Origin of the sequence: Clostridium beijerinckii (assembly GCF_018223745.1) — a bacterium.
Taxonomy (GTDB): domain Bacteria; phylum Bacillota; class Clostridia; order Clostridiales; family Clostridiaceae; genus Clostridium; species Clostridium beijerinckii.
The window spans coordinates 3103430-3218772 of the sequence record NZ_CP073653.1 but is presented as its reverse complement, the minus strand read 5'-3'; the positions used below and the strand labels follow the sequence as shown (position 1 = coordinate 3218772).

General features: G+C 28.8%; 90 protein-coding genes and 1 pseudogene (1 of these 91 cut by a window edge). 72 read left to right on the top strand and 19 right to left on the bottom strand.

Annotated elements, in window-relative coordinates:
• Positions 1-61 precede the first annotated feature (61 nt).
• The gene (locus tag KEC93_RS14485; RefSeq protein WP_039768714.1) at positions 62-826 is read right to left on the bottom strand and encodes an EFR1 family ferrodoxin; all 765 of its coding nucleotides are present in this window, start codon (positions 824-826) and stop codon (positions 62-64) included.
• A 204-nt stretch (positions 827-1030) separates the two neighbouring features.
• Between KEC93_RS14485 and KEC93_RS14480 the strand changes: the two genes are divergently transcribed.
• A complete protein-coding gene (locus tag KEC93_RS14480) occupies positions 1031-1588 on the top strand; it encodes a TetR/AcrR family transcriptional regulator (RefSeq protein ID WP_039768711.1) in 558 nt (185 codons plus the stop codon).
• A gap of 187 nt (positions 1589-1775) precedes the next feature.
• Here the strand turns inward: KEC93_RS14480 and KEC93_RS14475 are convergent, their stop codons facing one another.
• Positions 1776-2021, bottom strand: coding sequence for a carbohydrate-binding protein (locus KEC93_RS14475; protein ID WP_171780837.1), 246 nt, complete (start codon positions 2019-2021; stop codon positions 1776-1778).
• Positions 2022-2095: 74 nt separating this feature from the next.
• Positions 2096-3670 carry a glycosyl hydrolase family 18 protein gene (locus KEC93_RS14470; RefSeq protein ID WP_077869007.1) on the bottom strand — a complete coding sequence of 525 codons (1575 nt, stop codon included), beginning with the start codon at positions 3668-3670 and terminating at the stop codon, positions 2096-2098.
• Positions 3671-4153: 483 nt separating this feature from the next.
• Between KEC93_RS14470 and sigI the strand changes: the two genes are divergently transcribed.
• The 4 genes from sigI to KEC93_RS14450 all read left to right on the top strand — a co-directional run bounded on the left by sigI (position 4154) and on the right by KEC93_RS14450 (position 8706).
• On the top strand, positions 4154-4906 hold the full coding sequence (gene sigI, locus KEC93_RS14465) for an RNA polymerase sigma-I factor (RefSeq protein WP_077869008.1): 753 nt from the start codon (positions 4154-4156) through the stop codon (positions 4904-4906).
• A gap of 287 nt (positions 4907-5193) precedes the next feature.
• Positions 5194-6426: a family 16 glycosylhydrolase gene (locus KEC93_RS14460; RefSeq protein WP_077869009.1), complete on the top strand. Its 1233-nt coding sequence runs from the start codon at positions 5194-5196 to the stop codon at positions 6424-6426.
• A complete protein-coding gene (locus KEC93_RS14455; RefSeq protein WP_172462713.1) occupies positions 6411-6548 on the top strand; it encodes a hypothetical protein in 138 nt (45 codons plus the stop codon). Before KEC93_RS14460 ends, KEC93_RS14455 begins: the two co-directional genes overlap by 16 nt.
• 325 nt (positions 6549-6873) lie before the next feature.
• The gene (locus KEC93_RS14450) at positions 6874-8706 is read left to right on the top strand and encodes a carbohydrate-binding protein (protein WP_207652959.1); all 1833 of its coding nucleotides are present in this window, start codon (positions 6874-6876) and stop codon (positions 8704-8706) included.
• Between the two features lie 188 nt (positions 8707-8894).
• On the opposite strand, the gene KEC93_RS14445 is transcribed toward KEC93_RS14450, so the two are convergent.
• Positions 8895-9374, bottom strand: coding sequence for a beta-1,3-glucanase family protein (locus tag KEC93_RS14445; RefSeq protein ID WP_242960331.1), 480 nt, complete (start codon positions 9372-9374; stop codon positions 8895-8897).
• Positions 9375-9633: 259 nt separating this feature from the next.
• On the opposite strand from KEC93_RS14445, the gene KEC93_RS14440 reads away from it, so the two are divergent.
• The 33 genes from KEC93_RS14440 to KEC93_RS14285 all read left to right on the top strand — a co-directional run bounded on the left by KEC93_RS14440 (position 9634) and on the right by KEC93_RS14285 (position 57091).
• On the top strand, positions 9634-10965 hold the full coding sequence (locus KEC93_RS14440; RefSeq protein WP_077869010.1) for a nuclease-related domain-containing protein: 1332 nt from the start codon (positions 9634-9636) through the stop codon (positions 10963-10965).
• A gap of 211 nt (positions 10966-11176) precedes the next feature.
• A complete protein-coding gene (locus KEC93_RS14435) occupies positions 11177-12307 on the top strand; it encodes a GGDEF domain-containing protein (RefSeq protein WP_077869011.1) in 1131 nt (376 codons plus the stop codon).
• A 162-nt stretch (positions 12308-12469) separates the two neighbouring features.
• Entirely contained in the window at positions 12470-13837 is a 1368-nt protein-coding gene (locus tag KEC93_RS14430; protein WP_077869012.1) for an AAA family ATPase, read from the top strand.
• A gap of 159 nt (positions 13838-13996) precedes the next feature.
• Positions 13997-14569: a DNA-3-methyladenine glycosylase I gene (locus KEC93_RS14425; protein WP_172462714.1), complete on the top strand. Its 573-nt coding sequence runs from the start codon at positions 13997-13999 to the stop codon at positions 14567-14569.
• 119 nt (positions 14570-14688) lie between these two features.
• Entirely contained in the window at positions 14689-15162 is a 474-nt protein-coding gene (locus KEC93_RS14420) for a YbaK/EbsC family protein (RefSeq protein ID WP_077869013.1), read from the top strand.
• Between the two features lie 190 nt (positions 15163-15352).
• Complete coding sequence (locus tag KEC93_RS14415) at positions 15353-17227, top strand: sensor histidine kinase (RefSeq protein ID WP_172462715.1); 1875 nt, start codon at positions 15353-15355, stop codon at positions 17225-17227.
• 82 nt (positions 17228-17309) lie between these two features.
• Complete coding sequence (locus KEC93_RS14410; RefSeq protein WP_077869015.1) at positions 17310-18851, top strand: response regulator transcription factor; 1542 nt, start codon at positions 17310-17312, stop codon at positions 18849-18851.
• Positions 18852-19013: 162 nt separating this feature from the next.
• The gene (locus KEC93_RS14405; RefSeq protein WP_077869016.1) at positions 19014-20243 is read left to right on the top strand and encodes a sugar ABC transporter substrate-binding protein; all 1230 of its coding nucleotides are present in this window, start codon (positions 19014-19016) and stop codon (positions 20241-20243) included.
• Positions 20244-20323: 80 nt separating this feature from the next.
• A complete protein-coding gene (locus tag KEC93_RS14400) occupies positions 20324-21202 on the top strand; it encodes a carbohydrate ABC transporter permease (protein ID WP_017210699.1) in 879 nt (292 codons plus the stop codon).
• Position 21203: 1 nt separating this feature from the next.
• On the top strand, positions 21204-22049 hold the full coding sequence (locus KEC93_RS14395) for a carbohydrate ABC transporter permease (protein ID WP_017210698.1): 846 nt from the start codon (positions 21204-21206) through the stop codon (positions 22047-22049).
• 88 nt (positions 22050-22137) lie between these two features.
• A complete protein-coding gene (locus KEC93_RS14390; RefSeq protein WP_077869017.1) occupies positions 22138-24180 on the top strand; it encodes a glycoside hydrolase family 31 protein in 2043 nt (680 codons plus the stop codon).
• A 433-nt stretch (positions 24181-24613) separates the two neighbouring features.
• Positions 24614-25426, top strand: a complete 813-nt coding sequence (locus KEC93_RS14385) for a putative phage replisome organizer (RefSeq protein WP_077869195.1) — start codon at positions 24614-24616, stop codon at positions 25424-25426.
• A complete protein-coding gene (locus KEC93_RS14380; RefSeq protein WP_077869194.1) occupies positions 25423-25695 on the top strand; it encodes a hypothetical protein in 273 nt (90 codons plus the stop codon). The genes KEC93_RS14385 and KEC93_RS14380 overlap by 4 nt, the downstream gene beginning before the upstream one ends.
• Positions 25696-25748: 53 nt before the next feature.
• Positions 25749-25871 carry a hypothetical protein gene (locus KEC93_RS26715; protein ID WP_274597749.1) on the top strand — a complete coding sequence of 41 codons (123 nt, stop codon included), beginning with the start codon at positions 25749-25751 and terminating at the stop codon, positions 25869-25871.
• A gap of 340 nt (positions 25872-26211) precedes the next feature.
• The gene (locus KEC93_RS14375; RefSeq protein ID WP_077869193.1) at positions 26212-27105 is read left to right on the top strand and encodes an AraC family transcriptional regulator; all 894 of its coding nucleotides are present in this window, start codon (positions 26212-26214) and stop codon (positions 27103-27105) included.
• Between the two features lie 449 nt (positions 27106-27554).
• A complete protein-coding gene (locus tag KEC93_RS14370; protein ID WP_077869192.1) occupies positions 27555-27977 on the top strand; it encodes a hypothetical protein in 423 nt (140 codons plus the stop codon).
• A 129-nt stretch (positions 27978-28106) separates the two neighbouring features.
• Positions 28107-29270 carry an HNH endonuclease domain-containing protein gene (locus KEC93_RS14365; protein WP_077869191.1) on the top strand — a complete coding sequence of 388 codons (1164 nt, stop codon included), beginning with the start codon at positions 28107-28109 and terminating at the stop codon, positions 29268-29270.
• A gap of 10 nt (positions 29271-29280) precedes the next feature.
• Positions 29281-30240 (top strand): AlbA family DNA-binding domain-containing protein, encoded by a 960-nt coding sequence (locus tag KEC93_RS14360; protein WP_207652960.1) that lies wholly within the window; start codon positions 29281-29283, stop codon positions 30238-30240.
• Between the two features lie 24 nt (positions 30241-30264).
• Positions 30265-31197 carry a DUF5655 domain-containing protein gene (locus KEC93_RS14355; RefSeq protein WP_077869190.1) on the top strand — a complete coding sequence of 311 codons (933 nt, stop codon included), beginning with the start codon at positions 30265-30267 and terminating at the stop codon, positions 31195-31197.
• 494 nt (positions 31198-31691) lie between these two features.
• A complete protein-coding gene (locus KEC93_RS14350; protein ID WP_077869189.1) occupies positions 31692-34268 on the top strand; it encodes a type I restriction-modification system subunit M in 2577 nt (858 codons plus the stop codon).
• Positions 34268-35548 carry a restriction endonuclease subunit S gene (locus tag KEC93_RS14345; RefSeq protein WP_077869188.1) on the top strand — a complete coding sequence of 427 codons (1281 nt, stop codon included), beginning with the start codon at positions 34268-34270 and terminating at the stop codon, positions 35546-35548. Before KEC93_RS14350 ends, KEC93_RS14345 begins: the two co-directional genes overlap by 1 nt.
• 91 nt (positions 35549-35639) lie before the next feature.
• Positions 35640-38726: a type I restriction endonuclease subunit R gene (locus KEC93_RS14340; protein WP_077869187.1), complete on the top strand. Its 3087-nt coding sequence runs from the start codon at positions 35640-35642 to the stop codon at positions 38724-38726.
• Positions 38727-40052: 1326 nt separating this feature from the next.
• Complete coding sequence (locus KEC93_RS14335; RefSeq protein ID WP_077869186.1) at positions 40053-43787, top strand: reverse transcriptase domain-containing protein; 3735 nt, start codon at positions 40053-40055, stop codon at positions 43785-43787.
• Between the two features lie 18 nt (positions 43788-43805).
• Positions 43806-44738 (top strand): hypothetical protein, encoded by a 933-nt coding sequence (locus tag KEC93_RS14330; RefSeq protein ID WP_077869185.1) that lies wholly within the window; start codon positions 43806-43808, stop codon positions 44736-44738.
• 149 nt (positions 44739-44887) lie between these two features.
• Complete coding sequence (locus tag KEC93_RS14325; RefSeq protein ID WP_077869184.1) at positions 44888-47371, top strand: hypothetical protein; 2484 nt, start codon at positions 44888-44890, stop codon at positions 47369-47371.
• A 538-nt stretch (positions 47372-47909) separates the two neighbouring features.
• Complete coding sequence (locus KEC93_RS14320; RefSeq protein WP_077869183.1) at positions 47910-49301, top strand: HRDC domain-containing protein; 1392 nt, start codon at positions 47910-47912, stop codon at positions 49299-49301.
• A gap of 125 nt (positions 49302-49426) precedes the next feature.
• Entirely contained in the window at positions 49427-50674 is a 1248-nt protein-coding gene (locus KEC93_RS14315) for a PDDEXK-like family protein (RefSeq protein ID WP_077869182.1), read from the top strand.
• Between the two features lie 170 nt (positions 50675-50844).
• A complete protein-coding gene (locus tag KEC93_RS14310) occupies positions 50845-51639 on the top strand; it encodes an Rpn family recombination-promoting nuclease/putative transposase (RefSeq protein ID WP_077869181.1) in 795 nt (264 codons plus the stop codon).
• A 45-nt stretch (positions 51640-51684) separates the two neighbouring features.
• Positions 51685-51846: a hypothetical protein gene (locus tag KEC93_RS14305; protein WP_023976877.1), complete on the top strand. Its 162-nt coding sequence runs from the start codon at positions 51685-51687 to the stop codon at positions 51844-51846.
• Positions 51847-52182: 336 nt separating this feature from the next.
• Positions 52183-52422 (top strand): hypothetical protein, encoded by a 240-nt coding sequence (locus tag KEC93_RS14300; protein WP_023976876.1) that lies wholly within the window; start codon positions 52183-52185, stop codon positions 52420-52422.
• A gap of 440 nt (positions 52423-52862) precedes the next feature.
• A complete protein-coding gene (locus KEC93_RS14295) occupies positions 52863-54542 on the top strand; it encodes a hypothetical protein (protein WP_077869180.1) in 1680 nt (559 codons plus the stop codon).
• 13 nt (positions 54543-54555) lie between these two features.
• Positions 54556-56112, top strand: a complete 1557-nt coding sequence (locus KEC93_RS14290; protein WP_077869179.1) for a hypothetical protein — start codon at positions 54556-54558, stop codon at positions 56110-56112.
• A 127-nt stretch (positions 56113-56239) separates the two neighbouring features.
• Positions 56240-57091, top strand: coding sequence for an Rpn family recombination-promoting nuclease/putative transposase (locus KEC93_RS14285; RefSeq protein ID WP_238892929.1), 852 nt, complete (start codon positions 56240-56242; stop codon positions 57089-57091).
• 172 nt (positions 57092-57263) lie between these two features.
• Here the strand turns inward: KEC93_RS14285 and KEC93_RS14280 are convergent.
• Positions 57264-58873 (bottom strand): annotated as a pseudogene (locus tag KEC93_RS14280) (IS1182 family transposase).
• Between the two features lie 253 nt (positions 58874-59126).
• Between KEC93_RS14280 and KEC93_RS14275 the strand changes: the two are divergent.
• The 11 genes from KEC93_RS14275 to KEC93_RS14225 all read left to right on the top strand — a co-directional run bounded on the left by KEC93_RS14275 (position 59127) and on the right by KEC93_RS14225 (position 75408).
• Positions 59127-60518 carry a Wadjet anti-phage system protein JetA family protein gene (locus tag KEC93_RS14275; protein WP_077867941.1) on the top strand — a complete coding sequence of 464 codons (1392 nt, stop codon included), beginning with the start codon at positions 59127-59129 and terminating at the stop codon, positions 60516-60518.
• A gap of 2 nt (positions 60519-60520) precedes the next feature.
• Positions 60521-61126, top strand: coding sequence for a DUF4194 domain-containing protein (locus KEC93_RS14270; RefSeq protein WP_077307161.1), 606 nt, complete (start codon positions 60521-60523; stop codon positions 61124-61126).
• On the top strand, positions 61101-64355 hold the full coding sequence (locus KEC93_RS14265; protein ID WP_077867942.1) for an ATP-binding protein: 3255 nt from the start codon (positions 61101-61103) through the stop codon (positions 64353-64355). Before KEC93_RS14270 ends, KEC93_RS14265 begins: the two co-directional genes overlap by 26 nt.
• Positions 64342-65523 (top strand): Wadjet anti-phage system protein JetD domain-containing protein, encoded by a 1182-nt coding sequence (locus tag KEC93_RS14260; RefSeq protein WP_077867943.1) that lies wholly within the window; start codon positions 64342-64344, stop codon positions 65521-65523. Before KEC93_RS14265 ends, KEC93_RS14260 begins: the two co-directional genes overlap by 14 nt.
• A gap of 365 nt (positions 65524-65888) precedes the next feature.
• On the top strand, positions 65889-66518 hold the full coding sequence (locus tag KEC93_RS14255; protein ID WP_077307155.1) for a histidine phosphatase family protein: 630 nt from the start codon (positions 65889-65891) through the stop codon (positions 66516-66518).
• A gap of 249 nt (positions 66519-66767) precedes the next feature.
• Positions 66768-67424 carry a leucine-rich repeat domain-containing protein gene (locus tag KEC93_RS14250; protein WP_077867944.1) on the top strand — a complete coding sequence of 219 codons (657 nt, stop codon included), beginning with the start codon at positions 66768-66770 and terminating at the stop codon, positions 67422-67424.
• 304 nt (positions 67425-67728) lie between these two features.
• Complete coding sequence (locus KEC93_RS14245) at positions 67729-69486, top strand: AAA family ATPase (RefSeq protein ID WP_077867945.1); 1758 nt, start codon at positions 67729-67731, stop codon at positions 69484-69486.
• A 195-nt stretch (positions 69487-69681) separates the two neighbouring features.
• On the top strand, positions 69682-71352 hold the full coding sequence (locus tag KEC93_RS14240) for a DNA repair helicase XPB (RefSeq protein WP_077867946.1): 1671 nt from the start codon (positions 69682-69684) through the stop codon (positions 71350-71352).
• Between the two features lie 14 nt (positions 71353-71366).
• Positions 71367-73106 (top strand): helicase-associated domain-containing protein, encoded by a 1740-nt coding sequence (locus KEC93_RS14235; protein WP_077867947.1) that lies wholly within the window; start codon positions 71367-71369, stop codon positions 73104-73106.
• 38 nt (positions 73107-73144) lie between these two features.
• Positions 73145-73576, top strand: coding sequence for a DNA-deoxyinosine glycosylase (locus KEC93_RS14230; RefSeq protein WP_077867948.1), 432 nt, complete (start codon positions 73145-73147; stop codon positions 73574-73576).
• Between the two features lie 290 nt (positions 73577-73866).
• Positions 73867-75408 (top strand): GxxExxY protein, encoded by a 1542-nt coding sequence (locus KEC93_RS14225; RefSeq protein ID WP_077867949.1) that lies wholly within the window; start codon positions 73867-73869, stop codon positions 75406-75408.
• Between the two features lie 252 nt (positions 75409-75660).
• Here KEC93_RS14225 and KEC93_RS14220 read toward each other — a convergent pair whose 3' ends face one another.
• The 3 genes from KEC93_RS14220 to KEC93_RS14210 all read right to left on the bottom strand — a co-directional run bounded on the left by KEC93_RS14220 (position 75661) and on the right by KEC93_RS14210 (position 79753).
• Complete coding sequence (locus tag KEC93_RS14220) at positions 75661-77430, bottom strand: ABC transporter ATP-binding protein (protein WP_065419298.1); 1770 nt, start codon at positions 77428-77430, stop codon at positions 75661-75663.
• Between the two features lies 1 nt (position 77431).
• Positions 77432-79165, bottom strand: a complete 1734-nt coding sequence (locus tag KEC93_RS14215; protein ID WP_077867950.1) for an ABC transporter ATP-binding protein — start codon at positions 79163-79165, stop codon at positions 77432-77434.
• 441 nt (positions 79166-79606) lie between these two features.
• Positions 79607-79753 (bottom strand): NUDIX hydrolase, encoded by a 147-nt coding sequence (locus tag KEC93_RS14210; RefSeq protein ID WP_238892899.1) that lies wholly within the window; start codon positions 79751-79753, stop codon positions 79607-79609.
• 188 nt (positions 79754-79941) lie between these two features.
• Between KEC93_RS14210 and KEC93_RS14205 the strand changes: the two genes are divergently transcribed.
• From KEC93_RS14205 to KEC93_RS14195, 3 genes are all read left to right on the top strand, one after another.
• Positions 79942-80259 (top strand): nucleotide pyrophosphohydrolase, encoded by a 318-nt coding sequence (locus KEC93_RS14205; RefSeq protein WP_012058997.1) that lies wholly within the window; start codon positions 79942-79944, stop codon positions 80257-80259.
• 281 nt (positions 80260-80540) lie between these two features.
• A complete protein-coding gene (locus KEC93_RS14200; RefSeq protein ID WP_077867951.1) occupies positions 80541-81560 on the top strand; it encodes an ABC transporter substrate-binding protein in 1020 nt (339 codons plus the stop codon).
• A gap of 94 nt (positions 81561-81654) precedes the next feature.
• Positions 81655-82608 (top strand): L-lactate dehydrogenase, encoded by a 954-nt coding sequence (locus tag KEC93_RS14195; protein ID WP_077867952.1) that lies wholly within the window; start codon positions 81655-81657, stop codon positions 82606-82608.
• A 174-nt stretch (positions 82609-82782) separates the two neighbouring features.
• Here KEC93_RS14195 and KEC93_RS14190 read toward each other — a convergent pair whose 3' ends face one another.
• On the bottom strand, positions 82783-82992 hold the full coding sequence (locus tag KEC93_RS14190) for a cold-shock protein (protein ID WP_023976494.1): 210 nt from the start codon (positions 82990-82992) through the stop codon (positions 82783-82785).
• Positions 82993-83309: 317 nt separating this feature from the next.
• Here KEC93_RS14190 and KEC93_RS14185 point away from each other — a divergent pair, with 317 nt between their 5' ends.
• The 5 genes from KEC93_RS14185 (at position 83310) to KEC93_RS14165 (ending at position 90413) form a co-directional block, all read left to right on the top strand.
• On the top strand, positions 83310-85031 hold the full coding sequence (locus KEC93_RS14185) for a methyl-accepting chemotaxis protein (RefSeq protein WP_077867953.1): 1722 nt from the start codon (positions 83310-83312) through the stop codon (positions 85029-85031).
• A gap of 344 nt (positions 85032-85375) precedes the next feature.
• A complete protein-coding gene (locus tag KEC93_RS14180; RefSeq protein WP_023976492.1) occupies positions 85376-86947 on the top strand; it encodes a PAS domain-containing sensor histidine kinase in 1572 nt (523 codons plus the stop codon).
• Between the two features lie 1051 nt (positions 86948-87998).
• Positions 87999-88244, top strand: coding sequence for a hypothetical protein (locus tag KEC93_RS14175; protein ID WP_077867954.1), 246 nt, complete (start codon positions 87999-88001; stop codon positions 88242-88244).
• Positions 88241-88621 (top strand): retroviral-like aspartic protease family protein, encoded by a 381-nt coding sequence (locus KEC93_RS14170; RefSeq protein ID WP_077867955.1) that lies wholly within the window; start codon positions 88241-88243, stop codon positions 88619-88621. Before KEC93_RS14175 ends, KEC93_RS14170 begins: the two co-directional genes overlap by 4 nt.
• Before the next feature lie 346 nt (positions 88622-88967).
• A complete protein-coding gene (locus KEC93_RS14165; protein ID WP_077867956.1) occupies positions 88968-90413 on the top strand; it encodes a DEAD/DEAH box helicase in 1446 nt (481 codons plus the stop codon).
• A gap of 221 nt (positions 90414-90634) precedes the next feature.
• Here KEC93_RS14165 and KEC93_RS14160 read toward each other — a convergent pair whose 3' ends face one another.
• The 3 genes from KEC93_RS14160 to KEC93_RS14150 form a co-directional block, all read right to left on the bottom strand.
• A complete protein-coding gene (locus KEC93_RS14160; RefSeq protein WP_017210666.1) occupies positions 90635-90814 on the bottom strand; it encodes a hypothetical protein in 180 nt (59 codons plus the stop codon).
• 429 nt (positions 90815-91243) lie between these two features.
• Positions 91244-91987: an NADPH-dependent oxidoreductase gene (locus KEC93_RS14155; protein ID WP_077867957.1), complete on the bottom strand. Its 744-nt coding sequence runs from the start codon at positions 91985-91987 to the stop codon at positions 91244-91246.
• A gap of 30 nt (positions 91988-92017) precedes the next feature.
• Positions 92018-92767, bottom strand: coding sequence for an MBL fold metallo-hydrolase (locus KEC93_RS14150; RefSeq protein ID WP_077867958.1), 750 nt, complete (start codon positions 92765-92767; stop codon positions 92018-92020).
• Between the two features lie 349 nt (positions 92768-93116).
• Between KEC93_RS14150 and KEC93_RS14145 the strand changes: the two genes are divergently transcribed.
• On the top strand, positions 93117-94052 hold the full coding sequence (locus tag KEC93_RS14145) for an Rpn family recombination-promoting nuclease/putative transposase (RefSeq protein WP_238892898.1): 936 nt from the start codon (positions 93117-93119) through the stop codon (positions 94050-94052).
• A 303-nt stretch (positions 94053-94355) separates the two neighbouring features.
• Positions 94356-95030: a ferredoxin-like domain-containing protein gene (locus KEC93_RS14140; protein ID WP_077867959.1), complete on the top strand. Its 675-nt coding sequence runs from the start codon at positions 94356-94358 to the stop codon at positions 95028-95030.
• A gap of 104 nt (positions 95031-95134) precedes the next feature.
• Here KEC93_RS14140 and KEC93_RS14135 read toward each other — a convergent pair whose 3' ends face one another.
• Positions 95135-95539 (bottom strand): (deoxy)nucleoside triphosphate pyrophosphohydrolase, encoded by a 405-nt coding sequence (locus tag KEC93_RS14135; RefSeq protein WP_077867960.1) that lies wholly within the window; start codon positions 95537-95539, stop codon positions 95135-95137.
• Positions 95540-95832: 293 nt separating this feature from the next.
• On the opposite strand from KEC93_RS14135, the gene KEC93_RS14130 reads away from it, so the two are divergent.
• Positions 95833-96684, top strand: a complete 852-nt coding sequence (locus tag KEC93_RS14130; protein ID WP_077867961.1) for a leucine-rich repeat domain-containing protein — start codon at positions 95833-95835, stop codon at positions 96682-96684.
• A 206-nt stretch (positions 96685-96890) separates the two neighbouring features.
• Here KEC93_RS14130 and KEC93_RS14125 read toward each other — a convergent pair whose 3' ends face one another.
• Together KEC93_RS14125 and KEC93_RS14120 are read right to left on the bottom strand one after the other, a co-directional pair.
• Positions 96891-98564 (bottom strand): MFS transporter, encoded by a 1674-nt coding sequence (locus tag KEC93_RS14125; RefSeq protein ID WP_077867962.1) that lies wholly within the window; start codon positions 98562-98564, stop codon positions 96891-96893.
• 282 nt (positions 98565-98846) lie between these two features.
• Entirely contained in the window at positions 98847-99374 is a 528-nt protein-coding gene (locus tag KEC93_RS14120) for a PadR family transcriptional regulator (protein ID WP_077867963.1), read from the bottom strand.
• A gap of 367 nt (positions 99375-99741) precedes the next feature.
• Here KEC93_RS14120 and KEC93_RS14115 point away from each other — a divergent pair, with 367 nt between their 5' ends.
• Positions 99742-100479, top strand: coding sequence for a DUF1218 domain-containing protein (locus KEC93_RS14115; protein ID WP_077867964.1), 738 nt, complete (start codon positions 99742-99744; stop codon positions 100477-100479).
• Positions 100480-100644: 165 nt separating this feature from the next.
• Here KEC93_RS14115 and KEC93_RS14110 read toward each other — a convergent pair whose 3' ends face one another.
• The 4 genes from KEC93_RS14110 to KEC93_RS14095 all read right to left on the bottom strand — a co-directional run bounded on the left by KEC93_RS14110 (position 100645) and on the right by KEC93_RS14095 (position 105996).
• Complete coding sequence (locus tag KEC93_RS14110; RefSeq protein WP_077867965.1) at positions 100645-101574, bottom strand: metallophosphoesterase; 930 nt, start codon at positions 101572-101574, stop codon at positions 100645-100647.
• Between the two features lie 103 nt (positions 101575-101677).
• Positions 101678-103417, bottom strand: coding sequence for an ABC-F family ATP-binding cassette domain-containing protein (locus tag KEC93_RS14105; RefSeq protein ID WP_077867966.1), 1740 nt, complete (start codon positions 103415-103417; stop codon positions 101678-101680).
• A 475-nt stretch (positions 103418-103892) separates the two neighbouring features.
• Complete coding sequence (locus KEC93_RS14100) at positions 103893-104879, bottom strand: methyl-accepting chemotaxis protein (RefSeq protein WP_012058977.1); 987 nt, start codon at positions 104877-104879, stop codon at positions 103893-103895.
• A 16-nt stretch (positions 104880-104895) separates the two neighbouring features.
• A complete protein-coding gene (locus KEC93_RS14095; RefSeq protein ID WP_012058976.1) occupies positions 104896-105996 on the bottom strand; it encodes an FIST signal transduction protein in 1101 nt (366 codons plus the stop codon).
• A gap of 454 nt (positions 105997-106450) precedes the next feature.
• Here KEC93_RS14095 and KEC93_RS26710 point away from each other — a divergent pair, with 454 nt between their 5' ends.
• From KEC93_RS26710 to KEC93_RS14045, 11 genes are all read left to right on the top strand, one after another.
• Positions 106451-106579 (top strand): hypothetical protein, encoded by a 129-nt coding sequence (locus KEC93_RS26710; protein ID WP_274597746.1) that lies wholly within the window; start codon positions 106451-106453, stop codon positions 106577-106579.
• Between the two features lie 419 nt (positions 106580-106998).
• Positions 106999-108180, top strand: coding sequence for an ABC transporter substrate-binding protein (locus KEC93_RS14090; RefSeq protein WP_077867967.1), 1182 nt, complete (start codon positions 106999-107001; stop codon positions 108178-108180).
• A 103-nt stretch (positions 108181-108283) separates the two neighbouring features.
• Positions 108284-109168 (top strand): branched-chain amino acid ABC transporter permease, encoded by an 885-nt coding sequence (locus KEC93_RS14085; RefSeq protein ID WP_017210653.1) that lies wholly within the window; start codon positions 108284-108286, stop codon positions 109166-109168.
• A 9-nt stretch (positions 109169-109177) separates the two neighbouring features.
• Positions 109178-110224 (top strand): branched-chain amino acid ABC transporter permease, encoded by a 1047-nt coding sequence (locus tag KEC93_RS14080; RefSeq protein WP_077867968.1) that lies wholly within the window; start codon positions 109178-109180, stop codon positions 110222-110224.
• Between the two features lies 1 nt (position 110225).
• Positions 110226-110996 carry an ABC transporter ATP-binding protein gene (locus tag KEC93_RS14075; RefSeq protein WP_012058972.1) on the top strand — a complete coding sequence of 257 codons (771 nt, stop codon included), beginning with the start codon at positions 110226-110228 and terminating at the stop codon, positions 110994-110996.
• 1 nt (position 110997) lies between these two features.
• Positions 110998-111702: an ABC transporter ATP-binding protein gene (locus tag KEC93_RS14070; protein WP_012058971.1), complete on the top strand. Its 705-nt coding sequence runs from the start codon at positions 110998-111000 to the stop codon at positions 111700-111702.
• A gap of 87 nt (positions 111703-111789) precedes the next feature.
• A complete protein-coding gene (locus KEC93_RS14065) occupies positions 111790-112413 on the top strand; it encodes a cytidylate kinase-like family protein (RefSeq protein ID WP_012058970.1) in 624 nt (207 codons plus the stop codon).
• Positions 112414-112426: 13 nt separating this feature from the next.
• Positions 112427-112882, top strand: coding sequence for an Lrp/AsnC family transcriptional regulator (locus KEC93_RS14060; protein WP_012058969.1), 456 nt, complete (start codon positions 112427-112429; stop codon positions 112880-112882).
• A 253-nt stretch (positions 112883-113135) separates the two neighbouring features.
• Entirely contained in the window at positions 113136-113984 is an 849-nt protein-coding gene (locus KEC93_RS14055) for a D-amino acid aminotransferase (RefSeq protein ID WP_012058968.1), read from the top strand.
• A 10-nt stretch (positions 113985-113994) separates the two neighbouring features.
• Positions 113995-115068: a DUF4392 domain-containing protein gene (locus KEC93_RS14050; RefSeq protein WP_039768590.1), complete on the top strand. Its 1074-nt coding sequence runs from the start codon at positions 113995-113997 to the stop codon at positions 115066-115068.
• A 65-nt stretch (positions 115069-115133) separates the two neighbouring features.
• Positions 115134-115343 carry the start of a putative hydro-lyase gene (locus KEC93_RS14045; RefSeq protein WP_077867969.1) on the top strand. It continues 579 nt past the right edge of the window, so only the first 210 of its 789 coding nucleotides appear in the window; the start codon lies at positions 115134-115136; its stop codon lies off the right edge, out of view.

Sequence of the window (115343 nt, the reverse complement as noted above, 5' to 3'; positions counted from 1 at the left end):
AATAGATTTCCTAAGGCATCATATGAACCTCTGAACAGCCTTAACTATATTTTCAGCTTTCTTAATTAGCCTGATTATTAGAAGCAATTATTTCTTTAAGCTGTACATTTTGATTTATGAATCTAGCTTTGCTTTTCTCAGATTTCAAATGAATTGCATTTTTAGGGCAATGATGTATACATGCTAGACATACTTCGCATTTATGGGAAAACTCAGGTTTGTTATTAACTTTAATATTATTTGCAGGGCAAACCTTTTCGCATACCTTACAGCTAGTACAATTATCCGTAACAATAAATCTCTTAGCTGCAAAATTATTGCTGATTTTATCTGCAAAGCCACGGCCATATTTAGATAGAGTATTTGATACGATTCCTTTTTTCACAAGAGAATTTCGTCTATTTGTAATATCAGCTATTATTTCACTCAGTTTTTCATCAATAACTTCTGGATTCTTATTTATTATCTCATCCTCCATCTTAAAGGCTGAAAGAAAATTATCAACCATCAGTATTTCATTTGTATAGTTGAACTTGATTCCAGATTCCTTGGCCACAAGCTCCATATGCCTTAACCCAGAGAATGCATTACCACCATATGTCATAATTGAAAAGAAGTAATCAGCTTTAAATTTTGACTTTTTTATAAAGTTACTAACTATTTTCGCCATTCCGAATCCATGACAAGGAAATACAAATCCTATAGCATCATCCTCAAATTCATATTTACCTTCTTTTATCATTTGAGGTATTGAATACAATTCTCCACCAATCTTTTTTGCAACATATAAACTATTTCCTGTAGCAGTAAAATAAAATATTTTCAAATTAATTCCGCCTTTCATTATTTCAACGAATATTGATTCTTCAACACATGTTCAATATAATAAATTTATCAATTAAGTTAACTCAATTCAATAGTTAAAACAATGAGATTTGTTTATTAATGAACAAAACACATATGAATGTTGATTATTATAAGATAAATCAGTTTACAGGAAGTAGATTAGGTACATAAAGGAGATATTTTTATGGATAGACGTATTGAAAAATCAAAACAGGCTATTATGGGTGCTTTTATCAAACTCATGTCGGAAAAAGATTTTGAAAAGATAACCATTAACGAAATTGCAGAAGAGGCAAATGTAAACCGTGGCACTGTATATCTGCATTATGAAGACAAATTTGATTTGATGAATAAGTGTATAGATACTCATTTAAATCAATTATGTGACAGTTGTATTTCAGATGGAGAGAGTAGCAATTTTGACTCCAAAGCTTCGCTACTTCAGACGTTTCAATATCTAGAAAAGCATGCCATTTTCTATTCAAATATGCTCACTAACAAGGCTATGCCTGCTTTTAGGGAACGTATTTTAACAATGGCTCTTAAAAGTATGGAAGAACATCTTGACATGACTGGAAGCAATGAAAATATAAGCAAGGATATAATGGCTCAATATGTTGCTTCAGCTGCTGTTGGTGTAATGGAATGGTGGATTGTAAATTCAATGCCTTATCCAGCAGCATATATGGCGGAGCATTTGTGGCAACTACTAAAACGAGAACAAATAGAGGGATACATATGATTATCTCAGTTAAAAAGAAAAAGAGCTTTTATTAGCATAAAGAAGTTATTGATACAAATGGAGCTCATTTAAAAAAATAATAATTTAAATGGAATATATAGGGCAGTGTAGGAATTAAATTTTCTGCTTTGCTCTTTTTGCTAAATTTAAGCAATTAAGAAAGATAGCATTACTCATTTTTGTTACACTACTTGGTATTGTAACATTTGCAAATTGTCCACCATTTAGCTTTATAACTTTTACCTTCATAATTAACATTATCTCCACTTACATAAGCTTTGTTGGCATCCCAATTAGCATAAGTTACAGATGCAGAGACAATCACTGTGGAAGCCTTTGTTGTTGCTGCCTTGGCTAATACTGACATTTGTGGTAATGCAAACGATAATACTACAGCGAAAGCAAATAACTTTTTTAATTTCATGTATTTCATAATACATCAACTCCTTCTATATATTTTTGAAATGTATATAAATTATACGTTCCCACTTAAATGTTATTATTTAATTAGTATTTTGGATTACTTGGTGTAGCGGCTCCAATTAATTCCCAAACATCAGAAGCACCAGGTTTATCACCTTGAGTCCACCATTTTGCTTTGTAATTGTTGTTGTTATAAGAAACAATATCTCCATTTACATAAGCTTTACTACTATCCCATGCAGGATAAGAAGTACCAGGATCACTTGGGTTTGTCGGATCCGTTGGATTACTTGGATTAGTTGGAGTTGTTGGCGTAGTTGGGTTTGATGGAGTAGTTGGATTACTTCCACCAGCAAGTTTGTTTGCCATTAAAGATGTTAAAGGAAATCCATTTGGGTCATCTCCTGAAACTTCCCAAGCAATCATTCCGCCATAACCGTTATTTAATACATAATTACATCTTTCTGTAAGAGATTCTTCATCTTCATATGTGTACATAATTCCTTGTGATGCATTATATAGATAAGGAACTTTAGCATATGGATCTCTATATTTTACGTAACCTGATGTTTTTTCCAATTCCTTCATTTTAAAATAAGGGTTTTGTCCACCTGGAGATTGTGCATTATCCCATGTACCTACTGGTGCACCATTTGCAGAAGCAAATAATCCAGGTAGGTTTCCACCATTGTTCACAACATTTTTCCATCCTCTTGAATAGAATGGTGTTCCAACATTTAGTTTGCTTGCAGGTATATTATAAGTATCCCTGTACAATTTCATTGCTGAATCAGTATTATATTTATTTTTTATATCTATAGGAGAAGTTCCAGATGGATCATTAGGATTTGGATATATTGCAGCATGATGATTAGTAGTTGTTTCCCAAGCCCCATGCATATCATAAGTCATAACGTTTATAAAATCTAAGTATTGAGCGTAAACGTTAGGTTCAGTATATTGTGCTTTATCATATCCAGATGGTGCTGCTATTGTAAGCATTTTATTAGACAATCCATTATCATTGTAAGCTTTACGTATTTCACGAAGAAGTGAAGTAAAGTTTTGTTTGTCCTCTGGTCCACCTGGGCAACCTTTATCAAATTGGTCGTTTGGATCGGCTTTTCTATCAATACCAGGGAATTCCCAGTCGATATCAATTCCATCTATGAAAGGATATTTTTTTAGAAAATCTACCACACTATTTGTGAACACAGCACGAGAACTAGAACTTGATGCCATTGCATGGAAATTAGCACCCCTTGTCCATCCGCCTACTGATATAAGCACCTTTACATTTGGGTATTGAGATTTGTAATACTTATATTCACCCATGTGTCCTCTAAGTTTATCTGCATCCCAACCTTCAGAATGTGAGAAAGATTTATCAAAATCTGCATAAGAATCAGTAGAATTGAGTTTAAAGCTTGAATCTACTTCAAAGAATGCATGATTGATTACAGTGACCTTGTCCCAAGGTAATTGATCAACAGATATACTGCTGTGAGCTGTATTGTAGGTACCCCAATTAGGAAAATAAACTACAACATTTTTTTTATCAGATTTTTCTGCTGCTTTAGGAATTAGTGTTATTTGCGTGAATGTAAGTAGAAAGACTACAAAAAAAGCAAGAAATTTTTTTAATGTTACGTGTTTCAAAACACATCAACCCCTCTCATATAATCATTGAAATTTTTTGGAAAGTAACTTTAATAATAAATTGTTCACCCCCTTAAAACAGTAATAGAGAATTTTCTATTGCGTAATAAACAATAAAATATTTCACGCCTATATTTATTGCCTATTACTTTGTAAAAAAATAAAACTGTAGAAAATTTATAGAATATATGATTGTACTATATTCAATACGAGAAAAGTGTAATTTTTGTGTGGGGCAAAATTAACTTTTTTTAGTAAAACATTAAAATTTAACCACAACAATATATACAAATGTAATAAAATGTAATATAATTACTTATATTGTAAAATATAAATACTTAATAGGAGAGGAGTGTAATAAATTATGTTTTATTATTTATAAAATCTATATATTAGAGCAAAGTTAAGTATATGAGAATGGTACATTTTGGTCGTTACGGTAATTGGTATAAAGAGGTATTTATTATGTAGGGGGGAAAAGTATTGTCAGATAGTAAACTATTTTATGATGATACTAAAGATAACAAATCAATATATGGATACATAGAAAGAATTAGAAACGGTGACGTTAAATTAAAAGATAAATTGATAAAAGAGTATTTACCATTTATAGGTAAGTCTGTGTCTAAAGTATCAAAAAAATATGAAGATATAAGGTACAGCGATATATTTAGTATAGGAATGATAGCTTTTAATGAGGCGTTAGATAATTATGATGAAAATAAAGGAAAAAACTTTTTCGCTTACTGTGACATGATAATAAGAAGTAGAATTATAGATTATTATAGAAAAAGTGAAAAAGAAGAAAAAGCATATCCATTTACTTATTTTGAAAATGAAGATGAAATTAATTTTGAGGAAAAATATTTAAGATCTAATTCATTTAATCAATATGAGAATATAGAAACACAGGATGAAATGGAATTCTTTCAAAAAAAGTTGAGTGAGTTTAATATAAACATATATGATATTGGAGAAGAAATTCCCAAACACAGGGACTCTATTATTATGTGTATAAAAATTGCAAAAGAATTATGTGATAATGAGTACTTATATGGAAAATTGATTCGAAATAAATCCATTCCGTTAAAGGAATTAGTGTCAATGGTTCAGGTACATAAAAGAACCATTGAGAGAAATAGGAAATTCATAATTGTAGTAAGCTTGATATTTAAAACAGAATTTACGTATTCAAAGGAATATATACAAGATTTTTTTAATGGATCTAATGTATAGGTAATTTTAGTAATAACAATTTTATTCAAGTGTGTCTCAGAAAGAGTAATGATCTTTCATGCATTCAATTATACAATAAATGTATAATTTGTTCTGATTTATAATTTATCCCACTTAAATAGAATCTTTTTACGTATAATATAGTGTACGTTAAAAGTAATTAATTTAGGAGGTGATATGAAAAAAGTTCAGCAAAAAGGTAACAAAGTTTAATAAAATATTTATGTAAATAAGGGGGGAGTAAACTACTACTAATAATAATAAATAGAGGTATAGGGGGAATTTTTATGAAAAGAAAAAAACAACTAATTATGTCATTAGTTATTTCTTCACTTATGGTTTCATCATTTATTCCAACAGTTACAGCGAAAGCTGATACAGGATGGAATCTTGCATGGAGTGATGAATTTAATGGAACAAATATAAATACGTCAAATTGGAAATATGAAACTGGCGGAGACGGTTGGGGTAATAATGAACTTGAATATTATACCAATCGATTTGAAAATGCAAGAATTGAAAATGGAAATCTTGTTATAGAAGCAAGAAAAGAAAATTATAATGGGATGAATTATACTTCTGCTCGCTTAAAAAGCCAAGGATTAAAAAATTGGACTTATGGAAAAGTAGAGGCAAGAATGAAGTTACCAGCTGGACAAGGTGTATGGCCTGCATTTTGGATGTTAGGAGAAAACATTTCTCAAGTTAGTTGGCCAAAATGTGGTGAAATAGACATTATGGAACATATAAATAATGAAAGTGCAATCCATGGAACTATACATTGGGATAGCACTGGTAACAATACGCATGCACAGTATGGCGCTGCTTCACCTAATATCGATGTAACTCAATATCATGTATATTCAATTGAATGGGACGCTTCATCAATAAAATGGTTTGTAGATGGAACACAATATTTAGAAGCTAACATAGCAAATAATATTAATGGTACTGAAGAGTTCCATAAACCATTCTTTATATTATTTAATCTAGCAGTTGGAGGAAATTGGCCAGGTAATCCTGATGGATCAACTCCATTCCCAGCTAAAATGTATGTAGATTATGTTCGTGTATATCAGCACGGGGATAATAATCCAACACCAGCACCTACAGCACCAGCTGTTCCAAGTGGATTGTCTGCAGCTGCTAGCAATCAATCTAGTATTAATGTGTCTTGGAACGCATCATCAGGTGCAACAGGTTATGATTTAAAAGTTGATAATAACGTTATTAGTAATGTAACATCACCTTATGTTAATAGTGGTTTAACTGAAAATTCAACACATACTTATGCTGTTAGAGCTAAGAATGCTAATGGAACAAGCAGTTGGAGTAATTCTATCAGTGCCACTACTAAGGCTTCAAGCAATCCTACGACTGGAAGCTGGGCTCCTAATACTGCATATAAAGTTGGAGATATAGTTTCTTATAATGGTAAGAATTATAAATGCATTCAAGCTCATACTTCATTGGTAGGCTGGGAACCATCAAATGTTCCTGCTTTATGGGTATTAATATAAATGCAGAATATGTAGACTGGGTATTCCATGAAAAGGATACAGCACTTACAACTAATCAAGTAAAGGCTAAGGTTGATAGTTATAGAAATCAAGTTGTTGCATTTAAAGATACTGTAGATTAATATTTTAAGTTACGTATAGTAATGGATAAATATTAATAGATTAAATGTATATAAAAGAGACAGCATAAACCTTAAAATAGATCTCTATAAAAAGGGGCTATGCAGCTTCTAAAAGATGATTTCTGTACTTTTCAGGAGTCATCTTTTTTAGATTTAACTGTGAATGGCTAGTATTATAGTAGATTATGTATCATTATGCTTCCTTCATATGTTCTAATTGCAATATGCATATTAATAGGGAAATTAAATGTTTTATAAAAAGGTTCCAGTTTACTGATATTTTTGGCAAAATAAATAAAATCTTAAAGTGAGGGAGAGAAAAGTGTTGAGTAAAAAGAAATTTTTAAAAAAGATAGTTTCAGTCATGGCTATGGCAAGCCTTATGGTTACAGGAATGGTATTAGGTAATTCAAATAGTGCATCTGCGGTAACGAGCAGTAGTATTCCCAATCATGTACTAGTAGGCTACTGGCACAATTTTAATAATGGGTCAGGAGACATTAAACTCAAGGACGTTTCATCAAACTTTGATGTCATTAACCTTTCATTTGGAGAACCAACATCTGTTACTTCGGGGGATATAAAGTTCACCCCATATAATGAAACAGATACTGAGTTTAAAAGTGATGTTCAATATCTTCAAAGTAAAGGAAAAAAAGTATTGTTATCTATTGGAGGACAAAATGGTGAGGTTCAATTAACAAGTTCCACATCTGTTAATAACTTTGTTAATTCTGTAAGTACTATTATTGATAAGTATGGATTGGATGGATTAGATGTAGATTTTGAAGGACATTCGCTATATTTAAATGCAGGGGACAAAGATTTTAAAAATCCAACAACACCTGTTATAGTTAATACAATTAGTGCTTTAAAACAATTAAAGACTAAGTATGGTAGTAAATTCGTATTAACTATGGCACCTGAAACATTCTTTGTACAACTAGGACATACGTACTATGGTGGATTAAATTCATATGTCGATAACAGAGCTGGAGCATTTTTACCAGTAATCTATGGACTTAGAGATGAGTTGAACTGGCTTCAAGTGCAATATTATAATTCAGGTTCAATAAATGACATTAATGGTAAAGCTCAATCAATGGGAAGTGGAGAATTCTATGCTTCTTTAGCAGATATGCTTTTAACAGGTTTTAATGTAAATAATGATTCTAATTATTTCTTCCCAGCATTAAGACAAGATCAAGTAGTTATTGGTGTTCCATGTTGTAATTCTGCTGGAAATGGATATGTTTCAAATGCTGAGGTACAAAGTGCTTTAGATGGATTAATCAATGGTGGAACAGTTGGAAGTTATAAGATTAACAATAAATATCCTAATTTAAGAGGTCTTATGACTTGGTCAATAAATTGGGATCAATATACAAACTTTAATTGGTCTAATTATTTTAGAGGTTATTTTAATAATTTAACTCCACCTGTAAATAAACTTAATGCAGCAGTACTAAGTTCTTCAGAAGTTATTAATGGAAGCTATTCTATATCAGCAGTAGTTCCAGCTTATAATACTGCAACTTCGTATAAAATTTATGAGGGAACAACAGTAGTAGCTTCAGGAAATTTAACAGCTGGACAACCTGCTAAGACGCTTAACTATAATGCCATATCAAAAGCTCCAGGGGCATACATCTACAAAGCTGAATTAAGTGATGGAAGCAATACAGTTACTTCAAATCAAGTAACTGTAACAGTTCCAAAAGCAGGAGATAACACATTACAACCAGCAATATTATCTGCTAGTGCAGTAAATAATGGAGCATATACTTTAACGGCTGTAGTTCCAAAAAATAATACTGCAACAAGCTACAAGATATATGAAGGAACAACAGTTGCTTCTACGGGAGCTTTAACTTCAGGTGTAGGCGAAGTTAGCATTTCTTATGCTATTACTAATAAGGCTAAGGGAAGCTATGATTATACAGTGGTTCTATATGATAGTACAAATTCTGTTAACTCTAACAAAGTTACAGTAACTGTAACAGATTCTGAATCTAACAATGCATGGGTTGCAAATCATGCATACAAAGTTGGAGATATTGTAACTTACAATGGCGGTACTTATAAATGTATTCAAGCTCACACTTCATTAGTAGGTTGGGAACCAAGTGCTGTACCAGCTTTATGGCAAATCCAATAATAGATAAAGGGAGTTGTAGTTTTATGTAAAAGAATGAGCTAAGATTATCTTGGCTCATTTTTTGAATTTGCATGTAATATAAAGTATTTTAGTTTGATGAAAGTAGTTAAGAAAATAAAAAAAGGTGCTGCATCAAATTTTGATACAGCATCTTTTTACAAATCTTATGGTCTAATTTATTTAATTTATTACCAACCTACATTAATTATTGCATACTTAGGGTCAGCTACATGCAATGTGCTGCTGAAGTCGAAAACATCATCATAGCAGAAGCCATATGATTTGTTTTCATAAGAATGATCATGCCAGAATTTTGCAAAGTAATTTGCAGGAGCTTCTTTATAGAAATAGGCTGAGTTATTCCAGTGTGCAGGATCAAGCATAACATGTCTGTTAAAGGCTGCACAAACCTGTGCTTTGATGGCTTTTTCATCATCATTTCCACCATCAAAGATTCCATTTCCTAATAAAACTTCTTGTGTACTTGGTTTTCCATGTATATAAAGATTATATGCACCACCATTTTTATTGAAGACAAAATCACTGCCTACAACATGTCCACTATAAGTTCCTCTATCACATGTAAAGGTTAATTCATGGGTTGAGTAATAGTTATATACCATAGAAAATCTATGGTAAGACTTAAATATAGTAAATATAAAAATCATGGGAGACTATGAGATATAAAATGTACCGTATAGGATAGATAATTAAAAACGCTAAAATGTCTACCCATGGGCAATGTGGTACTGAGCACAAGCAACAGCGTTATGAGTTGTAGTAAATATGAGGGCTTGAGGGCAAAATGATTTTTTGATAAAACTTTATATAAGCATTAATTATTTATGTTAAAATATAGTTACTATGTATAGAATATGTAATTTAATTATTTGATTGCTAAATTAAGGGTAAAGGGAGAGAAATTATATGATAGGGTTATATATTATAATAATTTTAGTAATTATTATTGCTTTAACATTAAAAAAGAGTAAGTATGATAAAAGTAATTACAAAAAAGAATCAGGCAATGGTTTCTTTGGAGTTATGATGGACAAGGGCAAATATGGAGAATATCTATCCTTCAATATTTTAGAAAAAATAAAAGGGGAGCATAGAATACTTACTAATGTATATTTACCGAAAGAAAATGGAGAAACAACAGAGATTGATTTAATATATTTACACGAGACAGGAATTTATGTTTTAGAATCAAAAAATTATAGTGGTTGGATCTTTGGAGATGAAAAAAGCAAGTATTGGATGCAAACTTTAAAGAACGGACAGAAGGAAAAGTTTTATAATCCAATAAAGCAAAACAATACTCATATAAAATACTTAATAAAATTATTGAAAGTTGACGAAAAGTTAGTAAAGTCAATTATAGTTTTTAGTGAAAGATGCATTATAAAGAAAATGGAAGTTCACTCAGAGAATGTAAAAGTTATTAATAGATATACCTTAAACAAAACGATAGAAAAGCTTATAAGTAATTCTCCTAAAGTATTTGCAGCAGGTGAGATTATTGAGCTATATTATGAATTAAAGTCTTATACATGTGTTAGTAAAGATGTAAAAGAAAATCATATAAAGCAGATTGAAGAAAAACAAAATTTGAAATGTAATTCAATGAATTCGGGTCTAATAAAAGAAAATATTAAAAGTAAGAATATTGATAGAGAAATTATAAATAATGTAGAAGAAATTAAATTAGGAGAAAAAGAAATTAATAATGAAAGTGAAATGGAAGAAAAGCGAGATAAAGTGACCATAGATATAAATAGAAATGATGTATGTATAGGAAATCTTGTTACAAGAAAAATTAGAGAAAAGTTAGATGAATCTGGTGGACATGCATCCATTAAATTATTTAGAGGTGATTCTTGTGAAATAAGTTACGATTCAAATAAAAATGGACTCGTTTCACCTAAAATACCAGTTCCAGATCAATTAACATGGGAAGCATTTAATGCAGCCGTAGAAGTTGTAATAAATAATGGAGGAAAAGCACCAAAAGGAAGTGCTAGATCAAAGGGCGCCAGACTTGGAAATGATAAGCTTCCATTGAATTCTGTGGAAGGCTATGTAGCACATAAGGTACATGGAGTGAAAGAAGGACAAAGTGCATTTGGCCCAGGCTTTGTAATTTTTGCGATTTTAGATTGGGCAGGTATATGCAATAATGAAAAAGGATTCTTAACTATAAAGCCTTCATTCTTGATGGAACTTGAAGAAAGTAAAATTGAAAAGAAATCAATATAATGATTATTTATTTATATTTTAAAATATAAATAAATAATCGAAACTTATCTGTATTAGTATTATTGTGGTGGTATAATATGATAAAGATAATTTTATACACTTTGAGGTCGAGATATTTTTAAAAATTGGAGTTATAAAAGAATCATTAAGTATGATCTATGAATAATTATAAGTATATCCTATATTTTAATAGAAATGGAGTTAATATATTATGGCAATTTTTTCACCGGTTCAAGTTAATATAGTTTTATTTATTTTATTGCTTATTTTATTTGGACATACTTATTTTAATATGAATAGAAAAAATATAACCAATAGATTGTTTATGTGGATTATGGGATTAACAGCATTTGCCATAATGCTAGAGATTTTAAGCGTTATATTAAATAATCCAAATTTAAAACAATTTATGGTAATGCAAAAGATTGTCAATGTTCTTGGATTTTCAGTGACTCCTATCATTCCATTTCTAGGATATATATTCAGTAAAGAATGGGTAAATAGGTATCAGAAAGATAAAATCAAACTAAATAAAATACTTTTATTACCGCTACTCATAAATGGGATAATGGCATTTGTAAGCTATAGTGTAAACTTGCTTTTTTATGTAACTAGTGAAAATACTTATGAACGTGGACCTTTATTTTTTATATTACCTTGTGTAAGTTACTTTTACTTTGGGTACAACTTATATTTTATTTACAAACAGCGTAAAAGGTTTTCTTGGTGGGAGCTTCGTATATTTAATTTATTCTATATTGCAGCAGGAGTATTTACAGGTATTCAGATTGTATATTCTAGTTATCTAACTATTTGGAATGGAACTGCAATGATGATAGTTATTATTTATATCTTCATATTAAATGATCAGGTACATAGAGATAGGCTGACGGGATTAGAAAATTATTCATCCTATGAACGCTATATTGAAAATATCTCTTTTAAGAAGATTAATAAGCTTTTTATAATTAATATTGATATAGATGATTTTAAAAGTGTTAATGATAAATTTGGGCATAACGAAGGCGATGAAGCACTTAAAATGTTTGCTAATCTACTAATTGAGAGTTTCTCGCTAAGAAGAAAAAAATTGATACGTGTAGGCGGGGATGAATTTTTAATTTTATTAGAAGTTGAGCGGAAAGAAATAGTTGATAATTATATTCAAAATTTAAATAAAAACATTGAGGCATATAATAAAACTAAAGAGAAACCATATGAACTTAAATTCAGTTATGGAGTGGCATGTTGTAGTAACGCTAAAGAAGATATCCATGACATTTTGAAATGTGCAGATAAATTGATGTATGAGCAAAAGAAAAGTAGAAAGATGAAGTTATAATTTAGCACGTAAAATTAAAAAAGATAAGAATTTAGAAAATTACAAGCTTTATTGCTGGTATATTTAAATAGTGGTAAAATTATTATTGGAAAATAAATTTTAAGATATAATTTAGTAGAAACTAGACAAGATTATAGCTTGAATTGTAAGGAAGTGAGAAACGTGGAAAAACAAATAATAGATCTTAAAAGAGATGCATATAAAAAGCTATTAGAGTGGAAAAATAATCATAATAATAAGGTACTATTAGTAGAAGGTGCAAGACAGGTAGGAAAAACTTATTTAGTAAAAAAATTTGCAAGAGAAAATTATAAGCATTTAATATATATAAATCTGTTGGAAGAAACAGGAGAGGACTTACTTACAATTTATAATATAATAAAAGAAGAACGTCTATCAGGAAAACTAGACAGGGAAAAAACAAATACATTAAAAGAGATGTTTAAGAGATTCTCTAACAATTTTGAAGACAATGAAGAATGCATAATTATAATAGATGAAATACAAGAATCTTATAAGATTTATAATATGATAAGGCAATTTGCAAGGGAATTTAAAGCACATTTTATCATGACTGGAAGTTATTTGGGAAGAGTTGTTATGCAGAAAGAGTTTTGGTCTCCAATGGGTGATGTAGATTTCCTTGAAATAAAGCCATTATCATTCACTGAATTTGTTAATGCGCTTAATTTAACACAAGCTTATGAGTCATTAGATTTGTATGGAGATGGCGATAAAAAGGATTATGATTTATTTTATGATAAGTATAAAGATTACTTAGAAGTTGGCGGGTATCCAGAGATAGTATGCGAATACTTAAGAAATCACAAGGAAAATATTAATGATTTGTTTGAAAAATTATTAAGAGTATTTTGTGAAGAATCTTCAAGATATTTTGATGGAGATATATTGACTACAAGAGTGTTTGAAGACTGCATAAGCGCAATAATTGAAATTCTAGCTAGAGGAAAAAAAGGCATTAAGGAAAGCAGTTATACGGAAGAATTACAGCAAATAATAACCAAACAATATTCAAGTAATATCACGAAGGAAAATTGTAATAGAGTACTTCAATGGTTTTACACGTCAAAATTTGTTAAAGACTGTGATAAGCTTATAGATTTTGAATTTACCAATATAAAAAAGAGACAAAGATATTTTTTGTCAGATGTTGGTATGGCAAATTATGTGATGAAAAAAGCAAACCTATTAGCATCGGAATCTAGCGGGTTATTAAATGAAACGTTTGTTTACCACTGTCTTTTGGATAAGATATCTATAGTTCCTATGTTTGGCATCTATGGTGATGGAGAACTTGATTTTGTCTATAGAGATAGGGAAAACGGGCATGTTTACGGAATAGAAGTTAAGGCTGGTAAGAATCCAGGTAAAACCATAACAAAATCATTAGCTAATGGAAAAATTAATTTTGCAGTTTATCTAAAAGGGGTAACGCAAGGTGGAATTGCAAACAAGACTTATACAATTCCAATATTTTTATTTCCAAGATTTGAGTTCAGAAAAATATAAAGATACTGTGATAAGAGTTTATGTAATGTAAGCTCTTATTTTATGGTAAAATATACTTATAATATAGATTAATTAACACTTTTACGTGTTTATAAAGATTAGATCTATGTAAAAAACGGTGAAAAATACAGCAAGGTTTATAATTTAGCTTAAAAGGAAGTGATTCAAATTATTAAAAGATGTGAATGGGTGACAAAAGAAGAATTATATATTGAATATCATGATAAGGAATGGGGAGTGCCGGTATATGATGATAGGAAACTATTTGAAATGTTGTGCTTAGAAGGAGCTCAAGCAGGCTTAAGCTGGTGGACTATTCTTAAAAAAAGAGAAAACTATAAAGAAGCTTTTGATAATTTTGAAGCTGAAAAGATAGTGAAATATACTGAAGAAAAATTAGAACAATTAATGCAAGATAAAGGCATTGTTCGTAATAGAAGAAAAATTGAAAGTGTTGTAACTAATGCAAAAGCATTTCTGAAAATTAAAGAAGAGTTTGGCTCATTCTCCAATTATATATGGAAGTTTGTGGACAATAAGCCTATTATTAATTCATGGGGAAGTATAGGAGAAGTTCCGGCTTCAAATGAATTAAGTGATAAAATGAGTAAGCAACTAAAAAAAGATGGTTTTAAATTTGTTGGAAGTACAATTTGTTATTCCTTTATGCAAGCAGTTGGAATGGTTAACGATCATACAACTGAATGCTTTTGCTATACAAAATTAATTTAGTTAAGAATATTCTTAGGAAGAATCATGTAAATTAAATAATATGATTTTTATATAATACGATGCAACTAAATGGAGTAAAAAGTGTAATTTTAAAGTAGAAAACGAGGAGGATTTTACATATGGCAATAGAAAAAGTTAAAGAGTATTTCAAAAAATATGGTACTGATAATCGTGTGCAAGAGTTTGACGTGTCAAGTGAAACCGTAGCACTTGCAGCAGAAGCATTACATTGTGATCCATGCAGGATTGCAAAGACGCTTTCATTTATGGTAGCTGAAAATCCGATTTTGATTGTAGTTGCTGGGGATGCGAAAATTGATAATCCAAAGTACAAAGCACATTTTAAGGCAAAAGCCAAAATGCTTACACTAGAGGAAACTGAAAACTTAATTGGTCATGCCGTTGGTGGAGTTTGTCCTTTTGCTATAAATGAAGGTGTAAAAGTCTATCTTGATGAATCATTAAAAAGATTTCAAACTGTGTTTCCTGCTTGTGGAAGTGGTAATAGCGCAATAGAGGTGACCATAGAAGAATTAGAAAAGTATTCTGGTTATGATGAATGGATTGATGTTTGTAAAGGTTGGAACAATTAAAGAAGTTGATTATAATATAGGGATTTTAATATCAACATATGAAACTTGTGGTAAAATAAGTAATTTAAATAAAAATGTTATATAATTAGAGATAGAATATTTAAAAAGTAAATAATCTATCTTTTTTATATTTTAGAAATAAATTATTAAATATAGAGTCTGATAATTCGTAAGAAATGAGATGAATATTATGAATACTAAAAAGTGCTTTTATAATATTGGATTTAATCATATAAAAAAGGCTAGTTTTAAAACAAAATTAATATCATCATTTCTGATTATTTCCATATTACCAATCTTATCTATTGAGATATTTTCTTATTATTATTCTACTAATAAAATAGAAAATAAAATATCAAGGCTAATGGATTTTAGTCTTACACAATCTGCTAAAAGTATAAACACTACTCTTTCTTCTTATGAAGATTTAGATATGCAGATTGCCAGCGATGATGAACTCACAAAACTGATTGATAAATATGATGTTGGAAATAATACGGATATAAATACCCAAGTGGCATTGAATGATATTAAAGGCAAATTAACTGTTTACGCTTATTCAAAACTGGGAATTGTTAATATTGATATACGTACTAATAAAAATCATAAGATAGCTTCATATAACAGAATAAATGGACATGCAATACCAGATATCTGGAAAAGGTATGACGATATAATTGAAAAAAATGATTATGAAGATGAGACTAGCAGATACGGAACAATATGGAGCGGAATGTCATATACGCAGCCATTGGTAGAAGAAACGTATAATTTGATTAATGTGTATTCAAATATAATTGACTTTACAAGTGACAGAATAATCGGAGTTCTTTGTATAAGCATAAATGAAGACGTTTTACAAAAGACTTATAACTTAAATTCAGATGATCTGCATGCCAATAATATCAATGTATATTCATTAATTATAGATAATGAAGGTACAATAGTATCTTATGAAGATAGAAATTATATTGGGAAAAATATATACTATTTAGCTAATAAAAAAGATAGAAATTCAGAGGACCTAAACAATACTATAATTAATTCTCATATTGTAAAAGGAAATTCACTAATTGTAAACACTAAGAGCTTAAAAATAAGTAACTGGTATATTGTGAATATAATTAATGAAAATAAATTATTTTCCGAAGTAAATCTGAGCATAAGAATTATTATTATAGTTATTGTTATAGTAATACTCTTTTTCATATTTTTTATAGTGCTAGTTTCAAATAGGTTGACAAGCTCCATAAGAAAAATTGTTGCGGCAATGAAGAAAGCACAGAAAGGAGAATTATCTGTAAGGATAGAGGAGGATATAACTGATGAGTTTTCTATAATTGCACTAACCTTTAATAAGATGATATCTCATATTAATGAGTTAGTTGAAAAACTTAGAATTCAGATGAATTTAACTTCTGAAGCAGTAAAATTGCAAAAAGAAGCAGAAATAAGAGCGATTGAGGCTCAGATTAATCCACATTTTTTATATAATACTCTTGACTGTATCAACTGGATGGCAATTGAAAAGGAGGAGTATGAAATTAGTAAAATGCTTAAAAGCTTAGGTCAAATATTAAGATATTCAATTAATCAAAGTAATAAAATAGTTTCTTTTTCACAAGAAATTCAATGGCTTAAGCAGTATTTATATCTTCAGGAAAGCAGATTTGATAATTCCTTTAAAACTGAAATTAAGTTCGATAAAGAAGTTCCGGAATTTAAAATACACAAGCTTATGCTGCAGCCACTAATCGAAAATTCTATTATACACGGATTTGAGGGCTATACATCTGGAGGTATTTTAGAACTGTCAATTGAAATGAAGGAAGCGGATATAGTGATTTTTATAAAAGATAATGGAAAAGGAATTGATGGTGAAAAAGTAAAATATATTAATAGCCTTGTAAGTGAAGCTAAGATTATTAATAAAGGAGAGCATATTGGAATAGAAAATGTAATATCAAGACTTAGAATATATTATGGAGATTATTATAAGTTCAATATAGAAAGTGAAATTGGCAGAGGGACAAGTATTTGCATTAGAATACCTAAAATAAAATAATTATATAAGATATTTCTTAGAGTTTCTATTCATAATATATGTTGGATATATTAAAAATAACTAAGTTTTCAGGGGGAAGTATATGAACATTGTTGTTATTGAAGATGAGATTAGGACTAGAAGAGGAATTATAAAATTATTACCTAAAATCAACGAAAATTATCATGTTATAGGTGAAGCAAATGATGGCTTAGAAGGTTTTAATATAATAGAAAAAACAAAACCACAGGTAGTTATAACAGACATTAAAATGCCAGGAGTAAACGGATTAGAGATGCTTAAGAAGCTTAATGAATCTGAAATTAAGGTTAAGATGATAATTATTACAGCGTATTCAGAATTTGAATTTGCCAAGAAAGCTATTTCAGTTGGAGTTACTGATTATTTATTAAAGCCCATAACAGTTGAAGACTTGAAAAATGTCTTTGAAAAAATAGAAAAAGATATTGATAGGGAAATAGAAAAAGAAAGTTATCAAAGAATTAACATAATGACTTTTGAACAAATGATAATAGAGATGATAGAAGGGAAAATAAAGATTAACAAAGTATATGAACACTATTCAGGTAAGATAAATGAATATAATTTTAATTATGTTATTGTAGCCAAATTACTTAATACTCATGTTGAAAAATATAATTTATTAAAAGAATGTATAGATAATTTGTTTAAGCATATTGAAAATTTAAAATATATTCTTATAGAGTATGAATATAGTAATGAAATATTAATCTTATTTTCATCAAAGGATTCGGAAGTAAATATTGAAAAAGAATTGAATAAGAAATTATTCAATTTATTTCGTAATAATGGATTTGAAAACTGCATTGTTGCTGGTCTTTCTAAATTAATTTCAATTGATGAACTTGCGAGTAAAGTGAAAGAAATAAACAGGAATTTAAAATGGTCATTGTTATTGAAAAAGGATGTTATAGTTACTGAGAATGCAATATCAAGCATATGCACTAAAACTTTTAAATATCCTAAGGAAATTGAGCAGTTAATTATGGCTGCAATTGGTGAGCAGGACTATATTAAATTAAGTAATTTAATAAATAAGTTTTTAAGTTATTGCAAATCAGGTGAATATCATCCAGATAGTATCATAGATGGTGTAGATTGTTTCGTGATTTCAATAATTAACATAATGAAAGATATTAATTATGAGTTGTTTATTAAAATTAATAATGAAAGAATATTAGAAAAAGTTAAAAATAGTACAAGCTGGTGTGAAATAGAGGATATTTTAAAAAATATAATAAATATAGTATCTGAATTAAATAATAAAGATTCAAAGGCATCATACAGTTTAATTGTATATAAGACTATTAATAAAATAATAAATGATTATGCAGAATGCATTTCATTAGAAAATATAGCAGCAAGCCTTAATGTCACCCCTGAATATCTTTCTACATTATTTTATAAGGAAGTAGGAACTAATTTTACAAGCTATTTAAAGGAATACAGAATAAATAAATCCAAGGAATTACTTATTAGTAGTAATTTAAAAATAGGAGAGATTGCTAAGAGGGTTGGATACAATGACCCAAAATATTTTTGTAAAGTATTTAAAAGCGTTACAGGTGTTTGTGCAGGAAAATACGTTACAATGCATAAATAAAATTGATTAGTTTTTTACACTTTTCTTAAAACTTTGGAATTGGATTAGAGTATTGTAAGAAATATAATGATAGTAACAGATGCGCATCCTGCATTGTATATGTTTACATTTATCCAAATGAGTTTATGTCGAAGATATGAATTTTAAAGTGGGGGGATTAAATTGAAAAAAACCATATCATTAATAATAAGTGCTGTACTTTCTTTAAGTTTGATTGGCTGCGGATCATCAAGTACTCAACAAACTGCTAGCAATACTAACGGGAAGGTTACGCTAAAAGTTTGGAGTTATTATAACGACAATGAAAAAAAATCATTTAATAATTTAGTTGATAAATTTAATAAGTCTCAAGATAAAGTAGAAGTAGTAAATGAATATGTACCATTTGCAGACATAAAGAAGCAGTTTTCAGTAGGAATAGCAGCACAAAATCTACCAGATCTTGCCGTTATAGATAATCCTGATCATGCAGCATTTGCAGCAATGGGAATGTTTGAAGATATAACAGATAAAGTTAAAGACTGGGATGAAAAAGATAATTACTTTGAAGGTCCATGGAAGTCAACAATGTATAACGGCAAAAATTATGGAATTCCTATGGATAGCAATTGTTTAGCGTTATTTTATAATGAGGACCTTCTTAAGCAGGCAGGAGTTACTCCTCCTCAAACATGGGATGAGCTTAGAACAGCTGCGAAGAAACTTACAAAAGATGGGGTTTATGGTTTGTCATTATCTGCTGTGAAAAGCGAAGAAGGTACATTCCAATTTATGCCTTTCTTATTATCTTCAGGAGGAAGTGTAGAAAAAGTTAATTCTCCAGAAGTAGTAAAATCACTTCAATTGTGGACAGACCTACTTAAAGATGGGTCTTTAAGTAAAGAATGCATTAATTGGGATCAACCTGGTGTTGAGAAGCAGTTTGCTACAGGTAAAGCAGCTATGATGATAAATGGGCCATGGCAATTTTCAACACTTAAGAGTGATGCTCCTAATATGAAGTGGGCATGTGTAAAAATTCCTAAAGATCAGAAATATGCTTCAGTCCTTGGTGGTGAAAATATAGGAATTGTTAAAGGGCACCATCCTGAAGAAGCATGGGAATTTTTAAAGTTTATTGGAAAGGCTGATAATGTTAGAGAATTCATAAATAATACAGGATATTTTCCACCTAGAAAAGATTTAGCTAACGATAAAGTTTGGACTGAAGATCCTAATAAAGCAGTTTTCATGGATCAAATGCAGTATGCTATGCCTAGAGGTCCACATCCAAAATGGCCTCAAATTTCCGAAGCAATTTACACTGCATACCAAGAATCTTTGACAATGCAGAAGAGCCCTCAAGAAGCATTAGATGAAGCTCAAACAAAGATTGATGCGGTATTAAAGTGATTTGTAAAGGTTAATATGGTTGAGGTGCTTTAATTAAGCCCTCTATCCATATTAAATAGAAAATGAAAAGAGGTGGTAATATGCATAAGAATAGAGTGGGTTATATGTTTATTGTACCAGCCGTTATATTTATGCTATTATTTGTTGGTTATCCAATAATATATAATATTTTACTAAGTTTGCAAGACGTTAATGTTATGACTGTAAACAGTCCAATAAAAGAATTTGTAGGGTTTAAGAATTATATAGAATTATTTAAAAGCTCTGTGCTTCTGGTGGCTATCGGAAATACTCTTTATTATACTGTTGTATGTATAATTTTTCAATTTGTGCTAGGTTTTGCATTTGCATTGTTCTTTAATATAGAATTCACTTTTTCAAAATTTATAAGAGGTTTGGTTATGGTATCTTGGTTAATACCAATGACTATTAATGCATTATCATTTAAATTTATGTTTAGTCCAAGTGGTGGAGTTATTAATCAAATACTTATGAATCTTCATGTTATAAATCAGCCTTTGGACTGGCTTATACAGCCTAATAGTGCAATGTGGGGACTTATTATAACTAACGTATGGGTTGGAATCCCTTTTAATATGATTCTTTTAACAACTGGATTGAGTACGATTCCTAAATCTATTTATGAAAGTGCCAGTCTTGATGGAGCAAATTGGTTTCAAAAACTATTTTATATAACTATTCCATCTATAAAACCTGCAATTTTGTCAGTGTTAATGCTTGGATTTATTTATACATTTAAAGTATTTGACCTTGTTTTTATAATGACAAATGGTGGACCCGTAAATGCAACAGAAGTTTTGTCTACTTTATCATATAAGCTATCATTCAATCAATATAGCTATAGCCAAGGTTCAGCAGTAGCCAATATTCTGTTCTTAACTCTATTTATAGTAAGCCTATTCTATGTAAAATTAATAAAAGAAGATGAGGTGATGTAATTTGGAGGAAAGAAGATATATTAAACCGAGAACTAACATTATTTTAAATATTATAGCTGTAATAGTTGGAGCAATATTTCTATTCCCTTTATATTGGGTAATTATAAGTTCATTTAAAAGTGATGCTGAAATATTTAGAAATCCTCCGACCTTTTTTCCTGAACAGCTTACATTAAGTGCATATGCTGCTCAAATAACTGGTGAATATAGCATATTCAAAGGGTTTTTTAACAGCTGTTTCATAAGTTTTTCGGTTCTTGTGATCACATTGCTTTTTGCAGTGCCATCAGCATATGGTCTTGCAAGGTATAGAATTAAAGGTAAAAAATTATTTATTCAATCATTTCTTATTACTCAGATGCTTCCGGCAACTTTATTATTAACGCCAATGTTTATAATATTTGGGAGATTTAGAATATTAAATACCTACTTATCACCTATTCTTGCTGACTGCACAATATCTATACCATTTGTTGTAATTATACTAAGAACGTATTTTTTATCCATACCTAAGGAGCTGGAGGACTCTGCCAGGGTTGACGGGTGCAATACATTCCAGGCTTTTATAAGAATTATACTTCCAGTATCTTATCCAGGTATTATAATGGCTGCAGTATTTTCATTCTTATTTGCATGGGGGGATTTGATTTTTGCTTTAACATTTATGAATGAGCAAAGCATGAGGCCAATGACTGCAGGAATTTATAATTTTATGGGGCAATACGGTTTAGCTTGGAATAAAATAATGGCTTTTGGTACACTCACTATAATTCCGGTAGTAGCAATATTTATATTCATGCAAAAATATATAATCGGTGGTCTAACTAGTGGTGCAGTAAAAGAATAATTAAAATATTACAGGAAAAAAGTTAGGTAAATAAATGCTTTAGGAATTCACAATAGACTGAGAAGAATAATAAATAGGAGGGATTAATATGGGACAATTTGATGATAACAGAGAATTTTTATTAGGATATTTTGAGGAAAAGGATGGAGCTCTTTGCTATAGATATGATGCAGAACGTCTTATTATCATGCCGTGGGGGCCAAATAGTTTAAGGATTAAATCCACAAAAGAGCCAGATATGCCTATGGAGGATTGGGCGCTTATAGAACCAAAACCATCTAATGCTAAGATCAGTATTGAGGAGTATAGTGCAAAAATCGTAAATGGTAAGATTATAGCAGTAATTAATCAGATTGGAAAATTAGAATTTTATAATCAGAAAGGTGAATTGTTGTTAGAGGAATATGTTCGTAATCGTAAGGATATGTATAGTTCTACTTGTAGTTCTTTGGAAGTGGAAGGAAGAGAATTCAAGCCGATTATAGGAGGAGATTATCATCTAAGCATGAGGTTTGTTTCTAATCCAGATGAAAAAATCTATGGTATGGGGCAATATCAACAGCCGTTCTTAGACGTGAAAGGAGCAGATTTAGAGTTAGCACACAGAAATTCTCAGGCTAGCGTGCCATTTGCTCTATCATCTTTGGGTTATGGATTTCTTTGGAACAATCCTGCAGTGGGACGTGTGAATTTTGGGAAGAATATTACTACATGGGAAGCATATTCTACAAAGAAGCTGGATTATTGGATTACTGCAGGAGACACTCCTGCAGAGATTGAAGAAGCATATGCTGATGCAACTGGAAAAGTTCCTATGATGCCAAAATACGCTATGGGATTCTGGCAATGTAAGTTACGCTATCAGACTCAAGAAGAACTTTTAGAAGTAGCAAGGGAATATAAGAAACGTAATCTTCCTATCTCTGTTATTGTGGTAGATTTTTTCCACTGGCCACTCCAAGGCGAATGGAAGTTTGATCCAACATACTGGCCAGATCCAGATGCTATGATAAAAGAACTTAAGGACATGGGAATTGAATTGATGGTATCTATTTGGCCAACTGTAGATTATAGAAGTGAAAATTTTGACGAAATGATGAATAAGGGATTGCTCGTTAGAACAGATAAAGGTTTCCGCATTTGTATGAATTTCATGGGAAATACTATACATTATGACCCTACTAATCCTGAGGCAAGAGAGTATGTATGGCAGAAAGCTAAGAAAAATTACTACGATAAGGGTGTAAAGATTTTCTGGCTTGATGAAGCAGAGCCTGAATATAGTGTTTATGATTTCGAAAATTACCGATATCATTTAGGACCAAATGTGCAGGTAGGAAACATTTATCCTATGATGTATGCAAAAACATTCTTTGATGGTATGAAAGCAGAAGGACAGGAAGGTATAATTAATTTGCTACGCTGTGCATGGGCTGGATCTCAAAGATACGGTGCATTGGTTTGGTCAGGTGATATACATTCTTCCTTTAAAAGTCTCAGAAATCAATTTGCAGCAGGATTAAATATGGGACTTGCAGGAATTCCTTGGTGGACTACAGACATTGGAGGATTCTTCGGAGGACATATTGATGATCCAGATTTCCATGAGGTATTGATCCGTTGGTTTGAATACGGAACTTTCTGCCCAGTTATGAGACTTCATGGTTATCGCTGGCCTTTCAAGCCTCAGTATGGAACAACAGGTGGAGCTGAATGCGTATCCGGTGCTGATAATGAAGTATGGTCTTATGGAGACAAGGTATATGAAATCTGCAAGAAGTATTTGAAAATAAGAGAAGCAATGATGCCTTATATTACTACTTTAATGGAAGAAGCACATAAAAAAGGAACTCCAGTCATGCGACCAATGTTCTATGATTTTCCAGAGGATAAGCTTTGTTGGGATAATGAATCGCAATATATGTTTGGGCCAAATATCCTAGTTGCACCTATTATGGAAAAAGGTCAGACTGAACGTGAAGTATATCTGCCATCAGGGTCAAATTGGACTAATGCATGGACAAAAGAAAAAATGGAAGGTGGACAAACAATACTTGTAGATGCCCCAATTGATCAAATTCCATTGTTTCTAAGAGATTATAAGGAAGGATCTTGCACTATAAATATTTAAAATTAATATCATAAATCGGCAGTTTGGGGGTATAACTCTAGCTGATTAAATAGGTTGATTTTTATCATTGTTAAATAGGATGTATTTAGATAAGAGTTTATGTAATGTAAGCTCTTATTTTTATGGTAGAATGTATTTATATTGTATTTTGTTGGGTGGAATTAAAATGAATCAAATATATACTTCAAAAGAACAGATAATATTGCTAAAAGAAATATGTGAAGTCCATTATAGTATAAAAGAAGCCATTTTATATTAAGATATGGAGGAATTAATAATTTTAAAATTGATTTCAGAAGTTAAAATGAAAAATACAAGCTTTTAGAATCTAAATTACAGGAAGAATAAAATAATTTTTAATTTATATTAGTAACTTTCATTTTTAAGCATATATCCTATATAGATAAATTATTTATATAGGAGCGTGTTAAAAATGAGAGAAAGAAAATGTGTTAAATTTAATGTGAATATGTATGAGGATACAAAGTTTAAAATAATAGATAGAATGGAAAAAAGAGATCTTATAAATTATGTTTGGACTAGGCTTGTGGTTCTTGCAGGTAAGGTCAATTTAGAAGGAGAATTATTTTTATCTAGAAATATACCATATACTCTAGAGACTTTGGCTATAGAGTTCAATAGAGAAGTATCTGAAATAGAATTAGCTATAAAAACTTTTATAGACTTAGAAATGGTTGAATTTACTCAAGATAAAATATATAAAGTAAAAAACTTTGTAAAGCATCAAAATATTAAAACAAAAGAAAAAGTTCAAAATAAACATAAAGCAGAAGAAGTTGAAATTAACGATAAGAAACAGCTAAGCAGCAGCTGTATAGAGAATATCAATGTGGAGAGTGAGAATAAACATAAGGATAATAAAGTAATTGATATAAAAGATAATATTGCAAATAAAAATGTAACTAATGCTGATAATAAAAGCTGTATGGAAACAAGTACAAGTGTACCTTTAAACAGCTGTAATAAGAATGTAACAGAAGCAGATAATGAAGCCACTCAGAAATTAAATATGGAAAAATACAAAAGCAAAGAGAATTTACCTAATGAGATAGTAACTACCTTAGAGAAGAAAGCAGTAAAAAATAAAAGTAAGCCTAAGAAAAAAGAGAAGATTAATGAAATTAGTATTGTTGATGAAGTAGAAAATGATGATCTGATGAAGATTACTGAAGGGGAGCCGGTAATAGGAAAAGATGAGGAGATTGTTTTGGCATTTAGCTTTTGACAGAAGGAAAAACTTCAAGAAAAGACTTTGATGATCAAACTAGAGTAGATGTATATATTGCATACAAATTATCAATTTTATTACAGTGCAAAACAATTACAGATGGGACATATTATGGTGATGATAGCAGTGAATATTGGAATATAATTTTTGATAAAGGTGAACCATCTTTAGCAGATGATTTAGAAACTGAATTTTTGGGAGATGGTGATGGTAAAGTAAAGATTATAAGAAGAATGGCTCTTGAAGAATTAAAATTGATTAGATAAAGTTTTAGAAGTTATTATGCAAATAGATATGCATTTGTGAGAGGATATACGAAATGGAAAGTTATTTTATTTTTAAGAGCGAAGATGAATTTTATACATGTTTCTTGTTTTGCAGCGATCCACTTAACAAGAGGAAACCTGATATTGATTATGAGGATTTAATTAATTATTTATAACAAAGAATAGATTATGAGCTTGCATTTTATAAAGAAAATAGATTACTATGATATTTTTATCTTATCGTAGCAAGCTATTTGTTTATATTAGTTTTGTATATTAAAAAAACTATTTTTGTTTACTTTAAAATATGTAGAACTTAAATAATATCGAAACGACTAACTATCAACTTTTGATTTAGATTGGTGCATTCCTTTAGCTTTTGCTTCCTTCAGAGTTAAAATATTAATCAATGCAGGTACGAGCAATTAAAAAGCATACAGGACAAAATACTGCAAACTAGGACAGGAATATTCTTACAAGGAATTTTATAATACATAGTGAAAGGGGAAAGGATAGATGAGTTTTGGAAAGTCATTACAAAGCGCAATTGATTATATGGAGAGTCATCTTCTAGAGAAGATCAATTACGAAAATGTAGCAAAAGAGGTGCATATGTCATGTTACAACTTTCATAGAATATTCAGTTTAATGGCTGGAATGACAGCAAATGAGTACATTCGTAATAGAAAGTTATCACTAGCAGGACAAGAATTACAGCTAACTGACAGTAAAATTATTGACGTTGCCTTTAAGTATGGTTACGAAACACCAGAAAGTTTTACAAAGGCTTTTTATCGGTTTCATGGCGTATCACCAAAGTTAGCTAAAAGAAAAGGAACTCAACTCTGTCTCTTTAACCCTTTGGCCATTAAAATTATATTGGAAGGCGGAAACACTATGAATTATAGGATTGAAGAAACAGGCAAACAAAGATTTATTGCAAAGGTACGAGCATTTAGTAATGAAATTATGAATGAGGCTGGCAATCATGATATTACTGACTTTTGGGGTGAATGTCATAAAGAACATTTAGTAGAAGAAATTATGAATATGAGGCCAGTTGGTAAAAAAGATTTATATGGTCTATGCAGCCCTACCAAGAAGAATGAAATAACTTTTGATTATGGAATTGGAGTACTTATTGATGAAGATACTCATATAGATAATGAAGAAGCAATGCTTAAAAAAGGTTACCGTATATGGGAAGTTGACTCGGCAACCTATGTAGTTTTTAAATGCTATGGTAATAATGGTAATTGTATCAGTGAAATGTGGAGTAGATTTTTTAAAGAATTCTTACCACAGTCTGACTATGAACAGACAGAAGACACTGACTATGAAATTTATCCTGAGGAAGGGGAGACAGGTTTATTTTGTGAATTGTGGATTCCTATAAAGAGAGTATCATAATATAATATGATAGAAGTTTTGTATGGATTTGCTGATAGCTTAGTTATAGATAAGAGGAACTTGTGCTGGTGATAAGAAGAGATAGGAACATAGGGGATTTAAGAAAGTGATTGTGCTTAGATCTGTTAGATAATTTAAATACTTGGCGGTGTATTCTTAAATTGTATAAAAGTGGTCATATTCTATTTGATAGGAGTTAAACTTTTGGTTTATGAATTTATAAGGTAAAAGCATAATTATATAATGAAGCTTAGTACAATCTAAACCACATTATTATAAAACCTATGGATGGATTACATGGTAAATTCTTTGAAACCATCATCGATATTTAATTTTAAATCTTTGTAATGCCGTAAATTTAGAAATGAATTTACGGTATTTTTCTACATTAAACGTAATCTGCACTAGAGAGTGAATTTATTTTATATTAATAGTTAAGGAGAGAAGAAATGATTAATACTAAATATTATGATGGATATGATGGTGAACCTGGAGTTATATTGTATTTTCACTTCAAAGACCAAGAAATATATGAATTAAGCATTTGGAATGGATATTTTGAACCTATGATGCAAGCAATAATTGCAGCAGAGATTAATAAAAGAGATATTTTGTATGATGCTGGAATAGTGTTAGAGTGGAATATGTGTGTGGGCTGGTGCGATACTTATTCTGATAAATGCAAAATCCATAACATAGATCAAGCGATTGAAGAATTTTCACTTTTTGATAGCAGAAATTTAACTAAAACAGATTATAAGAGTATTGATGAGTGCTTGATCAAAGAAATAGAGGAAGTGCAAGCTTTAATTTTAGCATTATTAAGAAGGGCAAGAGATGAAAAATGTGATGTGTATATTGAAAATGATTAGATTTTGAAAGTTGGGATTAGGCTACGCATATAAAATAGTTCTTTTATGAGAGTTTATGTAAAATAAGCTCTTATTTTATGTTAAAATATAGTTATAATGTATATCACTAGGTGTTAGGTGGAGAGTTTTATGAATGATATATACACAAGAAAAGATATAATATTACCAAAAGAAATATGTGAAGTCCCTTATAGTAATGAAGTTGATTATGCCACATTCTCTAGGGCACTTAGAGATGATAATGTTGTGGCAAGTTATAAGATGTATTGGCTGCTGGCTTTATTAGATGAAATTTCTTTGGGTAATTTTGAAATAGAATTTAGAACATTAATATGTAAAATGGTCGTAAAGGCTTGGTATCCTCTTTTGAAATATAAGTTAAGTTTTGGATTATGTGATAATTTAGCAAAAGTAGCTAATTACATTTCAGATACATATAACTTGGAAAGCAATTATGATGAACGTAAGCTTTTTAACTTTATATATTCATCACAAGATAAAACATTAAATAAAATGCTTAAAGAATTAACTTTAAATGTACCGTATAGATTTTTATCACCATTTTTTGAGAATAAACTTAGAGGTCAGAAAAAAGTTCAAAAGCTCATAGAAGAACTATCCAAAGAAGATAATGAAAGCATTTATGAAATTTATAAAAATAATAAGGATGAAAATTGCATTAGGATTAAAGACAATTGGTGTAATTACTTAAAGTTTAACTACAGAATTATTCAAGGCTGGGCGTATTATAGATTAGTATGCTTCCTGCAAAAGCGCAATCCAAATGTACCAGGTATAGCAATGAAATTAGAAGCTCCTAAAAATAGAGACTTGAGAGAGCAGACAAAGATATGGAAGCAAGTTATAGAACAAAGGCATATAACTGACTTGTATACAGGTTTAGATTTCACAGAAACAAATTATAATGATTATGGTGTTTTAAGCATAGATCACTTTATACCTTGGAGCTTTGTCCTTCATGATCAAATGTGGAATTTAGTACCAACTTTTAAGAATATCAATAGTAAAAAAAGTGATAATTTACTCCAATATGATACTTATATTGATAAGTTTTGTGAAATGCAATACGAAGCCTTCTGTTTTGTAGTTGATGAAAACAGAAAAAATCAAATAGAAGAATATGTACAAGTACTTAAGGTTAATAATCTTAAGAAGTTTAAAAAAGAAAATAAGGAAGAGGAATTCGTTAGAAGAATGAAACAAGAGATTGGGCCAGTTTATGGAGTGGCGGTAAATCAAGGGTTTGGAGTTTTGGAAAAATTTATATGTTAGGTGATTGATAGTGAGAGATATAATTAATTTAATTGAAAATGGACATGAGGGCGAGTATCTAGACTTTAAAGCAAAAGATTATATTGATAAAGGGGAGTTTTTGATAGATATCATGTCAATGGCAAATTCAATGTATGAGGATGATAAATATATAATTATAGGTGTGAAAGATAAGATTAATGGAGAAAAAGAGATAAGGGGAATTGAGAATGAAAAAGAACAGGCAGAATTTCAGCAGCTTGTTAACGATAATATTGAACCTAAAATAAAATTTGAATACAGAATAGTCTCATATAAAGACAAAATTTTAGGGTATTATAAAATCTCAAAAGATAATAGAGATAGACCGTATATAGCCAAAAAACAATATACAAAAGGGAGAAATATTAGACAAGGTGAATGTTATATCAGAAAAAACTCAACTAATTCAATAGCACTAAGGAGAGATTATGATATTTTTTATAACGAAAGAAAAGATATTAAAATATCAATTAAAGATTATATAATAGTTGTTCGAACTATTAAAAATCCAAATTCTTTTGGTCCATATGTAGATGCTCCACTTAAAATAAATTTAATAAATAAAGGCAACTCGAAAATAATTCTTCTAGGAGGATATATCTTAATAAAAGACGATGAGGGAAAAGTAGTATGCCGGAATGAAGTTGTAGGACATAAAAATATTGGCAGAAACTTAGATTTTAAATTAGAGTTAGATCGAAAGGATCAATTCTTAGATGATTTATTTTTGAGTTTTGGTTCCGAAGATTGTGTGCGATTAGGAATGGATGAATATGGAGATTGCTCTAGTTTGTTCAATATAGAAATTATATTAGAAGATACTGAAGGGAATGAGTATAAGGCAAGTCAAGAAGGTGTTGCAATTAAAGCAAAAGGTGATATTTTGCACAAGGTAAGAAGATTAAGAGGCATTAAAGAATTTAGATTTGGAAGTATATTTAAAAAATAATATTAGAGGTTTAGGAGAAAATAAATGTTTTTATACAAAATAAATGAAGACAAGCTAAACGAAATAAAAGAAATACCTTTTAAAAAAGAAATAGAATTACATAAGTTATGTGAAAGTAACCTTGAAAATATATTTGGATTAAAGTTTATTAAAAGAGAATTTGCTTTTAATAATTTTAGGTTAGATACTTTAGCTTTTGATGAGAGTAGCAAGGCTTTTGTAATAATTGAGTATAAAAATACAAGTAGCTTTAGTGTGATAGATCAAGGTTATGCTTATTTATCTCTATTATTAAATAATAAGGCTGAGTTTATACTTGAATACAATGAAAATTGTAATACGACTTTAAAGAGAGATGATATTGATTGGTCACAATCAAGAGTTATATTCGTATCACCATCATTTAATAATTATCAAAAGGAGTCAATCAACTTTAAAGATTTACCTTTTGAACTGTGGGAAGTTAAGAAATTTTCAAATAATACAGTTTATTTTAATAATATTAAGCCATCTAAAACATCTGAATCAATAAAAACAATAAACAAAGCAAATACAAATACTCAAACTAGAAATGTAATTGATGAAGTGATTGTATATACAGAAGAAGATCATTTTAAAAATTCTTCTGAAGAAATAATTGATTTATATAATAGGATTAAAGAATATATAACTTCATTAAATGACAACATCACTATAAAAGCTAAAAAATTAGAGATTGGATTTGTTTATAACAATAAAATTATGATAGATATCCATTTGCAAAAGAGAGCATTAAAGATTTGGTTAAACACTAAGTGGGGAACTATAGATGATTCAAAACACCTTGCAAAAGATATGTCTAAAACTGGTCATTGGGGCAACGGGGATTATGAGATTCAAATGTCTGATGATGAGGAATTGGAGTATATTTTTAGCTTGATAAAACAAATCTATAAATTAAAAATCAATAGAGGATAAAGTTAGTCATACGAGAAGTTGAATTAGCAAGGAAATTTTATAAAGAAAAATAACTAGATCATAAAAATAAGGAAAGTAATGCTTATATATTTCATTTAAAGTTTAATAATAAAAGGGGACTTGCTATTAGTAAAGAAATGTTAAAAAGTACTTGAGTTTTTTATAAATATTGTTCTAGGTAGAGCTTAGAAATATTAACTTTCATGAAAAAATACTTTATATTATTCAGAAAATCTTATAAAAATGATTATAGATAATGTGAATTGTGTTATTTAGTGTTTATAAAAACGAACACCATAAGAATTATAGATAAAAAATATTTTATATAGTACAATTAAATATATAAAAATATATTGGATGAGATATAATGATTTCAGGCGAATTAAAAGAATTGAAGCTAGTTTTATATAATTAATTGAAGTGAGTGAAATAATTCTTACTATTTATTTAAAACTTGAGACTTTAGATAGAAAACAAGAAATGGAGACAAAAGAATGATTACATCAGAAGAGATAAAAAGAAGATTATGGGATGGAGCAAATGAATTAAGAGGGTCAATGGATGCAAGCCGTTATAAGGATTATATGCTTGGGTTAATGTTTTATAAGTTTTTAAGTGATAAAACTTTGGAAACTTTTAAAGTAACTGCAGGAGTAGATAAATTATCAGAAAATGAGTTAGTTGAAGAATATATTAAAGCTAAGACTGAGTACGGAGATGAACTTGAAAAAATGATTCAAGGTGTGTTGGGGTATTATGTATCTCCAGAATATCTTTATCAAACATGGCTTAAGGATATTAATTCGGGGGAGTTTGAAGTTCAAAAGGTTACAGATAGTCTTAATAATTTTGAAAGAACAATAGCTGTATCAGGAGATTCAAGTGACTTTAAGGGATTATTCTCTAGTTCGACTCTTGATTTGACAGACACTGCTTTAGGCAGCAATTTAAATGAACGAAGTAAAAATATTAAAGCACTGATATTACTATTTGCTGACCTTAATATGGTAAAATTGCAAAAAGGTGATGTTCTTGGAGATGCGTATGAGTATTTAATTGGCCAGTTTGCAATGGAATCTGGAAAGAAGGCAGGAGAATTCTATACACCACATCAAGTAAGTGAAGTTATGGCGCAGATAGTTGCAAAATCCTCAGAAATTAAGTCAATCTACGATCCAACAGTTGGTTCTGGTTCGTTACTTTTGACTGTTAAAAAGCATTTGGATAAGGATGTTCAAAGAGATCTGTCTTACTATGGTCAAGAAAAGAATACAGCAACTTATAATTTAACTCGTATGAATCTTCTTCTTCATGGAGTGCGTCCAGAAAAAATGACAATCAAGAATGGTGATACTCTTTCAAACGATTGGCCAGAGGATCCGAAAAATCCTAATGAAGGAGTTCAATTTAATGCAGTTGTTATGAATCCGCCTTATTCAGCAAAGAATTGGAATAAAGCGGGATTAAAAGTAAGTGATCCTCGTTTTGAGGTAGCAGGCACTTTACCACCAGATTCAAAAGGTGATTTTGCATTTTTACTACATGGATTATATCATTTGGGAACTAATGGAACTATGGCGATTGTATTACCACATGGGGTTTTATTCCGTGGTTCTTCAGAGGGAGAAATTCGTAAGAGATTATTAGATAAGAATTATATTGATACAATTATCGGTTTACCAAGTAATCTGTTTACAAATACAGGAATTCCAGTTGTAATTATAATATTAAAAAAGAATCGTAAAATTGATGCTCCAGTACTTATTATTGATGCATCAAATAGCTTTATTAAGGTAGGAAAGCAAAATGTACTTCAGGAAAAAGACATTGCTAAAATAGTAGATGTGTACATGGAAAAGGCAGAGATACCAGGATATAGTCATCTTGCTACACGTGAAGAAATCAAAAATAATGAATATAATATGAATATTCCTCGTTACGTTGAAGCTATCGATACAGAAATTAGCCAAGATGTGGATGCTCATTTGCTAGGTGGAATTCCACAAAAAAATATTGAGGATTTAAAAGTTTTACAAGCACTTGTTCCAGATGTTTTGAATAGCTATTTGCAAACAATTCGTCCTGGATATATAAATCTTACAAAGCCAGTATGTGAATTAACAAGTGAGATTCTAAATGATGCTAGAATCACTACTATGTCTGATGAAATCAAGACAAAAACAGAGGATTATATAAAGCAATATTGGGATGTTTTACGAAATGTTGATAGTTCTACTGATCTTAGAAATCTTATGGAAGAAATGCTTGATAGAATCAAGAAGATCTTACCTGACTATCAATATATTGATATATATGGTGGATATCAGATTATTGCGGAAATTTGGAAAGAAGCATTAACGCATGATACAGAGCTTATTGCAAATGGTGGATTTTATGAGATAGGCCGCAGTCGTGAACCTAAGATGATAACTAAAGGGTCAGGTAGTAATAAACGAGAAGAACAAGATGGATGGATTGGAAGTATTATTCCTAATGATTTGATTGCACAGGAACTTTATCATGCAGAATTAGAAGCAATTGAAAATAAAAGAGATGCTATTCAAGATATAGAAACAGAATTAGCTGATTTGATTGAAGCAGCAAAAGTTGAAGATAGTGTAGAAAATAATGCTTTATATGATGCTTTAAAAAAGAACGAAGACGATGAACCAGGTGATGCTTTTGACAATAAATTATTAAAGGAAGAGTTAAAGAAAGCTGAAAAAGGTTCAGAAGAATATGAGTTACTAAAAAAGGTTGAAACATTAATAAATAAAAAATCTTCCCTTACTAAAGATATTAAAACAGAGGAAAAAGAACTTAAAGATGCAGTTGAGGAACGTATTTTAGTATTAACAGATGAGGAAATAGATAAGCTAATGTATAAAAAATGGTTTGGAAGTACTGCCTTCAAAATGGTAGGCTTAGTGCAAATTCCATTGAAAGCCGAATTAAACACATTACAAATGCTACAGGAACGTTATGCAAATACACTGGATAGTATAGATATGGAAATAGAAAGCCTGATGCGTGAATTTGAAACACTTAAGAACGAATTGGTGGTGAAATAATGAGCGAAAACAAGAAGAACGTACCAAAAAGACGATTTAAAGAGTTCGAAAATGATGGAGGTTGGAAACAGCGTAAGTTGGAAGAAGTATTTGATTTTTCTGTAAGTAATAACACTTTGTCCAGAGCAGAATTGAATTATGACGAGGGCGAAGTTAAGAGCATTCATTATGGTGATGTGTTAATAAAGTATGGTGCTTATACAGACGTTGTAAGTGATGAAATCCCTTATATTACTGAAGGGAAAGTTGCTGATTACAAGGTTCAATTACTTCAAAATGGAGATATCATTATTGCGGATACAGCAGAAGATGAAACAACGGGAAAAGCCACTGAAATAACCAATCTTCAGGATATTGCAGTTGTAGCTGGATTGCATACGATAGTATGTAGACCCATTGTTAAAATGGCACCTTATTACCTTGGATATTATATGAATTCTGATTCATATCATAAGCAATTGTTACCTCTTATGCAGGGAATAAAAGTGCTGTCATTAAGCAGAGGTAACTTGGTAAAAACAACTATAAAATACCCGACGGATAAAGAGGAACAAGCACAGATTGGAATCTTTTTTCACCGCCTCGATAACCTTATCACGCTACATCAGCGTAAGTTAGAAAAGATAAAAGCATTAAAAAAAGCATATCTTACGGATATGTTTCCTGCTGAAGGAGAGCGTAAGCCAAAACTAAGATTTTCAGGTTTTACAGACGATTGGGAACAGCGTAAGTTGGGTGAGGTTGCTATAGTCAGAACTGGATATCCTTTTGACAGCAATGATTTTGATGATAAGGGAGAGTATTTAGTAATAACTAATGGAAATATTCAAAATGATTCGCCAATTGTTGATAGCTCACTTGGAAGCAGGGTAAATTTTAATAATGCTGCACTCAGCGAATATGTGTTAAATCCAGATGACATTCTTGTTACCATGGATGGAACGGTCGGAAGGACAGCAAAGGTGGTAGAACAAAAGCAAATTCTTGCTCAACGAGTTGGGAGATTAACTGCAAAATCAGATCCAGAATTTGTGTACCAGTTTCTCAATACTGGAGAGTTTTTCAAAAAGATGGCATTGATATCTCATGGTGGAACTATTAAACATATATCATTAAATGAAATAAGTAGTTATATATCATGTATGCCTTCGTCAAGTGAAGAACAGACTAAAATAGGTACATTTTTCAAAAGTGTCGACAACCTTATCAACCTCCATCAGCATAAGCTTGAAAAACTACAAAATATAAAAAAAGCATACTTAAATGAAATGTTTATCTGATGTCTAGCCACTGTAACACCTCCACTTCTTTAAGTGTGTGATAACAGTGGCACGACCTTAGTTGAACTTGATTTAGAGGGGAGTGTAATTTATGAGTAATACACCTAAGAATGTTTCTGAAAGGGCTTTTCAGGAGAATTTTGTGAAAGAACTGGGAAAATACAAATGGGAGGCTCCTGATTACTTAAACGGAAGTAAGAAGAAAGTAACGGTATCTGATTTAATTAATCATTGGAGAAGTGAGCTTAATCGTATAAATGCGGATCAACTTGAAGGTGTTGAGTTAACGGATAATGAATTTAAACAGGTAATGGCTAAGGTAAGCCAAATAGGCAATAGTTATGAAGCTGCTAAAATATTATCAATTGAAGAATCTAAAGGAAAAATTGATGGGATTTATCGTGATGATAATCCCAATATAACAAGGAAACAGATTACTTTAACCATATTAAAAAAAGCTGAGGTAAGGGGTGGAGACTCAAGTTACCGCATTGCAAGGGAGGTAGTAACTCCTAATGATAATCGATTTGATATAGTTTTACTAATTAATGGCTTACCTCTAATTAATGTTGAACAAAAACGTACTGATAAGTCGTTAGATGAAGCATATGGACAGTTTAAAAGGTATTATAATGACGGTGAATACTGTAATAACTTCATGGCATTTTCACAGATGATGGTAATAACTACGGAGATAGAAACTTGTTATTTTGCAACACCAAAATCTATCAGTGACTTCAATCCTGCATTTGTTTTTCATTGGTCAGATAAAAAAAATAAGCCAATAAATAATTGGCAGAAAGTAATTGAACATTTTTTAATGATACCTATGGCACATCAAATGGTTGGAGATTATTTAGTCATTGATGAGGATAAAGAAGAAGAAAACAGGAAACACATGCTCATGCGTCCATATCAGGTTTATGCATTGCAAGCAGTAGAAGGTGCTGCTTTTGGATGGGATAATGATGAACGTATACCACATGGAGGATTTGTTTGGCATACAACTGGTTCTGGAAAAACAATTACTAGTTTTAAGACAGCATTGTTTTTATCTACACGTGCAGGATTTGATAAGGTAGTATTTTTAGTTGATAGACGAGAATTGGATAGGACTACTAGTGATAATTTTAAGGCATATGCAGCTTATGAGCCAGTAACGGTTGATGATACAAAATTCACCTATCAATTAAAAAATAAACTTAAATCACACAATCAAGGTATTATAGTTACTACTACCTTTAAGCTTAATGAAGTCGTTAAGGAGTTAGAAGAAGCTAAGGACACTACTTTAGAAGATAAAAAAATTGTATTTATTGTAGATGAAGCCCATAGAACAACAATGGGACAAATGATGGGTTCAATTAAAAATTATTTTAGAAAGAATGGTCTTTTTTACGGTTTTACAGGAACACCTTTATTTGATGAAAATAATATTAAAGGGAAAATAAATGAGAAAAGTGAAGTAATAAACACTACAGAAAAGCTATTTGGACCACAACTTCATGAGTATACAATTGATGAAGCTATTTCGGATGGAAATGTTCTAGGGTTTCATGTAGATTATATAAATACTGGTGAATTCAAAAGCTACGATGATTTAAGAGAGCAGTTAGTAGAAAAAATCAAAGAAGAGTACCCAGAACTTGCAGATAGAGATATTGAACGTAAAGTACAAGAATGGTCTGAAACAGAAGTTGAAATGGAGGCTAAAAAAAGTAATATTTTAATATATCAAGATGAAACACATATTCCAAGAGTTGTTGAAGAAATATTAAATAACTGGGATACTCAATCTCAGGGAAGAGAATTTAATGCTATCTTAACAGTTGCGTACAAAAGCAGAGTAATTGCATTTTACGATGAATTTAAGAAGCAATTAAATGAGCGTGGAGAAAAACTAAATATCGCTATGACATTTAGTTTTGGTAATGAAAATGATCCTGATAATATTTCTCCAGCAATTATTAAAGGAATGTTTAAGGATTACTCTGAATTTACAGGTATTGAATTTATTGCAGGCGATAAAAAACATGGAGAGAATGCATATTTTGAAGACGTAGTGGCACGTGCAACTCGTGGTGGAAGCGGACGTAATAAAAAGAATATAGACCTGGTGATTGTGGCAGATCAATTGCTCACAGGATATGATTCTAAACGATTGAATACATTGTATGTTGATAGATCACTAGAACTGCAAGGATTAATCCAAGCATATTCTAGGACAAACCGTGTATTTGGTAAAAATAAAGAGTTTGGAACAATTGTTAATTTTCAGTATCCAAGGATGACAAAAGAAACAGTAGATATTGCGTTAAAATTATATGGTAGTGGTGGAAGTAGTAGTAAAGCAATCGTTGATACATATACTGTAGCAGTCAAAAAATTCAGTATAAATGCTTTTGAAATGATTAATTCATTACCAGATCCTTCGCAGTGGCAAGAGATAAAAGATGATAAGGAAAAGAAAGACAAGTTTATTCTTACTTTTAAAGATGCAGCTGAACAGTTAAATTTAGTGGAGCAATATTATGAATATAAATGGGATGATAGTACCTTTGGTATTGAAGAGCATACTTGGTTAAAATATGTAGGTGCATATAGAAATTTAATGAGAAATGATGGACCAGGTGATCCTGTACCAATTATTATTAAACCTCTTGTTGGAAAAACAAAGCTCGCAGGAACACAAGTAATTGATGCGGCTCATATACTTGGATTAATTGGCTCGAAAGTGAGTAATGTAGATGGTATTCAAACGGTAGATGGGGAAAAATTACGTATAATTTATGAGCAAATTCAAGAACTGAGTGATATGGGTGAGGATAATAAAGCACATTTGCTAAAGGAATTTGTAGATACTCAATTAGTACCTGGAAACTTGTCTTATAATTTAAATTTTGATGAAGCTTTTGATATTTGGAAACAGAAAAAATTAAAAGCAAACATTAATGAATTGGCAGACGAATGGGGAATTGACAGAGACTGGCTTTTCAAATCTGTGAATGCATTTTCGGTGGGACAAGCTGGACCAATACCATATATTGATGAATTAACAAAAAGTGTGGATTATGATAAGGCAGCAGATAAATCAGCAGGCAACAAATTAAGGCATATGATGACTTTAACAAAGAAATTGCCAGAATTTATTGCTGAAGCAAAAGAAAAATATGATTAACATAAAATAGTTTATACTTAACTAAACAGAGTAATATTAATAAAGATTGTTTGAAATGACCAAGAAAATAAGTTTTCTTGGTCATTTTCACTTCTGTTTTCGAACAACGTAAGGGTTAAAGACTTTGTAAGCGTCAAGGAATCGATGCGTATTAGAAGTACAAATTAAGTGATAAAATAAACTCGGCAGAAAACTTATTCTCTGTTGGAACAACTTTATATAGAAATAATTATTTGGTAGACTTAATATATATTTTAATTGGAATATTCTTAGATCATAGCATACATTTTTTAAGAAATCACTTTCCTTGGCTCTTGCATTTGCAAGGATTTCAAACAAATAGACTAAATATTTTTCTGCTGTTAAGTCATTGGCCTTTAGAGTGTAAGAGAGTATGTGTAAACTTCATTTAGAAATTCCATACAATTATATATTGAAAAAACTATACATAAAAAGTGCATAAATTCCTACATTTCCATGTTGGAACTTTTATGCACTTTCATATTAACATTTACAATTTTACATCTGGAAGACATATTTCGCAGCGTCGTTCCTTCATGAAAGAAAGTTCAATGCATCAATTATTAAATTACATATTGAATGATGCAATAAAAAACGTTATTGATATTTTACATTTAGCAGTAAAAGCTTTATGTGAAACCTGATAATGGACAAAATATACATGGATTGTTGTTTTTAATACAGATATTACTACAACTACTAAAGAAGAAATATATCATCTGAATCTTAATGAAGCAAATCTTTCTCTTGTATTTTCTATGTGGAATGACTACAAGTAAGTATATAAATAGTATCTTATGTTTCGAAAAGGATTAAGTATAAGCTCTAATATATTCAGTCTTTCGATGAAAGAGCTTTCAGTATTATGATAATGAATATTTAATCATAGGTTCTCATAATTGGCTGAGTAAAAAAGGTCAGAGGAGCAATTCACGACAAGAAGTAAGATGTATTTCGAGAGATAGAGGTATGATTAAATTATTAATGGATAAATGGAAATAGCGTTATTTAGGTGACTTTATTGGAATAAAATAGAGAAGGTAATTAAATGATAAAACTTAGTAAGGAAGAGATACTGAAAATTAATATTAAAATTGACAATGCGAATTTAAAAGTGGAGGTCTTATTATAATCAAAAAGTCTCCATTTTTGATATTTGTATGTTAATTATTACGAAATGAATATTTTTAATAAGACCCAGTGTTTTTATATAACGAAGAAATGTATTAAATATGAAATTTTTATAAAAAAATGCTATAATGTATATAATGTTTAGAAATTGTGTATTTTAGAAGGGACTACTATATGAAGGGCAAAGATGATAATTTAAAAGATTTAATTAGAAGAGCATATAAAAAATTAAAATCTTTTTCTTATTATGAAAATAGAAATGTTTTTTTGAAAAAGAGAATTGTAGATTTTGAAAAGAAATATGAGTATGAGTTAGACAAAAAATTCGAGGAATTAGAATTCATTATAGAAAGTGGGAATATAGAAGAGTTAATAGAAAATAATGGGCCTGAGAAGAATTTCATGATTAGAATATTACCGAAGAGTATACAACATGACGATGATGCAATCATATCCAACAGTATCAATGAAAATGATTATTTTATTGATAAAGTAATGTATTACTTAGATATATGTATTGAAGCACAAATTATAGGTGTTTTATGGATAATGCTATTAGGAAAAGATATTGAAAAGACTTATGATAAAAATACAGCAGGAAATGAATTAGAAGATAATATTTTAAGGGATAATTTAAACTTATTTAAGCCTTATTATACTCAATATAGTAAATGGAGAGATGATGCTGTAAATTTGGTTGAAAAAAGAATGGATGATAAGAAGAGAACTATTATGATGTCATTAGATGTTAAAGAATACTTCTATTCAACTAATATTGATTTTAAAAATAAGTTTAATGATGAAATCAAGGCGATTATCAAGAAAAAGAACGCAAGCTATACTAGAAGGAAAGCATATGAAAAAATTAATAATTTCATAGAGAAAGTTATAGAAAAGTATTCGAGCGAAATTTCAAAGGATAAAAGAAACTTATTACCAATTGGGTTTTTACCGAGTCCTATTTTATGTAATTGGTATTTGAAAGATTTTGATACAGAAGTTATTAAAAAAATAAATCCGTTATATTATAAGAGATATATTGATGATATAATATTGGTTTTTAATGGGGATTTTATTGATTATGAAGACGTAAAGAATAACCAGTTGGAAGGCTATTTATTAAATAAACTGTTCTGTAAAAATGGATTGTTTAGGCCAGCTTTAATGATAGGTAAGGAAGATAATAAAGAACAGGATATTGAGAACATTTATGAATTAAATACCCAAGAGGATATATTAAAATTTATCAAAAAAGTTAAAAGAGAAAACATTCATTTAAAGAAAAGTTTTTTAAATGAAGTTATTAAAATTTTAAGAAAATATGATTCAAGTAAAAAAGATTTAATAAAGCAAATTGAAAATAAATATGATTATATAGTTTATTCGGATTGGAAAACTGATGAACAGATGCGTAAAATATTAAGAGAAATTTGTGAAAATAAAGAAGTAGTAACTAGGTTCTCAAAAGAAGGAATAGATAATGTAAAATTAGATAATTCAGATTTTAAGAAAATATTTTTAATATCAAGTTTATTAAATAAAGATGATAAGAATGATTCGGGTGCTAAAGTATGTATACAAGATGAAAAAATTAGGGTATATGATTTTAAAGGAAATGGATCTAAAGCAATAATAGATAATTTTAAAAAGGAATTATTAGAAAATGCAAGTGCTTTTAAATTTTTACCTGAGAAAAATCAGTTGATTGATAGTTTTGATAGAAATGTTTATAAAATTTCTTATAAAGATAATTTAAGTAAATTATCTAATATGGAAAGGGCAAAAATAAGTAGATACGAGATTTCGAAATTTTTAGCTAGTATAATTTACTCAGATAAACTAGAAAACTCTGAAGATACAAAAGATGTTGATGAAAAAATTTTATGGATATTTAAGAATCCAATAGCTATTGAATTCTATTTCTTATGGAACAAAGTCTTCATATACTATCTATTGAATAAAAAATATAAATATGTTAAAGATATATTTTCTAGTATATATTTGTCAATAGAAAATTTAGAAGTAAAGCAACATAAATATAATTTGAATAAATTAAAGACTCGTAGAGAGATAAAAAATCTAATTAGAAGGGATTTAAGAGAATATCTAAAAATAGTTTTATCTATGACATATTCTATTAATGATGAACTTTTTTTAGAATCTCTTAAATGTGGACAAGAAGGTGACAGTAATAAAGGTGGATTTTCAGCAGAAGATTCAAAAATATATAATGAATTAATAAAAGATTTGATTGGAAAAGGGATAAATCCCAAGCGTACTAATATAAAGGGAATTTTTACATTAAAAGAAGAATTTAGGAGATCAAATATGTTCAATCATTCAATAGTGCATCAACCATTGATGAATTATTGTTATAGAAAATACGATAAGGATGTTCCAATTAATTATATTACTAATGTTGGAATGTTGCCAGATATAAAGTCAGATATGAGATGTTTTAAAATAAATAATAATTATTATGAATGTTTTGCTTGTATAAATAATATTAAGTGTATGGACGATGCAGACTATGAAATATGTAAGAAATGTATTAATAAGAAATTTAAGAAAGAAAATAAGGATATTAAAAAAACCAGAGATGATAATCAAAATAGTAGAAAAAATGATGATGAATGTCTTGTTGAGATAACTGATTTTCATAAGAATTTCAATCCTAGATATGTGCATCTGCACGAATGTATTTTATTTTATATTAATCAATTAATGGCAAGAGGAAAAATAGTTAGTGGTGAAATGGAGATTAAAAAAGGAATAGAGTTATTTAAGGTAATTAATAATTTTAGTGAAGAATTTAAGGATATTGAATCAAAATTTTTAAACGCAATTAATATGCCAATACAGATGGAAGAAGGAAATAGTAGTGGTAGTGAGGAAGATAAGGTCCGAAATGTAGATGAGAATGAAGAACGAAAGAAAAAGGAGTTATTTGAATGCACACATCTAAGATATTTTAATAAAAATGAATATCTTTTTATTCAAAAGGATATTAATATAAACTATATTGAGGCGAACCAAAATAGAAAGGATAAATTTAAGATTGCTATAGTTAATATGAACGTAGAAGAAGATAATTTGAAAAAAAGCTTTAAAAAGGTTCCTAATCTCGAAAGCAGTAGACTTGAAAATTTGAATAAATTATTAAATTATTCAGTTAAAAATAATGCAGATATGATTATATTTCCAGAAGTTAGTATCCCAATGCAGTGGTTGGATGTAATTGCGAAGTTTAGTGAAAATCATGATATCGCTATAGTATGTGGTTTAGAACATGTTATATATGAAAATGGATTATGCTGTAATTATATAGTTACCATATTGCCTGATCAATATAAGGAATATAAGTATGCTGTAATAAAGCTTAGGTTAAAAAATCATTATTCACCAAATGAAAAGGAGTGGGTTCAAGGATATGGATGGAAAGAGCCTCAAAAAGAAAAGAATTGGAAGAAAGAATATGATTTGTTTAGATGGAAAGGCGTAGATTTTTCAACATTCAGTTGTTTTGAGTTAGCTAATATAAAAGATAGATCCCTATTTTGTTCGTATGTAGATTTACTTATAGGAAGTGTTCATAATAAAGATGTAAATTATTATTCTAATGTTATGGAGTCTTTATCTAGAGATGTTCATTGCTATTTTGCTCATGTGAATTATTCTAGAATGGGGGACAATAGAATTATTAAACCAGCATCCACTAATGAAAAAAACATTTTGCAAATAAGTGGAGGTATTAATGATACAGTGCTTATTGGAGAAATAGATGTTGCATCATTAAGAGAATTTCAGTGCTTAGATTATAATTTACAAATTGCGGATAAAAGATTTAAGCCTGTTCCACCAGAATTTAACCGAAATAATGTAAAAGTTAGATGCAATTTGCCGCTGTGAAATGAGGTGTGAAAAGGTATGTATTATGAAAAAATAGAAGAATTTATAAAAAAATATAGGTGGATATTATATTTGTTGTCACCAAGCTTTGCAGTTTACAATCATCTTAAAGATGAGAAAAGTAATATTAATTGGAAAGTACATAATGGGAATTTAAGTAATTTGATGAAGGCTTTATACTTATCATTGACTATATTTATACTTACAATATTTTCGATTTCTGATTTAAAAAATATAGTTAATGCTAATCCAGAAGGATTTTCAGGTAGTAAACTTGCATTTTTAATCATAAATATTATTATGGCTGTATTATGTTGGCGTTCAATTTCTTTTAAAAATAAATACTTAAAAGAAATAAAAGAATACATATTAAGTAAAAGTAAAATTTTATATGTGGTTATAAAGAATATAGAAGTTATATATATTTTAGCTGCTTTTACACTAATATTTACATATATTTGTAATGAGGATTTTCGGATTGCTAGTGTAGAAATGTACATGCTTGCTATTTTAGTATATTTTTATGGTGTGTCTAGGCCAATACATTTCTTTTTAGTTTTTGTACCAGATTTAATAGTAAAAATGGAGAAAAATAAAAAGAAAGATGAAAAAGGCAGATTAAGATTAGTAATTATAGCTGTATTAAGCTATGTAAATATTATATTAGATTACGTTGTACTATATTATGTATTAAATATATTTGTATATAAATACTTTAACGGAATAAATATTTTTGATAATAATATCGGTAATATTATTGATATGTTATATTATACAACAGATTGCGATACTCTTTTAGCAAACAACTCTTTAATGAAATTCTATTCAGTTATATTGAAATTAAGTAGTGCAGTATTAATAACAGGAAACTTAGCTCTTTATATAAGTATGGGAAAAGAGACAAATCTACCTGACAATCAAAATGATGATGATACTATTTATTATATATAGATAGATAAAAAATATAAAAGACTTAGGACTTATGTTTATAAAACTAAATATATATCCTTAAGTCTTTTTTATTATAGTTAGTTATAAATGAGGTATATGAAACTCAATCCATCATAAAATATCATATAATCAATATTTTATGAGGAAGTATGAAAAAATTATTCTATACAGAAATTAAAGATTCTACTGAAGAAAGAGACATTGAATTAGTCTATAAAAATAATATAAAAGCTCATTTTAAAAATTCTGAAATAACATATCCCTTTAAATGTGATGGCTATTTAGAAGAAACTCTAATGTATGATGATGTAACAAAAGTCTTAAGACTTATTATGGAGTTTAAGTATGGCTTGGATTTTAATATTCCAATTAATAGAGCCAAAGTTTTAGTTCAGGTCATTTTTTATTTAAAGAAATTTACTTTAAGAGAAGATAAAAAATATATGGACATGCCAAATGTAATTTTAGCTGGTGATAAAACTACTTGTTTTATTATTAGTTCTAGTGATGTTGAAAATTACTTAGAGAGAAATTTAGATTGGAGCATAGCGCCTTCAGAATCACCTAATAAATATAAGGATTTAACTCTTGAAATAAGTAATAATAAATCTCTTAATCCTATAATTTTTAATATTGATAAAAGCTTTAAATTTGAGCGTGTAGCTCTAGATATTAAAAGATTAATAATTGATATTAAAACAAAATTCAAGGTTACAGAATCTAACATATTAGAAACTTATGACTACTTTATTGAGCGTATAATAAAAGATCCATCCAAATGTTCTGCATCAGATTTAGTACAATGTTTTATTGATACTATTCTTGGTGAAGTAGAGATATCTGAAAAGAAAAATAGTAAATTCATTGCCAAAAAAGATAGGCGTATAGAGATAGATTCATATAATTATAAACAATTTGAAGAAGAGTATTCGGTTAAGTATTCTATGGAAGAAAAGAATAGATTTATATCTATTAAGGACAGGCTTACTGAAGATACGAAAAGAAGATTTAATGGAGAATTTTTTACTCCTACAATTTGGGTAAATGAAGCTCATAGAGAGCTCTGTTATGTCTTTGGTGAGAATTGGAAGGAGGAATATGTAGTATGGGATTGTGCCTGGGGTACTGGCAATTTAACAAGGGATTATTATTTTAAGGAATTATATTGTTCAACCTTGGATAAAATTGACCTTGAACTTGGAGATAGTTACAATAAAACTTCTCATAAATTTGTATATGACTTCTTAAATGACAATCCAGAATTACTAACCTCCAATAAAGTAAACAATTCTTTAATTCCTAAGTCTTTATACAAAGTATTTCTTGAAAATAAGCCATTATTATTTTTTATTAATCCACCCTTTGCGGAGGGAAGTAACGGAAAGCAAGGTGATAAAGAAAGTAAAGATGGTATGTCAAATACAAAAGTTAAGTATATGATGGTAAAAGAGGGCTTTAAGAAATCATCTCAACAGTTATATATTCAATTTCTTTATAGAATATTAAAATTTAAACAAATATTTAATTTAGATAATTTAAACATAGGAATCTTTACACCAACCTTATTTTTATCAGGAGAGAGAAGTGAAAAGTTTAGAGATCTTTTTCTAAGGAACTTTAAGTTTGAAAGAGGTATTGTATTTAATGCAAGCTATTTTTCTAATGTTTCATCACAATGGGGAGTTGGATTCTCCATATGGAGCTCTGGTGAATGTGAAGAAAAGAATAATTTTAAGTTCCTAATTAAGGAGTTAAGTGATAACGGAAAAATAGAAAGCGTTGGTCAAAAGGCAATATATAATTTAGATGAGTCAGAAAGATTGTCCTCATGGATTAATAATAAAAAGTTCACGAATAAGATTGAAACTATAACCTTAAAATCTGCAATGACTCTTGATAAAAAAACAAGAATGGTGGATGAAAATGCAATTGCCTTTCTTATGAATGACAGCAATAATGTATATGCTAATACTCAAGGAGTATATATATTATCTGCACCGGTTACAAGACATGTCAAAATTACTCCTATAACAAGGGAAAATTATAAAAAGTGCTGCTGCTTATTTACTGCAAGAAAAGTAATCAAGTCTAACTGGCTTAATCAAAAAGATAACTATATGATTCCGAAGACAAACAACCTGAAATTTAAACAATATGAAAGTGACAGTATAATATATTCAATCTTTGCAAATGAAAATGGAATCAGCTCCTTTAGAGATATAAAAACAGATAATAAAGAATTTAATATTAAAAATGAAATGTTCTTTATGAGCCTAAAAGAAATTAAAGATTTAGCTAATATTAATAGAAATGAAGCCATATATAATGATTGCTTAAGATTTAATAAAGAAAGCTTTATGTATGAAGAATTAAAAGAGATTGAACTTTCAAAAGAAGGAAAGCTAATCTTAGAAACAGCAAGAAAACTAGTGTGGGAAAGCTTTAAGTATAGAGATGAATTTAATAAACTTCATCCTAAATACAATATAAATACCTGGGATGCTGGCTGGTATCAAATTAAGTTTCTTCTTAATGAATGTACGAAGAAGGATCTAGAATTATTTGAAGATATGATTAAAAGTTTTGAAAATAAACTTAGGCCACTCATTTATGAGTTGGGATTTTTAAAATAATAATAGCAATATACACTAATATTCTATAATAGCATATGATTTTAGGCGGTAAATTAATAAAAACTTGATTTACTGCTTTTTCATATGTACCAATATGATACAATTTTGCATAAGTAAAATATTAGATAATTACAGACTTCTTTAAGAGATCAAAAAAACTATGTGAGCTTAAATGGAGTTAATATTCAAAACTTAGTAAAGAAGAAATACTGAAAATAAAAATATAATATTCAAATATTAAGACTGTCTACTAATGGAAGTAAAGTATAAAGGAAGCTTAAGAATAATTTGGCTAAACTGTTTTATTATTAAATTTTGTTCTATATTGTGAATATAATCCAACAAATCTAACCAAGTATTATTTCTTGTGTTAGATTTATTTTATGCAAAGAATTTAACAAGTATATTACAAATGATGGAGAATAAGGAGTAATTATGCTATAATTTTTGATAATAATCTTTTTATTATCGAAATAAGGATAATAAAAATAAGCTTAATATTAACTGAAATTATTTAAAGAAGGTGGGTATAAATGATATGGGGTTTATTTCGAATTTATTAAATATAGAAGGTTCAGAATTTAAAAGTATTACAAAGCCAACAGCAATTAAAGATTTTATAGGAGAAAATGATAATTTAAAAGTTTTAGAGGTGTTATTATCAAAGTTAAATAACGATGAAAAAAAGGAATTAGTTAATAAAGAAATACGAGCTATGAAAAGAGGATTACAAGGAGAAAAAACAGTTGATTTCGAATTAAAAAATTGCATATTACCTTTTCTATATTTACATGATATAAGAATTGAATATGATGGGCTAGTCTCTCAAATCGATTATCTACTTATAACAAAGAAATATATTTGTGTTATTGAGACAAAACAGCTTTTGGGAGACGTAAATATAAATAGTGATGGAGAATTCATACGAGTTTATAAGAACAAGAATGGATATGAAAATAAGGAAGGTATGCTTAGTCCCATTGAACAAAATAAAAAGCATGTGAATCTAATAAGAAAAGTTCTTAAGGAAGTTTTTGAATGTGATAATGTACCTTTAAGATCTCTTGTTATAATGGCTAATCCAAAAGCGATAATAAGAAAAAAATATGCACCTGAAGAAATCCAAAATCAAATAATAAGAGCAGAAAAATTGGGGAATTACATTGAAAATTTAGAAAATGAATTAAGGAAAACTGTTTTCAAAGAAGAAATGGCCTTTAAAATAGCAGATTACTTTAAAGAAAAACATACACCTATAAATATAGATTATGAAGCAAAGTTTGGAATTACAGAAGAAGATTTTAGTAAAGAAGCTAGTATCAATATTGTAGAGAAAAGTATTTGTGAAGTATCTGAAGTAGATTTTAACGATATTAAAAATGTAGAAAAATCAAGTAAAAAGAAAATAGATGAAACGGTTGAATTAAGCGAGAGTGATAGTCAGCTTGCAGAAAAATTAAAACTCTATAGAAATGAAAAGGCAAAAGAAGAAGGATATAATGCTTTAAAATATCATTATGTTTTTTCTGGTAGCACGATTAATAATCTTGTTGAGAATAAGCCAAAAACAACGGAACAGCTGTTTAATATTAAAGGACTAGGTGAAGTAAAGATTAATAAGTATGGAAATGATATTTTAAAGATTATTGAAGAATATGTTGCAAATGCGGATAAGAAGATTGATGATGAATCTAATACTAAATGGGAATTAGAGATGAGAAATCAATTAAAGAAGTTTAGAATAGAGATAGCTAAAAAAGAAAGAATTAAACCATTTATGATTTTTAAAGATGAACAAATTGATGAATTAATTAAAGTTAAGCCAAGAACAAAGGATCAGCTTTTGGGAGTAAAGGGCTTTGGAGAAATTAAGGTTGATAAATATGGGGAAGGAATTCTTAATGTATTTAATATAGATATTCTGTATTAAAATCCATAGATAAACTGAAGAATATGTCCGAAGTTATGAAAGTACTCATTCTAAGGAATTAGTATTAAAAAACTTTTGAAGTTAGTTTACAAATAATTAAGTTTATAAAAGGGAGTCAAAGAGTTATGCGTAAAGATAATTTACTTAGAGAGGAAACCCTAATAAAAGAGGCGGGCAAATTAATAAAAGCAAATAAAATGACTCAAAAATATCATAATATTAGCTTTAATATTTTTACGGCACTAAATATTGAGAGAGATGAAGTGTTTACACATTCTAATTTGATTTATGCCTTATTAAATCCTAGAGAAAATCATGGAATGGATGATACATATCTTAATCTATTCTTAAAAGAAATTGGCATTTCTAAAACCTTTTTAAATTATTCATGGGCTGTTGAAAGAGAATGGGTATTTGAAAATGGCAGAATTGACTTTTTTCTTAAATGCGAAAAGATGTGTGTAGCAATTGAGATGAAAATTGATGCAGGTGATCAAGATAAACAACTATTTAGATATGAGGAATATTCAAAAGGTGTAAATTCTAATTATTTAATATATTATTTGACTTTAGATGGAAAATATCCTTCAGAACAAAGTGCAGATGGCATGGATAAGAGATATTTAAGATGTGTAAGCTTTAAAGAGCATATATTGAATTGGTTAAAAGCCTGCTTAGGAGCAACTAATCAAGATATGACTCCTCACAGTTTGATAGAACAATATTTATATCTTATTGAAAAGTTAGTAGGTGAAGAAAAAATGGCTGAAGCTATGAAAAATCTTATTAAAAATGCAGATGATTTAATGGCTGCTATTACTATAGCTAATAGTTTAAATGAAATAAAAACTGAAGTACTTGTTAATTTTATGGACGAGCTAAATGAGCAATTCATTAAGAAGAAAGTAGACCCTATTGAATATAACAGAGAAGACGCTGAAGCATATTATAAAGGAAGTTATGAGCCTGGTTTAGTATTTAAAATTAGAGAATACACATTAGCTGGCGGTAAAAAAGTAAATTTTTCAATATGTATTGCAGTTGAATATAATCTATATTATTATTTCGCTTTTATGGAAAAGCATGAAGATGGATTTTATTATTGTATAAATAGGGAAGCGTTTCGAAAGGAACATAGTAAAGTATTTAATGAATGTAATGATGCAATAGTAAATATTTTAGGAGAAATAAAACGTAAAGGATCAGGTAGTCTTTTATGGGAATACGTTCTAGATAATAATGGTCGTAATTATGATTTTAAGCATTTTTCAGATAACTGTGTGGAACTTAAAGATAACTATGTAGAAGAGGCAACAAGGATTGCAGATATTATAATTAATTTAAAAAAGGCTGTAGATAATCAATTACTTTAATATGATGGTTATTAAATTTTTATAGATAAATTCTATTATTTTAGCTAGTTTTATTGCCAAAATATCTATAATTTTTTAAAGCTAGTCACATATTGAAAACTTATGATTAATCAGCTATAATGTTGTTAATAATCAGAACAAAAGATAAAAGATAAGGTAAGGTTACTAAGATGAATAAAACTTTAAAAGAGTTAAACCTTGAAGATGATTTCCTATTTGCAAAAGTTATGAGCGATAAAGAAATCTGTAAGGAATTATTAGAGAAGATTTTAGAGATTGAAATAGAAAAAGTAGAAATGGTTGAAGAACAGAAAACTATAGATTTGTTACTTGAAAGCAAAGGTATTAGACTTGATGTCTATGTTAAAGATGAAAATAATACAATTTACAATGTTGAAATGCAACGCGGAAAGCATAAAAATTTACCTAAAAGACTACGATATTATCAAGGAAGCATCGACTTAGACCTAATAAGTAAAGGTGAAGATTATAGAAAACTAGCTAAAAGTTATATTATTTTTATTTGTACATTTGATTTGTTTGATAAAGGTCGCCATAAATATACATTTCAAAATGTATGCCTAGAAGATAATAGTATAATGTTAAACGATGAAGCTCAGAAAATAATATTAAATTCCAAAGGAATTATGAATGATTTAAGTGATGAGCTATTAGAATTCCTTGCTTATGTAGAAGATTCAACAGATGATAAGGTAAAGCATGCTAAAGGAAATCTTGTTAAGAATATACATAGAAGAGTGAAGGAAGTTAAAAGTGATATTTCAGTGGAGGTGGAATTTATGACTTTATTGGAAAGAGATAGAGAGAAAATTGAAGAGGGAAGAGAAGAAGGGATCCTTTTAACAAAAAAAGTTTTAAAGCTTTCAAATTCGGGATGTACAATAAGCCAAATAGCAAAAGAATGTAATATATCTGAAGAGGAAGTAAGAAGAATACTAGAATAATAGGATGAAGAAAGCTAAGAGTTATTAACTGCAAGGGTGGGGGATATGCAATTCCTAAAAGAGTACGAAGCACAATTTGGAATTTATAAACAATTGGAAAGAGATATAGAGAAAATTGAAGAAGGAAAAATAGAAGGATTAAAAGAAATTATTCGGGATAATTTGAGGGAACTTGGAAATGTGAATAAAAGTGGATCTGTTTTTTGAAGATAGTTTGCACCCAGAAAAAAGCAATATCTTAAATCCTATAGGGATTTATTATAAAGATTCATGAAATGGAAACTAACATAAAGAACCAATTAAAGTATGATCAACGCACTTTATTTGGTTCTTTTATTATTACAATAAATAAAAAAATGAAGATTATAGTAATTGAGTGAACCTTTATTTCATCTCCCTATGATATTCTAAGTATCAAAGGGGGGATTTACAAATGAACTTTTGAAGAAATAGGTAATTGCATGAATTAGCAAATGTTTTAATCATCTAAATATGGAATACGTTTATTTTGATAAAGTTAATTACTAATGGGAAGATGGATTAGTGGATGAAGTTAGAAGAACATATCCTAATACTTTTGTGAAGATTCAAATATTAGATTCGCATTTAGAAGGAAATAATAAAATTATAGATGATATGGCAATTATTAAAGCTATAGATGATAATAAAAGTGCAACAAAAGAACTTATGAATTGCAGTGAAGGTACAGTAGTGTACCATACAGCTAATGAAAATATAATTATTGAAGTGAAGAATATTAGAGCTTATAGAGGTAGAATATAAAGATGGACTCTTATTTGCAAATATAGAAATTAATTATAATTTAAAGATATGGTTAAAAACTTAGAAGATAAACTTATACCATTGATTTATAATGTGGGATTTTTAAATTAATGCCTATATTAAATTTTTGATATATTAAAAATTATAGCATTAGAATTTAGCAAGTTGATAGATATATAAATAATAATAATTGGACATTGAATTAGATAAGCTGAGATTTTCTTGAATTTAGAGAATCTCAGCTTTTTTCGATAACTATAAATAATTAAACATTACATATGATAGAGAATTAGAGTGGATTATGCTATAATTTGTTTACAATAAATTCTAATATAGGAATTATTATTAAGGAAAATTACAGAGTTGCAGATGTAGATCATAATTAAGCTTTTATTTTAGATATGCTAGAAAAAGAATTTGAAAAAGGGTAGGGTGGAATAATGTCAGTAGAGAAGTATATTAAAGAAAATGTTAAAATCCTTGGAGATAAGGTTTTTATAGCGCCAGATATACCGGAAAAGAAAATAAATGGTGCGATTTCTGGTATGGCACAAGGATTGAATCCAGATTATGTTTTAGCTATTGTAGACACAACAATATTTGGCAGCGCTAAAGAGGGATGTTTATTTACAGGAGAATATTTATATACAAATGCATTAGGAGCTGACACTGATAAAATTCAGTTAAGTACAATTTCTAAAGCAGAATATATATGTACTGAAGTAAAAAAAGATAATGGAAAAATCGAAGAAAAGAAGGAAGTTATTTTTCATTTTAAAAATGGAGAAAGCAAGAACATTACTGATAATATTAGAGGTATTTCATATGAAAATTTTACAGAATTAATTAATGGAATAGTTGAACAAGCACAAGATGAGAGTGACTTTGTTAGTACATCTCAAACTTGCCCTTTGTCAATGATGGATATAGGTATAAAGAAAGCTTACATAAAATTAGTTTGTAACTTTACTTTTTCAGATGATAATGAGATAGATGCTGAGGAATACGCAGAAATTATATCACTTATTGTAAGAATTGAAATGGATGCAGATGACCGATTAGAAATAAGAGGATATATGACTGATCATACTAATGTCGAAAGCAATGAAGAGTTATTATCTTATTTATCAGAAAATGTAGAAGAAGTAAGTTATGACGTAGTTAAAAAATCTTTATTAAAGGATATTATCTATATTTTTAGAAAAAAGAATAAGGAACTAAGTTGGAAGGAAAATCAATTTATTGTTAAGTTACATAATGATCTAGAAATTGACGAGGAACAAGTTGAATATATTGTGACAGCAATAAAAAATGATGAAGAGATATTGGCTCAAAGGAAAAATGACACAGAAATTACGAAATCTATGAAGGATTTAGCATCTAAAGCAACTGCTGTTGGTGTTCCATTAGCTGCGGTTTATTTATCAGGATCAGTAATGGGGGTTAGTGCTGCGGGCATCACGTCAGGACTGGCATCACTAGGTATGGGAGGCATACTTGGATTTTCAAGTATGTTTACTGGAATAGGTGTTGCTGTATTACTTGGTGTTGGAACATATAAAGGTGTAAAGAGAATTACTGGATTAAGTGATTTAGAAAATAATAAACAAAGAGAAATGATGCTTCAGGCTATTATAAGAAATTCACAAAGGTCATTGAATTATTTAATTGAAGATGTTAATGAAATTACTAGAAGATTACAAATAGAAATAGAAAAAGGATTAGAATCGGAAGTTAAAATTAAAAAGATTTCTGCAATGATAAGCATGTTAACTAAAGGTGCACAAGTTACTTCAGATAGAATCCAATATGCAGAAACTGAAAAGATCATTAGTAAATTACCTGAAAAATTGGATCTTACACGTGTAACTGAATTAACAGAAGGAGCAACTAAGGAAAAGATACGTGATTTAATTTTATCTTGTTATCTTAAGAAAGAAATAACAAATGAAGAGGGGATTACTTCAGATTATATGGTATTAGATGATACAATTCCATGTAATAAATTACAAGAATTACATGATGCTTTTGAAGGAATTGGCTACTTTAATGTTGGGGATGCAGCAATAGCATCAGTAAAGGGCGCAGCAAAAAGCTTTATGAAAAGTATAATGGGATAATGCTGGAGGATTTATGTCAGATAATATATATAATCAGATGGTGAATGAGGCAGGAAAATCACTATTAGCTCAAAGAAATCAAATGGAAAATGCAGAAAGGCAATTAGTTAAAGCTTCTCAGGAAATTTCAAACTTAGAAGTATTAAATGATGAAAATTTATCAGAGCTTGATAAATTGCTACTGCAGGCAGAAATGCTTTGCTCTACGCAAGGTATAGATACATCTCAAGTATCTGAAAAACATATTGAAGAGGGCGAAAAGTTAGTTGCACTAACTGAGGAAGAAAAGGTAGATATTAAAGTGCCAGCATTTGAAGAATTAGTTACAATTGCAATTGATGATACAATAAGTTGGGACGAGTATCTTTCTAATATTAATAAGTTTGCAATTGAAAATAATATAGACTTAAAAGTTGATCCTTTTGAAAATTTGTTATCACAGGCTCAAAAAGCAGAAATAGCTGAGAGAATACGTTCAGATTATACACTGAAAAAAGCTAATTGTGATAAGTATGATTATATGATTGCAGCCTTTTGCGGAGTTGTAGCTGGATTAATTGATAGCTTTTTTGTTGGAATGCCCGATCATAGTAAATTAGGTAAGTGGACAAATGATCAAACAGATGAGTTTGTTAAAAAAATTGCCAAGTTAAAGGGATGGAGCCCACCTGAAGGAGATAGAAATACTATTATTGCATCTGCTATAAAATTTTTAGAGGAAAAACATAAAGTAAACTATGATCAAGCAACTGGTAAAGCAGCAGGTGATTTACTAGGGATGAGCATGTCAAATCATCATATTAAATCATTAGGGCATGCTCCAGATTTAGTAGGATTAATTTTTGCAATTGTAGACCAATTTACTTCTACATCACATTTTGTGGATAATGGAAGGCTAATTGTATTTGATACAGAAACATCAAGATTACAAGGAAAAACATTTGTAGCAAAATTATTCTGCGGTTTTTCTAATTGGCTTGGACATTTGATTTCTGATGTTGCAGGAAGCTCGTCTGGAAGAAGAAGTAATCCTGATGGGTATGGTAGCGGAATACCTATGCCGTTTTTTGAACTATTTCAGTTATGCAATAAAGGCAATTTTAAGATTTATCCGGGTAATGACAAAAGCAATAAACCAACAGAAGTATCACTGGCTGATTTGTCAGTAAAAATATTTGAAAATCATTATGACGCTAGATTTGGTATGGCACAAGCTATTCCAGTTGTTATTAACGAAATATCAATTAGATTGCTATGGGCGATAAAAAGTAGATTTTATTCTAATAAGAGTTGGACGGAATGTATTCCAATTGGAAGTCATCCAGAATTAAGAAGAATGCTGTTAACAGGCCATGGAGTATTATGTTTAGTAGATGGTTTAGATGCTATAGCTCGTTCCAAAGGACAGATTTTATTATTTGCACTGCATCTTAATTTTGTGGCGTGGAAGAGACTCGCATTTTCTGGATTGATGGAAATTAGAGCATTATATAAAGAAAATGCTATTGATATAGCAGCATTAGATGAAGATTTATGGAATGAATGGAATAGTTTATATCAACAAAATTAGAAGCCAAAAGCCAGCACGTTCTCATGGATGAATATGATGACTACAGCAAATTTAAATTAGAAAACGTAATGGTAGGCAACGTAAAAGACAATATGCATTTAAAGATCTATAATGGTACTTCTTATTTTTGGATTATGAAGAAAATGAAGCAGATATTGTATATAAGGCAAATATTGATGATGAAGAAGTTATTTTATATACACTTTTAGAGTTTCAATCAACTATTGATTATAGAATGCCTTTAAGATTGTTCTTCTATATTAATGAAATACTTAGAGAATACACAAAAAACTTAACAGAAGAAACCAAGAAAAATAAAAAAGGATTTAAAGTTCCAGCAGTGGTTCCAATAGTATTATATAATGCTACAAGAAAGTGGAATGTACCGATTTATTTTAAAGATATAGTAAATAAAAATGAATTATTTGGTGAGAATATAGTAAACTTTAAATATTCCCTTATTGATATAAATCATCAATATACTAAAGAGGAATTAATAGAAAATAATAATATTACTTCAGCCATATTTTTATTAGACCAAAAGGTAGATCCATTAGAGTTTTTTGAGAGATTGAAGGCTGTAGCATCAAAATTTAATAAATTAACAAATAGAGAAAAAGAAATATTAAAGCATTGGCTTAGAAATACTGTTGATGAGACTATAAGAGAAAATGTAGTTGAAATATTAGAAGCTAATAGAGAAGGAGTGGAAAATATGGTGGCTAATAATGCATTTATGATTAAAGAGATGAAAGAAAAAGTGGAGAAAGAAGGAATAGAAAAGGGCATAGAAAAAGAAAGAGAAAGTTCTAGATTAAAGGATATAAGAAGAGTTAAAAATTTACTTATTAAAAAATTTGGAGATTTAAATAGTGATTATAATGAAAAAATAGAAAATTTAGATAGTGATAAATTGAATTTAATTATTGAAGATATTTTAGATATTGAAAGTATAAAAGATGTAGAAAAGTATTTTTAAAATAATAGAAATAGAGAGGGAGTGTCGCAAAATGATTAAATTTTAATCAGGAGCGATGCTCCTTTTCGGTTTAAGCCAGCAAATCTCCAAATATTTGAAATACAATATTAATTATTTAAAGAATTCTGATTTTTAAGCACACTAAAATAAGCCTAGTTAATTTATTCCATAATTAGGCAGTAGGTTTCAATTCATGAAGATGATTCTGAGTTTTTTCATTTTGTATTTTTGAATGTAATTTGTTAATATTATAACCAAAACAAAGCAAAATAAATTCAGTTTGAACGCTATTTTTTCCACGTGTTAAAAATCTATTGAATTCATAATCACTTTTTAGAACTCCAAATGCTCCTTCGACCTGAATAGATCTATTCATTCTTAATTTAGTTCCAAATTCAGTTGTAATATTTTTATAGGATATTTCACGCTTTTCCACAAAAGTTTTTGAAACCTGCATTTTTCTATTTCCTTTTGCTTTTGTGCATTTTACTTTGTAATCGCAATTATCACAGTTTTCGCATTCATACACAGTTACTTCTGATTTGTATCCACTTGCGGATTTTCTATAAATAATAGAGGTAGGTATTAATTTTCTATTGTTATGACAAATATAAAAATCCGATTCAGCATCATATTTCATATTTTCGCGCTTACTTATATCATTTTTAAAACTTCTTTTTTCCACTTCTCATAAGTTTGTGGTTTTATATAAGGAGTTTGCTTATTTGATTCTAAGAATAAATAGTTTTCTTCGCTTTCATAACCTGAGTCTGCAATTATATTAAGATATTTACGACCAATTTTTTCTTTCATATTATTAAGCATAGGTATTAATGTTGCTATATCATTTCTATCATCAAATATTCCGACGCCGGTTACGTATTCACTTTCAACTGCGATTTGCACATTATATGCAGGTTTTAATTGACTATTTCTCATATGATCATCTTTCATATGCATGAAAGTTGCGTCTGGATCAGTTTTAGAATAACTATTTCTTTTTGAAAATATTTTTTTACTCAAATTATATTTTTCTTCTCTCTCTTTATATTCAGATAGTTGCTCTGTCCACTTTTGAATTTTGGTTTTTCTTTTACCAATTCCATGAACAAACTCTATGTTTCTTTTCTTTTTTTCATATTCAAGCCATTGAAGAATTTTATCAATATCATCTATTAATGTTTCTTTCTGAACAGTAAATTTTTTTAATTCTCCAAGGTTAATATTTTCTAAAAGAACAAGAATTTTATCAAACATTTTTTCTTCATTTTTTAAAATAGTTTTTTTCCAAACAAATGTATAACGATTAGCATTCGCTTCGATTTTAGTACCATCAATAAATGCATTTTCAAATAGTATTTCATTTTGATTTGCTAAATAATTAACTTGTTGATAAAATAAATCTTCAATTACCTCATTTGAAATATAGTCTTTACGAAATCTACTGATTGTAGCATGATCCGGTGCCTTATAACATTGAAGTAACCACTTAAAATTTATATCTCTTTTGCATGCTTTTTCGATTTTCCTGCTTGAATAAATATTTTGAGAATAAGCATATGATATTATTTTGAACATAATTTTAGGTTCCACTGCCGGTTTTCTTCCAACGGAAGAGTACGCCTTATACAACTTCGTGTAATCTAATCCCTCCAATACATGGCTTAGCAAGCGGACTGAATCATCTGATGGTATTAAATTTTCTAGATTTAATGGTAATATAAGTTGAAAATTATCATTAATCTCAGTATAATCTTTATTGTGTAATTTGGTTTTTAGCATAAGTAAATTATACAATGAATGTGAGTTCTTCGGAATTCACATTTTTTATATCTAAAAAAATGAGCCGCTACAAAACTAACTATGTTAGTTTTGCAACAGCCCCTTTTTTACTAGTGTGCCCATGCTGGGCACACTAGCATAAGTTGAGATTTTCATATATTTAGAAAGTCTCAGCTTTAATTATATTACTGAATATAATTCTAATAAGAAATATGGTAATATATAAGTAAAATAGAGAATTTAAGGAGAAATAATGAAGGAAATTAATATATTTGAAATAGTTCCAGAGAATTTTTTTGTTCCACTTTCCAGCCAAGGAAAGACTCTATATATTAAAATTATTTCTTTAATATATAAATTGGTTCAAAATGGTTTGTCCTATGGTATTGATAAAGACATATTAGTTGATGAAATTGAAGAGTATTTAGGATTAATTAATTATGATATTGAAAATGAAGAAGATGAACAGTTGAACAATAATAGGGAAAAAGCAAATTATTTGATTAGAAAGCTAATTAATTATGGATGGATTTATCCAGAACAGACTAATGACTATAAACAAATTATAAATTTTCATGATTATGCAATTGTCATTTTAGAAGCTTTCTTAAAAATAGTAAGTAAAGAATCTTTAGAGTATCAAGGAAATATAATAAGTATTTATTCCATGCTTTATTCAAATGAAAAGGCAGGAGTTGTTATTAAACAGGTTTTTGAAAATACTAAAGGAATTATAAGTGGATTAAAAAACTTGAATTCAAATATAAAAAAGTATATGGATAGATTAACTAAACAGAAAACACCTGAAGAGATAATGCAAGAGTTTTTTGGAAACTATACTAAAGAAGTAATTGATAAAGCATATCATAGATTAAAAACTTCAGAAAATGTCTCGAAATATAGGCCTAAAATTATTGAAAAGCTTAATGAAAGTTTAAATAGTAGTGAATTTTTAAGTGAAGCTGGAGAGTTTTACAGAGAAGATGAAGAATTTGGCTCTTTAGATGAAGGAATAGAAAAAGTTAAGGATATAGTTCATAACATAATAAATGCATTTAATGAATTAGACGATATTATGCATGATATTGATAGTAAGAATGCTAAATACATAAGAGCAGCTGTAACTAGGGCTAAGTTTTTACTTAATAATTCTAAAGATATGACAGGTATCGTAAAAGGAATTTTAGAGTACATAAGTAATGAATATAAAGAACTTGAATTAAGTTTATCATCAGATTATCTGGAGGAAGTTACAGACTTATTCACTTTGTATTCTTATGGTTATATAGATGAAACATCTTTATATATTGCAAATGAAGGAAAAAAATCCTTTAAGCCAGGTAAGATTTTAAGCGATACACTATCAAAGGAAGAACGTCAAAGAAAGATTGACGAATTTAAGAAAAAGCAGGAAAAACAGTATTCTCCTAAGAAGGTAAATGAAATAGTTGATGAACTTTTAGGAGATAAAAAGATGGTTCTTGCAAGTGAAATTGAGATAAATAGTGTAGATGATTTTATTAAGATTATTTATATAAGGTTATATGGTAATCACATTTTGTCTAAATATTCCATTAACAGAAAAGATATTATTGCTTCGAATAATGGATTTACTTTTAAAAACTTTGAGATATGGAGGAAGTAATTTTGATATATGATTCACTGTCCATTAAGGAGAAAGATGAATTTAAACGGGTTTGTAATAAACTATTAAGCTATTGTTTAATTTGTAAGCAAAAGGAAGACACAAAAAAGGATTATTATTTTGCAGAAGGACATAAAGATGCAATTAATGAATATTTTGAACCACTAGGATTTGAACTTGAAATTAATAAATCTATAAAAGCGGCTCAGCTTATTAATAAATTTGGAAATAATAAGATTTCATTAAAACTTATTGATAGTATTACTCTTTTAATACTAAGGATTTTATATCAGGAAAAAATGCAGGAATTATCCTTATCTCAAGTTGTAATTGTGGAAATAGAAGAAATACAAAGCAGGTTTATGGCTCTTGGGTTTAAAGATAGGTTAATGGATAAAACATTACTTAGGCAGGCATTAAGAACTTTAAAAAAATTTAATATTATCGAAACATTGGATAGAGATATTACTTTGAGTGATGCGAGAATCATAGTTTATCCAACAATTCAAATGATAGTAAGAAGCGAAAATATAACTAGTATTTATGAAAAATTAGAAACTTATAAAAGAAAGGGGGTAAAAGATGATGAAGAGGTTAACGGGGATTAGGCTAGTTAATTGGCATGCATTTAAGGATGAAACAATTGAAATTAAAAATTCAACTCTTTTGTCAGGAGAAAATGGTGCAGGAAAGTCTACAATTTTAGATGCTATTCAATTTGTCTTAACTTGTTCTAAAAATAATTTTAATAAGGCAGCTAATGAAAATTCCAAAAGAAGTTTATCGGGATACGTAAGATTTAAAACAGGAAGAGAAGACAATGAATTTGAAAGAAATGGAGATGTTTCAGCTCACGTAGCCTTGGAATTTTATGAGGAAAGTAAAAAGAATTATTTTATAATTGGAGCAGTAATTGATTCAGCTTCTGAAACTTCAGAAAAGATTCTGTGGTATAGAGTAGAAAAGTGCAGATTTGAAGATGTAACTTTTATAGTTAATAATGAACCTACTGATATAGCTAATTTTAGGTTGTATGGAAAAGAATTAAATATGCCTTTTTCATCAACAAGGATAGTTGATGCTAAAAAAGATTTTTCTCACAGACTTGGAAGGCTAAATGAAAAATTTTTTGAATTGCTTCCAAAGGCTTTAGCATTTAAACCAATTTCTAATGTTAAAGAGTTTGTATATACTTACATATTAGAAGAGAAATCAGTTAATATTGATGAACTTAGGGAAAATATACGAACTTTTAAAGAATTTGAAGACATTTTAAATGAAGTAAAAATAAAAATTAAAAAGCTAGAGGAAATAAAAGTTAAGTACTCTTCATATGAAAATATTTCAAGAACAATAAGTATTCATGAATTTATAGTATTAAAAGCAGAAGAAGAGCTATTAAAAGAGGAAATTGAACAAAAAATAAAAGAAATTACTGCTTTGAATGTTAATATTTATACATTAAATAACAAGAATAATGTTATTTATGATGAAATAAATGAAAAAACAAAGATTGCTAATAATATTCAAGCTGATTTGTATTCGAATTCTGAATACAAAGCATTAGAGACGATGAAGAATTCTTTAGAACAAGCTGAAAAAGATTATAGACATGAAAAAGAAGATAAGAATCGCTTTTTAAAACAACTTAGTGAACAAAAATCATATATTAAAGAGTTAAACAGACTTCTATTTGATACGGATACTATAGGTGATTTTTACAATAAAATGATTTCATTAGATGAAAATAATATAGAAGAATATAAAACAACATCAATAAATACTGAAAATGTAATTGATAAAACTAAACAGGATAAGGAAAAGTATAGAGCTGAAAAAGAATATGAATTAAAACAGAAAGAAGATAATAGGAAGGATATAGAGAAACAAATTTCTGAACTTGAAAAAAGAAATCTTCAATACTCCAGGGAAGTTATACTTTTAAAAGAGGAAATCATAAAGGAGACAAGAAAACTAGGAAGAGAAATTGTTCCAAAAATCTTGTGCGAATTATTGGAAGTCACAGATCCAGTTTGGAAAAATGCTGTTGAAGGGTACTTAAACACTCAAAGATCTTATCTTATTGTGGATGAAGAAGATTTTGACTCAGTATTAAAAATTTATGAGAGATTAAGTAAAGCACAAGGATTACATTCAGTTGGAGTAATAAACACTAGGGGGCTTGAAAAATATGATAATCCTTTAGAGAATTCTTTAGCAGAGGTTGTAGTGTCAAAAAGTATTGATGCCAAAAGATATATTAATATGATACTCGGAAATGTAATTAGATGCACTCATGTTTCAGAGTTGAAAGAACATAAAACATCTATTACACCTACATGCATGATGTATAAAAATAATGTTGCAAGAGCCATAAATCCAAGGATATATAAAACTCCTTATATAGGTGAAGATGCTTATAAATATCAACTAGAGCAGGCGAAAGATAATCTTAACATATTATTATCTGAAATTAATATTTTAAAAGAAGATATTAATATAGTTACAAATATAATTAAAACAATTAATAAGCTTAGGCTTGAAAACTTAAGGGAAAAGTGTGATGTTTTAAAAAGAATAGTAGATATAAGTAATAAGGTTTCAACACTTAAGGACGAGATTCTTGAATTAGAAAAGAATAACAGCTATATGGCTCTTCAAATAAAACTTAATGAAGTTCAAGAGGAAATTGAAAGTTTAAATTTAAGTAAGAAGAATATAGAATATGAGTTAATTAATAAAAAAGGAAATTTATCTTCAATTAATAACAGTGTTGATGAAAAAAGAAGAGTTCTTTCTATAAAAAAAGGGCACGTAGAGGAAACTATAAATAAAATTGGCTTTCTAGCTAAAGAGGCAGAGGAGAGATTTATTAAAGAAACTGAAAGTAAATCTTTTGAAGTCATTAAAAATAATTTTAATGTGAGTAAGGAAGGAAATAAAACTAAATTATCAAAAACTGAAGAAGATTTAAAGAATCTTCAAGGATCATATAATATTACTTATGATTTCGGAGCAGAAGTTGGGATAAATGGTATTAATACTTTTTTAGATGAACTTGATAATCTTGTAAAAAGTAAAGTTATCGAATATGAAGAGCAAGTTAAAGCTTCAAGGAAAAATGCAGAAGAAGAATTTAAGGAACACTTTTTATCTAAAATTCAAGAAAATATTAATACTGCAAAATCTGAATTTAAGGGTTTAAATAAGGGACTTAAAGATGTTAAATTTGGAAATGAAGAATACGAGTTTAAAATTGGAAAAAGTAAAGAAAACAAAGAATATTATGATATGATAATGGATAATGAAAATATAGGTGAAGGTTTCACTTTATTTAGTGCATCTTATGAAAATAAGCATAAGGAACTGCTAAATGAATTATTTGATAAGTTAACTTTAGATAATGAAAGTAATGAAGCAGAACTTATTAAATTAACTGATTATAGAAATTATATGAGCTATGATATAGAGATTAAATATAATGATAATACTACATCATTATTTTCTAAAGTATGCAGGGAGAAGAGTGGAGGAGAAACTCAAACTCCATTTTATGTTGCAATGGCAGCATCATTTCTGCAGCTTTACAAAGGGGTATCTTCATCTTCAGAATCTATAGGAATTATATTATTTGATGAAGCCTTTGATAAAATGGATGATGCAAGAATTATGTCTATGATGGAATTTTATGATAAATTTAATTCTCAGCTGCAATTATTAATAGGAGCACCACCACAAAAAATTGAGCCTATAACTCCTTACGTAAATACAGTGCTTCTTGCAATAAAAGCAGATAAATTCAGTATTATAGAGGATATGATAAATGAAAAATTATAAAAAAATACTATTAAATAAGTTAATTGATTCTTATGAAAGCAGTGTCATTTATAAGGGGGATGCGTTAAGAGATACACAGATATATTTTAAATTTAATTTGAAAAGTATAAAGGAATATTTTGATGAACTAAATTACAAATATAAAGAAGAAATTGATGTAGCTTGTAATCAGCTAGAAATTGAAAAATTTATAAAAGTATATAAAGGAAAAGGATACAAAAGCCATATTATAGAAAAGATTCAATTAAACCTTGAGAATATAGAAGCAGCATATTTATATCTCAATAGGAAAGAAAAAAAGCAAAAAGAAGATGAACTTTCCATATTATTGGAAAGTTATAAAGAACGGGAAGATGCTCTTGGGAACTTTGCAACATATATTACAGATAAACTTAAGAGTAATGGATCTGTAAAAAAATATTTAGATATTGATAATGTATCGGAATGTAAGGATATATTAAAAGGTATAGATGAAGTGCTAAAGCAAGATGAAGAAATTTTTAGAAGAAATTTTTCCGTCAAAGTTTATGGGGATTCCAAAAGGTATGAAGCTATAGAGGGCAAAATAATTAAGATTATAAAAGACTTTTCTAGTGATGAAGTTCTTAATGATTATAACATTTTGAAGAATTATACCTATGTTTATTTTAAAGGAGATATAAGCTTGAGGCTTAAAGAAAGTAAAATAAATGCAAATGATTTTCTTGGAGGTATAGCTGTAAGTTCAAAGGATATAGAAAATATTAAAGAAATTAAAGTTTCAGGAAGTAAACTAGTAACAATTGAAAATTTAACATCATTTAATAATTATACTGGAGATGGAGGTGTAATTTATTTAGGTGGGTATCATAATAGTGTTAGACAAAATTTATTAATTAAAATTTATTCTGAAAATCCTAATATAAATTATTATCATTCTGGTGATATTGATGCCGGGGGTTTTAAAATTTTAGTTCATTTAATAAGAAAGACAAAAATACCATTTAAAACTCTAAACATGGATAGCGAAACCTTACGTGAAAATATTAATTATGCTAAGGAACTTACAGCTAATGATGTAAATGAGATTAATAGATTGTTAGAAAGTGAAGAATATAAGGACTATACAGACGTTCTATCTACGATAATTAAATTGAATAAAAAATTAGAGCAGGAAATAATTTTTTGACAATTGAATTATTAAAATGAATTAAGAAATTGGATCGAAAGTAGGCATAAAATCCCTGAATATATTGAAGTGGATCTTATTAACCACATTCAAATGAAAAATTTAAAGTTAATTATAGTTTAAAAAGAAGCTCCAAAATAGTATCACAAAAGCCATATAATTTAAATTAAACGAGGTATAATATGGGCAAATTTAAAGAAATATCAATAGAGTAAGATAATCACTTAAATATGAGAGATTACAATTAAGAAAGCTAGATATAGATTTAGATAAAACTTATATAGAGAATGAAAATGAAAAAATATCTCTAAAAGAATTATTTAAATGATAACTATATAATTAATTATATGAGGAGAAAACAACTAATGAATACTGTAGTATATCTAACAAGGCATGGACAAACAGAATGGAATATTGAAAGAAGATTACAGGGGAGAGGAAACTCGCCTTTAACACAGGCTGGAATTGCTAGAGCGATGGAGCTTCGGGACAGGATTAAAGATATAGATATTGATGTTATATATTCAAGTCCAATAGAAAGAGCATTAGTTACTGCTAACATAATTAAAGGGGAAAAGAAAATAGAAGTTATAACAAATGATGGATTAATGGAAATGTGCTTTGGTGATTATGAAGGTAGAAGAACAGATGAAGTTATGAAAGAAAATCCAGAATGGAATATTGATTTAATTATGAATGGTGATGTTAATTTATGTGCTCCAAATGGTGAAACATTAGGATGTGTTAGAACTAGAATAAGTGAAACTATGGATAAGTTGATAGAGAAAAACAGAGGAAAAACTATTTTTATAGTAGCTCATGGAATAACACTAAAGGCTTTAATGTACTATTTTAAAGATGAAGAAGTAAATATAGAAGTTATGGGCCAAGCAACTTTAACAAAGATAACTGTAGACAAGAATAATAATTTTAATATAGAATTTAAAAACGATGATAGTCATTTTACAGTAAAAGGGCAAAAATTAGGATGGTAAATAAAGAGGAATTTTTAAAAAGACCAGTTAAATGTATTAAGGCGCTTTTAAGAAGATAAGATTTAGTGCCTAGAAGTACTATTGATAAGGAATTAGCAGAGGATTCAGTGAAAATATTAGAAGCCGGAAGGAAGATATAAAAAATAGATAAAGTGACTGTTTTGTGATACTGGTGAATATTATTGGTAATTATGTTAAAATATAATAAAACATTAATTTAAAATGAAGTGGTAAAAAGTGGGGGAGAATATGAAAAAGTTAAAATTAACAAAAGTAATAGCTAGTGTATTAATAGTAGCTTCAGTATTATTATTAAATCCAATAGGTGCAAGTGCAGAATGGCAACAAAATTCTAATGGCTGGTGGTATTCAGAAGGCGATTCATGGGCTAAAGGTTGGAGATATATTTCTGGAAACTGGTATTATTTCGGTACTTTTGGATATATGGAAAAGAATCAAGATGTAGATGGCTGGTATTTAGATGATAATGGAGTTGGGATAGAATGTATTAAAGCTGGGGATTTTGATATTCTTAAGTCAACTAGCGGAATTGTAAAATTTAATAGAAATGTCCCTTGGGGTCCAGGAAAAACTGGTATTCCATTAGTTATACCAGGAAAAATAGGAGATATTGAGATAAAAAGCATAGGAAATAGAGGATTTTATAATTGTGAGTTTTTAACAGATGTAACAATTCCAGATAGTGTAACTAGTATTGGAGATAGTGCATTTGAAAGGTGTGTTAGTTTAAAGAGGATAATAATTCCAGATAGTGTGGAAAGTATAGGACGTGATGCATTTGACGAGTGTGATGAGGCTGTATTTTATGTTAATAGTGAAAAAACAAAACAATATTTAATCAAGTATGGTATATCCCCAAGTAAAATTATATTAAATACTAAATGATGCTCATTAACTAAATTTATATTAGAAGGAATAGTACCAGCAGATCTATCGATTGTCTTGAATAATGCTAGCATTGAAAAGATATATGCAAATGGTGACAAGGCTTTTAAGCTTTACATGAAATATACATATCAAATAATAAAAAGAGATATTATAAAGTTACCTTCAACTAGTCCTGCCAATGCTAAATTTACATTAGTTAATTTTTGTCTTCAAGTTTAAATTTTTTATATCCATTTGCTAAATATAAGTAAGATTGTCTATAATAAAAGTAATACAAGAAAAAAGGGAGCAGGTGTGTTAAATGAAGAAAGTCATACAGGTAGGAACATCTGATTTTAAAGAATTGATTGAAGGAAACCATTACTTTGTAGATAAAAGTTTATTAATAAAAGAATTCTTAGAAAATGGAGGGAAAATAATATTAACTCCACGGCCTAGAAGATTTGGGAAAACTCTTAATTTAAGTATGTTAAAGTATTTTTTTGATATAAGAACTAAGGAAGCTACACAAGATTTATTTAAAGGATTAAAAATAGAAAATGAAAAAGATATAATGAAATTTCAAGGTGAATATCCAGTTATTTTTATTAGTTTTAAAGGAATTAAGTATAATACTTTTGAGTATTCATTAAGTGCAGTTGCAATGCTGATGTCAGATGTATATAAAGAGCATAGATATTTAATGGAAAGTGATATTTTTAAAGATGATGAAAAGATTGATTTTAGAAAAATCATAAATAGGGAAGCTGATTTTGTATTGTTAACAGCTTCAATAAAAAATCTTACAAATTATCTGTACAAATATTACAATAAAAGGGTTATGTTGTTTATAGATGAATATGATGTGCCAATCCAAGAGTCATATATAAGAGGATACCTGGATGAAATGATTAGTTTAATTAGAAATATGCTAAGTGATTCATTAAAAGATAATATAGATTTAGAAAAAGCAATGGTAACAGGAATACTATACAGAGGAAATGAAACTCCTACTCCTAGAGTCGTAGGAGTAAGCGATTCGCACAAAAGACAAGCTTTTGGCTCTCTGCTTAAGGAAAGTATTTTTTCAGGACTTAATAATTTAGATGTTAATACTATTTTAGGATATTATTTTAATGATAAATTTGGATTTACTGAAGCTGAAATTGAAGCGTTGTTGAATTATTATAACACTATTGATAGTATAGAAAATATTAAGAAATGGTATAACGGATATGTTTTTGGTGGGGAAATAATATATAATCCATGGTCTGTTTTAAATTACTTAAAAAAGCAAAAAGACGGATTTATGCCATATTGGATTAATAGCAGCAGCAATGATTTAATTAAAAAATTACTGCTTAAAGGCGATAGAAATATGAAACTTGAACTTGAAGAACTTATAGAAGGCAAATCAATAAACAAGATAATTGATGATAGTATAGTAATGTCAGAGGTTGAAGATTCTAATGAAAATATCTGGAGTTTTTTACTTATGAGTGGTTATTTAAAAGCTGTAAAGAGAGAAAATATAGAAGGAATATTACATTGTGAACTTAAAATTCCCAATAAAGAAGTTGTGATTTTTTACAGGAATTTGATAAAAAAATGGTTCCAAGAAACTATGACTAATCAAAAGTATGAATTAATGTTAAACATGCTTGTAAATGGAGAAATAAATATATTCTCTGGATTATTTAAAGAGTTTGTAATAAATAATTTAAGCTACTTTGATGTATCAGGAAATGAACCTGAAAGGGTTTATCATGCCTTTGTACTTGGAATCCTTGTGTCACTTTCAGAAAACTACGAAGTTAAATCAAATAAAGAAAGTGGTTATGGCAGATATGATGTTATGATAATCCCAAAAGATATCTCTAAAACAGGAATTATTATTGAATTTAAAAAAATTGATTATTTCTTAGATGATACAATAGAAGAAGCAACAATAGCTGCATTAAAACAAATAGAAGATAAAAAATATTCTCAGGAGCTTTTACAAAAAGGTGTTAAAAGTATTATAAAGCTATCTATTGTATTTAAGGGAAAGGAAATAAATATAACTAAAGGAAATGAATAGTTATTATTAACAATACATGGTAATTGGTAAGTAGAGAGAACGAACTCAGAAATTTTTTGTAAAGAATCTTCAAGATGTTTAGGCATATGAGAATATGTTTAGCAAGAGTTTATGTAATGTAAGCTCTTATTTTTATGATAAAATACATTTATCGGAAGTTCGAAAAAATTAGTAATCATATATAAGGAGAAAAGAATGAATATTAATATTAATAATCCAATAATAGTTCAAAGCGATAAGACTTTATTAGTGGAAGTTAATAATGAATTATATATAGAAGTTAGAGATAAGCTTTCAAGATTTGCAGAAGTTATAAAAAGTCCAGAATATATTCATACTTATAAAATATCTCCAATATCTTTGTGGAATGCAGCTACAAGTGGGATGAGCTACCAAGATATAATAGAAATTTTAGAAAAGTATTCTAAGTATGAGGTGCCACAGAATGTTATTAAGGATATTGAGGATAATATAAATAAATATGGGAAAATAAAGATTATAAGAGAAGAAAATAGTTTATTTTTAATATCAAAAGATTTATACATCATGAAGGAAATAACCAATTATAAGAGTATTGAAAAGTATTTCAAAGAAAAAATAAATGATTTTAAGTATAAAATAGATGAAAATATGAGGGGAGAAATAAAGCTTTCATTAATAAAACTAGGATATCCAGTAGAGGATTTAGGTGGATATATAGAGGGAAATAGACATGAAATGAGTTTAAAAAAGTTCACTTCATTAGGGGAAACGCTTTCAATAAGGGATTATCAAAAGGAAGCTTCTGAAATATTTTATGCGGATGGTTCAGCAAAAGGCGGAAGTGGAGTTGTAGTACTTCCATGTGGAGCAGGAAAGACTGTCACTGCTATGGCAGTTATGGATAAAATAAAGGAGGAAACTCTGATATTAACTACTAATATAACAGCAGTAAGGCAATGGAAACAGGAACTTATAGATAAAATGAATATACTTGAGGAAAACATAGGTGAATATAGTGGAGAGATAAAGGAAATAAAATCTATAACAATTTCAACTTATCAGATATTAACTCATAGAAAGAGTAAAGTTGATGAGTTTGTACATATGAATATTTTTCATGAAAAGGATTGGGGCTTGATAATATATGATGAAGTACATACACTTCCAGCACCTATATTTAGAGCAGCAGCTGAAATACAGGCAACTAGAAGACTGGGGCTTACAGCAACTTTAGTAAGAGAAGATGGAAAAGAAGAAGATGTATTTAGTTTAATAGGACCTAAAAAGTATGATATGCCTTGGAAGGTACTTGAAAAACAAGGCTGGATAGCAGAAGCTCAGTGTACTGAAGTTAGAGTGAAAATTCCAGAAGATTTAAAAATGGAATATGCAGTTAGTGACAGTAAAAGTAAGTTCAGAATAGCATCTGAAAATTATAGAAAGATAGATGTTTTAAAAAACTTAATTAATGAACATAAAGACGATAAAATACTTATAATAGGTCAGTACATAGAACAATTAAATATAATAGCTAAAGAATTAAAGGTACCAATAATTACTGGAAAAACTAAAAATTCTGAGAGAGAGCAGTTATTTGATAAATTTAGAATTGGAGATATCACTATTTTGATTGTATCAAAGGTAGCTAATTTTGCCATAGATCTGCCAGATGCCAGTGTTGCTATTCAGGTTTCGGGGACGTTTGGTTCAAGGCAGGAAGAAGCTCAAAGACTTGGAAGAATTTTAAGGCCTAAAAAAGGAGATAATAGGGCTTATTTCTACAGTATTGTGACAGCAGATAGCAGAGAACAGGAATTTGCTTTAAAGAGGCAGCTGTTTTTAGCAGAACAGGGATATAAGTATTATATAGAATTAATAGAATAAATGGAGTGAGTGTTGTGTTAAAAGAAATGATAGAAACAATGACAACATATGGAAGTTTAGAACTTCCTGATTATTTAAAAATAGCAGGAATAAAAATGACTTCAAGAAGAAAAGCAGATATGGTAAAGGCTTTATATGATTACTTGAGCAATAAAGAAAATATAATAAATATATGGAAATGTACAATTCCAAAAGAAAAAGAACTTATCTCGGAGTTTATAAGAGCTGGAGGTACTCTTGAATATAGGGAGATAAAGGAAATTGTAAGTAAATATGAAATAAATCAAGAAAAAATGTTATTTGGATATAGTGGTTATGGAAATGGAATTCAAAAATATTTTTATAGTGAGTCTAGAGCTAACCTGCTTTTTATAAAAGGAAAGATGCCTATAGAAATTTATAATATATTAAAAGAAATGGTAGAACCTATAGAGGTAAAATTCTTAGCAGAAAATTTAGGTGTTGATAAATACTTATGTGATGAGGACGATAGTGCACTTATTTCTATAAGAGAGGATTTTGAGAAAGAACTTACTTCCATAATTAAACTTGTTAATTCTACTAAATTAAAGGTTACACAAGCATCTCAAATGCCAAATAAAACTGCAATGATTAAAATAAATGAAGCATTAATACATAAAGACATATTTTTTGATCAGGATATAAGTGAAGTTAGGATAATCGATAATACTACAAGAATTTATGGAATATCTAAGTTACTACTTGAAAGTAAGATCTTACAAAGTGAAAATGGAAACTTAATACTTGGAAAAATGGCAGAAGAGTTTTTAACAATGAACACAGTAGAAAAGTGTAAAGAAATATTAAATGCATACATATTTGCTAAAGATATAGATGAATTAAAAAGAATTAAGGAATTAAAAGTAAAGGCTGAGTACTATGGAAACTATGCAAATTGTAGAAATTTAATTCTAAATTATTTAGAAAAAGTTCCAATTAATAAATGGATTAACATAGAACAGCTTTTAAGATATATAAAAAAATTAGATAGGAACTTTTTAAGAAAAGAAGTTGGAACAATATACACTTATTCTGATTATGAACGTTATTATTATCCAGATCAAAATTATTGGGAAGAAGAAGCAGGAAGATTTATAGAAGTAGTGCTAATGGAATATTTAACTGCTATTGGAATGGTTGATGTATTAATAAAGCAAGATTATACTGATTATGATATAGAATATTTTAAAGTTACATACTTTAAATTGACTTCACTTGGGGCATACATACTTGGAATTAACAAAGATTACAAAATAGAAGAAATAGAAGATGAAACAGGAATAATAATTCAGCCTAACTATGAAATTATGGTTCCAGGAGGTTTAATGAAAGATGTTCATTGTATAAACTTAGATAAATTTGCTGAAAAATTATCAGAAGATACAGTAAGTATATATAAAATATCATTTAAATCCATGGTTATGGCATTGGATAATGATATATCTATAGAAGAAGTAATAGAATATTTAAAAGATGCCTCAAAAAATAAAATTCCAGAAAATGTTCTTATGTCATTAAATGAATGGAATGAAAGAAGTAAGAAGATAAAAATTAGAAAAGTTACAATTGTTGAAACTGATGATAAGTATTTATTAGAAGAGCTAAAAAGCTATAAAGAAATAAAGAAAGATATAGCTAAGGAATTGCCATACGCATTTGAAATTAATAGTAAAAATGCTAATAAAGTCAAAAGAAATATTGAAAAGAAAAATCATTTTTGCATTTTAGAATAAGAAACACTAAATTTTAAAAGATAAATGGAAAATCAAGGATGTTAATACTTGGTACATTTCCATCAGTTCAATCAAGAGAAGCTCAATTTTATTATGCCAATGCTAGAAATAGATTTTGGAAAGTAATAGCAGGAATTTTTGATTGTGATGAAGCTAATACAACTTTTGACAAGAAAGATATGCTTTTAAATAATGGAATTGCGCTCTGGGACGTAATAGAAAGCTGCGAAATCACAGGATCAAGTGATAGTAGTATTAAGAATGTAGTACCATCAGATTTATCGATTGTCTTGAATAATGCTAGCATTGAAAAGATATATGCAAATGGTGACAAGGCTTTCAAACTTTACATGAAATATACATATCCAATAATAAAAAGAGATATTATAAAGTTACCTTCAACTAGTCCCGCCAACGCTAAATTTACATTAGATACTCTTATAGATTATTGTAAATGCATAAAAGAGTAAATGCAGTAAAAAATGATATTTCAGTGGAAGTACCCACAGTGCTTTTGTTAAAAACATAGATGAGATAAAAGTTGATAGTATAGGAATCAGTAATATAGATCAATTAAATATTCATTTAAAGGACTATGGGTTTGAATAAAAGTTTTTTACAATTTAAGAATAAAAAAAGTTAAGAAGATTAGAAGGAAAAAAATTTTAGTTTCTTAATATATGGTATAATAACTACTATATAAGTGGTTCGGGTATCAATGTAAAAGATAGAATACAACTACGGAAAAGAGGTGTTGATTTTGAACAGAAGATTTAATACAACAGGTGTTTGCATTCCTCATTTGCATTATATGGTTGATATAACAAATAAGCTGACGCAAATAAAAAGTATGGTTTATAGAGGAGATTATTTCGTTATAAATAGGCCTAGGCAATATGGAAAAACTACTACAATGTATATGCTAGAACAAGAATTGAAAGACGAATATTTAGTTTTAAGTATTAGTTTTGAAGGTTTAGGAGATTTAATATTTGAGGAAGAAAAAACTTTTTCTAAAACAATATTAAAAATCTTCGGAGATAGTATCCAGTTTAATTACCAAGAATATTCATCTAAACTTTATGAAATGTCTGAAGATATTAATGATTTAAATGCTGTGTCAAAAGCTATTACAAATTTCTGTAGAATTGTTGACAAAGAGATTGTACTGTTTATTGATGAAGTTGATAAGAGCTCTAATAATCAGTTATTTATGAGCTTTTTAGGAATGCTTAGAAATAAATTTTTATTAAGGCAACAGGGTAAAGATAAAACCTTTTATTCAGTAATTCTTGCTGGGGTGTATGATATTAAGAATTTGAAGCTTAAAATCAGACAAGATGACGAAAAAAAATATAATAGTCCTTGGAATATAGCAGTAAATTTCAATGTAGATATGAGTTTTAATTCAGATGAGATAAGCACCATGTTAAAAGAATATTCAGAAGATAAAAATGTGACAATTAGTATTAAAGAAATTTCAGAAATAATTTATTTTTATACAAGTGGTTATCCTTTCTTAGTAAGCAGACTTTGTCAGATAATTGATGAAAATCAATTATTATGGAATGAAGAAAATATTAATAGATCAGTAAAGGAATTACTACAAGAAAATAATACACTTTTTGATGATTTAGTAAAAAATATTGAAAATAATAATGAATTTAAAGACTATATATTTGATTTAATAATTAATGGTACGGAAAAGACTTTTAATATTCATAATCCACTTATAAATTTAGGAGTTATATACGGATATTTAAAAAATATAGATGGAAGAGTAAAAATATCTAACAGAATATTTGAGCAAATGCTTTATAATTATTTCTCTTCCAAGCTTGAAAATAATACAGATATGTCAACTTATAATTTCAAAGAAAATTTCATAATTGATAATGGATTAGATTTTGAAAAGATACTTTTAAAATTCCAACAGTTTATTAAAGAACAATACAGTTCCATTGACTCAAAATTTATAGAACGTGAGGGTAGATTACTATTTTTAGCATTTATAAAACCAATAATAAATGGTGTAGGGTTTGATTTCAAAGAAGTACAGATTTCTGAAGAAAAGAGACTTGATATAGTAGTTAGTTATCTTTCAAGTAAGTACGTAATTGAACTTAAAATATGGAGAGGTGCTGAATACCATAAAAAAGGATTAAATCAGATTAAAAACTATCTAGATATTCAAGGGTTAGATAAGGGATATCTTGTTGTTTACAATTTTAATAAAGATAAAGAGTATAAAAAAGAAATAATACATTATGAAGGAAAGGAAATATTTGTGGCGTTTGTTTAGATAGTGAATAGTTATTAGTAATTTTTGCAGAGCATCATACTATTTAAAGATGGAGAGTGAAGCTATGACAAAAAGGTTTAATACAACAGGCGTATGTGTACCTAAAAAGCATTATATGATAGATATATCAGGAGGAATTGAAAAAGAGCTTAATTTATTAATATGTTTTTAACTTAGCTAACTCCTAAATGAGTTAGCTAAGTTATTTATTTTGTTATCTTTTTAATAAGTCTTTAGATAACTTGAAGTTTTTTAAGCATCCTGCTTTAGGAAGCTGTATTGAGCTGAATACAGTTTATAATAATAACCATGATTTTTAAGAAGTTCATCATGAGTGCCTGATTCAACTATTTTACCTTTAGAAAGTACAAAAATTTTATCACAATCTCTTATGGTAGAAAGCCTATGAGCTATTACTATTGAGGTTCTTCCTTTCATAAGCTTTTTTATACCTTCTTGAACTAATAATTCAGTTTCAGTATCTATATTTGCAGTTGCTTCATCTAGTATTAGTATTCTTGGATCTGCAATTAGAGCTCTTGCAAAAGCTATTAATTGTCTCTGACCAAGGGATAGTCTTGAACCTCTTTCATTTACATCAGTATCATATCCCTTTTCTAGTTTTTCGATAAACTCATGAGCATTAACTGCCTTTGCAGCTTGTACTACCTCTTCATCTGTAGCGTTTAATTTACCATAGCGTATATTTTCTTTAATTGAGGTTGAAAATAAAAATGAATCTTGAAGCATTATACCCATTTGACTTCTTAAGCTTTCAACAGTGACGTCTTTTATATCTAAACCATCAATTTTTACACAGCCAAAGGTAGGGTCATAAAATCTGCTAATTAAATTAGTTATGGTTGTTTTTCCTGCACCAGTTTCACCAACTAAAGCTATTTTTTCGCCAGCTTTTAATTTAAAAGAAGTATTCTTAAGAGCCGGAATATCAGCATTAGTATAGGAAAAAGTAACATGATCAAATTCTATATCTCCTTTAATTTGAGGGAGAGCCTTAATTGATGCTTCATCTACAATATCGCTTTTGGTATCTAAAATATCAAAAATTCTTTCGCCAGCAGACATACTGGTGACAAAAGCATTATAAAATGAAGATAGATTTATAATAGGTCTCCAAAGCATTTCAATGTACATAAAAAATGCCATTAAAGTACCTAAGCTTAAATTTCCTTGTTTGCTTAACAAATATCCAGAGCCGAGTAGAATTACCATACTTAAACCACGGAATGCAGTCAAAAATGGCCAAAAGAAATCTTGAGTAAATACAGCAGTCATAAAACCATTTGCATGATTTCCAATATGGCTGTCAAATTTATCTTTAGCGTAATATTTTCTGCTAAAGCCTTGAATTACCTTCATTCCTGATAAGGATTCATGAGTGTATCCAATTAGCGATGAACGATGTTCTCTAAAAATTTTCCATTTATTATCTGCCTTAATTTGAATGTAGAACATTGCAAATAATAATAAAGGCATTGTAATTAAGCAGATACCAGCCAGCATTGGGTTTAATATAAGCATTAGACAAATTACAAGGATAATAGTAAAAACATTAGGAATTAAATTTACAATACTATTATTTAATAAATTTTGAAGAGCATTTACATCTCCAACAACTCTTGAAATAATCTTTCCAACGGGTCTATTATCAAAAAAGTTAAAGCTTAAAGTTTGTATATGAGTATATAAGCTATGTCTAATATCCACTAAGATTTGATTGGTAATCTTAGACATGGCGATAGTTCTGATTCCAGATAAAATCATTGAAAATACATTCATAAGTATTAACCCACATCCAAGAAGAATTAAAGCCTTAACATTTTTTTCTGCAACAAAAGTATCTATAGATATCTTCATTAAATAAGGGGTAACTGAATTACAAGCCATTACAATAAGTAAAAGTAAAATTACAAGAGTAACTTTCAGTTTATAAGGTTTAACATAGGTTAATAGTCTTTTTACTATTTGAATCTTTGATGATTCATGTAAAATATCATTCATATTAATTCGCCTCCAATGTAAGTGCTTCAAAATCCTGAAATTGGTGAGAATATACACTATGATAGTAACCTTTAGCCTTTACTAAACTTGAATGATCACCTTTTTCTACAATTCTACCATCTTTCATAAAGAGAATTATATCAGCGTCTTTTACACCAGATATCCTATGGGCAATTATAAAAGTAGTTGCTTTTTTCTTATCATTTTTTAGATTTTGAAGAACTTTAAATTCAGTTTCCATATCAAGGGCAGAAGTTGAATCATCCAAAATTAAGATAGGTGATTTTCTTAATATTGCTCTTGATATAGCAAGTCTTTGTTTTTGTCCTCCTGATAGGCCAAGACCTCTTTCGCCAATAATGGTATCAAAACCTTCTGGCGTTTCTTTAATAAAGGAGTAAGCAGCACTATCTTTAACAGCTTTAATTAAAGCACTTTCAGATTTATCACTTCCAAAGTCTATATTGTTTTTTATTGTATCTGAAAATAAGAAAGTATCTTGAAATACAACAGACATATTAGCTCTTAAAGTTTCTAAGTTCCAGTTCTTAACATTAACATTATCAACTAAAATTTCTCCTTTAGTCACATCGTAATACCTGCCTATTAGAGAAAGTAATGTGCTTTTACCACATCCAGTGGTACCCATTATTGCAACAGTACTTCCGTGAGGAATATTTAAATTTATATCATGAAGTACTTCAACATTGTTATAAGAAAAGCTTACATTTTTAAATATAATATCTCCTTTAATTTCAGTAGGGTTATAGCCATTTTCCTTGGAAGTAATTTCAGAATTTCTATCTAAAATATCAGTTATCTTGCTCATAGAAGCTTTATTTTGTGAAAGTAAGTTAATAAAAAAACCTAAATTCTTTACACACCAAGAAAGATTAAAAATATAACTAGTAAATGCTACTAAACTACCAAAACTTAAATTTCCTTGAATACATAAATAACCACCATAAACAATCATTAAAATTGGTGCAGCGTTTGTTAAAAGTTCAATTATAGGACCATAAGTCCCAACTATTTTTGCTTGCTCAACATTTAAATCAAAGAATTTTTTGTTTACTTTCAAAAATTTTGATATTTCATATTTTTCACGAGCAAAAGCTTTTACAAGTCTTATACCAGAAACATCTTGCTGAACTATAGAGTTTATTTCGGCTGTTTGGTCACTAATTTGTGAATATACAGTCCAGAACTTCTTGTCCATAATTGTTCCAATATAAGCAACGGGTAATAAAACAAGTAAGCAGATAATAGTTAAAGTTTTATTTATATTAAACATTATAAAAGCAGAAACTGAAAAAAGTATTATTGCTTCCAATAGCAATCTCATTCCAAAGGATAGAGTGTCCCATACTACATCTACATCTTCAATAATTCTCGAAAGTAATTCACCAGTGTTATTATTATCAAAAAAAGAGAATTCAAAAGATTGAAATTTAGAGTACAAATCTTGTCTCAATTTTTTACATACTATAAGAGCAAATTTATCGAACAAATACTCATTTAAGTAAGAAAATAAACCATGAATTAGCGCAACTGAAACAACAATTATTAAAAATATAATTAAATAATTCTCCATATGACCAAGAATTATATTATCAATAAATATCTTTTGAAAGTAAGGATAAGAGCTATCTGCACAGATGGAAACTATCATAGCAAACATAGGCAAAAGTAATAATTTCCATTGTTTTGCAATGTAATTTTTAAATAAGGTCATAAAATTTCCTCCTTTTTGGCATATGATTTCAATAATCTGATAGTTAAATATGCCTAGATATTGTATGATGTTTAAAATTTTAAATTTATAAAGTTTTTAATTAGGTGCATGAAGGTAAATAATAAGTTTTGAATATGCCCTAAGTTAAAAGAAGCAACTTTATAAACCCTTAAACGCAAAAAAGACACAGCTATTCAGAGCTGTGTTCAACGCAAAATAATATAAAAGTTAAATGCTAAAAGTTAGTGATAGATATCACATAGCGGTTCTTTCGCGAGGTTTCACAGATGAATAAGTACATGTATTTAATTTTATAAATGTAATAAATAATATAATTGTATTCATAGTTCAACCTCCTTAAAAAATTATTTTTTAAACATCATGTTGCAAATATACTACAAATTAACAAAAAAGGCAAGAGAATAATTTAATTTCAATAGATTATTTTGGAGTTTGGTTATAATCGATTTTACCACCTGGGAACTCCAAAAGATTTGGTGAATTCATAACAGGAGAGCATAAAGAACATAATATTTCTTTGTTTTCATTTTTTATAATTGCAGCTACAACATTTATTCTTTTCTTCATTTTTTACACCTTAAAGGTATTTTGCAGGGTTAAGAATTTTTTCTCAGAGCTGTGTTCAACACAAAATAATATAAAGGTTAAAAAATAATATGACTATATAATACTTAGAAATTTTTATGAAATTCATTTTATGTAATATATGCTATAATAAAAATAAAAACTGGAAAAACATAGAAAGAGTGAATAATATGAAAGAAACAATAAATAGAATAAGAAAATTCCGAAATGACAGAGATTGGAGTCAATTCCACACTCCAGCCAATCTATCTAAAGCTATATCCATAGAAGCAGGAGAGCTTCTAGAAGAATTTTTATGGGATGAAGAAAACTATAATAAAGAACATGTTTTAGAAGAGTTGGCTGATGTTATGGTTTATTGTATACATATGGCTGATTCATTAGGAGTAGATTTAGAGGAAATTATAAATAGCAAAATGGATAAAAACGAAGAAAAATATCCAGTAGAAAAAGCTAAAGGTAACAGCAAGAAGTACACAGAATTATAAAGATCATATTTATAGGCTGAGATTTTTTTATATTTAGAAAATCTCAGCTTTATTATTTTTCACTGAATCGCATCAATAAAAGGGTCAGGCCCTTTTATAAATTTACCAAAAGTCTCCTTAACTTTACAACAATTATAAATTATGATATTATAACAAAAAGATTGGTAAAGTGTTATCAAATCATTATGAAAATATGAAATAAATTATCATAATGATATTAAAATTAGTAGTACAGTAGGAATGTGTTAATTATGAAAGTGAAAAATTAGGAGGACAGTAATATGGTAGGAAAAAGAAAATTGGCAATGTTATTATGTACAGTTTTAGTAGGTGGAGTGCTTTCGGGATGTGGACAAGATACAACAGGTTCTAGTAAAGAGAAAACTACTTCATCAGAAGTAAAAAATATTGGAATTATACAATTAGTACAACATGACGCATTAGATTTAACTAATAAAGGTTTTATTGATGGACTGAAAGAAAAAGGATATGAAGAAGGAAAAAACATAAAAATTGAGCAGCAAAATGCTCAAGGTGATCAATCAAATGCACAAACCATATCTAAACAATTTACAGATAGTAAGAAGGATTTAATCTTTGCAATTGCAACACCAGCAGTTCAAGCGGCGTACAATTTTACTAAAGATATACCAATAGTATGTTCTGCAGTAGTAGATCCAGTAAAAGCAGGAGTTGCAAAGGATTGGAAGAGTTCAGGTACTAATGTTACAGGTACATCAAATAAGACTCCAGTAGATAAACAAATGGAATTATTAGTAAAGTTAATTCCAAATGCTAAAACTGTAGGGGTAATTTATAATTCATCAGAAACTAATGCTGTAATTCAAGTTAATGAATTTAAGGCTGAAGCAGAAAAACATGGAATTACAGTAAAGGAAATAGCAGTCACTAATACAAATGAAATAAATCAAAACTTATCAAGTGCTCTTGGTGAAATTGATGCACTATACACACCAACAGATAATACAGTAGCTTCAAGCTATACATTAGTAGGTAAGCTTTGTTTAGAAAAAAATATTCCTGTAATTGGTGCAGAAGACGCTGCGATTAGTAAGGGCGCTCTTGCAACATTAGGTATAGATTACTATGAATTAGGAAAAGAAGCAGGCTTTGAAGCTGCAGAAATATTTGAGGGAAAGAAGCCTTCAGAAATTGAAATAACAAAATTAAGTGAAATAAAAGTAGTTATAAATACAGATGTTGCAAAGAAATTGAATATTAAGATTCCATCAGATATAGAAGCTAATGCTGAAAAAGCAACAGGTGGTATTGTTGAATAGTAGTGACTAATTTACTAATGCACAATCAAAAAAATTGAACTTGTTATTTTATTTCATGTCCCTAATTATTAATGGAAGTAGATGGTGATTAAAAATGAGTATAAAAACTAGGAAAATAGTAATAGTTGGAAGTGGAAATGTAGGTTCACATTGTGCATTTTCTCTAGCAATACAGGGTATATGTGATGAAATTGTAATGATTGATAAAATAGAAAATAAAGCAAATGCAGAAGCAGTTGATTTAAGTGATACAATTTCATATTTACCTCATTATGTAAAGAGTAAAAAAGGAACTTTTAAAGATTGCGAAGATGCAGATATTGTAGTAGTAAGTCTTGGAGTTCCACCAGAGGATAATAAATCACGTTTAGATTACTTAGAAGATACAATAAACGAAGTAAATACTATAATAGATCCAATACTAGAATCAGGATTTAATGGTATATTTATAGTTATATCAAATCCAGTAGACGTAATAGCTCATTATATATGGAAAAAAACAGGTTTTCCGAAAAACAAAGTGTTTGGAACTGGAACAACGTTAGATTCATCAAGGCTTAGAAGAATATTATCAGATGAAGCAGGCATAGATCAAAAATCTATACAAGCATATTGCATGGGAGAACATGGGGATTCACAAATGGTACCATGGTCACATGTGTATTTTGGTGGAAAACCATTATTTGATTTGATGAAGGAAAAACCAGAAACTTATGGAAATCTTAATTTAGATGAGTTAGCTAGTAGAACAGCAAATGCAGCATATGAGATAATAGCTGGAAAAGGATGTACAGAGTTTGGAATAGGCGTAGGTTTAAGTGAAATAGTTAAAGTAATACTTCATGATGAAAAGAGAATACTTCCTGCATCTACATTATTAGAAGGACAATATGGTGAAGAAAATGTTTTTGCAAGTGTACCTGTTATATTAGGCAAAAATGGAGTAGAAGAAATTGTTGAAATAAACTTAACGGAAAAAGAAAAATCACAATTTAATCATACATGTGGAATTTTAAGAGAATATATAGAGAAAGCCAATACACTTTAAAGTTGAAAGAACCCTAAAACAAGGGTTCTTTTTTTGCAATTAAATTAGATATTTTATATTAATAAATTTAGCTATTTGGACTTAAGAATCACCTTTCTAAGAAAATTGGGTTTTCAAAAGTAGATGATACAATTCATTTAATCCATATATATATAATCTTATATTATAATTTTATTATAATCTTTGAACATTTGTAGCCATAGGTCCCTTTTCGCCACTTTCAATGTCGAAGGTAACACTTTCATCTTCATGCAGATCTTTATCAGGCCCTTTATCTTTAATTTGTGAATGATGTACAAAAACATCATCTCCTTTGTCACAAGATATAAATCCATAGCCTCTTTCTGTATCAAACCATTTAACTACGCCAGTAACTTTAGCCATGAAAAATTCCTCCTTTTGCAATAATTATATTTTATAGTCTTTGTTAAAAGAATGGATTTTAAACATTAAAATAATATAATAAATCAAAAGTTTAAAGTAAAAAATAATAAACTTTAAGCTTTTTTTTGATTTATATTAAATTCTAATATAAAATTAGAAAAAATGTGTTATAATTATAAACAAAAGAATATTATGGGAAAATAGGTTTAAAGTGCGAGTTTATTTGTCGAATTTGGCAATAAAACAGTGCAACAATATTTTTGCAGAGAGTAATGGTATAAAAAAATAGCGAAAATGAATTTGGAGGTGATTTTATTTTGAAATTAAGTAATATCAAAATAAAAAATAAATTACAATTATTAAGTTCAATACTATTGATTTTTACAGTATTTATTGGTGTTTTCGGTTACATTCAACTAAAAATAAGCAACGATAATATGGAGTTAATGTATAATAATAAATTAAATTCAATTAACTGGTTAAATGATAATAGAAATCAGGCAAGGGCAATTGAAGCAGATATGTATTACATAATGTTATATCCAGATGATAAAGATAAACAAAATGAAAAAATGAAGGATATTGAACAAAGAAAGAAAATGTTTGATGATAACTTTCAAAACTATAAAAAGGTAGATTTAGATACGCATGAAAAAGATATGATTCCAATGATAGAAAATGATTTATCAACATATAGACAAGCAATGGATGAGATATTAAAACTTGCTTTAGAGGGAAAGCAAAAGGAAGCATTAGAAAAGAATGAAGATATTAAAGATGTGGCCAACAATTTTCAAGCAAATTTAAAAGAGTTAGCGGTGCATACTGTAAAAGAAGCCGATGAGATTAATGAGTTAAACAATGAGAATTACAAAAAGATAACATTAATCTTTCTTATATCTATAGCTGTTTCTATTATAGTAGGATATTTGATGTCTAAGATTATCACAAAAAATATAGTTAAACCTTTAGATATTTCAGTTAATTATTTGGACATACTATCAAGTGGAGATTTTACAAGTGAAGTACCTGTAGAATTTAAAAAGAGAAAAGATGAAATAGGAACAATGGCAAAAGCTTTAGATAATATAAATGGAAGCTTAAAATCATTAATTAAAAATATTGTAGAAGAATCAGATAAAATAGAAGAGGTTGTTAACACAGTGAATAATGAAGTGAAAATTCTTAATGGGAATATAGAGGATGTTTCAGCAACTACGCAGGAACTTTCAGCAACTATTGAGGAAACCTCAGCTTCAGCAGAAGAAACTTCAGCAACTTCTCAAGAAATAGGTAAGGCAGTACAATCAATAGCTGAAAAATCACAAGAGGGAGCGATTCAAGCAGGAGAAATAAATAAAAGAGCACAACAAACTAAAGAAAATATTGAAAATTCTCAAAAGACAGCTCATAATGCATTTGTAAATACAAAAGATGGACTTGAAAAAGCTTTAGAAAAGTCAAAAGTAGTTGAAGAAATTAATGTACTATCTGATTCAATTATGCAGATAACAGAACAGACAAACCTATTGGCATTAAATGCAGCGATAGAAGCAGCAAGAGCTGGGGAAGCTGGGCGTGGATTTTCTGTAGTTGCAGACGAGGTAAGAAAACTTGCAGAACAGTCAAAAGATACTGTATCAGAAATACAGAAAGTAACAAATAAGGTTAGAGAAGCTGTTAACGATCTTTCATATAATTCAAATAATCTTTTAGAATTTGTGTCTAAAGATGTAAAGAGAGACTATAGTAATATGCTTGAAGTAGCAGGAAAATATAGTGAAGATGCAAAATTTGTAGATGACCTTGTTATGGACTTTAGTTCAACATCAGAGGAACTTTTAGCATCAATTAATGATATTTTAAAAACTATAGATGGGGTAGCAGAAGCAACAAGCGAAGGAGCAAGTGGAACGGTAGATATAGCAAATAAAGTTTCAGAAATTAGTCATAAATCAAATGAAGTATTAGAACAGGTTACACAAACAAAAGAAAGTGCAGAAAAGTTAAAGACTGAAATGTCTAAGTTTAAAGTTTAGGCTATATATCTATGAAGAAAACTCAAATAAGTAATACAATAAATATTAATATTGGGCCTGTAACAAGGCTCTTTTTTTATTCTTTATGAATTTATATTCTCTCGACTACAACCTCTGAGGGCCATAAATTATATACTTAGTAACTGCTAAATGTATTTGTGTAAAAATTTTCATCTGCAATCAAAGTAAAAACAAAAAATTAAGATGTCTTTGTGATTATATGTTATAATTATTTTTTAGTGAGAAATTATGTAAATATATGAAGGGGATCGAATTAAGTCTCTTCAATGTTTAATACTAGCTTTTGAATTTAGTATACATATATTGTTAGGAGAATAGAAAAAATGAACTTAGATATTGATTTAGACAATTTTGAAATAAAGAGAGAGTTACTTATTAAAGTGGATACAAATGGAGTAATTAAATCTATTTCTAAAAACTGTTATAGGATTTTAGGATTTATGCAAAATGAAATTCTAAATACTAATATTGATAAATTTTTAGGTTATAAATTTAATGATTTATTATCACGTGAAAGTTTTGAGACTTTAGTTTTAAAAAAAGATGGTAATCAGTTACTTTTTGAGGTTGTCTCTAAACCTGTTCTTGATGATGGTTCTAAAATAGTTGGAGCATACCTATCTCTTATAGATATAAGCAAATATCTTCACATTGAAGAGAGGTATAATCAGCTAATCAAAACGTGTGAAAAAACTCAGGACATTTTTTTTGCATTTCAAATTTTACCTGAGTTCAAATTTATATATCTTACTTCTTCAATTGAAGAGATTTTAGGATATGATCTAGAAATACATTATACTAATGCCAATTTGCCATTTGAAATTATTCATCCTGATGATCTTCATATACAAAAATCTAAAATAGATAAAAACTCGGATTTTTCCAAAGCTTTTTGTGCAAGATTTAAACATAAAGATGGACATTATGTCTGGATAGAGGATTTTTTAGTTCCTACATATAATGAAAATGGGGATTTGGTATCTGTATCAGGATTTAGCAGGGATATTACAGAAAGAAAAAAATTAGAAAAAATGCTAGAAGAACAAAATAAATTATTGGAAATGGATGTTACTGCTGAAATAAAGGCGAATAAAATCATGGAAAATACATTAAAAAAGCAGGAAGAGTTATTAGTTAATATATCTCACGAACTTAAAACTCCATTAAACGTAATTTCGGCAACGGCTCAGTTATTAGAAATGTATTATATGGATGATTCAATAATAAATAAAAAGGATATATTTATTAAATATTTTAAATCAATAAAGCTAAATACCTATAGGTTATCAAAGCTTATTAACAATATAGTGGACTCATCAAAAATAGAAGCAGGATTTTTTCAACTTAACCTAGTAAATGTGAATATAGTTAATGTCGTAGAAGAAATAGTTATGTCAGTAACAAGTTTTGTTAAAATTAAAGGCTTAAATATTATTTTTGACACGGATACGGAAGAGAAAATTATTGCGTGTGATCCAGAAAAAATCGAGAGAATAATGCTAAACCTTATTTCTAATGCTACAAAATTTTCAAATGATAATGGTGAAATATTTGTAAAGGTTAAGGATATGAATGAATGGGTTGAAATATCAGTAAAGGATAATGGGATTGGTATTGAAGAGAAAAAATTGGATATTATATTTGATAGATTTGAACAAGCGGATAAATCTTTGTCTAGAAATGCGGAAGGTACTGGTATTGGATTGAGTCTAGTGAAATCTATTGCTCTATTGCATGGTGGCAGTATAAATGTTGAAAGTGAATATAGAAAAGGGAGTAAGTTTACTGTGACCCTTCCAGCTGGAGCAGTAGCTAAGGAAAATATGATATATGATAGAAATATTAAAAATAAGGATGAACGTATAAGAATAGAATTTTCAGATGTTTATTTTTAACTTTTAAAATTATGAATTACTAAAAATTCAAAAATATATTTTAGTGCATAAAAGAAAATAACAGATCAAAATATGCTGATGAATTAACTTGGTATTTTCTTAATAGTGCCTTAATTGGTACAAACAAGATTAAAAAACCCGCATCTAGCATAGATATATACTAAATACGGTTTTTTAAAGAGCATAACAATCTTCACTAGCACAATAATAGATAGCTTATCATCATATTATAATCTTTCGACTATAATACAACAAATCACAACCAATTACCATGTTTCGCTCCACCACACAACATATTTATTCAACTTAATATAACCTCACAGCTGTATTAAATCAATTCAACACATTGAATAATGTTAACTCGACCTTAAATAATAAGTTGGAGTACTATTATAATAGATATAAATCAACTATAATAAAACTTTTCCCCACCAGATAAAATCTTATCGCCGACTATCATAACAACTATATGTTATAACCATTATAAAATCTTTGTTCGACTTATATACACCCTCATATCAAGAGCATATAGAAATCTTTGCTCGACTGTTATGTTCCTTATGATATTAATATGTGTAGTTTTGTTTTGAATATGCATTATACGAAAAATAAATCAAAAAATATTTAATGGAAGTTGTATTACAAAATTATTTCAAGGATATTAAAAGAGGATTTCTTATAGTTTTTTAGAAAAATAAAGAAATTGAGAAATGAGGAAAGATATAGATATCCGAACCAGGAAATTCACTTATACATTTAATGTTTCCATTAGTATTACATGAATTAGAATAATGAATGTGTCAAATTTATAATTTGGGTATCTATAATAAAAATAATTAAAATCTGGTAGATCAAGGATTGTATTAAGGGATACTTCTAATTTTATCATCTAACAAGAACATATGTGCGTATATTTTGTTCGATACTGGAAATAATTATAATATAGACATATGAGTGATCAAACCTAAATTTATGATATAATGGAGGTAGAAATATGGATAGAAAAAATGACTCATTTATAAACTTATTATAAATATTAGGATGTGAGAATATGAAGTGGGAAGAAGTAAGAAATATATACCCTAATAAATTTGTGCTTTTAAGAAGTTTAGAGGCTCATATTGAAGAGAATAAAAAGTGTATAGATGATGTAGCTGTAGTAAGAGTTTTGGATGATGAAGAAGCGAGCAATATATTAATTAGATGTAAAGGCGATAATTTTGTATTTCATACATCAAAAGAAGAATTATCAATGAATATAGTTCAAATGCCAGTATTAAGAGGAGCAATTAGATGAAGTTAGAATATAAAAATGGTTTGTTATTTGTTGATATGAATATTGGATATAAGGGCAATAATGTATTAATTAATAATGTGGTTGTAGATACAGGTGCTGCACATACTATTATTAATCCAGATAGTGTATATAAATTAGGGATTAAAGCGGAAGCAGAGGATGAATTTATCACAATGTATGGTGTTGGTGGCGAGCATTATTCTTATAGGAAAAATATTAATTCAGTTAATATAGGAAGAAATTGTTTAGAAGATGTAAATATAGATTTTGGATTAATTGATGAAGAAGGATATATAAATGGTTTACTTGGGCTTGATGTGTTGTTAAAATTAGGTATAACTATCAACTTAAAAGAATTGAAATTATATAGCTGTTAAGGTGTAAGAATCTGATAAAGAAATATTTCATAATTTGAAAGTCTTAATTTTGACACTAGAATTCGCAAAAAGCTATCCGCAAAAGGATGGCTTTTTACATATTAAAATTTAAAAGTTATAACTTATTTTAAAAGCTTATAACTAGTGCTTGCTCCTGTCAATCGTTGGGTCTCTGGGGTGTTTAACCACGAGTTCATTAAATAAACGGTAGAAATACATGGGTATGATATAATAAAAAGGTTAGTATACATATTGTTATATAGATTGTAATGATAAAGAGAAAATATCGGATAAAAATGTATGTTTGTAACAATAATAGTAAGAAATATAGAAAAGAGATGATCAAATGATAAAAGCAAATTTTAATGATTATAAGTTATGCAATGAGCTATTAAAAGCAATTAGTATGTTAAATTTCAATGAGTTAACAAAAGTTCAAGAACAGGTTATACCGATTGCGTTAGAAGAAAAGGATATAGTAGTAAAGTCTAAAACCGGAAGTGGTAAGACTGCATCATATGCTATTCCTATTTGCCAATTAGTGGATTGGGAAGAAAATAAACCCCAAGCATTAGTAATTACACCAACAAGAGAACTTGCTATCCAAGTCAAAGAGGATTTTTTCAATATAGGTAGATTTAAAAGAATTAAAGCAGCTGCAATTTATGGGAAGTCACCTTTCTATGATCAAGAAAAGGAACTTAAGCAAAAGACACATATAGTAGTTGGAACACCTGGTCGTATTATAGATCATATAGAAAAAGGTACATTTGATCTATCAAAAATAAAGTATCTTATAATAGATGAAGCTGATGAAATGCTTAATATGGGATTTGTAGATCAGATAGAAACAATAATAAAAAGCTTATCAAAAGAACGTATGACCATGTTATTGTCAGCCACAATGCCAAAAGACATAGAGACTTTATGCAATAAATATATGAAAGATCCTATACATATTGAAATAGAGGATCAAAATAAAGCTGCAGATAATATATGTCAAGAAAGATATAACGTAAATGAAAGGAATAAAATAGAACTTTTAAGAGATATAACTATATTAGAAAATCCAGATAGTTGTATGATATTCTGCAATACAAAACAAAAGGTTGATGAAGTTTATAAGGAGTTGGCAAAGCTCCAGTATAATTGTAGAAAAATACATGGTGGAATGGAACAAAGTGATAGATTAAGAGTAATGAATAATTTTAAGCTGGGTTATTTTAGATATTTAATAGCCACAGATGTTGCAGCTAGAGGGATAGATATAGATAATATCACCCATGTAATTAATTATGATATACCAGAAGACAAGGAAAGTTATGTTCATAGGATAGGAAGAACTGGACGTGCAGGCAAGATGGGTAGAGCAATTACTTTTGTAACACAAAATGAAAGTAAGTTTTTAAATGATATACATGAATATATAGGCAAAGAGATTCTTTTGAAGGAAAGACCTAAAGTGGAAACTATAAATAATCTTAAAGAAGAATTTGCTTTGAAAATGAATACAAGACCTGAAATTAAAGAAACAAAAGGTGAGAAGCTAAGTAAAGAGATTATGAAATTACATATTAATGCAGGTAAGAAAACAAAGATGAGGGCGGTAGATATTGTAGGCACGCTTTGTAATATTGAAGGCATGACAAAAGACGATATAGGAATCATCAATATAGTTGATATATCTACCTTTGTAGAAATATTAAATAATAAAGGAGAGTGGGTGTTCCAGCAGTTACAAAAAACACCTATCAAAGGCAGGCTTCGTACCGTAAGTAAAGTTGATATATAAGAATAAACAAGATTATCTTTATGAATTTGAAAATAATATTTTACCTGATGACGTTTTAATGTTGTGAGAGCGAGTAGTTCTTATGAAGAGGTAATAAAGAAGTCTATTTTTCTATTTCTAAGATAAAAACCCCCGACATTTGTCGGGGGTTTTATGTAGTTTTCATACCTAATATTTTAAGTGTAATAGTTTTCGTTTGTTTGAATTTACTTATACTACAGTTATATTATATTTTTGGATTTTAACTTATTAATGCTTTGCTTAACTAAATCAATTGCTTCAGACTTACTCTGCCCCTTATGCTTTATCTCATTATCACCTATTTTTGCAATTGCCTTATATGGGTATTGATTTTCATTATTCTGTATTACGATTATTTCATGATCTCCATATTTCTCCATAAAGCATACCACCTCTATATATTTTTATCTTATTATATCATATTCTAAATATTTTGAATATTCCTTCTTTTAAAATTTTTCTGAAAAAATACTCAAAACTAAACATGGAAGAAATATTAAGAATTAAGACTTGAATAACTGGATGATATGGGGGATTAGTTTGAATAATGTAAAAAGTAGACTTAATAAAAATTATTATAGTAAATTATTTTTTAGTGTTAATATAAAGTGAGTCGTATAATTAAATTATCTTCTAAAAGTTTAAATTTAATTGATGGTAATAATGGGGCTAAATATGATGAATGAGTTAATACTTATGAAAATAGGGGGAAGACTTATTAAGCATTAAGCTACAACAACTTTGAAAATTCAAAGAAAGTACCAATCATAAGGGGAATATGATTGGTACTCTTTATTTATTAGGAAAATTTATTTTGCAGGGGTAAATCCTTGTTTCTTCATTGCATCCTTAACTTTTGGATAATATATATTTTGATAAACACTTGAAGTTAAAGTACTCCAATTTTTTTCTTTGTCATATCTGCCGATGTCTTTTAAGTAAGCTTCCATTTCTTCATCGTAGCTATCAATAGAATTTTCTATAGCTTCTTTGTTATAAGTATCATTGTGTCTAAAGCTTTCAAATGGAATTCTTGGCTTAGTGTGTGATTCATCTGAAGGGTATCCTATTGCAAGGCCTACAAGTGGGAATGTATATTTAGGCAAATCTAAGAGTTCTATAACTTCTTCTGGATTTTTTCTTATTCCACCAATTGGAACAGTTCCAAGTCCTAGAGATTCAGCTGCAATTATTGCTGCACCTAAAGTAATTCCACTATCTACAGCACCAACTAGAGCACTTTCAATGTCTTCATGTATTATTTGCTTAGAACCAGTTTTTTCGCCAGCTAAATAAGTTCTATAAAAATCCATTACGAAAACTAAGAAAACAGGAGCTTTAGCTACATATTCTTGATTTCCAACAAGTTCTGCAAGTTTTTCTTTTTTTGATTTATCTCTTATAGCTATGACAGTTGTTTGCTGACCATTTATTGAATTAGGCATGGCTTGGGCAGCTTTTATTATTTCATCTATGATTTCATCTGAAATATCCTTATCTAAATATTGTCTAATTGATCTATGATTTTTTATATTTTCTATTGTATTATTCATTTTATTCAATCCTTTCAATTTTACGATTTATTACAATTTCATTATAGTCTTATTTTTAAGGGAAGTTACACCTTCTGGAGTATGAGTTGATAAATAAACTGTATCATTTTCTTTTATAAAAGTTCTGACTTTATTTAATGTTTCAATTGCTTGTACTTTATCTTCAAAGACAACAGATAATTGGTTTTGCCTTAAAGCTTCGTCTGTGTAAGTAACATCACCATGAATCATGTAGTGAATACCGTTATCATAAACAACAATTAATGAATTTCCAGTAGTATGTCCATAAGCTGGCAGCATATAAATATTTTCACTTATAATTTGGCTTTTATCAAAGTTTTTATACTGTCCATCAGTAAAATTAACTTCAACTAAATTGTCGGCTGCAATATTCATAGCCTCAAGCTCTATTTTTGATATATAAATCTTTGCATGATCAAACATTCTAAGTTCACCGGCATGATCGGGATGTTTATGAGTTAAAACTACTTTACTAACATCTTCTGGAGCATAACCTACATTTTTTAGTGCTTCTTTAAAATTAGCAATTTTTTCACCCATATATAAGGCTTGATCAGGTTTATCTTCAAAATCAGGAGTCTCAACTGGTAAACCTGTGTCTACTAGAATAACCTCTTTTCCAGTATCTATTAAATAATTTTGCAGGCTTGCAGGGTAATCTTTGTTTATATTAATTTTTTCTTTTTCAAGTGATCCTCCAAATGCAAAAGATTCTTTCATTCTTCCATTTTTATAAAATTCCAATGCTAAAATTCTCATAATCTATTCCTCCGATGTAATTAATCTTTATACGACATTTAATATGAGTAAATTATATTTAATAAAATTAAATTTGTCAATCGGTATTTTGGCTTAAATAAATAGAATTTATTAATTACTTGAAAGATTAGGAGAATCATGAGTGATATTGAAGCTACAAAAGAAAGAAATATAGCTGTATGTAATGTAGTAGGGTATAGCATCTCAGTTAGTTATTACATTTATATACTTCTTATTTTATTTTTTTAGTAGAACATATGTACGTATAATTTGTTAGCGTTTGGAAATAATTATAGTATAGATAAATGAGCGCTTAAATCTAAATTTATGCTATAATTGAGGTAAGTGAATGGATTATAAGAGGGCTACAAATAATGTACATGATAAATCATATAAAGATCTTTATTCAAATAAATTAGTGTTTGTTAATTTAATTAAAGAAATGCTTAATGCATCTTGGGCAAAAGAATTAAATGAAGAAAATTTAATTTTAGTAGATAAGCAGTATATATTAGCAGACTATGAAGAAAATGAAGCGGATATTGTATATAGGGCAAATGTTGGTGGAGAAGAAATCATATTCTATACACTTTTAGAATTTCAATCAACTGTGGATTATAGAATGCCCTTAAGATTATTCTTTTATATTAATGAAATACTTAGAGAATATACTAAAAATTTAACAGAGGAAGATAAGAAAAATAGAAAAGGATTTAGAGTTCCAGCAGTAATTCCAATTGTATTATATAATGCTATAAGAAAGTGGAATGTACCTCTTTATTTTAAAGATATAGTAAATAAAAATGAGTTGTTTGGTGAGAATATAGTAAACTTTAAATATTCACTTATTGATGTAAATCATCAATATACAAAAGAAGAATTAATAAAAAACAATAATATTACATCAGCTATATTTTTATTAGATCAAAAGGTAGAACCATTAGAATTTTTTGAGAGGTTAAAGGCTGTAGCACTAAAATTTAATAAATTAACAAGTAGAGAAAAAGAAATATTGAAACACTGGCTTAGGAATACTGTTGATGAAACCGTAAGAGAAAGTGTTGTTAAAATACTAGAAGCTGATAAAGAAGGAGTGGAAAATATGGTAGCAAATAATGCTTTTATGATTAAAGAAATGAAAGAAAAAGTTGAAAAAGAAACTAGAAAGCAAGATAGAATCGAGATTGCTAAAAATGCAATAAAATTGGGTATGAATGATGAAGATATAAGCAAATTAACAGGCTTAAATGTAGATGAGATATCTAAAATAAGATTCAAGAATTAATTTAAGAGATAAGCTGAGATTTTCTAATATTTAGAAGGCCTCAGCTTTAATTATTCTAAACAAAATTATATTATAGTCGATATAAAAGTGCAAAAGCATAGTAAGAACCAATAAGATAAAAGCTACAATAAATAGAGTTCATCAAAAGATATATTATATATTAAAAGCTTTTAAATATTTAGAATATTTCGAATATCATGTTTTCGCTAGAGGTTGGATTATAAATATGATACAATAACTAATAGAAATTATTATATAACATTAATACTTTATTTTGAGAATTAGAATTAGGAGAGATACGCGATGAAAACTGATTTATTAGAAAAAGGAGCAATATTACAAAGGGATAAGGAAACATATGCAATTGCTCCACATTTAACTGCTGGACTTGTAACTCCAGAGATTTTAAGAAATATTGCAGATGTAGCTGAAAAATATAATGCAGCGGCTATTAAAGTTACAGGAGCTCAAAGAATTGCATTAGTTGGATTAAAAGAAGAAGATTTAGATAATGCTTGGGATGATCTAGGGATGGACCCAGGTGCAGCAGTAGGTCTATGTGTAAGAAGCATAAAAATATGTCCAGGAACTACTTTTTGTAAAAGAGGTCTTCAAGATTCAGTAGCAGTTGGTTCAAAATTGGACAGCTTATATCATGGAAAAGAATTACCTAATAAATTAAAAATGGGAGTAAGTGGTTGTCCTCATAGCTGTGCAGATAGTGCATTTAAAGATATAGGATTAATAGGAAGCGGAAAAGGATGGATGTTCTATGTTGGCGGAAAAGGTGGAGCTAGACCAAGAATAGCAGATAGAATAGCACTTTCTGTATCAGAAGAAAAGGTATATGATTTAATAGAAAAAGTTATTGAAGTATATAGGGAAAATGCGACTAACAGAGAAAGATTAGGAGATTACATAGACAGAGTAGGATTAGATGAGTTCAAAGAACAAATAAATCTTAATAGTTATTTATAAAGTGAAAATTTTAAGACAGTATTTTATCTGAATAGAAAATTTTCAAATTAATGAACAAATCAATTAGTTTAAATTAATATATCTAATAGTGTAAAAAAATCATGCTAAATAATAGCATGATTTTTTATTATTTCGAGTACAGCAGGAATATCTGCAGGAGCCCACTTCAAAGAAAGCAGGCTTTCTGGTTTCAGCCATAATAAAGCTGCGTGTTCATTAGCTTTAGGATAGCTATCTACTAATTCGCAGTTAGTAGTTATCAAATTTACAATAAAATCATCGTATTCATGCCTATTTTCATTATGTATATTAATATATCGCACTTTACAATTCAATTCTTCAAAGATTTCTCTTTCAATAGCTTCTTTTGGAGTTTCATTATCCTCTATTTTACCACCTGGGAACTCCCAAAGATTTGGCGATTTCATAATAGGAGAGCGTAGAGCGCATAATATTTCTTCGTTCTCATTTTTTATAATTGCAGCTACAACATTAATAGTTTTCTTCATCATAACACCTCAAAAAATATTTTATAATATATGAATTGTATTTTCAAATAAACTTGTAAAATTTAAACCTTCTTTTAAATAAACCTTGTTAACAATAAACATTTTTTCGAAGGTTTAATTAAATATTTTTAAAAAGGAACAAAGGTCTAAATAAAACTTTTTACCTTTTTAAAAAGTTAAGAAGGTAAAAATGAAAAAGTCTATGGTTAACAACAATATGGAACATTATTGATAATTATGGTAAAATACAATAAATTGGTATTATGTAATTTTAGGAAAAATAGGGGAATAATATGAAAAAGTTAAAATTAACAAAAGTAATAGCTAGCGCTTTGGTTGTAGCTTCTGTATTAATGTTAAATCCAATAGGTGCAAATGCAGAATGGAAACATAATTTAGCAGGATGGTGGTATGCAGAAGGAGATTCATGGGCCACAGGCTGGAGTCAAATTGATGGAAAATGGTATCACTTTAATTCAAGAGGTTATATGGAACATGATAAAACCATTGATGGATACTATTTAGATAGTAGTGGAGCATGGAAAGAAGTGATGACAACAAGTGAAAATTTGAAATTTGATAAATTAACTGGAACAATAGTAGGATATAGCGGAGTTAACACTGTTGTAAATATACCTAGTGAAATTGATGGTGTTTCAGTTACAAGTATAGGAATCGGAGCATTTTCTACTGATAATAGCTCAGCTAAAATAGAGAGTATAACAATACCAAATAGTGTTACAAGTATAGGAGAAAGCGCCTTTGAATGGGACAGCAATTTAAAAGCAATTAGTATACCTGAAAGTGTAAAAGAAATAGAGAAAGCAACATTTAATGGTTGCAATCAGTTAACTAGTGTGACAATGCCTAACGGTCTAACAAGTATCGGGCAAGGGGCTTTTTCAGGCTGCGTAAGTTTAACCAATATAAAAATACCAGATAATGTAATAGATATAGGAGAGGTAGCTTTTAAAGGTTGCCAAAATTTAAGATCTGTAGATATACCTAAAAGCGTGCAAGTTGTTGGATGGGGAGCATTTCAAAGTTGTGATAAACTAACATCAATTAATATACATAGAAGTACTTTTGTTGTAAAACATGTATTTGACGGAAGCCCTAATGTAAAAATAACAATTGTAAATTAGAAAAATAAAATAACATTCTAAATGATAAATTTAATATTGGAAATGTATTCATGCTATATTTACAAATAAAAAGAGAGTAGTTTTTTGAGAAAATTAAAAGTAAGTTAATAGTGTCCATAAATCAAAACTTTTTGAAAAAAAATATTGGCTATTATAATAAAAATATGTTGCGCTTATTACGCAACATATTTTTATTATTAGTTTATTTATGCATTATTTATGTTTTCAACAAGCCTCTTATTTTTCATATTACGACTTCTCTTTTTATCGCTGAATAATGCAAACAATATACCTGGCAAGAGAATTATAGCGCTCACTTTAAATGTAAAACTAAAAGCTTTAACAGTATAAGTCAAAAAGGTATCTTGTATATTAGGTATTATTTTTTGGGTTTCTTTCTTTTGAGTTTCAAAAATCTCTTTGATTTTATCTTTATCCACAGCAGGAGAAGAGGTTAACACAGCAGCTTCTTTTTCAGCAATTGTATTTAATATTTCTGAAAGACTAACATTTTTATTACTACCTGTTTTGATAGAAGTAATCATCTGTTGCTTTGTTTCATCATCAAATACAGTGTCATTCTGTATTGTTTGAATAGCAGAGTCTTTAGCATCATACATCTGGGTAGTCATATTTGATGTAAATATAGTTAAAAATAAGGCAACTCCAAGTACAGTCCCAAGTGTTCTTGTCATATTATTTATTCCAGAAGCTATTCCTATTTTATCTAAAGGAACGTTAGCCATTACAGAACCTATTAGTGTTGCCATACTTAATCCCGTACCAGAACCGGCAACAATTAATCTTAAAATAAAATCTATATTTGAAGAATTTTGAGTAAGAGAACTATTTAAGTAGCAAGAAATACAAAGTAAAAGAATACCTAATGCACTAGTTAATCTGCTGCCTAATTTTTTTGTCAAAATAGTAGCTAATATTGAAAAAATCATTGAAGTTAATGACATAGTTGAAATAATAAGTCCTGCTGAAAGTTGATTTAATCCTTTAATCTGAATTAGGAAAAAAGATAGTAAGTAGGTACCAGACATCATACCAAGACCGAGTAAAAACAGCGTAATAGATCCGTTTGTAAATGGTATAGATTTAAACAAACTAAGAGGAACCATGGGCTCTTTAACTTTTAGTTCAATAATGACAAATAGTATAAAGGCTATAACAGAAATTGCAAAGAAGGAAAGGATGAAGCTTGAAGTCCAACCTTTTTCATTAGCTTTCATTAATGCGAAAGTTAAGCAGAACATAGCAATTGAGATTGTTATAATTCCAAAAAAGTCTATGTTTTTGCTTGCGGTTGGGTCATAAGATTCCTTTATGAATTTCATAGTCAATAGCATGCAAATACAGCCTATGGGTATATTAATGAAGAAAATATATCTCCAATTAAAAAATTGAGTTACTATACCACCAATGGAAGGACCACTTGCAGCAGCAAGACCAGAAAAAGCTCCCCAAAGTGCCATAATAGTTCTTCTCTTTTCAGGTGGGAATATTTCAGCAGAAAGAGGCATAGCAATGGTTACAACAAAAGCTGCAGCTATACCTTGAAGTGTTCGAAATAATATAAGTAATTGAAGAGAATTTGAAATACCACATAGAAATGAAGAGATCGTAAATAGAAATACTCCTGAAATAAACAATTTTTTTCTGCCAAATTGATCCGAAAGTCTCGAAGCAGTTACTAGAATAACTGCAGTAGACAGATTATAGGCATTTACTACCCAAGAAATATGATCCATAGTGGTATTAAAGTATTCGGTCATTCTAGGCAAAGTAATATTTACCACAGTTGTATCTAATAATGCCATAAAAAATCCTAAAATGATGGCTATAAAAGAAATGTTTTGATGTTTTTTGTTCATAAGACAAACCTCCTAAATAGTAATAAAAATATTTTTATATTAGTATATAATAAACTACTATAAAGTATAGTAGTGGCGCGAAAAAATTGTCTCACAATATTAAGATTTAGGCACTAGAAAGAAAATAACAAGTAAAAGATGATACATATATTTTGTGTAACATAAAGAAGTAATCTTAGCTCATATTTGACTATTAACTAATACTACTGATTTAGTATGATGCAAAATAATAGTATGATACCTTGTTATTTTTGACAGTGACTTATTGGAGACATTAAATTATTAATTGTAATAATCAAAAACTTTTTCAGACCATTTTTGTAAAACGCTATAAATCTCGTTATACAGATCTAATATAAGAAGTTCAGAACCAGATCTTTCATTGTGCTGTTTTGTGTAATTATAAATTGGCTCAACAAACGCTCTACGTTCTTCCGCTTTATCTTTGAAGTTTTTAAGGTATTCTTTTCTTTTTTCTTCTGGCAAGTTCTCTATATTAACTAAAAATGCATTAAACTCCAAATAAATATTTCCTATATTCTTTGAACTTTCTTCCATTAGCTCATTGAAATATAGATTTCCTTTTTCATTTAGTGAATATAGTGTTTTTTCAGGCATTTCACCTTCTTTAACGGTTCTTGAATTTAAATACCCATTATCACATAATTTAATTATATTTTTATAAATTGACGGGGTACTAATTTTTAACCACTTAGTAAGATTCCAGACTTCAAATTCCTTAACCATTTCATAGGCACTTTTCTCTTTGCTTTGCAAATATCCAAGTATTATTAAATTTATTGAAGACAATTTAATCACCACCATTTATTATACTACTATAAAATATAGTAGTATAAACTATATTTGTCAAGATAAAATTTGGTGAATTTGATTTTTAAACCTATATGAATCTCACTTACAATTAATAGGATTTTAAAATTGAAATTTCTCATACATAGAAATTCTTATGGTTAATTATCTTATGTAAATATATGTTATAATAAATATAAGAAACTAGAAAAATCTGGAGAGCGAACTCGATGAAGAAATAATAAATAGAATAAAAAAATTTAAGGGGAAACTTGTAGATGTTATGTCTTATTATATACACATATCTGATGTTTTAAGTGTAATGATCTATCATATAAATTATTATTAAAATATGGGGAAAATAAATATGAAATATAAAAGTTATAAAAGATCCAAAGGAAAACTCAAAAGAATTCTAGAAGCACTTGAGATACTGTTATATTTTATTCTAACTGGAGTATTTGTCTTGATAGTATGGATAATAGAAGAGGCATTGAGATCAAAGGTGGCATATATATCTGAATTAGATTTTTCAAAATATGATACATTAGTTTTTCTTAGTAATTCTTTAAGGTATGACTTTATAGTCGCTATCAGCATGGGAATTATCTTTGTAACAATTGGATGCTGTTTTTTGAAGAGACGTATATCGAAGTTAGCTGTGATATTGACTTTGATTTGCATTATAACAGGAATAATTGGATTAAATAGCATGCTGCATTCATATATAAATATAACTTATGATGGATTTTATGTAGGGGGAGCTGTATCAAAAGAGAAGAGTTATAAATTTGAAAATATTAATAAAATACAATCATACTGTACAAAGAGAACAGGTAAAAATGGCTCATCGTATGAGTTTAAATATTTCATTATAATGAACGATGGAGATACAATTGAATTATCAAAAGATATAGATGAGAATCAAATTTATAAACTTGATAAGGTTCATAGATTATTTGTAGATAAATATAAAATTAATTATTATTGTACAGGCGTAAATGATCCATACTATAATTTATTATTAGATAGACTTTATAGTGATGATAATAAAAATGCTATTAAAGATATATTTGAAGATAAAGTTCAAAGGCCATTAGTATAATAGTGAGAAAATTATAAAACTAATTATAATAAAATTGTAGGAAATTCCTAAGATTAAACAGTGAGTAGTAAATTAGTAATTTTATAAAGCTGAGATTTTCTTATATTTAGAAAGTCTCAGCTTTAATAAGTAATATTTCTTAGAAGAATTTGCTGATATTATAGATCATTTCATATTTGTTTTACTATTTCTTAGGTCAAATTTTTCAATTTGCTCTGGACCTCTTAATATTTTTCTTTTTATATGAAGAATACCCTCTGAATCAGTTCTGATTCTCCATTCAATAAGCATTATTTTTCCATCTACTATTTCAATTCCTTGGATTCCACTTGCCCTAACACATGATCCATCATTGAAGTAAGGTAATTCCTTGACTTTTGGAAAGTGGGGTCTATGAGTATGTCCGCAGATGATCATAATTTTGTTCATTTTAATCCAATGACTATAAATACGCTCGATTTTATGAATCCTTTCAGAACTCTTTACAGGGCTTGCAGGATTTATGAATCCTATTGAATGAAGAAATTTCCAAAAGTATCTTACTGTAAGCATATTAAATCGCCACAGATTATCATTCATTCTGTCTCCTTGATGACCATGAACAGTTAGTATTTCCTGACCTGTGTTTTTATGTTTAAACACGACTGCCTCATATGGTGTAATTCCAGGAAATAACTCTATTTCTTCTTCGTTATATTCATCGTAGAATTTATAATAATTCTTTTCTACAAAATTGCTATATTTTAAGTGCACATTGTGATTACCATATAACATAATCAATCTATCAGAATCAAAGAATTTTTTTAATAGAGCATATACTTCATCATGTGCAAGTCTTATATGTTTAAAGTTAGAATGTTCCCAAAGTTCATCTCCATCGCCAACTTCCACATAAGTATATCCATTATTAAAATAGAATTCTAATGCAAATAAAAAGATATTTTGATTTTTTGCAAATTCATCAGAGGGTGTACCATCACCTCTATGGCAATCACTGAAAAATATGTATTTAGAGTTGTTATCAAAATATTCAATTTTAGCATTCTTATAAGCTTCTGTTAATCGCTTTTCTGCGAGCTTTTTTTCCGCTATCATAGTACACCTCTTTTATGATATTTAAAATTAATTTGATTATATGTAGTTAATCTGCCCTTTTAAAGAAGAATATATGTTAGTGTGCTACGATTTTTTATCGTGCTTAAAGCGATTTAATCAGTGCTTCTAACTCTTCAGATAAAGCTTTTGCACGTTCAAAATCAGTATTTCTTAAGGATATGGCTATTTTCATTTCTAAATCCCTTTTCTTTTGTTCAATTTCTAAATAGTCTTTATCAAAGTATTTCGCATAAATCATCTTTCTAAATTTTCTCATATTCATTTTTCTGATTGTTTTATCTTCAATGAGTAAAACATAATCTACGCAATTAATTATAGAATAGTAGTCATGAGATATCATTAAAATAGCACCATTATATTTCGCGATGGCTTCTTCAAGGGCCATTTGTGAATATATATCTAAATGGCTTGTTGGCTCATCTAAAAGCAGCATATTTGCTTTGCTTGCAGAAATTTTAGCTAATTGAAGTATATTCTTTTCGCCACCTGATAAATCTTTTATTTTTTGGTTGATTCTTTCTTCCTCAAAGTCATAGTTCGAAATGTAAGTTTCAACATCATCATAAGTTTTAAATCCTGCGTCTAGGAATTCTTCAAGTATTGTATTAGACTCATTTAATATTTCTCCTTGAAGCTGTGATAAATATGCAACTTCAATTTCAGAATCTATTTCAATAGCAGGGGTGTCATTTTTAAAGATATCTCTAAGTAAAGTAGTTTTTCCAGTACCATTTAACCCAACAATAGCTACTTTATCATTAGATTTAATCTCAAAATTAACATTTTCTAAAAGTATTTCATCAAAGCCAGCACTATAATTGTTAACTTTTAAAGCAACTTTTTCTTCAACTTGATTGTTAGTAGTTAAACGGATATAAGGCTGCTTAATTTCAACAAAAGGTCTTTTTATTCTACGAGCTTCTAATCTTTCTAGGAATTTCATTTTACCTTTTAGATACCTTCCAGCAGCAGTTTCCCCTGTAACTTCAGCTCTATCTCTCAGTCTCTTTATTATGCGTTCGTTTCTCTCAATTTCTTCATCATCAGCAACAGATAGTTCTTGAAGTTCGATTTTAGTTTGAAGTAATGTAAAGTTATAGTCTATATAGCTTCCATCAAACTCTTGGAGCTCATGATTTTCAAGGTGAATAATTTTATTGAAACAATTATTCAATAGATATCTATTGTGAGTAATAACTAGCATCATTCCCTTATGAGAATTTATTAGGTTTTTAAGAGAATTAAGATTTTCAAAGTCTAAAAATACATCAGGTTCATCCATAATCATTAAGTCTGGACTATTAAGCATTTCCCTAATTACTTGGATAAGTTTAAACTCTCCACCACTTAAATCAGATATCTTTGAATCCTTAAGTTTACTTAGGTTTGCAAGATTTAATTTCTTACTAAGAGTGCTTTCAAAATCATCTCCACCGATTACATCAAGAGCATCTAAAGCTTCCTGATATTTTTCTAGTAGGGCATCAATATCAGAAGAGGTTTCCATTAAGCTGCAAATAGAAGTTATCTCATTTTGTAGTTTAATATAATCTTCACATAGATATTCGAAAACTGTTGTTTCTTTTGTGTTATCTACCTCACAGAACTGACTCACATATCCAATCCTGCAATTTGGATCAATCTCTAGAGTACCATCAAACATATAGTTCTCTGGATCCATGATTATATCTATTAGTGTACTTTTTCCACTACCACTAGAACCTATAAAAGCACAATGCTGATCATTTTCTAAAGTAAATGAAATATTATGATATAGATCCTTATTTGGAAATGAGTACGACAAGTTATCAATTTTTATCATTTTATTACCTCGTTTTTCATATGATTAAATTTTATAATCATTTATATTATGTTATATATCGTATAATTTTACACTTGATTGTATCATAGATTCGGAAGTTTATAAACATTTGTGAAAGATATATTGTATGATATTCTCTTAAAGGAACATTGTTTTAAATAAAACATTTTCACAATTTAAAAAGTTAAGAATTTAAGAAGGTAAGAATAAAAAAAGTTAACAATTTATAGGAAACATAATGGGTGAGACATATTAAATGGTTTTGAAGATACAAATAGTATGAAACTTGTGATATTGTTAAATAATTTTTATAAAAGCTGAGATTTGTACCATTGGAAAAATCTCAGCTTTTATATATAATACAAGAAATCACTATTTCTTGGGGTCAATATATTTATGTTATATTGAAATGCAAAATATGGAATAATAGAATTGTTGATGATATAAACTATATTTTAAGTTAAGGCATATTTAATTACTTTTCATTACTATCATTAATAGAGTCAGCTAGCAAATTTTCAATCTGCTGCATAAAGTTTATAATATCGCAGATGATAGTTGACCTTGTGCTCATTCTTAAATTTAATGTATCTAATTTATTACCCAATGAATTCACAATCTCAGTGACAGAGTCAACACCAGTTACTGCACCGCTAATCTCAGAGCTTGTACGCTCAATTCCTTTAATTATATGCTGGCTAAACTCTTTTGCTTCAATAGTACAATCAGTTACTTGTTTGAAATCTTTTTGAACATTTTGAGCATATTCATAGTTATCAGTAATTGCTGTTTTAGAATTTCTAATTTCCTCTCTAAGAGAATCTATGCTTTCATATAATTCTTTAACACTTTTATCAATTCCACTAACTAATTCTGTTGTTGATAAGGATAATTTTCTAATTTCATCTGCTACAACAGAAAAACCTATACCTGCTTCACCAGCTCTTGCCGCTTCAATAGATGCATTTAAAGCTAGGAGATTTGTATTGCTAGCTATGCCTGTTATACTATTTGACATATTTTGAATGTTTCTAGAGTTATTTTCTAATTTGTGAAAGGCCTCTGTAATTGAATCTAGCTGAGTGCATGTTCCATTAATTTTATCTGCCAACGTACCCATTTTATTATCTGCTTGTTTTACTGAACTGTCAGAACGATTCATAACATCATTAATTTTATTAGCATATTGGCTAAAATCATTAAAATTAGAGTCTATATTGTTAATTACATTTTGTATGGCATTGATTTTTGAATATGTATTGTCGATTTCCTTAATGGATTGAGTAACTCTAACTTCTTCATCCATGAATTCTCCAAATTTCTTTTCCATATGTAAAATGCCATAATTAACATATTTATCATAATTGGATTCTTTTTTTATATCTAATTTAATATTTTGTCCATTTTGAATATTTTCTTCTTCGTTTTTATCTTTCTTTTTTCTAAATTTAAAAAACTTCATATCGTATTACCTCATTCTATTCAAATACAGCAAGAACCATTGTCTGATTAAAGTGTTGATCTCTAAGCTGTTCTCCATAACCTGCAAAACCTATATAGTTACCTAAAGCATTGCCCATATTTTTAGCAAACTCATTTAAATACCCATCTGTTTCGAAAAGCATTGATCTTGCCAGACAGTTAACCATAATAGCTAATGATGGATTTGGAACTTCTTTTTTCACTGTAGCAATTGTTTCATTATTTACATTCTTATAATCATCAGGCTCTAAGAGAACCATTTTTGAATTATTATATACTTTCGCATGGTATGACATCCCATTATTTTTAGTAACTATTTGGTTTGCTGTAATATACAGATCACTTCCGATAATTCTACCTAAAGGATAACTATCTAAATATTTTGGAAGATTTTCAACAGTGGTGTTTAATGCTTGAGCCATAACAAGTGCTGCTGGTTTATTATCATATTCATGTACTATACGATTTCTTGTATCTACTTTAGTGGCAGTAAAATAATGAGCAGTTTTTTTATAAATATTTTCTCTGTATAATCTGATTTTACCACTTAAATTTTTGATGATTACAAAAGCACATGTATTGTTGTGTACTATGCCGTTAAAAGAAACCATTGTTTTTTCAGCCTTACCTTTGTCACCAGCAGATCCGCCAAATAGGGGAATCTTATGTTCGTCAAGGACTGAATTTAATGTAGATAAAACTAGTTCTTCACAGCTTATTAAAGCAGTAGAAATTTCAAAGCATATGGTATTAGATTTATCACGAAAATTATTAACACATTTAGTCACTCTATCTATGTATTTAAGAGGATATTTATCTACCTCTTCTAATATATCGGCATAACATTCAATTCCATCCTCAATACCCATTACCATCAGTGAATCTTTATAAGCTCCATCCATGCAAAAGCCTGCAAATGTGGTGGAGCCAATAATAATACTGTTTTGAAATTTTTCTTTCATTTTCTTAGTATATTCTTCAAAAGGTTCAACATTGGAAAAAAATAAAATTAATTTAGGTGCTTTAAGCCCAAGGGTAGCTTCTGATACTGCTTCATTTAAATCACTTTTTGAACTTTTTCCTACTTTATAATTCATACGTACCACCTTCTATAATAAAGTGCATAACATTAGATTCAATAAATTTTTTATTATGCAAAATTACTCAATATATCCATAAATTTGTCTATTTATTGATAATTGTACGTACTACATAAATAAAAGTCAATGAAAATATTGGATTATTTACATTATTTTAACCTATAGCCTTGTAAGTACAGCTTTATATTTTATTTTTCGGCATAATTCTGAGTATAGAAAATACTTATAATTTAAATCAAGATTTATTGAAAAAAATGTCAATTTTAAGCGATTCCTTTTTATCTCAAATATAAGAAAGATTATATCAAAGCAGCTGCTTCCTATAGTAATAAATCAAAAAAAGATAGTTGTAAAGTACAAAAAGTAACTAACGATGGAAAGATGAGCAGTATACCATTTTTCTTGGGAGGAATCTAATTCATGGTCTGGAGGAGAAAAATGTAGTAAAAACATGGCTTTATTCTTAGGAATACTAAATTATATTGCTGAAAAAAGAAAGCAGATAATTCCATTAAAGAGGCATTACAGAACAGTTATAGTTGATAATCCATTTGGAAAAGCCTCAAGAGAGCAGTACTAAAAAAGAAGCAGTTTATGAACTTATAACAATAATTATACAAATCGAAAAAAATATTGAATATTAAGAAAAAACTGAAAATATTTTTGAAATAACAATTATTCTCATAATAGTTATTGACAATTGTGTAACATACCGTATAATAGATTTATACACAATGGCTGGTGTTAATAACACCAGCTATTTTTTTTACAATAATTTTAACGTTAAAAAATTATCTTACAATAATTCTTTGGAATATATTCAAAATAGAAAAGTAAATATTATTATGCATAATATGGTGAAAACAATAAAATAGGATTAAAAATATTAACTATATGACAAAGGCGTCTATAAAATCAAGGAAGATTTTATAGGCGCTTTTTTTGTATAAAACAGGACTAGTATTAAATAAAAAAATTGAAAATTTGGAGGAGATATTTATGATTAAAAAGACATTTTTCAAAAGAATATTGGGGGTAGTAACTGTATTAGCAATGACAGCAACAATGTTTATGGGGTGTAGTGAGACAGCTAAAGTAAGTTCAAATGGGGGAAGTGCAGCTAGTGGAGATACAATTAAGATCGGAGGAGTATTTCCATTAACTGGTGATGTTCCAGCTTTGGGTGCAGCAATGGAAAACGGATCTAAACTTGCAATAAAAGAAATAAATGATGCTGGTGGAGTTCTTGGTAAAAAGTTAGAGCTTGTTTCAGAAGATGATCAAAATCAAGCAGCAACAGCGCCAAATGCTATTACAAAGTTAATTACACAAGATAAAGTTTCGGCAGTAGTCGGAACATATGCAAGTAAATGTTCAATTCCAATGGCAGCAGTTGCAAAAGATTCAAAAGTAGTTATGATTACTCCGGGGTCAACAAATGAGAAAGTTACTACTGAAGGTGGAGATTATGTATTTAGAGCATGTTTTATAGATCCATTACAAGGTGAAGTTGGTGCAAAATTCGCGTCAGAAAATTTAAAAGCTAAAAAAGTAGCAATGCTTTATGATATTGGTAATGATTATTGTGTAGGTATTTCAAAAGAATTCAAGAAAAACTTTGAAGCGGCGGGTGGTACTGTAGCATATGAAAAAACTTACAATGCAGGAGAAAGTGATTTCAAAGCATTTTTAACTGAAATAAAAGAATTAAATGTGGATGTAATTTATCTTCCAGATAACTACTCAACTGTTGGATTAATTGCAAAACAAGCAAGAGAAATTGGTATAAAGGCACCATTCTTAGGTAGTGATTCATGGAGTGATCCAGGTCTTGTAAAAGTTGGAGGAGATGCAATTGAAGGATCTTACTTTACAGATCACTTATCGTTAAAATCAGATAATGCATCAATTAAAAAGTTCGTTGAAAATTACAAAAAAGAATATAATGGTGATCCTAGTGCATTCTCAGTACTTAGTTATGATTCAGTATACATTTTAGCAGAAGCAATTAAAAAAGCAGGCAGCACAGATGAAAATGCTATTAAAGATGCAATGGCTAAGTTAGATGCAGATTGTGGAACCACACATTATAAATTTGATGATAAACATAACCCAATTAAGAGTGTAGTTATTAATAAAGTTGTAAACGGACAATTTGAATTTGAAACTGAGGTTAAATAATTCTAAAGAAAATTAAATTTTATTGTTTAGCGGCTATATCAATGGGGTAAGCTGTAATTTAAGTAGACCTAGAGATATAGCCTTTTATAAAGGAGAGGTGTACATGAGTACTTTATTACAACAAATTGTAAATGGTATATGCCTAGGTAGTGTATATGCATTAATAGCTATTGGCTACACTATGGTATATGGAATTATTAAATTAATTAATTTTGCTCACTGTGATATTTATATGGTTGGTGCTTTCTTAGGGTACTTTGCAGCAACTGTATTAGGTCTTGGATTTATTCCATGTTTAATTTTTTCTATGGTTTCATGTGCTGTCTTAGGTATGTTAATTGAAAGAATTGCTTATAAACCACTTAGAAATTCACCTAATGTAACATTGTTAATAACTACAATGGGAATGGAACTTATATTACAAAACTTTGTAAAAGCTGATTTTGTCGCAGGTCCAAATACTAGAAATTTTCCACAAGTAATTCCTTTAATTTCTTATAAAATTGGGGCAATAACAATAAGTAATCTTCAAATAATAGCACTTGCTATTACTATTATATTATGTGTTGCATTACAATACCTTGTAAATAAAACTAGAACAGGTAGAGCAATGAGAGCAACTTCTTATGATAGAGATGCAGCAGCATTAATGGGAATAAATATTAATAGAGTAATTTCTTTAACTTTTGCTTTAGGTTCAGCACTAGCTGCCACAGCTGGTGTACTTGTTGGTATGCTATATCCTAGACTTGAGCCTGCTATGGGTGTTATGCCAGGACTTAAATCTTTCGTAGCTGCTGTTCTTGGGGGCATTGGAATTATACCAGGGGCCATGTTTGGTGGACTTGCAATGGGGCTTATTGAGACTTTATCAAAGGTATATATTAGTTCAGGATTATCAGATGCAATTGCTTTTTCAATTTTAATTATAATTCTTATTGTAAAACCAACAGGTTTATTTGGTAAGAAAAACAATGTGAAGGTGTAGGTGATAAAAATGGTAAATAAGATAAGCAAAAATGAAGATAATCCAAGCTTAAGCTTGGTTAAAACCACATATACGAGATATATGATTACAACAGTTGTCCTTGCCTTAATTTATGTGTTTCTAATGTTTCTTGTAAACCAAGGAATAATTGGTGATTATATACTTAGAATTATGAAACAAATTGGTATTTTTTTAATTGCAGCCTTAGGTCTTAATCTTATATTAGGGTTTACTGGTCAATTTACTATGGGACATGCTGCTTTTATGTCAATAGGAGCATATGGATCTGCAATAATGACTAAAAATTTTAATATGCCCTTTCCAATTGCCTTACTTGTAGGAATCATATTAGCTGGAATTTTAGCAGCGTTAATTGGATATCCAATATTAAGACTTAAAGGGGATTATTTAGCTATTTGTACCTTAGGGTTTGGAGAAATAGTAAAGGTAGTAATTCAAAATGTAGATTATGTTGGGGGTGCTAGAGGGATTTCAGGAATACCAGGAAGTACTTCTTTCTTAATAGTATTAATAGGTGTAGCAATTTGTTATGCAATACTAAAAAATTTAATTCATTCTTCAAAAGGTAGAGCAATTATGGCAATTAGAGAAGATGAAATAGCAGCAGAAGCCATGGGAATAAATTCTACTAAATACAAGATGATTGCATTTATTATAGGTAGCAGTATGGCTGGTCTTGCTGGGGGCTTATATGCGCACTTTAATTCTTTTATTGATCCAGCAAGCTTTGCATTTTCAAAGTCAATTGAATTAATAACTTATGTAGTACTTGGTGGAATGGGAAGTTTATCAGGAACTGTAATTGGGACTTCAATTCTTATTTATTTACCTGAATGTCTAAGAGGACTTAGTGAGGTATTTAAGACATATCGTATTTTAATATATGCTGTTATGCTTGTGCTCATGATGATTTTCCGTCCACAAGGTATTCTTGGAACAAGGGAAATTACAGTAGATAATATAATAAAATTTTTTAAGAAATTCGGGAAAAACTCTACAAAAAATATAGTTCAAAGCGAAAAGGCTGGTGAGTAGTATGTCTTTACTTTCAGTAGAAAAATTAACAATAAAATTTGGTGGTCTTACTGCCGTTTCTGATGTAAATATGGAAATTGGGGAACATCAATTAATTGGTCTTATAGGTCCAAATGGTGCAGGTAAAACAACTCTTTTTAATATGCTTACTGGTGTATATAAACCAACAGAAGGAAAAATACAATTAAATGGTGAACGTATTGATGGAACTAAACCTTATGATATTACATCAAAGCATATTGCTAGAACATTTCAGAATATTAGACTTTTCACTGAATTAACCGTACTTGAAAATGTTATGATTAGTTTTAACTTTCAAGCAAAATCTAGTTTGTTTACATCTATTATTAAGACTCCAGCTCACATTTATGAGGAACAAAAAATGAAGCAAGAGGCTTTAGAAATATTAAAAATTTTTAAATTAGATGATAGTGCAGATGAGCTTGCGAGTAATCTCCCTTATGGTAAACAAAGAAGATTAGAAATAGCTAGAGCATTAGCAGCTAAACCTAAGCTTTTACTTCTTGATGAGCCAGCCGCTGGTATGAATCCTCAAGAAACAGTGGAACTTACTGAACTTATTCGCTGGATAAAAAATGAGTTTAAAATATCTATTTTACTTATCGAACATGATATGAAACTTGTAATGAATGTATGTGAATACATTTATGTACTTTCTTTTGGCGAAATTATTGCTAAAGGAATTCCAAAAGAAATTCAAAAAAATCCACAAGTAATTGAAGCGTATTTAGGAAAGGGGGCGGCACAATAATATGTTAAAAGTAGAAAATATTAATATATCTTATGGTGCAATTCATGCGATTCACGATTTGAGTTTAGAAGTAAATAATGGAGAAATTGTAACTTTAATTGGAGCTAATGGTGCTGGAAAAACTAGTACACTCAGAGCAATTAGCGGTTTAAATCCAATTAAATCTGGTGAAATCACTTATGACGGCAAAATGATTAGCAATATTGGAGCACACAAGATAGTATCTTATGGTCTTAGCCAAGTTCCAGAAGGAAGAAGAGTATTTGGTGATCAGACAATAGAAGAAAATCTTTTATTAGGAGCTTATTTAAGAAAGAGTAAATCTGAAATTAAAGTATCAATGGAAGAGGTATTTACATTATTTCCAAGAGTAAAGGAAAGAAGGAAGCAGCTTGCAGGAACTATGTCAGGTGGTGAGCAGCAAATGCTTGCAATAGGGAGAGCGTTAATGGCAAAACCTAAATTATTATTGCTTGATGAACCATCAATGGGTCTTGCTCCTATTGTAGTTGAAGAAATATTTGAAATAATAAAAAACATCCGTAAAGCTGGAACAACAATTCTTTTAGTAGAGCAAAATGCAAATGCTGCACTTCAAATAGCTGATAGAGGTTATGTTTTAGAAACAGGTAGTGTTGTATTAGAAGGATTAGCACAAGATTTATTACATGACGATTCTGTTAGAAAAGCATACTTAGGAGAATAAAAGGATGGTCATATGAAATGATAGTGTAAAGTAAGTTATGAAAAGATAAAAAAGTAATTTACACTATTAAATAAAGGGGGAGGCAATATGGATAAGTTTGTAATTGCAATCACAAGAACTTGTGGAAGTGGTGGAACAACAATAGGTAAAATGATTTCAAAGGATCTTAAAATTAATATGTATGATAGAGAATTATTACGTTTAGCATCGGAGGATAGTGGGATTAATGAATCACTATTTGCAAATGCAGATGAGCATGTTAAAAGTAGTTTACTATATATGGTGTCAAAGAAGGTATATGAAGGTGAATTGATTCCACCAGAAAGTAATGATTTTACTTCAAATGATAATTTATTTAATTATCAAGCTAAGATACTGCTGGAATTAGCAGAAAGAGAATCTTATGTTGTAATAGGGCGTTGTGCAGATTATATTTTAAAGGATAATCCTAATGTATTTAAGATTTTTATTCATGCATCTAATGAGTATTGTATTAAACATCAAATGGAAAGTTTATGTATTTCAGAAAAAGAGGCTGCTAAGCAAATTAAGAAATTGAATAAATATAGAAGAGGCTACTATTATTATCATACGGGGAACAAATGGGAAGATGTAAAGAATTATGATTTATCTCTTGATACTAGTAAATTAGGAATTGAAGATTGTGTTAAATATATTAAAGAATATATTAAATTAAGAATGAATTCTTAATAAGGAGATATTTATGGATAAAATGGACTACAAAATATTAAAGTGTTTGAAATCAAATGCTAGAATTAAAGCAGCCTCTATAAGTAATGAAATTCATTTGTCAGTTTCAGCAGTCCTTGAACGCATACATAAAATGGAGAAAAGCAAGGTAATTCAAAATTATACAATAATAGTGGATCAAAAAAAATTAGATAATGATGTGTGTGCCTTAATGGAAGTTAGTCTTGAACATCCAAAGTTCTATGATAAATTTACTTCAGCTATTAAAGGTAATGAGAATATTGTTTCGTGTTATTATTTAACCGGAGATTATGATTTTATGCTTAAAATAATTTGTCAATCATCTGATCATCTTGAGAAAATTCATCGTGCAATAAAAAGCATAGAAGGAGTATCAGCAACTAAAACTCATTTTGTTTTAAAAAATATAAAAAATACATTTAGTGTAATACCAGAGGTAGAAGAGTAAATATGCATATTAAAAATTTGAGGTTTATAACTGAATTTTTTAAAATATAAGAAAAAATTTTGGTTAAGTAGTAAATAACAATAAAATTAACTGGAATTTTAAAAAATATTGAAAAATATTTCTGTGAGATATACTATATGAATATAGTATTAGTTTCAAAGAAAAACCAGATATACTTTAGACGAAGAAGTCAAATTCAAAGGTCTAAAATATGTCTGGTTTTTTATTTTAAGAATTTTAGGAGGAAAATACAATGGAGAATTTAGGTTATTATAATGGAAAGTTTGGATTATTAGAGGAAATGACAGTACCAATGCTTGATCGTGTTTGCTATTTTGGAGATGGAGTTTATGATGCTACTTATAGCAGAAATCACAAGATTTTTGCATTGGAGGAGCATATTGAAAGATTTTACAACAGCGCTGGTTTATTAGGAATTAAAATTCCTTATTCAAAGGAGCAAGTAAAAGAAATCCTTAAGGAGATGGTATTAAAGGTTGATTCAGGAGAACAATTTGTATATTGGCAAATTACTAGAGGAACTGGAATGAGAAATCATGCTTTTCCTGGAGATGAGGTCCCTGCAAATCTATGGATTATGTTAAAGCCTTTAAATATTAAGGATATGTCACAAAAATTAAAGTTAATCACTTTAGAAGACACTAGATTTTTACACTGTAATATCAAAACCTTAAATTTATTACCAAGTGTAATTGCATCTCAAAAAACTGAAGAGGCAGGATGTCAGGAAGCTGTATTTCATAGAGGGGATAGAGTAACTGAATGTGCACATAGCAATGTATCAATTATTAAGGATGGTATATTAAAAACTGCTCCAACAGACAATTTAATTTTACCAGGTATAGCAAGAGCTCACCTTATTAAAATGTGTAAATCCTTTAATATTCCTGTAGATGAAACAGCATTTACCTTGAAGGAATTAATGGAGGCAGATGAAGTTATAGTTACTAGTTCAGGTCAATTTTGTATGGCAACCAGTGAAATAGATGGAATACCTGTAGGGGGAAAAGCACCAGAGCTTGTAAAGAAATTACAAGATGCATTGTTAAATGAGTTCTTAGAAGAAACAAAAACAGAATAGGAGGTAGAATATGAATCAACAAGAATTAACAATATTTAATTTGGGAGAGAATTTAGATAATTTAATGAATTTAGACCCTAGGGGATATGGTGTATGCCGCATTTTATATTCTGCAGCAAGAGAGTATACAAAAGAGCCTTTAACTACAAATGCAGCAAAAAAATTGGTGAACACCTTAAAAGATGGCGACTTAGTCTATATAATGACTGGTTTTGTACTTCTTCCTTTTAAAAAGGCTGAGATGGATGGAATTGTTAGCTCTATGATATTAGCTAGAGCTTTAGTTAAAGCTTTTAATGTCAAACCTGTAATAATATGTCCTGAAGATAATATGGAGGCTGTAAAAAATTTAGCGCAAGTAATAGGAGTTCACTTATATGATAGCATAGAGGAATTAAAAGAATATCCTATATCTATTGCAGCTATACCATTTACAAAGGATGAAAATGTAGCTGCCAAGCAGGCTGATGAAATCATAGCTAAGGGATTACCAAGCGCTGTTATTAGCATTGAGTGTCCAGGGGCAAATTCAATTGGTGTTTATCATAATGCAGTAGGACTAAATGTAACTGAATTAGAGGCAAAACAAGATATTTTATTTACTAAATTACAGGGCAAGGGTGTTCTTAATATAGCAATAGGAGATCTTGGAAATGAAATTGGTATGGGAACTATTAGTGAACATTTAGAAGAGTATATTCCATATGCAGCTAAAGGAAAATGTAATTGTGGATGTAATGGTGGAATTGCAGTAGCTACAAAGGCAGATAATATTATTACTGCAACAGTTTCAGACTGGGGATGTTATGGGTTAATTGCAGCAATAGCTTATTTAAAGAAAGATTTAGAAATATTACACACAAAAGAGCTACAAGAAGAAGCAATGGTAGTAGCCTCAAGAAGTGGAATGATAGATATGTATGGATGGCTAGTACCTGCTATAGATGGTTTTGGATTATCAATGAATCTTTCAATAGTTAATTTGATGAGAGAATGTGTATCTTATTCTATTAAATTAGAAGATACCTGTGCTACTTGGTTTGATAAAGTTATTGAATTAGGTTTTTATGAAAATGTTGTGTAGGGGCTGCCCACATTGAATGATTTGCAAGTAGTGATATAGGAATAAGTATTAGGAAGGGGATAATTATGGATTATTCTAAGATGAAACCGAGTGAAGTTAGAAATTTAATACGTGAAGGTAAAATTACAGGACCAACTTCAGGAATGTGTGCTGGATATGCACAAGCTAATTTGGTTATCTTGCCAAAGGAGTTAGCCTATGATTTCTTATTATTTAGTCAAAGAAATCCAAAAGCTTGTCCTATATTAGAAGTTAGTGATGTGGGAAGCAGGAGT

Coding starts and splice junctions, on each gene's coding strand:
- KEC93_RS14480 (WP_039768711.1), top strand. CDS start 1,031: ATGGATAGACGTATTGAAAAATCAAAACAGGCTATTATGGGTGCTTTT.
- KEC93_RS14475 (WP_171780837.1), bottom strand. CDS start 2,021: ATGAAATACATGAAATTAAAAAAGTTATTTGCTTTCGCTGTAGTATTA.
- KEC93_RS14460 (WP_077869009.1), top strand. CDS start 5,194: ATGAAAAGAAAAAAACAACTAATTATGTCATTAGTTATTTCTTCACTT.
- KEC93_RS14455 (WP_172462713.1), top strand. CDS start 6,411: ATGGGTATTAATATAAATGCAGAATATGTAGACTGGGTATTCCATGAA.
- KEC93_RS14445 (WP_242960331.1), bottom strand. CDS start 9,374: ATGATTTTTATATTTACTATATTTAAGTCTTACCATAGATTTTCTATG.
- KEC93_RS14440 (WP_077869010.1), top strand. CDS start 9,634: ATGATAGGGTTATATATTATAATAATTTTAGTAATTATTATTGCTTTA.
- KEC93_RS14435 (WP_077869011.1), top strand. CDS start 11,177: ATGGCAATTTTTTCACCGGTTCAAGTTAATATAGTTTTATTTATTTTA.
- KEC93_RS14420 (WP_077869013.1), top strand. CDS start 14,689: ATGGCAATAGAAAAAGTTAAAGAGTATTTCAAAAAATATGGTACTGAT.
- KEC93_RS14415 (WP_172462715.1), top strand. CDS start 15,353: ATGAATACTAAAAAGTGCTTTTATAATATTGGATTTAATCATATAAAA.
- KEC93_RS14410 (WP_077869015.1), top strand. CDS start 17,310: ATGAACATTGTTGTTATTGAAGATGAGATTAGGACTAGAAGAGGAATT.
- KEC93_RS14400 (WP_017210699.1), top strand. CDS start 20,324: ATGCATAAGAATAGAGTGGGTTATATGTTTATTGTACCAGCCGTTATA.
- KEC93_RS14390 (WP_077869017.1), top strand. CDS start 22,138: ATGGGACAATTTGATGATAACAGAGAATTTTTATTAGGATATTTTGAG.
- KEC93_RS14385 (WP_077869195.1), top strand. CDS start 24,614: ATGAGAGAAAGAAAATGTGTTAAATTTAATGTGAATATGTATGAGGAT.
- KEC93_RS26715 (WP_274597749.1), top strand. CDS start 25,749: ATGGAAAGTTATTTTATTTTTAAGAGCGAAGATGAATTTTATACATGT.
- KEC93_RS14375 (WP_077869193.1), top strand. CDS start 26,212: ATGAGTTTTGGAAAGTCATTACAAAGCGCAATTGATTATATGGAGAGT.
- KEC93_RS14370 (WP_077869192.1), top strand. CDS start 27,555: ATGATTAATACTAAATATTATGATGGATATGATGGTGAACCTGGAGTT.
- KEC93_RS14365 (WP_077869191.1), top strand. CDS start 28,107: ATGAATGATATATACACAAGAAAAGATATAATATTACCAAAAGAAATA.
- KEC93_RS14355 (WP_077869190.1), top strand. CDS start 30,265: ATGTTTTTATACAAAATAAATGAAGACAAGCTAAACGAAATAAAAGAA.
- KEC93_RS14350 (WP_077869189.1), top strand. CDS start 31,692: ATGATTACATCAGAAGAGATAAAAAGAAGATTATGGGATGGAGCAAAT.
- KEC93_RS14345 (WP_077869188.1), top strand. CDS start 34,268: ATGAGCGAAAACAAGAAGAACGTACCAAAAAGACGATTTAAAGAGTTC.
- KEC93_RS14340 (WP_077869187.1), top strand. CDS start 35,640: ATGAGTAATACACCTAAGAATGTTTCTGAAAGGGCTTTTCAGGAGAAT.
- KEC93_RS14335 (WP_077869186.1), top strand. CDS start 40,053: ATGAAGGGCAAAGATGATAATTTAAAAGATTTAATTAGAAGAGCATAT.
- KEC93_RS14330 (WP_077869185.1), top strand. CDS start 43,806: ATGTATTATGAAAAAATAGAAGAATTTATAAAAAAATATAGGTGGATA.
- KEC93_RS14325 (WP_077869184.1), top strand. CDS start 44,888: ATGAAAAAATTATTCTATACAGAAATTAAAGATTCTACTGAAGAAAGA.
- KEC93_RS14320 (WP_077869183.1), top strand. CDS start 47,910: ATGGGGTTTATTTCGAATTTATTAAATATAGAAGGTTCAGAATTTAAA.
- KEC93_RS14315 (WP_077869182.1), top strand. CDS start 49,427: ATGCGTAAAGATAATTTACTTAGAGAGGAAACCCTAATAAAAGAGGCG.
- KEC93_RS14310 (WP_077869181.1), top strand. CDS start 50,845: ATGAATAAAACTTTAAAAGAGTTAAACCTTGAAGATGATTTCCTATTT.
- KEC93_RS14305 (WP_023976877.1), top strand. CDS start 51,685: ATGCAATTCCTAAAAGAGTACGAAGCACAATTTGGAATTTATAAACAA.
- KEC93_RS14295 (WP_077869180.1), top strand. CDS start 52,863: ATGTCAGTAGAGAAGTATATTAAAGAAAATGTTAAAATCCTTGGAGAT.
- KEC93_RS14290 (WP_077869179.1), top strand. CDS start 54,556: ATGTCAGATAATATATATAATCAGATGGTGAATGAGGCAGGAAAATCA.
- KEC93_RS14275 (WP_077867941.1), top strand. CDS start 59,127: ATGAAGGAAATTAATATATTTGAAATAGTTCCAGAGAATTTTTTTGTT.
- KEC93_RS14265 (WP_077867942.1), top strand. CDS start 61,101: ATGATGAAGAGGTTAACGGGGATTAGGCTAGTTAATTGGCATGCATTT.
- KEC93_RS14260 (WP_077867943.1), top strand. CDS start 64,342: ATGAAAAATTATAAAAAAATACTATTAAATAAGTTAATTGATTCTTAT.
- KEC93_RS14255 (WP_077307155.1), top strand. CDS start 65,889: ATGAATACTGTAGTATATCTAACAAGGCATGGACAAACAGAATGGAAT.
- KEC93_RS14250 (WP_077867944.1), top strand. CDS start 66,768: ATGAAAAAGTTAAAATTAACAAAAGTAATAGCTAGTGTATTAATAGTA.
- KEC93_RS14245 (WP_077867945.1), top strand. CDS start 67,729: ATGAAGAAAGTCATACAGGTAGGAACATCTGATTTTAAAGAATTGATT.
- KEC93_RS14240 (WP_077867946.1), top strand. CDS start 69,682: ATGAATATTAATATTAATAATCCAATAATAGTTCAAAGCGATAAGACT.
- KEC93_RS14230 (WP_077867948.1), top strand. CDS start 73,145: ATGTTAATACTTGGTACATTTCCATCAGTTCAATCAAGAGAAGCTCAA.
- KEC93_RS14220 (WP_065419298.1), bottom strand. CDS start 77,430: ATGAATGATATTTTACATGAATCATCAAAGATTCAAATAGTAAAAAGA.
- KEC93_RS14215 (WP_077867950.1), bottom strand. CDS start 79,165: ATGACCTTATTTAAAAATTACATTGCAAAACAATGGAAATTATTACTT.
- KEC93_RS14210 (WP_238892899.1), bottom strand. CDS start 79,753: ATGAAGAAAAGAATAAATGTTGTAGCTGCAATTATAAAAAATGAAAAC.
- KEC93_RS14205 (WP_012058997.1), top strand. CDS start 79,942: ATGAAAGAAACAATAAATAGAATAAGAAAATTCCGAAATGACAGAGAT.
- KEC93_RS14200 (WP_077867951.1), top strand. CDS start 80,541: ATGGTAGGAAAAAGAAAATTGGCAATGTTATTATGTACAGTTTTAGTA.
- KEC93_RS14195 (WP_077867952.1), top strand. CDS start 81,655: ATGAGTATAAAAACTAGGAAAATAGTAATAGTTGGAAGTGGAAATGTA.
- KEC93_RS14190 (WP_023976494.1), bottom strand. CDS start 82,992: ATGGCTAAAGTTACTGGCGTAGTTAAATGGTTTGATACAGAAAGAGGC.
- KEC93_RS14180 (WP_023976492.1), top strand. CDS start 85,376: ATGAACTTAGATATTGATTTAGACAATTTTGAAATAAAGAGAGAGTTA.
- KEC93_RS14175 (WP_077867954.1), top strand. CDS start 87,999: ATGAAGTGGGAAGAAGTAAGAAATATATACCCTAATAAATTTGTGCTT.
- KEC93_RS14170 (WP_077867955.1), top strand. CDS start 88,241: ATGAAGTTAGAATATAAAAATGGTTTGTTATTTGTTGATATGAATATT.
- KEC93_RS14165 (WP_077867956.1), top strand. CDS start 88,968: ATGATAAAAGCAAATTTTAATGATTATAAGTTATGCAATGAGCTATTA.
- KEC93_RS14160 (WP_017210666.1), bottom strand. CDS start 90,814: ATGGAGAAATATGGAGATCATGAAATAATCGTAATACAGAATAATGAA.
- KEC93_RS14155 (WP_077867957.1), bottom strand. CDS start 91,987: ATGAATAATACAATAGAAAATATAAAAAATCATAGATCAATTAGACAA.
- KEC93_RS14150 (WP_077867958.1), bottom strand. CDS start 92,767: ATGAGAATTTTAGCATTGGAATTTTATAAAAATGGAAGAATGAAAGAA.
- KEC93_RS14145 (WP_238892898.1), top strand. CDS start 93,117: ATGGATTATAAGAGGGCTACAAATAATGTACATGATAAATCATATAAA.
- KEC93_RS14140 (WP_077867959.1), top strand. CDS start 94,356: ATGAAAACTGATTTATTAGAAAAAGGAGCAATATTACAAAGGGATAAG.
- KEC93_RS14135 (WP_077867960.1), bottom strand. CDS start 95,539: ATGAAGAAAACTATTAATGTTGTAGCTGCAATTATAAAAAATGAGAAC.
- KEC93_RS14130 (WP_077867961.1), top strand. CDS start 95,833: ATGAAAAAGTTAAAATTAACAAAAGTAATAGCTAGCGCTTTGGTTGTA.
- KEC93_RS14125 (WP_077867962.1), bottom strand. CDS start 98,564: ATGAACAAAAAACATCAAAACATTTCTTTTATAGCCATCATTTTAGGA.
- KEC93_RS14115 (WP_077867964.1), top strand. CDS start 99,742: ATGAAATATAAAAGTTATAAAAGATCCAAAGGAAAACTCAAAAGAATT.
- KEC93_RS14110 (WP_077867965.1), bottom strand. CDS start 101,574: ATGATAGCGGAAAAAAAGCTCGCAGAAAAGCGATTAACAGAAGCTTAT.
- KEC93_RS14105 (WP_077867966.1), bottom strand. CDS start 103,417: ATGATAAAAATTGATAACTTGTCGTACTCATTTCCAAATAAGGATCTA.
- KEC93_RS14100 (WP_012058977.1), bottom strand. CDS start 104,879: ATGAAGTTTTTTAAATTTAGAAAAAAGAAAGATAAAAACGAAGAAGAA.
- KEC93_RS14095 (WP_012058976.1), bottom strand. CDS start 105,996: ATGAATTATAAAGTAGGAAAAAGTTCAAAAAGTGATTTAAATGAAGCA.
- KEC93_RS26710 (WP_274597746.1), top strand. CDS start 106,451: ATGGCTTTATTCTTAGGAATACTAAATTATATTGCTGAAAAAAGAAAG.
- KEC93_RS14090 (WP_077867967.1), top strand. CDS start 106,999: ATGATTAAAAAGACATTTTTCAAAAGAATATTGGGGGTAGTAACTGTA.
- KEC93_RS14085 (WP_017210653.1), top strand. CDS start 108,284: ATGAGTACTTTATTACAACAAATTGTAAATGGTATATGCCTAGGTAGT.
- KEC93_RS14080 (WP_077867968.1), top strand. CDS start 109,178: ATGGTAAATAAGATAAGCAAAAATGAAGATAATCCAAGCTTAAGCTTG.
- KEC93_RS14075 (WP_012058972.1), top strand. CDS start 110,226: ATGTCTTTACTTTCAGTAGAAAAATTAACAATAAAATTTGGTGGTCTT.
- KEC93_RS14070 (WP_012058971.1), top strand. CDS start 110,998: ATGTTAAAAGTAGAAAATATTAATATATCTTATGGTGCAATTCATGCG.
- KEC93_RS14065 (WP_012058970.1), top strand. CDS start 111,790: ATGGATAAGTTTGTAATTGCAATCACAAGAACTTGTGGAAGTGGTGGA.
- KEC93_RS14060 (WP_012058969.1), top strand. CDS start 112,427: ATGGATAAAATGGACTACAAAATATTAAAGTGTTTGAAATCAAATGCT.
- KEC93_RS14055 (WP_012058968.1), top strand. CDS start 113,136: ATGGAGAATTTAGGTTATTATAATGGAAAGTTTGGATTATTAGAGGAA.
- KEC93_RS14050 (WP_039768590.1), top strand. CDS start 113,995: ATGAATCAACAAGAATTAACAATATTTAATTTGGGAGAGAATTTAGAT.